The sequence below is a fragment of the Saccharopolyspora taberi genome (assembly GCF_039534165.1).
Classification (GTDB): Bacteria; Actinomycetota; Actinomycetes; order Mycobacteriales; family Pseudonocardiaceae; genus Saccharopolyspora_D; species Saccharopolyspora_D taberi.
On sequence record NZ_BAAAUX010000003.1, the window covers coordinates 192,481 to 279,946 of the forward strand.

Annotated in this window: 81 protein-coding genes and 1 other RNA gene (1 of these 82 cut by a window edge); 40 read left to right on the plus strand and 42 right to left on the minus strand. The window is 71.1% G+C overall.

What is annotated here, in order from left to right; all coding sequences use genetic code 11:
• Positions 1-54 carry the 5' end (the start) of a glucose-1-phosphate thymidylyltransferase RfbA gene (gene rfbA / locus ABD691_RS03650; RefSeq protein WP_344678023.1) on the minus strand. The gene continues 825 nt to the left of window position 1, outside the view, so only the first 54 of its 879 coding nucleotides appear in the window; its start codon is at positions 52-54; its stop codon lies off the left edge, out of view.
• Positions 55-245: 191 nt separating this feature from the next.
• Here rfbA and ABD691_RS03655 point away from each other — a divergent pair, with 191 nt between their 5' ends.
• Together ABD691_RS03655 and ABD691_RS03660 are read left to right on the plus strand one after the other, a co-directional pair.
• Positions 246-1,169, plus strand: coding sequence for an LLM class F420-dependent oxidoreductase (locus tag ABD691_RS03655; RefSeq protein ID WP_344677913.1), 924 nt, complete (start codon positions 246-248; stop codon positions 1,167-1,169).
• A 34-nt stretch (positions 1,170-1,203) separates the two neighbouring features.
• Positions 1,204-2,733, plus strand: a complete 1,530-nt coding sequence (locus tag ABD691_RS03660; protein WP_344677914.1) for an FAD-binding oxidoreductase — start codon at positions 1,204-1,206, stop codon at positions 2,731-2,733.
• A gap of 39 nt (positions 2,734-2,772) precedes the next feature.
• Here the strand turns inward: ABD691_RS03660 and ABD691_RS03665 are convergent, their stop codons facing one another.
• The 7 genes from ABD691_RS03665 to ABD691_RS03695 all read right to left on the minus strand — a co-directional run bounded on the left by ABD691_RS03665 (position 2,773) and on the right by ABD691_RS03695 (position 10,701).
• On the minus strand, positions 2,773-4,074 hold the full coding sequence (locus tag ABD691_RS03665) for an FAD-binding oxidoreductase (RefSeq protein ID WP_344677915.1): 1,302 nt from the start codon (positions 4,072-4,074) through the stop codon (positions 2,773-2,775).
• Positions 4,071-4,442, minus strand: coding sequence for a lipocalin-like domain-containing protein (locus ABD691_RS03670; RefSeq protein WP_344677916.1), 372 nt, complete (start codon positions 4,440-4,442; stop codon positions 4,071-4,073). The genes ABD691_RS03665 and ABD691_RS03670 overlap by 4 nt, the downstream gene beginning before the upstream one ends.
• Before the next feature lie 7 nt (positions 4,443-4,449).
• Positions 4,450-5,493, minus strand: a complete 1,044-nt coding sequence (locus tag ABD691_RS03675; RefSeq protein ID WP_344677917.1) for an aldo/keto reductase — start codon at positions 5,491-5,493, stop codon at positions 4,450-4,452.
• 21 nt (positions 5,494-5,514) lie between these two features.
• Positions 5,515-6,264 carry a thioesterase II family protein gene (locus tag ABD691_RS03680; protein WP_344677918.1) on the minus strand — a complete coding sequence of 250 codons (750 nt, stop codon included), beginning with the start codon at positions 6,262-6,264 and terminating at the stop codon, positions 5,515-5,517.
• On the minus strand, positions 6,261-8,741 hold the full coding sequence (locus tag ABD691_RS03685; RefSeq protein WP_344677919.1) for a type I polyketide synthase: 2,481 nt from the start codon (positions 8,739-8,741) through the stop codon (positions 6,261-6,263). Before ABD691_RS03685 ends, ABD691_RS03680 begins: the two co-directional genes overlap by 4 nt.
• Positions 8,734-9,120 (minus strand): phosphopantetheine-binding protein, encoded by a 387-nt coding sequence (locus ABD691_RS03690; protein ID WP_344677920.1) that lies wholly within the window; start codon positions 9,118-9,120, stop codon positions 8,734-8,736. Before ABD691_RS03690 ends, ABD691_RS03685 begins: the two co-directional genes overlap by 8 nt.
• Positions 9,121-9,309: 189 nt before the next feature.
• Entirely contained in the window at positions 9,310-10,701 is a 1,392-nt protein-coding gene (locus ABD691_RS03695; protein ID WP_344677921.1) for an FAD-binding oxidoreductase, read from the minus strand.
• A gap of 53 nt (positions 10,702-10,754) precedes the next feature.
• Here ABD691_RS03695 and ABD691_RS03700 point away from each other — a divergent pair, with 53 nt between their 5' ends.
• The gene (locus ABD691_RS03700; RefSeq protein WP_344677922.1) at positions 10,755-11,750 is read left to right on the plus strand and encodes a helix-turn-helix transcriptional regulator; all 996 of its coding nucleotides are present in this window, start codon (positions 10,755-10,757) and stop codon (positions 11,748-11,750) included.
• On the opposite strand, the gene ABD691_RS03705 is transcribed toward ABD691_RS03700, so the two are convergent.
• From ABD691_RS03705 to ABD691_RS03760, 12 genes are all read right to left on the minus strand, one after another.
• Entirely contained in the window at positions 11,737-13,104 is a 1,368-nt protein-coding gene (locus ABD691_RS03705) for an aldehyde dehydrogenase family protein (protein WP_344677924.1), read from the minus strand. The two genes, ABD691_RS03700 and ABD691_RS03705, sit on opposite strands and share 14 nt — an antisense overlap.
• Entirely contained in the window at positions 13,104-14,201 is a 1,098-nt protein-coding gene (locus tag ABD691_RS03710; RefSeq protein ID WP_344677925.1) for a phenylacetate--CoA ligase family protein, read from the minus strand. The genes ABD691_RS03705 and ABD691_RS03710 overlap by 1 nt, the downstream gene beginning before the upstream one ends.
• Positions 14,202-14,255: 54 nt before the next feature.
• The gene (locus tag ABD691_RS03715; RefSeq protein ID WP_344677926.1) at positions 14,256-14,594 is read right to left on the minus strand and encodes a hypothetical protein; all 339 of its coding nucleotides are present in this window, start codon (positions 14,592-14,594) and stop codon (positions 14,256-14,258) included.
• Between the two features lie 55 nt (positions 14,595-14,649).
• On the minus strand, positions 14,650-15,831 hold the full coding sequence (locus ABD691_RS03720; protein ID WP_344677927.1) for a 3-deoxy-7-phosphoheptulonate synthase: 1,182 nt from the start codon (positions 15,829-15,831) through the stop codon (positions 14,650-14,652).
• Entirely contained in the window at positions 15,828-17,306 is a 1,479-nt protein-coding gene (locus ABD691_RS03725; RefSeq protein ID WP_344677928.1) for a methyltransferase, read from the minus strand. Before ABD691_RS03725 ends, ABD691_RS03720 begins: the two co-directional genes overlap by 4 nt.
• Positions 17,307-17,440: 134 nt before the next feature.
• Positions 17,441-18,466 (minus strand): 3-oxoacyl-ACP synthase III family protein, encoded by a 1,026-nt coding sequence (locus ABD691_RS03730; protein WP_344677929.1) that lies wholly within the window; start codon positions 18,464-18,466, stop codon positions 17,441-17,443.
• Between the two features lie 18 nt (positions 18,467-18,484).
• Positions 18,485-18,727 carry a phosphopantetheine-binding protein gene (locus ABD691_RS03735; protein WP_344677930.1) on the minus strand — a complete coding sequence of 81 codons (243 nt, stop codon included), beginning with the start codon at positions 18,725-18,727 and terminating at the stop codon, positions 18,485-18,487.
• Positions 18,724-20,301 carry an amino acid adenylation domain-containing protein gene (locus tag ABD691_RS03740; protein ID WP_344677931.1) on the minus strand — a complete coding sequence of 526 codons (1,578 nt, stop codon included), beginning with the start codon at positions 20,299-20,301 and terminating at the stop codon, positions 18,724-18,726. The genes ABD691_RS03735 and ABD691_RS03740 overlap by 4 nt, the downstream gene beginning before the upstream one ends.
• A gap of 30 nt (positions 20,302-20,331) precedes the next feature.
• Positions 20,332-20,988 (minus strand): phenazine biosynthesis FMN-dependent oxidase PhzG, encoded by a 657-nt coding sequence (gene phzG, locus ABD691_RS03745; RefSeq protein WP_344677932.1) that lies wholly within the window; start codon positions 20,986-20,988, stop codon positions 20,332-20,334.
• Between the two features lie 19 nt (positions 20,989-21,007).
• Entirely contained in the window at positions 21,008-22,873 is a 1,866-nt protein-coding gene (locus ABD691_RS03750) for an anthranilate synthase family protein (RefSeq protein WP_344677934.1), read from the minus strand.
• Entirely contained in the window at positions 22,870-23,496 is a 627-nt protein-coding gene (locus ABD691_RS03755) for an isochorismatase family protein (protein WP_344677935.1), read from the minus strand. The genes ABD691_RS03750 and ABD691_RS03755 overlap by 4 nt, the downstream gene beginning before the upstream one ends.
• Positions 23,497-23,839: 343 nt before the next feature.
• Positions 23,840-24,958, minus strand: coding sequence for a nucleotide disphospho-sugar-binding domain-containing protein (locus ABD691_RS03760; protein ID WP_344677936.1), 1,119 nt, complete (start codon positions 24,956-24,958; stop codon positions 23,840-23,842).
• A 423-nt stretch (positions 24,959-25,381) separates the two neighbouring features.
• Between ABD691_RS03760 and ABD691_RS03765 the strand changes: the two genes are divergently transcribed.
• On the plus strand, positions 25,382-26,311 hold the full coding sequence (locus ABD691_RS03765) for a ParB/RepB/Spo0J family partition protein (RefSeq protein WP_344677937.1): 930 nt from the start codon (positions 25,382-25,384) through the stop codon (positions 26,309-26,311).
• Between the two features lie 36 nt (positions 26,312-26,347).
• Here ABD691_RS03765 and ABD691_RS03770 read toward each other — a convergent pair whose 3' ends face one another.
• The 9 genes from ABD691_RS03770 to lipB form a co-directional block, all read right to left on the minus strand.
• A complete protein-coding gene (locus ABD691_RS03770) occupies positions 26,348-27,250 on the minus strand; it encodes an SAM-dependent methyltransferase (RefSeq protein WP_344677938.1) in 903 nt (300 codons plus the stop codon).
• 79 nt (positions 27,251-27,329) lie between these two features.
• Positions 27,330-28,034, minus strand: a complete 705-nt coding sequence (fabG, locus tag ABD691_RS03775) for a 3-oxoacyl-ACP reductase FabG (RefSeq protein WP_344677939.1) — start codon at positions 28,032-28,034, stop codon at positions 27,330-27,332.
• Complete coding sequence (locus tag ABD691_RS03780; protein ID WP_344677940.1) at positions 28,031-29,008, minus strand: ScbA/BarX family gamma-butyrolactone biosynthesis protein; 978 nt, start codon at positions 29,006-29,008, stop codon at positions 28,031-28,033. The genes fabG and ABD691_RS03780 overlap by 4 nt, the downstream gene beginning before the upstream one ends.
• 245 nt (positions 29,009-29,253) lie before the next feature.
• Positions 29,254-30,111 carry an AfsR/SARP family transcriptional regulator gene (locus ABD691_RS03785; protein ID WP_344678024.1) on the minus strand — a complete coding sequence of 286 codons (858 nt, stop codon included), beginning with the start codon at positions 30,109-30,111 and terminating at the stop codon, positions 29,254-29,256.
• 434 nt (positions 30,112-30,545) lie between these two features.
• The gene (locus ABD691_RS03790; RefSeq protein WP_344677941.1) at positions 30,546-30,965 is read right to left on the minus strand and encodes an ester cyclase; all 420 of its coding nucleotides are present in this window, start codon (positions 30,963-30,965) and stop codon (positions 30,546-30,548) included.
• Positions 30,966-31,000: 35 nt separating this feature from the next.
• A complete protein-coding gene (locus ABD691_RS03795; protein WP_344677942.1) occupies positions 31,001-31,948 on the minus strand; it encodes a hypothetical protein in 948 nt (315 codons plus the stop codon).
• A gap of 23 nt (positions 31,949-31,971) precedes the next feature.
• A complete protein-coding gene (locus tag ABD691_RS03800; protein ID WP_344677943.1) occupies positions 31,972-32,613 on the minus strand; it encodes an HAD-IA family hydrolase in 642 nt (213 codons plus the stop codon).
• Complete coding sequence (locus ABD691_RS03805; protein ID WP_344677944.1) at positions 32,610-34,580, minus strand: GMC family oxidoreductase N-terminal domain-containing protein; 1,971 nt, start codon at positions 34,578-34,580, stop codon at positions 32,610-32,612. Before ABD691_RS03805 ends, ABD691_RS03800 begins: the two co-directional genes overlap by 4 nt.
• A 221-nt stretch (positions 34,581-34,801) precedes the next feature.
• Positions 34,802-35,497 carry a lipoyl(octanoyl) transferase LipB gene (gene lipB / locus ABD691_RS03810; protein WP_344677945.1) on the minus strand — a complete coding sequence of 232 codons (696 nt, stop codon included), beginning with the start codon at positions 35,495-35,497 and terminating at the stop codon, positions 34,802-34,804.
• Positions 35,498-35,650: 153 nt separating this feature from the next.
• Between lipB and ABD691_RS03815 the strand changes: the two genes are divergently transcribed.
• Positions 35,651-36,388, plus strand: coding sequence for an SDR family NAD(P)-dependent oxidoreductase (locus tag ABD691_RS03815; protein ID WP_344677946.1), 738 nt, complete (start codon positions 35,651-35,653; stop codon positions 36,386-36,388).
• Between the two features lie 56 nt (positions 36,389-36,444).
• On the opposite strand, the gene ABD691_RS03820 is transcribed toward ABD691_RS03815, so the two are convergent.
• Positions 36,445-37,338, minus strand: coding sequence for an SAM-dependent methyltransferase (locus ABD691_RS03820; RefSeq protein WP_344677947.1), 894 nt, complete (start codon positions 37,336-37,338; stop codon positions 36,445-36,447).
• Positions 37,339-37,425: 87 nt separating this feature from the next.
• A complete protein-coding gene (locus tag ABD691_RS03825; RefSeq protein ID WP_344677948.1) occupies positions 37,426-38,949 on the minus strand; it encodes an aldehyde dehydrogenase family protein in 1,524 nt (507 codons plus the stop codon).
• Positions 38,950-39,217: 268 nt separating this feature from the next.
• Here ABD691_RS03825 and ABD691_RS03830 point away from each other — a divergent pair, with 268 nt between their 5' ends.
• From ABD691_RS03830 to ABD691_RS03855, 6 genes are all read left to right on the plus strand, one after another.
• A complete protein-coding gene (locus tag ABD691_RS03830; RefSeq protein WP_344677949.1) occupies positions 39,218-39,460 on the plus strand; it encodes an acyl carrier protein in 243 nt (80 codons plus the stop codon).
• Positions 39,453-40,670 carry a beta-ketoacyl-[acyl-carrier-protein] synthase family protein gene (locus ABD691_RS03835; protein WP_344677950.1) on the plus strand — a complete coding sequence of 406 codons (1,218 nt, stop codon included), beginning with the start codon at positions 39,453-39,455 and terminating at the stop codon, positions 40,668-40,670. The genes ABD691_RS03830 and ABD691_RS03835 overlap by 8 nt, the downstream gene beginning before the upstream one ends.
• Complete coding sequence (locus ABD691_RS03840; protein ID WP_344677951.1) at positions 40,670-41,746, plus strand: beta-ketoacyl synthase N-terminal-like domain-containing protein; 1,077 nt, start codon at positions 40,670-40,672, stop codon at positions 41,744-41,746. Before ABD691_RS03835 ends, ABD691_RS03840 begins: the two co-directional genes overlap by 1 nt.
• 54 nt (positions 41,747-41,800) lie before the next feature.
• Complete coding sequence (locus tag ABD691_RS03845; protein WP_344677952.1) at positions 41,801-42,826, plus strand: aldo/keto reductase; 1,026 nt, start codon at positions 41,801-41,803, stop codon at positions 42,824-42,826.
• Between the two features lie 99 nt (positions 42,827-42,925).
• Positions 42,926-43,882 carry a class I SAM-dependent methyltransferase gene (locus ABD691_RS03850; protein ID WP_344677953.1) on the plus strand — a complete coding sequence of 319 codons (957 nt, stop codon included), beginning with the start codon at positions 42,926-42,928 and terminating at the stop codon, positions 43,880-43,882.
• A gap of 73 nt (positions 43,883-43,955) precedes the next feature.
• Positions 43,956-45,245 (plus strand): enolase C-terminal domain-like protein, encoded by a 1,290-nt coding sequence (locus ABD691_RS03855; RefSeq protein WP_344677954.1) that lies wholly within the window; start codon positions 43,956-43,958, stop codon positions 45,243-45,245.
• Positions 45,246-45,356: 111 nt separating this feature from the next.
• Here the strand turns inward: ABD691_RS03855 and ABD691_RS03860 are convergent, their stop codons facing one another.
• Complete coding sequence (locus ABD691_RS03860) at positions 45,357-46,304, minus strand: LysR family transcriptional regulator (RefSeq protein ID WP_344677955.1); 948 nt, start codon at positions 46,302-46,304, stop codon at positions 45,357-45,359.
• A gap of 120 nt (positions 46,305-46,424) precedes the next feature.
• Here ABD691_RS03860 and ABD691_RS03865 point away from each other — a divergent pair, with 120 nt between their 5' ends.
• Positions 46,425-48,227: a collagenase gene (locus ABD691_RS03865; protein ID WP_344677956.1), complete on the plus strand. Its 1,803-nt coding sequence runs from the start codon at positions 46,425-46,427 to the stop codon at positions 48,225-48,227.
• Between the two features lie 140 nt (positions 48,228-48,367).
• Positions 48,368-48,940 carry an NADPH-dependent FMN reductase gene (locus tag ABD691_RS03870; protein ID WP_344677957.1) on the plus strand — a complete coding sequence of 191 codons (573 nt, stop codon included), beginning with the start codon at positions 48,368-48,370 and terminating at the stop codon, positions 48,938-48,940.
• Between the two features lies 1 nt (position 48,941).
• Here ABD691_RS03870 and ABD691_RS03875 read toward each other — a convergent pair whose 3' ends face one another.
• Positions 48,942-49,850: an endonuclease/exonuclease/phosphatase family protein gene (locus tag ABD691_RS03875; RefSeq protein ID WP_344677958.1), complete on the minus strand. Its 909-nt coding sequence runs from the start codon at positions 49,848-49,850 to the stop codon at positions 48,942-48,944.
• Between the two features lie 123 nt (positions 49,851-49,973).
• Between ABD691_RS03875 and mshB the strand changes: the two genes are divergently transcribed.
• Positions 49,974-50,798, plus strand: a complete 825-nt coding sequence (gene mshB, locus ABD691_RS03880) for an N-acetyl-1-D-myo-inositol-2-amino-2-deoxy-alpha-D-glucopyranoside deacetylase (protein WP_344678025.1) — start codon at positions 49,974-49,976, stop codon at positions 50,796-50,798.
• A gap of 133 nt (positions 50,799-50,931) precedes the next feature.
• Positions 50,932-51,741, plus strand: coding sequence for a phosphatidylinositol-specific phospholipase C/glycerophosphodiester phosphodiesterase family protein (locus ABD691_RS03885; protein ID WP_344678026.1), 810 nt, complete (start codon positions 50,932-50,934; stop codon positions 51,739-51,741).
• 3 nt (positions 51,742-51,744) lie between these two features.
• Here ABD691_RS03885 and ABD691_RS03890 read toward each other — a convergent pair whose 3' ends face one another.
• Complete coding sequence (locus tag ABD691_RS03890; RefSeq protein WP_344677960.1) at positions 51,745-52,446, minus strand: GntR family transcriptional regulator; 702 nt, start codon at positions 52,444-52,446, stop codon at positions 51,745-51,747.
• 145 nt (positions 52,447-52,591) lie between these two features.
• Between ABD691_RS03890 and ABD691_RS03895 the strand changes: the two genes are divergently transcribed.
• The 9 genes from ABD691_RS03895 to ABD691_RS03935 all read left to right on the plus strand — a co-directional run bounded on the left by ABD691_RS03895 (position 52,592) and on the right by ABD691_RS03935 (position 61,075).
• Positions 52,592-53,812 (plus strand): NRAMP family divalent metal transporter, encoded by a 1,221-nt coding sequence (locus tag ABD691_RS03895; RefSeq protein ID WP_344677961.1) that lies wholly within the window; start codon positions 52,592-52,594, stop codon positions 53,810-53,812.
• 10 nt (positions 53,813-53,822) lie between these two features.
• A complete protein-coding gene (locus ABD691_RS03900) occupies positions 53,823-54,584 on the plus strand; it encodes a LamB/YcsF family protein (protein ID WP_344677962.1) in 762 nt (253 codons plus the stop codon).
• Positions 54,585-54,589: 5 nt separating this feature from the next.
• Positions 54,590-55,201: a 5-oxoprolinase subunit B family protein gene (locus ABD691_RS03905; protein WP_344677963.1), complete on the plus strand. Its 612-nt coding sequence runs from the start codon at positions 54,590-54,592 to the stop codon at positions 55,199-55,201.
• 177 nt (positions 55,202-55,378) lie between these two features.
• Positions 55,379-56,245 (plus strand): 5-oxoprolinase subunit C family protein, encoded by an 867-nt coding sequence (locus tag ABD691_RS03910; RefSeq protein ID WP_344677964.1) that lies wholly within the window; start codon positions 55,379-55,381, stop codon positions 56,243-56,245.
• Positions 56,242-57,012, plus strand: a complete 771-nt coding sequence (locus ABD691_RS03915) for a putative hydro-lyase (protein ID WP_344677965.1) — start codon at positions 56,242-56,244, stop codon at positions 57,010-57,012. Before ABD691_RS03910 ends, ABD691_RS03915 begins: the two co-directional genes overlap by 4 nt.
• 341 nt (positions 57,013-57,353) lie before the next feature.
• Complete coding sequence (locus ABD691_RS03920) at positions 57,354-57,824, plus strand: hypothetical protein (protein ID WP_344677966.1); 471 nt, start codon at positions 57,354-57,356, stop codon at positions 57,822-57,824.
• A 382-nt stretch (positions 57,825-58,206) separates the two neighbouring features.
• A complete protein-coding gene (locus ABD691_RS03925) occupies positions 58,207-58,785 on the plus strand; it encodes a TMEM165/GDT1 family protein (protein ID WP_344677967.1) in 579 nt (192 codons plus the stop codon).
• A 195-nt stretch (positions 58,786-58,980) separates the two neighbouring features.
• Positions 58,981-59,727 carry an IclR family transcriptional regulator gene (locus ABD691_RS03930; RefSeq protein ID WP_344677968.1) on the plus strand — a complete coding sequence of 249 codons (747 nt, stop codon included), beginning with the start codon at positions 58,981-58,983 and terminating at the stop codon, positions 59,725-59,727.
• Positions 59,728-60,022: 295 nt separating this feature from the next.
• Entirely contained in the window at positions 60,023-61,075 is a 1,053-nt protein-coding gene (locus ABD691_RS03935; protein ID WP_344677969.1) for a saccharopine dehydrogenase family protein, read from the plus strand.
• On the opposite strand, the gene ABD691_RS03940 is transcribed toward ABD691_RS03935, so the two are convergent.
• Positions 61,056-61,604, minus strand: a complete 549-nt coding sequence (locus ABD691_RS03940; protein WP_344677970.1) for a VOC family protein — start codon at positions 61,602-61,604, stop codon at positions 61,056-61,058. The two genes, ABD691_RS03935 and ABD691_RS03940, sit on opposite strands and share 20 nt — an antisense overlap.
• A gap of 286 nt (positions 61,605-61,890) precedes the next feature.
• Here ABD691_RS03940 and ABD691_RS03945 point away from each other — a divergent pair, with 286 nt between their 5' ends.
• Together ABD691_RS03945 and ABD691_RS03950 are read left to right on the plus strand one after the other, a co-directional pair.
• Complete coding sequence (locus ABD691_RS03945; RefSeq protein ID WP_344677971.1) at positions 61,891-62,052, plus strand: hypothetical protein; 162 nt, start codon at positions 61,891-61,893, stop codon at positions 62,050-62,052.
• A gap of 139 nt (positions 62,053-62,191) precedes the next feature.
• Positions 62,192-62,680: a GNAT family N-acetyltransferase gene (locus tag ABD691_RS03950; protein WP_344677972.1), complete on the plus strand. Its 489-nt coding sequence runs from the start codon at positions 62,192-62,194 to the stop codon at positions 62,678-62,680.
• Between the two features lie 10 nt (positions 62,681-62,690).
• Here the strand turns inward: ABD691_RS03950 and ABD691_RS03955 are convergent, their stop codons facing one another.
• From ABD691_RS03955 to ABD691_RS03970, 4 genes are read right to left on the minus strand one after another with little or no spacing between them, the layout of a single operon-like run.
• Positions 62,691-63,944: a TIGR02679 family protein gene (locus ABD691_RS03955; protein ID WP_344677973.1), complete on the minus strand. Its 1,254-nt coding sequence runs from the start codon at positions 63,942-63,944 to the stop codon at positions 62,691-62,693.
• Positions 63,937-68,019: a TIGR02680 family protein gene (locus tag ABD691_RS03960; RefSeq protein WP_344677974.1), complete on the minus strand. Its 4,083-nt coding sequence runs from the start codon at positions 68,017-68,019 to the stop codon at positions 63,937-63,939. Before ABD691_RS03960 ends, ABD691_RS03955 begins: the two co-directional genes overlap by 8 nt.
• Complete coding sequence (locus ABD691_RS03965) at positions 68,016-69,236, minus strand: TIGR02678 family protein (RefSeq protein ID WP_344677975.1); 1,221 nt, start codon at positions 69,234-69,236, stop codon at positions 68,016-68,018. Before ABD691_RS03965 ends, ABD691_RS03960 begins: the two co-directional genes overlap by 4 nt.
• A complete protein-coding gene (locus tag ABD691_RS03970; RefSeq protein ID WP_344677976.1) occupies positions 69,233-70,954 on the minus strand; it encodes a TIGR02677 family protein in 1,722 nt (573 codons plus the stop codon). Before ABD691_RS03970 ends, ABD691_RS03965 begins: the two co-directional genes overlap by 4 nt.
• Before the next feature lie 125 nt (positions 70,955-71,079).
• Between ABD691_RS03970 and ABD691_RS03975 the strand changes: the two genes are divergently transcribed.
• Positions 71,080-72,033 carry a cobalamin biosynthesis protein gene (locus tag ABD691_RS03975; protein WP_344677977.1) on the plus strand — a complete coding sequence of 318 codons (954 nt, stop codon included), beginning with the start codon at positions 71,080-71,082 and terminating at the stop codon, positions 72,031-72,033.
• Positions 72,034-72,397: 364 nt separating this feature from the next.
• Here the strand turns inward: ABD691_RS03975 and ABD691_RS03980 are convergent, their stop codons facing one another.
• From ABD691_RS03980 to ABD691_RS03990, 3 genes are read right to left on the minus strand one after another with little or no spacing between them, the layout of a single operon-like run.
• Positions 72,398-73,225, minus strand: coding sequence for an SURF1 family cytochrome oxidase biogenesis protein (locus ABD691_RS03980; RefSeq protein ID WP_344677978.1), 828 nt, complete (start codon positions 73,223-73,225; stop codon positions 72,398-72,400).
• 43 nt (positions 73,226-73,268) lie between these two features.
• Complete coding sequence (locus ABD691_RS03985) at positions 73,269-74,096, minus strand: fructosamine kinase family protein (protein WP_344677979.1); 828 nt, start codon at positions 74,094-74,096, stop codon at positions 73,269-73,271.
• Positions 74,097-74,125: 29 nt separating this feature from the next.
• Positions 74,126-74,584: a low molecular weight protein-tyrosine-phosphatase gene (locus ABD691_RS03990; RefSeq protein ID WP_344677980.1), complete on the minus strand. Its 459-nt coding sequence runs from the start codon at positions 74,582-74,584 to the stop codon at positions 74,126-74,128.
• An 84-nt stretch (positions 74,585-74,668) separates the two neighbouring features.
• Between ABD691_RS03990 and ABD691_RS03995 the strand changes: the two genes are divergently transcribed.
• The 13 genes from ABD691_RS03995 to rnpB all read left to right on the plus strand — a co-directional run bounded on the left by ABD691_RS03995 (position 74,669) and on the right by rnpB (position 86,609).
• Positions 74,669-74,929 (plus strand): hypothetical protein, encoded by a 261-nt coding sequence (locus ABD691_RS03995; RefSeq protein ID WP_344677981.1) that lies wholly within the window; start codon positions 74,669-74,671, stop codon positions 74,927-74,929.
• Positions 74,930-74,965: 36 nt separating this feature from the next.
• Positions 74,966-76,027, plus strand: a complete 1,062-nt coding sequence (cobC, locus tag ABD691_RS04000; RefSeq protein WP_344677983.1) for an Rv2231c family histidinol phosphate aminotransferase CobC — start codon at positions 74,966-74,968, stop codon at positions 76,025-76,027.
• Complete coding sequence (locus ABD691_RS04005; protein ID WP_344677984.1) at positions 76,024-76,884, plus strand: Nif3-like dinuclear metal center hexameric protein; 861 nt, start codon at positions 76,024-76,026, stop codon at positions 76,882-76,884. Before cobC ends, ABD691_RS04005 begins: the two co-directional genes overlap by 4 nt.
• Complete coding sequence (locus tag ABD691_RS04010) at positions 76,881-77,615, plus strand: zinc ribbon domain-containing protein (protein WP_344677985.1); 735 nt, start codon at positions 76,881-76,883, stop codon at positions 77,613-77,615. The genes ABD691_RS04005 and ABD691_RS04010 overlap by 4 nt, the downstream gene beginning before the upstream one ends.
• Entirely contained in the window at positions 77,612-78,724 is a 1,113-nt protein-coding gene (locus ABD691_RS04015) for a bifunctional RNase H/acid phosphatase (RefSeq protein ID WP_344677986.1), read from the plus strand. Before ABD691_RS04010 ends, ABD691_RS04015 begins: the two co-directional genes overlap by 4 nt.
• Positions 78,725-78,797: 73 nt before the next feature.
• The gene (locus ABD691_RS04020) at positions 78,798-79,304 is read left to right on the plus strand and encodes a methyltransferase family protein (protein WP_344677987.1); all 507 of its coding nucleotides are present in this window, start codon (positions 78,798-78,800) and stop codon (positions 79,302-79,304) included.
• Between the two features lie 160 nt (positions 79,305-79,464).
• Complete coding sequence (locus ABD691_RS04025) at positions 79,465-80,691, plus strand: ROK family transcriptional regulator (RefSeq protein ID WP_344677988.1); 1,227 nt, start codon at positions 79,465-79,467, stop codon at positions 80,689-80,691.
• 27 nt (positions 80,692-80,718) lie between these two features.
• Positions 80,719-82,029 (plus strand): ABC transporter substrate-binding protein, encoded by a 1,311-nt coding sequence (locus ABD691_RS04030; protein ID WP_344677989.1) that lies wholly within the window; start codon positions 80,719-80,721, stop codon positions 82,027-82,029.
• Positions 82,030-82,069: 40 nt separating this feature from the next.
• Positions 82,070-82,948: a carbohydrate ABC transporter permease gene (locus tag ABD691_RS04035; protein WP_344678027.1), complete on the plus strand. Its 879-nt coding sequence runs from the start codon at positions 82,070-82,072 to the stop codon at positions 82,946-82,948.
• Between the two features lie 162 nt (positions 82,949-83,110).
• Positions 83,111-83,941, plus strand: a complete 831-nt coding sequence (locus tag ABD691_RS04040; protein WP_344678028.1) for a carbohydrate ABC transporter permease — start codon at positions 83,111-83,113, stop codon at positions 83,939-83,941.
• 9 nt (positions 83,942-83,950) lie between these two features.
• On the plus strand, positions 83,951-85,195 hold the full coding sequence (locus ABD691_RS04045; protein ID WP_344677990.1) for a 6-phospho-beta-glucosidase: 1,245 nt from the start codon (positions 83,951-83,953) through the stop codon (positions 85,193-85,195).
• Complete coding sequence (locus ABD691_RS04050; protein WP_344677991.1) at positions 85,183-86,193, plus strand: N-acetylglucosamine kinase; 1,011 nt, start codon at positions 85,183-85,185, stop codon at positions 86,191-86,193. Before ABD691_RS04045 ends, ABD691_RS04050 begins: the two co-directional genes overlap by 13 nt.
• 10 nt (positions 86,194-86,203) lie before the next feature.
• Positions 86,204-86,609, plus strand: an RNA gene (gene rnpB / locus ABD691_RS04055) — RNase P RNA component class A.
• Positions 86,610-87,466: the final 857 nt, after the last annotated feature.

Here is an 87,466-nt window from a genome sequence, read left to right on the forward strand (position 1 = left end):
CGTCAACGGGTGCAGACGCGTTCCCGCGCCTCCTGCCAGGATGATTCCCTTCATCCGGATCCTCCGATCGAGAGGTGGTGCGGGCGCGGCGGCGTGTCCAACCGTTGAACCGCCGCATTCGGACAGCCCGGCAGGCGGTCGTGCCCTCCTCCGTTCGCCGAGCATACGTTTGCCCCGTGACACCGGGACAAAACGAGCGTTGGACAACTCGTGCGGGAACCGGCCGCGGACTAGCCTCCTGCCGCGTGAAACTGCGAATTTCGACAGAACCCCAGCAGGGTTCGGACTACTCCGCGCTGCTCCGGTTGGCTCAGTGCGCCGAGAACGCGGGATACGACGGTTTCTTCCGCTCCGACCACTACCTGCATCTCGGTGACGTCGATCCGGGACCGGGGCCCACCGACGCGTGGATCACGCTGGCGGGGCTCGCGCGGGAAACGTCGCGCATTCGGCTCGGCACGCTCGTCACGTCCGCGACTTTCCGGCTTCCCGGCCCGCTGGCCGTCGGCGTCGCGAACGTCGACCAGATGTCGGGCGGTCGCGTCGAACTCGGGATCGGCTCGGGCTGGTACGAGGACGAGCACACCGCCTACGGAATTCCCTTTCCAGCATTGGGAGAACGCTTCGACCGGCTGGAGGAACAGCTTTCCGCCATCACCGGTCTGTGGACCGCGCGGGGGCGGTTCTCGTTCGCCGGCAAGCACTACTCGATCACGGACTCGCCCGCCCTGCCGAAACCGGCGCAGTCGCCGCATCCTCCGGTGATCGTCGGTGGCAAGGGCAAGAAGCGGACTCCGGAGCTCGCCGCCCGGTTCGCCAGCGAGTACAACCTGCCGATGGGCACCCCGGAAGAGGCGGCGGAGCAGTACCGGCGGGTCGCCGACGCGTGCGAGGCGATCGGCCGCGATCCCGGGGAGCTGCACTACTCCGCCGTGGTCCCGGCCTGCGTCGGGCCGGACGAAGACGCCGTCCGCCGTCGCGCCGAGGCGATCGGCTTTCCCCCGGACGTCCTCCGCCAGATCGGTGTCGCGGGCACGCCGTCGGAGGCGGTCGAAACCCTCGGCCGCTGGGAGGAGTCCGGAGCGCAGCGCATCTACCTGCAGATCCTGGACCTGACCGACTTCGACCAGGTCGAGCACATCGCGTCCGAGGTCGCCCCACAACTGTGACCCGCACCGGGAAACCAGGAAGGAACATCGAACGGTGACGAAGGACCCGACACCGCACGCCGAGGACTCGTTCCGCGCCGTGCGTCCCGGTGATCCGCGCTATGCGGATCTCGCGCTGCGCAGGCGCAACGAGCGGTTCGAGCACTATCCCCGCTGCTTCCAGGTCGCCCGCGGCACCGAACACGTCATCGCCGCGGTCGACGAGGCGATGCGGTCCGGCGACCGGATCGCGGTGCGCAGCGGCGGCCACTCGATGGAGAACTCGGTCGGTGAGGTGGCAGGGGGCACGATCGTCGACATGTCCGCCATGAACTCGGTCTCCTACGATCCGGCGCGCGGGGCGTTCGCGATCGAGTCCGGCGCGACCCTCGCCGACGTCTACCGGCAGCTCTACCTCAACTGGGGCGTGACCATTCCCGGCGGCTGGGGGCACACCGTCTGCGCCGGGGGGCACATCCAGGGCGGCGGGTACGGCGGCCTTTCCCGCCGCCACGGTTCGACCGTGGACCACCTGCAGGGCCTGGAGGTCGTGGTCGTCGACGAGCGCGGTCGCGCGGTCGCCGTGGAAGCGACGCGCGATCCGGACGACCCGAACCACGATCTGTGGTGGGCGCACACCGGTGGCGGCGGCGCCAACTTCGGGATCGTGACGCGGTACTGGATGCGCACGCCCGGTGCGCCCGGCCTGCTTCCCAAACCCCCGACCGGGATCATCAGCGGCGTGCTGGCGTGGCCGTGGGAAACCATGACCCGCGAGACCTTCCAGTCGCTCGTGCACAACCACGGCCAGTGGCACTGGAAGAACAGCGAGCCCGACAGCCCGTACACGGCGCTGTCCTCGCTGCTGATGCTGCCCGCCCGCGCCAAGCGGAGCGGTGCGCTGGGCCTGACGCTGGTCGCGCTGGTGGACAGCGGCGCTCCGGACGCCGAGTCGATGCTCGACGAGTACCTCGACCACATCAACGGCGACACCGGTGCGGTCCGCTTCGTCAACCCGGCGAAACCGTGGTTGTACACGATGGTCCCGCCGGTGGTCGATGGCGAGATGCAGCGCATCCCCGAATACGACCGGTACAAGGGGAAGGCGGGGTACCTGCGGCGGCCGTTCACCGCCGCGCAGGTGGACGCGCTCTACGACTACCTCTCGGACCCGCCCGCGGAGATCGACCTCGCCGGGGTGTGGCTGAACTCCTACGGGGGCCAGGTGAACGCCGTCGAACCGACGGCGACCGCGATGGCGCAGCGGGACTCGATCCTGAAGGCCGTCTACACGGCCGCCTGGCCGGATCCCAGGCACGACAGCAAGAACATCGACTGGCTGCGCCGCTTCTACCGCGATGTCTACGCCGACACCGGTGGGGTGCCGGTCCCGAACGAGAACAACGACGGGTCGTACATCAACTACCCGGACGTCGATCTCGCGGACCCGGCTTGGAACACCTCGGGCGTTCCGTGGCATTACCTGTACTACAAGGAGAACTACCCGCGGCTCCAGCAGGTCAAGCAGCGCTGGGACCCGCTGAACGTCTTCCGGCACACCCTGTCCATCAAGCCACCGGAATGAGTACGCGGATTCCTGGCCCTGCGGTCGGCGGGGCCAGGATCACGCTTCGGGAAGGGCTCGGAACAGGCCGCTCGGGTCGTGCTGCTCCTTCAACGCCCGCAGGCGCGCCGACGAAGGTTCGTCGTAGACCGGGCCCAGCTCTTCGACCGGGCCGTAGCGGAAGTTCGGCGCCTGGCCCACAGTCCACTCCGCCAGCGCGGAGAAGATCCGTCGATGAACCCGCCGGACATCCGCCAGTTCCGCGGTCGCCAGCGGCGACAGCACCCGGACGATGTACTGCGCCTCGCGATGCCCGACGCAGTTGGGCTCAGCCGGAGGACGCGACAGGGCGCCGCCGAGATGCCGGACGTCGAGGATGACGGGCACCGGAGCAGCCGGACCGCACAGCCTGCGAACCGCGTCCGCCGCCTCCGCCGGGAACGAGCTCAACAGCACGTTGTTCCCGTAGTAGGAGTGCGGGAACTCGGGGTCGTTGTAGACCGATCCCGACTCGGTGAAGGGCATGTCCCGCACCTGATCGAGAATCGCGGGAGCCGCCGCGCGCACCGGGGCGATCAGCCGTTCCGGCTCGCTGGTCGAGGCGAACCGGAAGTGCAGGACGTGCCGGTCCCGCAAGGGTTCCGGGAACAACGCGACCGGCGGATACCGGACCATCCCGAGCGAAGCGGTCAGGGTCTCCGGGGCCTGGGCGGTCAGGTCCCGGAACGCGCTGATCACCTCCCGAGCGTGGGAGACGTCGAAGAACAAACCTCCGCCGTGGATCCGCTCGACCGGAAACAACCGGATCGTCATGGAGGTGACGACGCCGAGGTGGTCCCGTCCGCCACGCAACCCCCAGAACAGCTCCGGGTCGTTCGAGGCGTCGACCGATCGCAGTTTCCCGTCCGCTGTGACGACATCCAGCGAAAGCACGTGATCGGCTGCGAAGCCGAACTCGCGCCCGAGCAGCCCGAGCCCACCGCCGAGCGCGTACCCGACGGCGCCGACGGTCGGCGACGATCCGCTGAGCGGAGCGAGACCGTGCGGAGCCGCTGCCGCGATGACCTGCCGCCACTGCACGCCGGCCTCGATCCGTGCTTCCTGCCGTGCGGGAAAGACCTGCACGCCGTCCATCCGCCTGGTGCTGATCAGCACCCCGCCGTCGTTCAGACCCGACGTCCCGTGGCCGGTCGCCTGCACGGAAACACCAAGCCCCGCGTCCGCGGCATGCGCGACAGCCGCACACACGTCGTGCTCGTCAACGGCTCCGACGATCACCGCTGGGGAGTGCTGGAAACCGGTCTGGAACCCGCGGCGCTCGGGCTCGTATCCCTCGTCGGAAGGGCGCAGCATGTCCGTCATCGGTTGAGCCGCTGCCATTCCAGCGCGCTGCGCTTGGCGTTCCTGCGAAGCCCGCGCCCGATCAGGGTCAGCCGGTCGCCGTCGAGCTCGACGCTGCGGACCTGCTCCGTGCCGAGCCACGACTGGTCCGGCGCGATGGAGACGCTGTGCACGACCTGGTCGCCTTCGCGCCGCCACGTCCCGGCGTAGCTCATGTAGTGCGTGCCCTCGCCCGCGTCCGTGCGCATCATGTTCACCGCGACGTGTCCGGCCGCGTCGTAGACGAGCAGTCCGGTGGGGCGGGAACCCAGCGGGCCCTCGCGCAGCTCGCCGTCTTCGGCGAAGATCCGGAAGTCGACCAGGCGCCAGGCGCCGACCAGTTCGTCCATTCGTCCATCACTCCACTGGAACGGTGGGCAGCGCGGCGCCGCCGGTGACCCGGGCGAGCACGTTGGCGCTGATCTTGTGGGGCACTCCGAGCTCGGGCGCGCTGACCTCGTCCAGCCGCTCGACGTGCTCGGCGTCGAGCTCCAGGTCCAGCGCGGCGAGGTAGCCGTCGAGCTGGGCGAGGTCGCGCGGTCCGATGATCGGCACGAGCGAGGTGGCCGACGCGGTCTGCCGGCGGCGCAGCCACGCGACGGCGACCTGCGCCGGAGTCGCCCCGACCTGCTCGGCGACCGAGAGCACGGCCTCGACCGTCGCGGTCTTCTGCGCGGTGTCCTCCAGCTGGACCGCCCGCTTCCAGTCGGTCAGCCTGCCGCCACTGCCGGTCCGGTACTTGCCGGTGAGCAGGCCACCGCCCAGCGGTGACCAGGTCGCGACCGCCAGCCCGAGCGCTTCGGCCATCGGGAGGACCTCTCGTTCCGCGGTGCGTTCCACGAGGCTGTATTCGACCTGGACGCCGACCAGCGGCGCCCAGCCGCGGACCTCGGCCAGGGTGGCGCCCCGCGCCACCCGCCAGGCGGGGAAGTTCGACAGCCCGGGGTGGAGCACCTTCCCGGTGCGCACGAGGTGGTCGAGCCCGGCGAGCACCTCGTCGATCGGGGTGAGCGGGTCGGCGAAGTGGACCCAGTAGAGGTCGAGGTGGTCGGTTCCCAGCCTGCGGAGGCTGGATTCGACCGCCCGCACCATCGTCTTGCGGCTGTTGCCGGTGTCGGAGACGCGCGGTTGTTCGGCCGCGCCGTAGGCGAACTTGGACGCCACCACGAAGTGGTCGCGGTCCGCGGCGATGAACTCCGCGAGCATGCTCTCGGCCTCGCCGTAGTTGTAGCAGTCCGCGGTGTCGACGAAGGTGCCGCCCGCGTCGGCGAACCGCTCGAACACCTGCTTGGCTTCCCACCGGTCGGCGCCGCCGCCCCACGCGGAACCGAAGTTCGCCGTGCCGAGGCCGAACTCCGAGACGCGCAGGCCGGTTCGCCGGCCGAAGGCCGTGTAACGCATTCTGTCCTCTTTCGACCGGTGTCAGGCGGTGTGCCGCAGCGCACCCGCGATGTGGCGCAGCAGTTCCGCTTTCTGCTCCCGGAGGTAGAAGTGGTGCCCGGGCAGCACGTGGCTTTCGAAGTCCGCGGCCGTGTGCGCTTTCCAGCCGTCCAGGTCGGCGGCGAGCGCTTCCTGGGCGCCCGCGAACGCCGTGATCGGGGAGTCGAGCGGCGGTCCGGGCTGGTGCTCGTAGGTCTCGAAGACCGCGAGGTCGGCGCGGAACTGGCCCAGGGCGATCTTCAGCAGGTCGGCGTTGCTCTTGATGGGTTCTGGCAGGGCGCCCCAGAGCTGCTCGACGCGGGTGAGGAACGCGTCGTCGGGCAGGTCGTGGATCCGCTCGGTTCCGCGCGGGACGGGCGGCGGTGGCCCGGACGACACGAAAAGCCGTTGCGGCAACGGCTTTCCGTCCCGTTGCAGAGCGCGGGCCACTTCGAAGGCGACCAGCGACCCGAGGCTGTGGCCGAACAGCGCGAACCGCTCGCCGAAGTCGATCCCGTCGACCACCCGCTCGACCAGTTCGTCCATCCGCGTGATCGAGGGCTCGGACATCCGGGAGGCGCGGCCGGGGAGCTGCACGCCCCACACCTGGGCCTCGGCCAGGTCGTCGGACCAGCGCACGTACTCGCCCGCCGACCCGCCCGCGTGCGGGAAGCAGTACAGGTCGATCGGTGCGTCCGGGCGGCGGACGCGGCGGACGAGCCAGCGCGAACCGGCTGCGGGCGGGCGGGTCATGAGCTCTCCTGTCGGCTGGCCGGCTGGTCGAGGAGTCGGGCCAGCAGGGCCGGGGTCGAGGCGTCGAAGATGACCAGCGGGTCCAGTTCGACCCGGTAGATCTCGCGCAGCCGGGCGAGCAGGTCGGCTGCGATCAGCGAGTCGCCGCCGAGTTCGAAGAAGTCCTGGTCCGCTTCGTAGCCGGGCACGCCGAGGGTTTCGCCGAAGACGCGCGTCACCGTGGTCACGACGTCTTCGAGCGGTTCCGGGGGCGCCTCGGGCGGAGGATCGGCCTCGACGGGCTGGGGGTTCTCGACCGATCGGGGAGCCTCGACGATGTGGCGCTCGCGCTCGAACGGATAGGTCGGCAGCGGCACCCGCCGCCGGACACCGTCCGGCTTCCAGCGGACCCGCCCGCCCGCGATCCAGGTGCGAGCCAACGCGGACTCGGGGAAGTGCTCCCCGGGGCCGATCTCCACGACGCAGCGGTCCGATGCCCAGCCATCGGGCGCCTCTCGGCGAGCGAAGGCGGCCCAGGTAGCAGGATCTTGCGCTTCCTCGGCCGAAATGGGCTCGGTGTCGGGTGCTTGAAGGACCTCTGTGGACGGTTCGGCCAGAGCAGCTTCGAAATCGCCGTGGCGTTCTGCGAGGGAGATCGCATCCGTCAGCTTGAGCGCACCGGAGACCACAGCAGCCGCGAGCGCGCCTGTGCCGTAGGCGGTCACGGCCGTGGGTACCACACCGCGCGCCGCGAGCACCCGCGCTCTGCCCACGCCGTCCGCGAGAGCGATCAACGCACCCGGGGGCGTGCGTTCGGTCAGGGCGTCACCGTTGGCGGCGGCGGCGATTTCGTCGAAGGTGCGCCGGAATTCGGGCTCCTCGCGATGAAGGTGCGCGAGGTCGCCGAGTTCCGGGATCCGGCCGGTGAACGCGAAGATCACCGGCGACGCGCTGACCGGACCGGACGAGGACGGGAGCCGCGAAGCATCGGAAAGCACCGCCAGGGCGTCTTCCCGGTCGCGCACGAGTGCGCAACGACGCCACGGCAGTTCCTGGCGGCCGGTCTGGAGCGTCCAGGCCACGTCCGCGATCGGCAGCTCCGGAGTGGCGCGCAGGTGTTCGGCGAGCCTGCTCGTGATCGCGTCGAGCGCGGTGGGAGTCCGGGCCGAGATCGGCAGGAGGTGGAATTCCCCGCCTGCCGGCGCGGAATCCGGTTGCGGGGCCTCTTCCAGCACGACATGCGCGTTCGTGCCGCCGATCCCGAACGAGCTGACCCCTGCTCGGCGCGGGCCTTCGGAGTCCCAGTCCTGCCGTTGCGCCACCACGCGGAACGGGCTGGAGTCGAAGTCGATGTGCGGGTTCGGCTTCTCGAAGTGCAGGCTCGGCGGCAGGACCCGGTGCTTCAACGCGAGCGCGGCCTTGATGAACCCGGCGATGCCCGCCGCCGCGTCGGTGTGGCCGATGTTCGTCTTCACCGAGCCGATGCGGCAGTAGCCGGTCCGGTCCGTGTCCTTGCGGAAGGCCTTGGTCAGCGCCTCGATCTCGATCGGGTCGCCCAGCGGCGTGGCCGTGCCGTGCGCCTCGACGTAGCCGATGCTGCCCGCGTCGACCTGCGAAACCTGGTGCGCCGCGCGGATCACCGCTGCTTGCCCGTCGACCCCGGGGGCGGTGAAACCGGCTCGGTGCGATCCGTCGTTGTTGACCGCGGTTCCCCGGACCACCGCGTGCACGGTGTCGTTGTCGGCCAGCGCGTCGGACAGCCGCTTCAGCACGACGATCCCCGCACCGTCACCGCCGACGGTGCCCGACCCGCGGTGGTCGAAGGCGCGGCAGGTGCCGTCCTTGGCGATGATTCCGCCTTCGCTGTAGGGCGTCTGCTTCTCCGGGTAGTGCACCGAAGCCGCGCCCGCCAGGGCCAGGTCGCAGTCACCGGACAGCAGGGCCTGGACCGCGGTGTGCACCGCGACGAGCGCGGTCGCGCACGCGGCCTGGACGTTGATCGCGGGCCCGGTCAGCCCGAGCTTGTAGGCGACCCGGGAGAGCATGAAGTCCTGGGCGCTGCCGAGGAGGATTTCCCAGTCCGTGACACCGGAAAGCCCGTCGCGCCGCGAACGCACGACGTGGCCGTAGCCGGTCTCCGAACCGCCGCCGTACACGCCGATCAGCCCCGGGTAGCGCGGGGCGTCGCAGCCGGCGTCCTCCAGCGCTTCCGCCGCGCACTCCAGGAAAACCCGGTGCTGGGGGCTGATCAGGCGCGCCTCGCGCAGCGACAGGCCGAAGTACCCGGCGTCGAACCACTCCGGGTCGGCCAGCAGCCCGCGGGCGGGAATGTAGCTGTCCCGGCCTCCGGCGACAGGTTGTTCGGCGTATCTGGTCACGGAGTCGACGCCGTTGACCAGGTTGCTCCAGTACTCGTCGACGTCGCGCGCGCCCGGGAACCGGCACGCCATGCCGACCACCGCGATCGCGGCGTCGTCGAACTCGTCGTGCTCACTCATGCTCGTCGCCTCGGATCTGCTCGTCCCGGCTGCCGATCTGGGCGCGGCGGCGGGCCAGCCGGCCGGTCCGGCGGCCGGTCCGCTCCTCGGCCGCGGTTTCCCCCGGCTCGTCCAGGTACCGGGCGAGCGAGCGCACGGTCGGATGGCGGAACAGCTCGACCAGCGGCGGGGTCTTCGGGAACTCGCCGGTGATCCGCTCGTGCACGACGTGAACCAGCAGGGAATGCCCGCCGAGGTCGAAGAAGTTCTGCTCCACGCCGACCCGGGGCAGTTGCAGGACCTCGGCCCAGATCTCGGCGAGAACGCGTTCGGTCCGGGTCTTCGGGCCCGCGGAGACCTCGCCGCCCCCGGAATCCGGACTCTGTTCGGAATGCACCATGTGTCCCCTTGCGCACTGGATTCACGACGCGGTGGAACCTCGTTCTACCAGCTGCGGGAGAAAACGCGGAACACTGTCAAAACGCGGTCGTTCAACTGCGTCCCGTCCCCGGTTGGACACGTTTTTCCCGCTGTGCAAAGCGAAGTGCCCGTGCGAGGGCGGGCTCGCACGGGCACCGGGGACAGGTGTTCAGCTGTCCGACTTCGGCGGAATCGGGAAGTTGGCCCGGAAAACCTCCTCCGGGTCGACCGCGGCCCTGATCTCGGTGAGCCGCTCGTAGTCCGCCGCGTCGAACGCGGAGCGGATCTTGTCCTGTTCGACGGCGCCGAAGGTGAAGTTCAGCCCCTGCCCGATCGCGAGGTCCGACCAGGCCGCCAGCGCCTCGTCGTGCATCTCGCGCACGGCGTCGAACTGGCCGGGCAGCGTCAGGGAGAGCACGCCCAGCACGTAGTTGGCGGACCGGTTGCCGACGGCGTTCGGGACCTCGGGGGAGCGGGAGAGCGCACCGCCGAGGTGGCGCAGGCCGACCACGCACATCGGCTGGGTCTGGGGGCTGGACAGCTTCACCAGCGCCGGGAGCCTGCTCGGGTCGACGTCGCGCAGGAGCAGGTTCTCGCCGCGGTAGGGGTGCGGCTGGTCGGGCTCGTTGAACACCTTCTCGGACTCGCCGTAGGGGATCTCCGTGAGCCCGTCGATCACCGGGCCGAGCTCGCGCAGCGGCTTCACGAGCTCGGCGCCGTCCTCGGCGGATCCGTTGTAGGCGATCTGGATCGAGCCGACGTGCTTGCCGCGCAGCGGCTCGGGAACGTCGGGCACGTCCGGGAAGGTCAGCATCGACACCGCGGAGGCCATCGCCTCCGGGACGTCGGCGGTCCAGCGGTACCAGACCTCCGGCAGCTGCGGCGTCTGCTCCAGGTCGAAGACCAGCCCACCGCCGTAGATGCGCTCGACCGGCATCAGGTCGATCTCGATCCCCGTGACGACGCCGAAGTTGCCGCCACCGCCGCGCAGCGCCCAGAACAGGTCCGGGTCGCTGGTCGCGGTCACCTGCCGCGGCCTGCCGTCGGCGGTGACGATGTCGATGCGCCGGACGTGGTCGGCGGCGAAGCCGTAGCTGCGGCTCAGGATGCCGACGCCGCCACCCAGGATGTAGGAGACGACGCCGACCGTGGGCAGGCTTCCGGACAGCGGAGCGAGTCCGTGCGGTGCGGCCGCGTCGATGACGTTGCGCCACTGCGCGCCCGCTTCCACCCACGCCGTGCGTTCCGAGGGGTTCACGGTGACCGAGGTCAGCCTGCGGGTGCTGATCAGCACGCCGTTGCCGTCGAACGGGGTGGCCAGGCCGTGACCGGTGGACTGCACGGCGACGGGAGCGCCGTTCTCGGTGGCGAACCGGACCGCTGCCACGACGTCGTCGCCGTTGTCCGCGGCGACGATCAGCGCGGGCCGGTGCGCGTCCAGCAGCTGGAACCCGCTGCGCTCCTCGTCGAAGCCGGGGGAGTCCGGGGTGAGCACGTCGCCGCTGATGGTGGCGGCCAACGCGGCTCCGGCAGAGCTCAGGTCGTGGTTGTTTTCGATCATGTGGCGCATCGTAGGATGACCTGCGGACACGCGATGTCCGCAATGTCCCCGAGATGCTTCCGGAAGCCGAACGCGTGACGGAGAAGATGACCCGGCAGGACATGCCGACCCGGCTGCTGCGGCTGCTGTCACTCCTGCAGAGCAGGGCCGAGTGGCCCGGCGGCGAGCTCGCGGCCAAGCTCGGCGTCACCACCCGCACCCTGCGCCGGGACGTCGAGCGCCTGCGCAACCTCGACTACGTCGTCGAGGCGACGACGGGCGTCTTCGGCGGATACCGGCTGGGGTCCGGTCAGAAGCTGCCGCCGCTGCACCTCGACGACGACGAGGCGATCGCCGTGGCCGCCGGGCTGGTGACCGGGGCGGGCGGCTCCCTCGCCGAGGACGCCTCGATGCGCGCCCTGGCGAAGCTGAAGCGGCTGCTGCCGACCAGGTTGCGGCCGAGGCTGGCCGCGATGACCAACGCGACCGCGGCCGTCTCGCCCCGCGCGGCGGCCCGCGCCGAACCCGCCGTGATCGCGCGGCTCGCATTGTGCTGCAGCGAGCGGGAACTGGTCACCTTCAGCTACCGCAAGCGGTCCGGCGCGACCAGCACGCGCCGCGTCGAGCCGAGCAACCTGCTGACCCTGGAAGGACTTTGGTACCTGCTCGGCTTCGACGTCGAGCGGCAGGACTGGCGGGTGTTCCGCATCGACCGGATGGAACAGCCCACCTCCACGGGCCACCGGTTCGTCCCCCGCGGACTGCCCGCCGGGGATCCCGCGGCCTACCTCGCCCAGTCCCTGATGAACGCTCCGTACCGCTACCGGGCGCAGATCACCGTGCCGCTGCCGGCGGAATCCGTGCGCGCCCGGCTGTTCGCCCCGATCCCCGGGGTGATCACCGATGCCGGGCCGGACCGCTGCACCGTGCGGCTCAGCACCGAGAACGCCGAGGTGATAACCCAGTACATCGTCGCGATCGGGGCGCTGACCGAGGAGTTCGAGCTCGACGCGTGCGAGGAGATCCGAGCGCGGCTGCGCGCGCTCGGATCGCGGTTCAGCCTCGTATGACCGCCTTGGTGCGCATGAGGAAATCGACCAGGTAGCCGTCGTGGGGGAGACCGATGTCGGTCCAGTAGGTCGGGTGGTCGCCCCGGTGCAGGTTCGAGATCGTCGGCTCGGAGACGAGTTCGTCGAACAGCTCGTCGTCGCCGGTGATCGCGGTCAGCGTCAGCGTGTCGCGCAGCGCCTCGACTCCCCGCCTGCGCTCCCAGGGCGCGACCCACACGCACGGGAACGGCAGCTCCAGCTCGATCTGCGGTGCGTCGGGCCGGTCGACCTGGTGCACGGCGGGCCGCAGCGCCGCGCTGCCGTCGCCGAGGTCGTGGGCGATGCCGTCCCCGCCCAGCCACGGCTTCGCGTCCTCAGCCCGGGTGCGCAGGAAGCTCTCCACCGCGCGGGCGGAGCCGAGGGCCTGGACGGGCAGAACCGCGTCCTCCTCCTCGGGTTTCCGGGCGGGCAGGGCGGCCAGGCGTTCCGCGAGCGCTTCGGCGAGTGGTCCGGGATCGCCCTCCACCAGCACCGCCGTGGCGTTCACGCAGCCGGCGCCGCCGTGGTGCGCCACCGAGTCGGCGATGGTGTCCAGGTGCTCGCGCCAGTCCGCGTCGGCGGTGACGAGGATCTTCGACCGGCCCGGGTCCTGGGAGCGGATCGCCGGGTCCGGGGCGAAGCGCCGGACCACGTCGTCACCGCCGTAGGCAAGATCGGCACCTCGCAGGATCGCCGCGCCCGCCTCGTGCTCGGTCGGCAGCCAGACCACCTGATCCGCGCCGAAACCGGCGGCGCGCAGGGCGGAAACCAGCCGGTGCGCGGTGAACGGCTCGCGCTGGTTCGGCCGGACGACGACGCGGTAGCCGAGCGCCAGCGCTTCCAGCCAGTGGCCGTGGCCGCCCGGATGCGCGCCGGAGGCGTGCACGGCGAACACCTCGCCGCGCCGCACCCACACCGCGCGGCCGGTCCGGGTCAGCGGGTCGCGCCAGTCGGCCACCGCGCCCTGCGGGCGGGCCGCCTCCACACCGCGCCGCACGTTCGCCGCCCGGTGGGCGATCGACCGGGTCGCGGTGCGGATGACCGAGATCGGCAGTCCCGACACCCGGCACGCGGCGTGCTGGTACTCCTCGACGGACGCGCCCCCGACGTCCGCGGTGGCGAACAGCTCTCCCGCTTCTGCGATCGCGCGGGCGCGCTCGTCGAACGGCAGCGGCTTCGCCTTCCGCAGGGCGCTGAGCGCGCGGGTGACGAACAGCTTGGGCACCAGGCCCAGTTCCGCGATGTGGTTCCCGGAAACGTCCTTGACGTCGAGCTTGTCCTTCGCCGGGTAGTCCCCGGAAGGGCCGAGCGGATCGAGCCGGATCGGCGTGGACATCAGTAGACCCCCTCGATCACGACGTCGTCCTCGAAGACCTCGACCGGTTTGATGTCCGCGACCGCGTCCCCGACCGCGCCCTCCGGCGGCTCCACCCGGATCGCCGTGTCGCGCTCCAGGTTGTTGGGCAGCAGCAGCGACTTGCTGACGTGGTGCATGACGACCTGGCCCCGCTCGCCGAGCCGCACGCTGTGGCCGGTCTTCGGGTCGACGACGGAGAACGTGTTGTAGGGCGAGAAGGAGTCGAAGACGCATTCCGCGTCGTCGGCGAGACCGAGCCGCTCACCGGCGACGCCCAGCACCATGGTGCTGCCGTAGTGGCCGTACAGCACGGAGTCCGGGAACACCTCGGTGCGGTAGAGGTGACGGCTGGCCGCGTCCAGCTGGGTTCCGCCCCAGCGGATCGCCCGCACCTTCTCGTTGATCAGCTCGACGAGCTCGTCGCGTTCGACGACCCGCTCCAGCAGGGCGGGGGTGATCGCCATGACGCCGACGTCCTGCGTGCGCAGGACGTCGGCCAGCTGGTCGACCACGTGGTCGGCGTACGCCCGCGCCTCTTCGTGCCTGCCCGCGGCGATGAGCTTCTTGACCCAGCGCGGGTCGAGGTCGACCGTCATGCCGAACCGGCCGTGCGTGCGCGCGGACTGCTCGAACAGCCTGCCGACGATGTGCGGGCCGGTCGGGGTGACGCCGAGCCACTGCGCGTCCCGGGGGAACCCGTGCGCGTCGAGCTTGGCGTTGCACCAGTCGGTGAGGCGGTCGAGCCAGTCCCGCGTGCACACGACGCGCTTGGGCGCTCCGGTGGTGCCGCCGCTCTCGAAAACGCCGACGATGTCGGCCTTTCCGCCGTAGCCGCGCGGGATCAGGTCGGTGACCGGGACGTGGCGGAGTTCGTTGACGACGTTGGGGAACAGCCGGAGGTCGTCGTGGCTCTTGACGTCGGTCCGGGGGTCGAAGTCCAGGTCCTTCGCACGTCGCAGCCAGTAGGGCGAACCGGTTTCCGGGTGGAAGTGCCATTCCACGGCCGCCTGGACGAGCTCGTCCGGATCGGGCTGGACGTGGGCTGGGAGGTCGAGGATCGGGTTTGGAGTCGGCACTGTCGTTCCTTCTCTCGCTCGCGGACGGCTCGATCTCGTGGATCCGGCCGGGGATCAGGCCGGTTTCAGCGCGGTACCGAGGCCGGTGAGCGCCGGGGTGGTGTGCCTTCCTTCCACCGCGGCCTCTATCTCGACCTCCATCCGGTGGGTGGGCGGATATCCGATGAGTTCGGCGGCCCGGTTCGGGGGCAGCGGCTGGGTGGTGTCCGCATCGGACTCCCACAGCATCACCGCGCCCCACAGGTTGCGTTCCCGGTCGGCGAACCAGAACTTGAGGCGCAGGCCGTGCACACCGGCCCACTCGGCGACGACCTCTTCGCGCAACAGCTCCCGCAGGGTGTCGATCGTCTGGTGGGAACGGCTGAGGTCCCAATGCGCGACGGTGGCCTTCATCTGCGGAGCACCTCCCTCGGTTTCGCGGAAAGCATTGTTTCGCCCGGAGCCGGTCTCAACGCCGTGTCCAACCGTGCGCCCACGCCTCGGCGGCGAGGGAGGCGACGTCGGCGGCCTGTCCCGCGTTGAGCCGCGGATCGCATGCGCTCGTGTAGTTCTTCCCCAGGTCCTCGGCGCGCACCGGCTCGGTGCCGCCGAGGCATTCCGTGACGGCGTGGGCCGTCATCTCCAGGTGGAGCCCGCCGGGGTGGGTGCCGAGCTGCCGGTGGATCCCGACGAACGCGCGGATCTCGGCCACGATGTCGGCCACCGACCTGGTCTTGGTCCCCGTTTCGGTCACGTTCGTGTTGCCGTGCATGGGATCGCAGACCCACAGGACCGGGACCTCGGCGAGCCGGACCTTGTCGACCAGCGCCGGGAGGACGTCCTCGATCCGGTCCGCGCCGAGGCGCGTGATCAGGGTGAGCTTCCCCGGCGTGCGCTCCGGGTTGATCCTGGTGATCAGGTCCAGCAGGTCGTCGGGGGTCGCCGAAGGCCCCACCTTGACGCCGAACGGGTTGTTCACGCGCGCGGCGAGTTCGACGTGCGCGCAGTCGGGGTGGCGGGTCCGCTCACCGATCCAGAGCATGTGCCCGGACGACGCGTAGGTCCGCCGGGTGTCCGGGTCGGTGCGCACCAAGGAGTTCTCGTAGTCCAGCAGGAGTGCTTCGTGGCTTGAGTAGCACCACTGCGCCATCGACCGGAGCCGCCGCAACGCCGCGGCGGACTCGTCGTAGGCCCGCAGCAAGCGATCCGGGTCGGCCGCGCGTTCCCGCGCGCTGAAACCCGTGCCGTTGACGGCATCGCCGCGATAGGCGGGAAGAACCGTGCCGTGGCGTTGTTCGGTCGTCCGCGAGCGGGGCTTGGCGTACTGGCCCGCGACGCGGCCGACCGCGACGACCGGGAGCTCCGCACCCTCGGACAGCGTCGAGGCCATCCGCCCGAGCATGGCCATGGTCTGTTCCGTCTCGTGGCGCGCCGGAGCTCCGAAGATCTCGGCGCAGGGTCCGCCCTGGAGCAGCAGCGCCCGTCCGGCAGCGGCTTCCGCCAGCCGCCGCCGCAGCGCGTCGACCTCTTCCTGGGCGACAAGGGCGCGGCGGCTCCGCAGGGTGGCCGCGACGCGGTGCAGGTGGTCGGGATCGGGCCAATCGGGTTGCTGGTCGGCGCGCAGGACGCGCGCGGTTCCGCCGGGCGTCACGCCGGGTCGCCCAAGCCGTGCGCGACCCGGCCCAGGGAGGTGCGGTCGACGGTCCCGTCCGGGAGCAGGGGGAGGTCGTCGAGCGCGACGATGCTCGTCGGCAGGAACCGCGCCGGCACCTTGTCGCGCAGCCAGTCGCCGAGCTGCGCGCTGAGCGCGGCGCCCCGGTGGGCCGCGGCCGGGGACTCGGTCAGCTGCGGTCGCGCGGGGTCGGCGACCGGGTAGGTGCCGATCAGCTTTTCCTTCCCCGCGACGAAAACGACCTCGAAGCGGTCGGCTTGCGCCGCGCTGGGCGCGAAAACGGCGTGGCGTCCCGCAGCGGTGGCGAGCAGGCTCACGTCGTGCGGGTCGACCGAGTCGGGGTCGATGCTCCTGGCGAGTTCGGCCGCACGGGCGGAATCGCCCGCTTCGACGGCCCGCAGCGCAGCCGCTTCGCCTGCGAGCCGCGCGTTGGGCACGCCGGTGACCCGCAGCGGTCCGGCGGAGGCGGCCACCTGCTTGTCCAGCTCCGCGAGGCTGGTGACCTCGTCGCCCCAGCGCAGTTGCGGGCAGCCGGACACGTCGGTCGCCTGCGAGGGCGCCTTGTGCAGGACGATGTCGTACCGGTGCCGGGTCAGCTCGTTGTGGTGGTTGCTCTGCTTGAGCTGGACGTCGACCCCGGCGACGTCGGGGTGGCTGCGGGCGATGTCGAGGAAGAAGTCGGGGTGGACGAACAGCTCCTCGTCCTTGGCCCCGTGCTTCTGCGCGAGCCGCCGCACCGCGTCGGCGTCGGTCGCCCTCGGGTGCCGCAGCGCGATCGCGGCGAACAGGTAGTCCCGGGTGCGCAGGTCGCGGATGTCGCCGACGAACAGCGAACCACCGGGCTTGAGCAGCGTCAGCGCCCGGTTGATCACGGTCGTGAGGTAGGAGCCGCTGGGGAAGAGCTGGACGACCGAGTTGATGACGGCGGTGTCGAAGTGGGCGGCCGGGAGCCCGTCGACGTCGTCGGCACCCTGGCTGCGGAGCACGACGCGGTCCGCGAGCGCGGGATCGGCGCTGACGTGCCTGGCCAGCTCGTCGACGCCGACCGAGGACAGGTCGGTCGCCCAGTACTCCTCGCAGTCCCGCGCGAGCGGGGCGAGCAGCAGGCCGCTGCCCGCGCCGAGCTCGACGACGCGCCGCGGCTCCAGTTCGCGGATCCGCTCGACGGTCCGGTCCCGCCACTGCCGCATCTCGGCGACGTCGATGGGACGCCGGTCGTAGGCGCTGTTCCAGCCCGCGAAGTTCTCGCCGAACTCGGCGGAGGTGTTCGAGCCGTACAACCGGTCGAAGATCTCCTGCCACTCCGTGACCTGCTCCTCGGCCCGGGTGTCGGCCGCCGCGGTCGCGGCGCGGAGGACGACGTAGGCCACGGTGCCGGGGTCCTGGTCGACGACCACGGCCTGGGCGACGTTGTCGTGCTGGGTCAGCACGCGCTCGATCTCGTTCGGGTTCATCGGGTCTCCTTCAGCGCGGGGGAGCGGAACCGGGCCGCTCCGGCGCTCGGATCGGGTTGGTTTCGGGGGCCGAAGCGGCTTCGCCGGTTCGGTTGGCGGCTGGGCGCCGCGCAGGCCTTCGCGACCTCTCCGCCCTAGGCCCGGAAGAGCGTGGCGCTCCAGCGGCCGACGGAGATCCCGCACAGCGCCACCACGTCGCCGGGCTTGACGACGCCGGTTTCGAGCTGGTGGCCGAACGAGATCAGCTGGTCCGCGGCGCCCATGTGCCCGTGGTCCGGTGCGATGGCGGCGTTGGTCCGCTCCGGCGGGACCCCGAGCGGTTCGGCGACCGCGGCGACGCTGGCCGCGCTGTCGTTGATGTAGATGACGTGGTCGATGTCTTCTCTGGTGATGCCGACCCGGTCGCAGGCCCGCCCGATCACGTCCGAGAGCCCGTCGTAGCGGTTCTGCAAGTACCTTTCGAGCGCCTGGTAGTCGTCGCCGAACTGCCTGCGCAGCGAGTCGTGCCCGCCGGGCGCGGTCCGGCTCGACCAGCCTTGCGGTGGCACCGGGTTCACGGCGCCGCCGTAGTCCACGCGCAGCATGTCGGCGTGCTCGGGCTCGGTGAAGTGCTCGGTGGTCAGCCACTTGTTGGCGGTGTGGTCGCGTTCCAGGACCACGGCCACGGCCGCGTCGCTGAGCACCGCCGCCACGGTGTTCATCCGGTTGCGGTGGAACTCGCTGACGCGGCTCACCGCGACGAACAGCGCCGTGCGGATCTCCGGCTGCATGGTCATCGCGGCGGCCACGTAGTAGAGACCGTGGACCCCGGCGCTGCATCCCTCGCTGAGCAGGAGGGTCTGCGTGCGTTCGATCTTGAGCTCGCGGGCGAGTGCGACGGCGCTGTCCCAGTAGGTGTACTCCGGCGTGTCGGAGCAGACCAGGACGAGCAGGTCGACCGCGTCCGCCCCGATCCCGCGGCTGTTCAGCGCCTGGTTCGCCGCGTCCCTGGCCAGGTGCGTCGCGTGGACGTCGTCGGCCGCGCGGTGGTAGGTCCGGAAACCCCAGTTGAGCACCCGCTCGGGGTTGTCGACGTACTGGCCTGCGGTTGCCGCGACGTCCTGGTCCTCGCCGAAGGCGTGGCCGAACGCGGAGATCCCGAAGTTGGCGAGTGGGCTCACGTTCAACGCTCCTGTCCGTTACCGGGCCGCCACGCGGGAGGCCAGTTCCTCGGCCGCGGCGGCCAGGTCGGACTCGAAGAGCACCATGAGGTTGTACTCCGCCCCCAGGCGTTCTTTGGCGTAGCGGTTCATCCGCAGCGCGAGGATCGAGTGACCGCCCAGGTCGATGAAGTTGTCCTGCGGGGTCACGTCCGAGTCGTCGAGCAGCTGGGCCGCCCACTCGACGGTCAGCTGTTCGATCGCGGCCTTGTCCTGGCTCATGTCGACGAGTCCTTCCTTTCCTTCCAGATCCGGGAGACTTCGGCCCGGTCGACCTTCCCGTTGACGGTGCGCGGGAGATCGGCGAGCAGGCTGTAGGCGGCCGGCCGCATGTAGGCGGGCAGCAGGTTCGAGAGGTGGGCCCGCAAGGCGCGGGTCGGCACCGGGGTTTCGGGGTCCTTCGCGGTGAACGCGCACACGAGCCGGTGGTCGTCCGCGTCGTACTCGTGCACCCACACGACGGCGTCCACGACCAGCTCGTGCGACCGGACCGCCGACTCGACGTCGCTGAGCTCGATGCGGTAGCCGCGGATCTTGACCTGGCGGTCCTCCCGCCCGTGGTAGCGCAGGGCGCCGTCCGCGCGCCTGCTGACGACGTCGCCGGAGCGGTAGTAGCGGCGCGGTTCGCCGTCCGGCCCGCGCATGGTGCGGAACCGCTCCGCGGTGAGCTCGGGCAGGTTGAGGTAGCCCTCGCCCACCTGCGGACCGGCCAGCCAGAGCACCCCGTGCTCGTCGGGCCCGGCGTCCCGGCCTTCCGGCGTGAGCACGCGGTGGGCGAAGCCCGGCAGCGGCGGTCCGATGACCGACTCGCCGCCCGCGATGTCACCGGGGGTCAGCACGTGGTGCGTGGCGTGCACGGTGGTCTCGGTGATCCCGTACATGTTGACCAGTGCGGGCCGGTCCAGCCCGTGGCGCTCGGCCCACGGGCGCAGCGCCTCGGGCGCCAGCCGCTCGCCGCCGAAGACGACGTAGCGCAGCGCGGGGAGTTCCGTCCCGGTCCGGTCGGCGGCGGCCGACAGGGCGGCGAACGCGGTGGGCGTCTGGTTCAGCACCGAGATGGCGTGGTGCCGGATCGCCGCCACGCATGTTTCGGGGGAGCGGGCGACTCCGTCGGCGAGCACGACCAGCCGTCCGCCGGTCGACAGCGCTCCCCAGATCTCCCAGACCGAGAAGTCGAACGCGACGGAGTGGAAGAGCAGCCACCGGTCGTCGGCGGAGAACGCGAACAGCCCGGCGGTGGCCGACAGCAGGCTCAGCACCGCGCTGTGCCGGACGGGAACTCCCTTCGGACGACCCGTGGTACCCGAGGTGTAGATGATGTACGCGGTGTCCTCGGGCCGCGCGATTTCGGGCCCCGGGCTCGCCGGCTCGGCCTCCCGCAGGCGCGTGATCTCCTCGGCCGCGATCGCGGGCACGCTCGCGTCGGTCGTGCCGATCAACGCGGCGGCACCGCTGTCCTGAAGGATGAACTCGTTGCGGACGTCGGCATTTCGCACGTCCAGCGGCACGTACGAACAACCCGCGCGCAGAACGGCGAGGATCGCCACGATCACCTCTGCCCCGGGCGACAACCGGATGGCGACCCGGTCACCCGCTCGCACGCCGCGTTCCCGCAGCAGCTCGGACACTGCCGCGGACCAGCTGTCCAGCTGCCGGTACGGCACTTCTTCGCCGTCGGCGACCAGGGCGATCCGGTCGCCGTGCAGCGACGCGCTTCGGGCGAACGCCGCCGCGAGCGAGCGAACGCCCGCGGCCGGCTCCGCGTCGCGCACTTCGGGTGGAGGACTTGTCGGCATGGTGCGGTTCCGCCTTCCAGTTCGGGCCGATCACGGCTGGAGCCGGGACCACTGCCACGCGGCGCCGTCCCGCTCGTAGCGGAGCCGCTGGTGCAGCCGGTCCGGACGGGAGTTCCAGAACTCGACCTCGGCGGGGTCGAGCAGGTAGCCGGCGAACCGCTCGGGGCGGGGGAGCGGGCCCGCGAGGCGGCGCGCCTCGGCGCGCAGCCGCGCCACGTCCCGCACCGGCTCGCTCTGCCGGGACGCCGAGGTCATGGCGTGCAGCGCGACCGGGCGCGCGTCCCACAGCGCGTCGCACTCGGCGTCGTCGAGCCGCCGCACCGGACCGGAGACGATCAGCTGTTGCGACGTTTCACGCCAGTAGAGGTTCCCGGACGCCCAGGCGTTCTCCGAGAGGTCGCGCGCCTTCCTGCTGCTCGTGTGGGTGGTGAAGAGCAGTCCGCGCGCGGACAGCTCGATGGCGGTGACGATGCGGTTGGACACCCGCCCGCGCCCGTCTGCGGTGGCGAGGGCGATCGAACGCGGTTCCCGCACGCCGTGGTCCGCCGCGCTTTCGAGCCACCGCCGGGCGAGGTCGAGCGGATCCGCGGGAGGCGAGTCGTACTCGGGGAACCCGGCCTCGACCGTCCCGGTCAGCGACTCGTAGCGGCTGCTCCGCTCGAAGTCCAGGTCGTCGGACGTCTGCAAGGAACTACCTCCGTGGGGTTCAGCGGCCCAGCGCGTGGCGGATCGCGGTGGCCGTGATGCGCGGGCCGTTGACGGTGAGCACCGATTCGGCGTGGAACTGCATGGCCGCGAAGTGCCGGCCGCGCAGGGCGTGCACCTCGTGGTCGTCGGGGTTCCGGCTGATCTCCACGAGCCCGGCGTCGTCGAGGTGCAGCTTGTCCTCGGCACTGCGGGCGACGTAGGTGTTGTAGAAGCCGACCGCTTCCCGGTCGCCGTAGAGGTCGATCTCGTGCTGCACGCCCTGGTTCGGCGTCTCCCGGCGGCCCAGCTCCAGACCGAGGCGGAGGCTGAGCACCTGGTGGCTCAGGCAGACGGCCACGAACGGCCGCCGCTCGGCGAGCAGGGTCTCCACCCGCGCGTGCAGGTGCGCGATGCGCGGGTCCTGGCGGTTGCGCGGATCGCCCGGCCCCGGCCCCAGGAAGACCAGGTCGTGGCCGTCGAACGCGTAGGACTCGTCGAAGCGCCGGACGTCGATGTCCAGCCCCAGCGCGGCGATCTGCTGGGCGATCATCGAGGTGAAGGTGTCCTCGGCGTCGACCACCAGCGCCCGCAGACCGGCCAGGTCGGGCCGGCGCTGACCGCGGGATCCGGTGTCGCGCAACCAGAACTCGGCGAGCCGCGAGTTTCGGGCTTCGAGCGCGGCGCGCACCTCGGAGTGGTCGCCGATGCGCCCGTCGGACTCCTGGCCGAACGCGGCCAACAGGCCGGCGGCCTTCGCCCGCGTCTCGCCGACCTCGGAGTACGGGTCGGAATGGCGCACCAGCGTCGCCCCGACGTCGATGCGCAGCCTGCCTTCCCGGCTGATGTCGGCGGTCCGGATCAGCAGCGAGGAGTCGAGGGTGCGCTGCCCGCGCGCGTCGCGCCCGATCAGCGCCGCGATCCCGCTGTAGTAGCCGCGCCCGCCCGGCTCGTGGTCGGCGATCACCCGCGTCGCGTTCTCCAGCGGGCTGCCCACCACGGTGGGCGCGAACATGGTCTCGCGCAGGATCTCCCGCACGTCCAGGTCGGTGCGGCCCTCGATGAAGTACTCGGTGTGCGCGACGCGGGACATCTCCTTGAGGTGCGGCCCGAGCACGCGGCCCCCGGCGGGGCAGATCCGCGACATCATCTTGAGCTCCTCGTCGACGACCATGTAGAGCTCGTCGGTTTCCTTGGTGTCGGCGAGGAACTCCGTGACGCCGCGCAGCGTCGGACCGCCCGGCGGGTAGGTGTAGGTGCCGCTGATGGGGTTCATCACCGCGGTCCCGGAGTCGAGCGTGACGTGCCGCTCCGGGGTCGCGCCGACGAGCGTGCGGGTGCCGGTGTGGATGACGAACGTCCAGTGCGCGTTGGCCTCCCGAGCCAGCAGGGCCCGGAAGACCGACAGCGCGGTCCGCGGCGAGTAGTCGCTGATCTCGGCCAGGAACGACCGCTTGATGACGAAGTTCGAGCCCGCACCGGACCCGATCTCGTCGGTGATGATCCCGCGGACGAGCTCGGCGTACTCGTCGTCCGACGTGTCGAAGTGCCCGCCGGTCAACGCGACCGGCTCCACCGGGATCCGGGCGCGCACGACGTCCAGCGGCACGCTCGACTGCTCGGTGATGCTCATCGCGACCAGCGGGGTTCCGTCGTCCGGTGCGGAGAACCCGCGTTCGGCGAGCTGCCGGTACGGAACCAGCAGCAGGAGGTCGTGGCCCGGATGCTCCGGGCGCAGCGGTGCGTCGGCGAGCGCGTCGAGCGTGGACACCTGTCCGAACAGGACGTCCACGGTGTCGGCCGCACCCGACCCGGGCCGGTGCAGGACGGCGAAGGCCGGCGGGTCCCCCTCGGACAGCAGTTCTTCGAGCGGGTCTTCCCGGCTCATGAGAAGACCTCCTCCTCGGGGAGGACCACCGCGCACCGGCGGGCCGCGTAGTCCAGGGCGAGCCGGTGATCGGCTTCCGAGAAGTCGCCGAGCGCCCCGGCTGGCAGGAAGGCCTGGACGTCGTGGGTGAACGCGTCCAGCGCGGTGGCGAGCACGCCGATGTGCGCGTAGACGCCGGTGAGCACGAGCTGGTCCCGGCCCGCGGCGCGCATCCGGTCGAGCAGGTCGGAGCGGAAGAAGGCGCTGTAGCGCAGCTTCACGAACTCCCAGTCGCCCGGCCGCGGGGCCAGGTCGGGGACGATCCGGCGGTCCTGCTCGCTCCGCCGCATGCCCGGACCCCAGAAGTCGACCAGCAGCCCCCGCTGCTCGGCGTCCATGTCGCCGGGCTGCGCGGTGTAGGCGACCGGGACCCCGCGCGCGTCGGCGTCGGCCCGCAGCCGGGCGATGCCGCGCACGAGCCCGTCGCGGAAGGCCGGGGCGAACGGTTCGACGAAGTACTGCTGCATGTCGTGGATCAGCAGGACGGCGCGCGCCGGGTCGGGCCGCCAGCTCGCGGTGTTGGCGGGCAGGCTCGCCCGGGACGGGAGCGGGTAGTGCGGGATGGTCGGCAGACTTGCCGTCATTTGCGGGCTCAACCTTTCGATGCCGGTAACGTGCGGTGTCCTCGGGCAGGCCGTGTTCGCACTCCGCGCGGGTTGTCGCACGAGTGCTCGGATCGTCTCCGGACTCTGGGAATTCCGGCGTTTACGGTCGTTTCCGGAACGCGCCGCGAACGGGTGCCCCATTTAGCCCGAAGACCGGCCGGGCTGTCCAATGGACGTCAAATGGAAGGTGTCCAAGCGGGTGCGTTCTCCGTTTGGACGGGAGTTCCCCGGGCGGATCGGTTACGACCGGTGGAACCGGCTGTTTACTCTTCTCGACCACCGGCGAACTCTTCCTTTCCGGAGACTTAATCCCCGGTGCCGGCTACTCGTGAATACGCCCGGCGCCGAGTTCCGCCAGCTCCGGGACGATTGCCGCGGGCGGCGGCATCGCGTCGATTTCCGCGCGGACTTCCGCCGCGGCGGTCCGCAGCCCGGCGTCGCGCACCACGTGCTCGACCAGCTGCCGGTCGACCCGCGCGAGCTCGGTCGAGACCGCCACGCCCCGGTCGTGCAGGGCCCGGGCGTTGTCGCCGCGGTCCACGCCGTCCGGCAGGACCAGGTGCGTGACACCGGCGGCCAGCGCGGACATGGCGGTTCCGCCGCCGCCGTGGTGGATCAGCGCCGTGCAGGTGGGCAGCAGCTCGGACAGCGGCAGCCAGCCGGAGCTGCGGACGTTCGCGGGCAGGTCGCCGAGGCCGTCCGGGTCGACCTCGCCGAGGGCCAGCACGAACTCGGCGTCGACGTCCCGGAAGGCGTCGAGCAGCACGCGGACCGAGTCCAGCCCGCCGGTCTTGACCGAAACCGTCCCCAGCGTTACCGCGACGCGCGGGCGGTCCTGGACCGGGGGCCGGCGCAGCCAGTCGGGCAGGACGCAACCGCCGTTGTACGGCACGTACCGCATCGAGCGGCCGTCCGGCGGGCCGTCGAGCATGCTCGGCGGCGCGACGTCCAGGTTCAGCAGCGCGGGCAGCTCGCCGGACGCGTGCTTGTCGAAGCTCGGCACCAGCCGGGCGTGCATCAGCTCCGCCAGCCCGCTGGTCCGCCCGAGCCCGACGCCGACGGACACCGCGGGCACGCCCACCGCCGAGGCGGCGACGAGCGCGGCGGCGTTCGTCGGCGGTGCGACGACCAGGTCCGGCGCCCACTCGTGCGCGAGCTCCGCGGTCTGGTCGACGACGGTGCTGGTGACCTCGGCGTAGAGGTCCGCGGACTCGTCCAGCCCGCGCACCTCCCCGCCCGGGCGCCGCAACGCCGCCAGGTCGGGCCTGCGCTGGGCGGCCTCGACGTAGAAGGAGAGCGAGTCGCGACCGGGTGCGAGGTCGACGACCGGCAGCCCCGCCTCGCTGACGGCCAGGCCGTCGCCGGTGGTCGCCACCAGGACCTCGTGGCCCGTGGTCCGGAACGCCCAGGCGAGCGGCACCACCGGGAAAGCCTGTCCCACGCCGGTAAAGGGCAGAAATAGAGCGCGCATTCATTCCTCGTCATGTGAATCCAGTCGGCCGGTGCGGTTCGGAAGATCTTGACCAAGGCCGAAATGTGATCGCCGGGTCAAGTGGACCGGTCTGATTGGCCCGTACTTCTACAGCGCGGTCGGAAAGGGTGTCGAGCACTACGACTGGACGGCTTCTCGTGCTGCGCCGATCGGAGTAGGGGATGCGTTGTCCAACCGGTGCCTGGCGATACTTGGACACGGTTGACGGGCTTGACCTTTTAACCGCCCGCGGGTCCGGCGTTTGAGGGCTCCCGATGACTGTTGCAACAGGGTGTGCGTGACTGTATCGTGATCACCGGAAAGGGGGTTACCTGCGAGGATTGCGCGGTTTCCGGGTCTTTCTGTCCAGAATCAACGGGGGAAACATCGACGATGGAGTTCGCATTAAACGCTGAAACGATTTCCATCCCGCTCGAACTGATCCGGGAGAACGGTTCGGTGCGGGCCGCGGGCGAGAACCCGGAACACGTCCGGCTGCTGGCGGAGATATTCGACTCGCTCCCGCCCGTCCTCGTGCACTCCTCGACGCTGCACCTGATCGACGGCCTGCACCGGGTGCGGGCGGCCCGGCTGCGCGGCCACGAGACGATCAAGGCGCAGTTGTTCGAAGGCAGCGAATCGGAGGCGTTCGTCCTCGCGGTGCGGGCGAACGTCTCGCACGGCCTCCCGCTTTCGCTCACCGACCGCAAATCCGCCTGCGTGCGGATCATTTCCATGCACCCGGACTGGTCGAACCGCCGCATCGCCAGGGTCGCCGGGATCAGCCCGAAGACCGTCGGCTCGCTGCGCGAGAACAAGGACGGTTCGGCGGCGAGCCGGGTGGGGCAGGACGGGAGGGTGCGACCGCTCAACGCCTCGGCCGGGCGGCAGCGCGCCGCCGAGCTGATTCTGGCCAACCCCGACCAGTCGCTGCGCCAGGTGGCGCGCGCCGCGGGCGTTTCCCCGGAAACGGTCCGGGACGTGCGGCGGCGGCTCTCGCGCAACGAGGGCCCGACGCCCTCGGGTGCGCGCCCGGAGGGCAGGCAGGATTCGTCCGGGGACGAGCAGAACCCGGAGAACTGGCGGCGGGCGGTGCGCACCCTCCAGTCGGATCCGGCGATGCGCTACACCGAGCACGGCAGGCTCCTGCTGCGGCTGCTCAGCCTGCACGTCATGGACTACGACGAATGGGCCTCGATCCTGCGCGCCGTGCCGGAGTACGCCCGGCCTGCCGTTTCCCAGGCGGCGCAGGGGTGCGTGTCCATCTGGACGTCCACGGTCCGCAGGCTGGAGGAGGAAGAGGAACCGACGAAGTCGGCCTGAGGTGCCGACCCCGCGCCGGTCGGCACCCGCCCGCCGTCAGCCCAGCGCCGCGAAGACGAACCGGTTGTGGTGGGCCATGGCCTTCGAGATCGGATCCAGCTTCCGCCCGTACTGCTCGGCCACCCGCTCGGGGTGCTCCTCGGACACCTGCCAGCCGTGGGCGGCGAAGGTGATGTCCGGGTCGCGCCGGTCGTCCTCGTCGTGCATCAGCTCGTGCAGGTCGACGTCGAAGAACAGCGACACCCGGCGGAACTCGGATTCCAGCGTCAGCTGGGGAATTCCGCGGAGGTGTTCGAGCGCGATCCGGCTCCCCGGCGCGGACAGCTCGTGGACGTTGTCGATCAGCTGCTCCTCGGCCTCGCGGGACAGATAGCCCAGCAGGCCCTCCGCGAGCCAGACCGTCGGCAGCGCGGGATCGAACCCCGCCTCGACCAGCGGAACCGGCCAGTCCGCGCGCAGGTCGGCCGCCACCGGGTGCCGGGTGCAGCGCGGATGCGCCCCGTGCTGCGCGAGGACCTGGTCCTTGAAGGCGAGGACCCGCGGCTGGTCGATCTCGAAGAGCCGGAACCCCGATGGCCAGTCCAGGCGGTGCGCCCGGACGTCCAGCCCCGCCGCCAGGATCACCGCCTGCGTCACGCCGTCCTCGCCCGCCTGCTGGAGGAACCGGTCGAAGCGGCGCGTGCGCACGCCCAGCTGGCTGGCCTGGTGGTCCCACACCGCCAGCGACTCCGCGCCGCCGCGCGCGGCCTCGGCGAGCGTCGTGGGCATCGCGACGTGCGCGGGCGCGGTGCCGGCGAAGTGGACCGCCAGGGGGTCGTCGATCAGAGCGTCCGGGCGACCGGACTCGATGGCCCGGGCGGCAGCGACGACCAGAGCGGTGATGCCCACTCCCGTGACTATGTCCCAGCCGGTGTTCTGCTGTCCGGCAGAAGTGGCCATGTGGAGCTTCCCTTCGTGGTGGTACGTGGTCGGTTTCGGGGCGGGGACCCGTCGGGCGCGCCGGACGGTTCGGGCCGGGTCACTGCCCCATGCCCAGGCCGCCCGTCACCGGAACCACGGCGCCGGTGACGAACCCGGCCTCCGGTGCGGTGAGGAAGCCGACCGCGGCGGCGACCTCCTCCGGCGTGCCGACGCGTCCGAGAGCGGTCCGGCCGACGAGTTCGTCCCGCCGTCGCGGGTCCAGCTCGGTGATCATGTCGGTGTCGATCAGGCCGGGCAGCACGACGTTCGAGGTGATGCCCCGCGCGCCGAGCTCCCAGGCCAGGGAACGGGCCAGCCCCACCAGCCCCGCCTTGCTGGCGGCGTAGTTCGTCTGGCCGGGCGAGCCGGAGAAGCCCATGATCGAGGACAGGAAGACCAGGCGTCCCCAGCGCTTCCGGAGCATTCCGCTCGTGGCCCGCCGCGCCACCCGTGCGGCGCCGACGAGGTTCGCGTCCAGCACGGCGTGCAGGTCCGCGTCCGACATGCCCAGCAGCAGCGAGTCGCGGGTGATTCCCGCGTTGCTGACGACGATCTCCGGCGGGCCGTGCTCGGCCTCCGCCGCCCGGAAGGCCGCGTCGACGGCGTCGGGATCGGTGACGTCGCACCGCACCGCGAGGAATCCGGACGGAGCGGGGCCGGTCCGGTAGGTCACCGCGACCCGGTGCCCGGCCCCGGCGAGCGAGCGCGCCACGGCGAGGCCGATTCCCCGGTTTCCGCCGGTGACCAGAGCCGAGCGCGTCATCGCGAGACCTCCTTGGGCGCGCGGCGCAGCTCGACGTCGATCCCGGCGATCCGCGCGTCGTCCTGCTCGGCGACGACCGCGATCCGCTGTGGAATGTCCGTTGTGGACGGTGTGGCGGTCAGCGCCACGGGTGCGTCCAGCTCGGCGAACCGGGCGAACCGCGCGCTCAGGCCGGTGATCAGGTGGGCGGTGGGATCTTCCTTGGTGAGCAAGGAGATCTGGCGCGCCGCCTCGGCCAGCACCATGCCGGGGTGGTGGTCGTAGGCGTGGTCGTAGAGGCTCCTGTTGCCGAAGCTCGGCGCCAGCCGCGCGGTGTACCGCCCCTCGCGCCTGCCTGCGTCGGCGATGACGACGTTGTCCGGATTGCGCCGTGCGACCAGGTGCGGTTCGGCCACGGTGTCCGGGCGGGCGAGCGGCATCTGCTTGCTGGTGGGCGGATGCTGGCCGCGCTGGGCGTGGCGCAGCCCGCGGTAGGTCTCGGCGTCGACGCAGTCGACCGCGAAGCGCCCGGCGCCGGTGTGGCGGCCGTCGATGCTCAGGTCGAAGTCGAACTCCAGCCCGCGGAGCTTGCCCGCCCGCGTCCGCTGCTGCGCGACCGAGGTGTCCAGGTGCAGCACTCCCGGGTCGGCGCCGACGAGCAGCGACGCCGTGTCGCTGATGGCGATGTCGGCTTCGCGCACGAGGAAAACCGTGTCGAGCGGAACGCCGAGGTGCGCGTGCGCGCCGTGCGTTCCGGCCTGCCGGCAGCATTCGAGCAGGAGCAGCGGGTCGAACGCGCTCGCCGATGCCGTGAAGTCGCTGAAGTGCGCGTGGAACAGCGGGAGCTGGGCTGCGGTGGTGTACCGGCCCGCGCCGGTGGTCCGGCTGTCGGTGAGGAATACCTCGGCGATTGCCGAGCGGTGCACCAGTCGGCGTTCGACCGTGCGGTCCACTCGCAGTTCTCGGTCCTGTTCGGTGATGATGTCTGGGGACATTGTGCTGGCCATCTCCGGTTCTGGTCGCGATGTGGCAAACGCGGGATTCACCCTCCCATCGGGAGTGCAAAATCTCCTGGCGCGGTCCTCAAAGCGATGTCAAAGCGGCATCGGGGTTGTTCCGGGAATTTCCCGCGCGGAATGCGCACGCGGTATGGTGCGGTGATGGCGGTGGATCTTTCCGGAATTCCGGCATCGGGGCGGTCGCCTTCCGCGACGGCCCCGGCGGTGGTGGCCGGAAAACCTCAGAGCGCGGGCGCGGGCCGCGTGGGCACGTCGCGCCCGGACAGGATCTGCAGTTGCAGCCGCTGGATCTCCAGCGACGGGTCGAGCCCGAGTTCCTCGCGCAGCAGCTTGCGCAGCGCTGCCAGGGCGCGCAGGGCGTCGCTGCGGCGCCCGCACCGGTGCAGCGCCTCGATGTAGCGGGCGTGGAACCACTCGTTCAACGGGTTGGCCGCGACCAGGCCCTTCAGCTCCGGCAGCAGCCTGCGGTGCTGGCCGAGCTGGAGATCCGCCTCGATCCGCAGCTCCAGCGCGTGGTTGCGGGCTTCTTCGAGGTGCACGGCGTGCTTGCGCAGCAGCGGGCCGCACTGGACACCGGACAGCGCGCGCCCGCGCCACAACGCCAGCCCGTCCGCGAGCGCGGACGCGGCCTTGGCGGGCTCGCCGTTCTCCAGCAGCTTCTCGCCGGTCTTGACCAGCCGCGTGAAGCGGGTGGCGTCGATGTCGTCCTCCGGCCACTGCAGCTGGTACCCGCGCTGCCCGGTCACCACCGGGGAACTGCCGTCCGCGGCCGGGCAGTCGCGGAACAGCTGCCTCAGGTGGTAGATGTGCGTGCGGATCGTCGCGGTCGCGGTCTCCGGCGGGGATTCTTCCCACAATTCGTCGATCAGGTCATTTATTCCCAATGGCTGGTTCGCATGCAACAGGAGTACCGCGAATATTGTCCGCACTTTCGGTCCGGAACGTGGTTGAACGGATGGTGGAAGCAAAAGCTCGCCAAGCACTCCGAACCTGCACATGTTCAACCCCCATAGTCGTTGCAAGACCGGGCCGGAAGGCGCGCAGGATGCGCCGACCGGCCCAGGGCAGCGGATTTTCATGCGGTAGGTGAAACTACCGGCGTCCACCAGTGTTCGTCAACTGTTCCCCGAAGGGATCTGGGCCTTTGAGCTGGTGGAAACGTCTATTAAGGACGGTCTCGTGCGTATAACTGGTCGGTAACTTCGAGTTCGGTGTGGACTTGGCGTTTGACCGGGTGCGGGTGTTGAAAATGGAAAATGCCAGGTTGGACCGCGTGGTCGGGTGTGCGTGGCGGAATCCGTCGACCGCGACCCGGGCGCGGGTGCGCGCACGGCCGCATCGGAGCCGGTGTGTGCAAACCCACGCGGGCGAATTCGGCTGGATCAGTTCAGAATCGCCTGCTGCGGCAAGAAAACCGGCGGCGCGCATCAGGAAAACGTTGGAGGCGCCGCCGAAACGCGCCGGGACGGCGAATGCCCGCCCCGGCGCGTTTTCGGAGCAGTCGGATGCGTCGCTACGGACGCGCGGGCCATGCTCCGAGTTGGCGCATCAGCCCCAGGTCGTCGCGCACCGCCCAGTGCTCGGCGACCTGGCCGTCGGCCACCCGGTACAGGTGCAGGTGCTGCACCTCGACCCGCTTGCCGGTGGCCGGCACGCCCATGAAGTCCTGCACCTGCCTGCCGGTGAAGATCACCCGCAGCATCGCTTTGTCCCCTTTTGCGAAGGAATCCACGATCGACCAGGTGGCGTCCTCCCAGACACCGCGCATCCACCGCGCGGTAGCCGCATAACCCTCCGGCCCGCCCGGGTGGTCCGGGGACGCCTCGTGGTCCACGAAGTCCGGCGCCACCAGCCGCCGCGCGACTTCTTCGTCCCCGTCGTTGAAAATGCGGCCCATCTGGATCGCGATGTCCAGCACCTCGTCGTCGGTCATGAACTTCTCCTTTCCGCCGAATCCGATCTTTTCCGTCAGTGCCTGCGCAGCACGAAGCCGTCCGACGTTTCCTGGCCGCCCGACCAGAACAGCACCTGCAGGCTGCTGCTGAGGATGTAGTCGCCGTGCGGGGTGACCGCGATCGTCGTCGGGCTCGCGTCCGGCCACCGCTCGTCGCGCACCGCGGTCGCCGACTTCCAGCCGTCCTCGCTGCGCAGCAGGAAAGCGCCGTCGTAGCCTGCCGACCGGATGGTGTTGGTGGCCACCACGAGATCGCCGTCCGGGCGCAGGGCGATCCCGTCCGCGCCGATCACCGGGGTGTCCAGGTCGACCTTGGTGGCGCGCGGCGTGCCGTCGAGCGGAACGCGGAGCAGTTCGCCGGTGTCGTAGCGAACGGTGAGCAGGTAGCCGTCGGGGTGGTAGGCGATGCCGTTGAGCCCCACCTCCGGCAGCCCGTCGGTGGTCGGCGCGTCGAACGCGTCGTCCTCCAGGAAGACCGACGCGTTGCCCGCCGGGTCGACGCGGAACAGGGTGGGCGCGAACGAGTCGGTGACGTAGGCGTTGCCGTCGGCGTCCAGCGCGAGGTCGTTGGCGAGGTGCAGGCCGGAATGCCAGCCGAGGTCGACCAGCTGGACGAGCTTGCCGGAGTCCAGCTCGAAGATGCCCAGGCCGGCGTGCCTGCCTGCCGTCTCGGGGGTCGAGCCGGCGCTGAGCAGCCCGCCGGGACCCGCGTAGACGTCGTCGTAGGTGACCAGCAGCCGGTTGCGCTCCACGTCGGCGCGGATTCCGCCGGTGGCGATCAGGTTCTCGTGCTTGACGAGGGTGCTGGTGGCCCCGTCCGGGGTCACCACCGACACCGTCCCGTACCGCAGCGAGCCGACGAGGAACGCCGACCGGGACGGGTCCCAGGCGACGCCCTCGGGGTGCAGGGCCCGGTCGGTACCGCGGATGACGTCGGGGAATTCCTTGTTGTCCAACCCCATGGTTGCTCCCTGTTTCGCCGTGCTTATCGGTCTTGCCCGCCGAGCCAGCCGCGCAGCTCGGCGATGGCGGATTCGGTGTCGGAGAAGTGGATCGCCGCCCAGCCGGCCTCGACTGCCGCGGCGCAGTTCTCCGGGAGGTCGTCGACGAGCAGGCAGCGCCCGGGCTCGACGCCCGCGCGCTCGGCGGCGAGGTCGAACATGGCCCGCTCGGGTTTGCGGTGGCCGACCTGGAAGGACAGCACGACCTCGTCGAACAGGTCCTCCGGCGGGACCATCCGGCGCCAGTGCTCGTCCCAGCCCGGCGGCATGTTGGACAGCATCCCGACCAGGACCCCGGTTTCCCGGATCCGCCGCAGTTCCGCCGCCCACGGCTCGTTGCTCTCGCGGTCGCGGAACCACTCGGCGGTGAAGCCGGACAGGTCGACCGGCCGGCCCGTCGCGTCCAGCAGCGCGGTCTCGACCAGCCGGCACCACTCCCGCTCGGTGACCAGCGGGGTGTCGAGCGGAGCCATGGTGTCGGTGCCGAACTGCCTCCCGACCTCGCGCATCGCGGCCAGCATCTCGCCGGGACCGACGCCGATCCGGCGGCAGAACTGTTCGAGAGTGGTGCGGATGGGCGGGGTGAGCACGCCGCCGAAGTCGGTCCAGACCGCAGGCGCGCTCATCGGGCATCCCGTTCCCGGCCGAGCATCCGGTGCGCGGTCCGGCGGGCCAGCGCCATGATCGTCCACATCGGATTGACGCCGATGGCGGTCGGGAACGCGCTGGCGTCCCCGATCCACACCCCGGGGGTGCCGTGGACCTCGCCGTCGGGCCCGGCGACGCTCGTCGCCGGATCGAGCCCCAGCCGGGCCGTGCTCATCACGTGCGCGGTGAACCCGACCAGGCCCAGGTGCCCGATGCGGCACTTCCGGATCTCGGCCAGGTACTCCTCGATGTCCTCGCCGCGCCGCCACGGCGGGGTGGACTGCCCGCCCACGAAGATCCGCTCGGCGCCCGCGGCATGGTGCATCCGGATCGAGGCCTCGATGGCGTCGCGGAGGTTCCTGCGGTCCAGCTCGTCGTCGAAGGGGTAGCGCTGGACGCTTTCGCCGTCCGGGCCCAGCGTCACGCTGCCGGAACCGCGCGCCTGCACGAGGCAGGCGAAGTCGGCCCGGTGGCGCGACTTCAGCACCAGCTCCTTGACCTCGCGGCCGGAGCTCCACGGGATGGTGGTGGTCAGCAGCCCCATGTAGTGGTGCGAGCCCTCGATCAGGAAGCCGTGCCCCTGCTCGCGCCGGGAGAACTCGTCGACGATCCCCGACTGCGCCGGGCCCCACCACGGATCCATCGGCTCCGGGTAGATCCCGCTGATCACGCAGACGGGGTGGGCCTGGAGGTGCTGGCCGACGGCGGCACCGCCGATGCCGGAGTTCAGCAGCACGCGCGGGGTTTCCAGCGCACCGGCGGCGAGGACGACCTGCTCGGCGTGCACCTCGATGATCCGCCGGCGGCCGGTGTCCGGATCGGTGTGCACCGCGCGTACGCCCGACGCGCGCCCGCCGGACAGCAGCACCTTTTCCGCCCTGGTGTTGGGGAAGATGGTGGCTCCGGCGTCGGACGCGTCTTGGAGGTAGGTCTTGAGCGTGCCGCGCTTGGCACCGCTGCGGTCGCCGAAGCCGCTGTAGCCGATGGTGGCGAGGTCCTGCGTGCGCGCGTCCACGTTGAGCATCGCGCGGCGGTGGCTGTAGCCGAGCGCCTCCGCGCCCGCGAACATCCGCTGGTGCGGGGAGTTCAGCACGGCGGCGTCGCTGTTGATGCCGATGCGCCCGGCCACCGCGTCCAGGTGCTCGTCGAACTCCGGGCCGTCCAGCCCGGTCAGCCCGAACTCCTCGGCCCACCGGGCGCGCACCGGCGCAGGCGGCCGCACGCAGTTGGACCAGTTCACGGTCGACCCGCCGCCGACCGAACCACCCGCCGCCAGCACGAGATTCCCGTCAGCGGTGGGAAAAGGTCCGCCGTGCAGGAACAGGTTGCGGTAGGACCACAGCTCGTCGTGGGTGAAGTCGTCCTCCGCGAAGTAGCCGCCGCCTTCGAGGACGACCACCTTCCTCCCGGCCGAGGCCAGCTCGCCCGCGACCACGCCACCGCCGGAACCCGAGCCGACGACCACGACGTCAGCGGTGCTTCGCTCGGGAGGTTCGGCGACGTTGAGCGTCTTGCGCGCGGCGGCGGGCTCGCTGGTGGGGCCGGGGTAACCGATGGCGGGCCAGAACGGGTTCCGGCCTTCGGCGTCGGTCCTGCCGTAGGCGAGCAGCATGCTGTTGGAGCGGAGCGCGTTGATCGTCGCGGCCTCCCGGTCCCCGCTCCGGGCCACCGAGCCAAGCACGGCCTCCCGCTCCTCCAGCGGTTTCGAGCCAAGATCCGCGAGCCGGTCGAGCAGCGCGACGACGTCTTCGACCAGCTCGGCGGGGGCGGTGGCCAGGACCTGCTCGACGGCCGCGTCCGCTCCCGCCTGCGAACCGCTGCGCGCGAAGAATCCGTGCGGGTCGTCGTCGACCCCGGTGACGGCGGGGACGAAGGTGTCCACCACCGCGGTCAGGACGGCGCGCCGTGCCGGTGTGAGAACTGTTCTTTCGGCATTGTCGGCCAACGTAATCCTCCGTACTGGCGAAAAAGGGCGCTCGTCGAGCACTGCTGAATGCTGGTTTTGATCGTAGGGATTCGTCGTCGGCGGCAGTTGGAAGTCGCGTACCGGAACTGATCAAAGAACGTTGGAAGCGCGCTAAAAAGCGCGTTCAAGGGGGAATTCCCGCGGACAACGCGAAAAACCGCCCGGTTCGGCGTGGAACCGGGCGGTTGAGGTGAATTCGGTCAGACCGCGCCGAGCGCGGCGGAGACGGCGTCGCGCACCTCGGCCTCGCCGGGCGTCGGGATGCCCTGCTCGTCGGCGAGCTCGCGCAGCGAGGTCATCGACACGTCCTGCAGCGCGCAGGCGGTGAACTGCTGGAACGCGGTCATGTCGGGGTCGATGTTGAGCGCGAAGCCGTGGCTGGTGATGCCGCCCCGGATCCGCATCCCGATCGAGGCGATCTTGCGCTCGTCCGGGGTCCACACGCCGACGAGGCTGGTGGCGCCGGACGGGGTGTCCCGGCGCAGCGCGCGGAAACCCAGCGAGTCCAGCGCGGTGATGAGCCCGTTCTCCAGCCAGCGCACGATGTCGACCGGCCCGCGGGCGCGGGTGTTGAGCACCAGGTAGCCGACCAGCTGGCCGGGGCCGTGGTAGGTCGCGAACCCGCCGCGGTCGACCTCGACGGTCGGCGTGGAGGAGGTCACCGCGGGCAGGTCGCCGGGGTCGGTGTGCCGTCCGTAGGTGATCACCGGTGGGTGGGAGAGCAGGAAAAGCCGGTCCCCGGCGGTGCCGTCGCGTCGCTGCTGAACCCATTCCTGCATGGCCTTGACGGCGTAGTCGTAGGGAATTTCCCCGAGATCCACGCGGGACAGGACCGGGGCCGCGGCCTCCGGACCGGCGATGTCGCGCCGTTCCGCGGAATCGGTGTTCTGCTGCATTCCCGAAGGTTAGCGCACCTGCCGCACCGGGCAGGCGGATCGAACGGTGCTGGAAAGCGGATAAAACCGCCTTGCCTTCCATTTCCCGCTGCCCGACTCTCGGTGCGAACCGGTCGCCCGCGCGCGTGCGCGGCCCGAGGAAGGAGTTCGCCGGTGTCTGAAGCCAACACCGAAGCCGGACGGCCCCCAGTCGCCCTGATCACCGGGGCCACCGCGGGGATCGGCCGGGTGGTCGCAAGAGAACTGGCCGCTCGCGGCATGACCACCCTGCTCGGATACCGGAACCGGGAGCGCGGGGAGCGGGTAGCCGCCGAACTCGGCGCGGACGGCAGGGTGATCCCGGTGCACCTGGATGTGACTCGGGAGTCGACGATCGCGGCTGCGGCGGAGTGGATCGAGGCGGAGTTCGGCGTCCTGGACGTGCTCGTGAACAACGCGGGCGTCAACGTCGGGTCGAACGTGCCGAGCGAGGTCACCGCCGAGGACATGCGCCAGGTCTACGAGACCAACGTGGTGGGCGTGGTGGCGACGACGCACGCGATGCTTCCGCTGCTGTCCCGCGCGGAAGCGGCGAGGGTGGTCAACGTGTCCAGCCAGCTCGGTTCGCTCGCGCTCGCCAGCGCGCCGGACAACCCGTGGCACTCGCTGCTCGCGTACCACTCGTCGAAGTCCGCGCTGAACATGCTGACCGTGCACTACGCCCGTGAGTTCGCGGACACCCCGATGAAGATCAATTCGGTCTGCCCGGGGCGCTGCGCCACGGCCATCAACGACTTCACCGGAACCCGGACCCCTGAACAGGGCGCGGAGGTCGTCCTCCGCTTCGCGACCCTCGGTCCGGACGGGCCGACCGGCGGATTCTTCAACGACGAAGGCAGAATCGGCTGGTGAATCCAGGAACGCGAGCAGGCCACCACGATCCGCGTGGTGGCCTGCTCGCGCACGGATCAGCTTGAGCGGGCGGTGATGAAGTGGGTCCGCGAGCACAGCGCCTGCGAGATCGGGTCGAACTTACGGCGGTAACGACCGGCCATCTCGGCGGAAGTCCTGGTGCTGACCTCCCAGCCCCAGGCGGCGATCCGGTCCTCCGGGCGGGGGCGTTCGGACTCCCCGAGCAGCAGTTCCGGGAGTTCGACGTGGAAGTACGCCGGAACACGGGCGAATTCGGGGTCGCGGGCCAGCGACGGGATGTCCCGCAGGTGCTCGCACACCAGCCGGCTGCCCGGCGCGGACAGCTCGCGGATCACGTCGAGGAGCTGCTTCTCCGCGTCCTCGGTCAGGTACATCAGCAGGCCCTCCACGACCCAGACGGTGGGTTTGGCCGGGTCGAAACCGCTCCGCACGAGTTCGCCGGACCAGCTGGTGCGGAGGTCGGTGGCCACCGCGCGCCAGTCGCAGCGCGGTGCCGCGCCGTTGCCGCGCAGGACTTCCTCCTTGAACGCCAGCACCTTCGGCTGGTCGATCTCGAAGAAGCCGAAGCCTGCGGGCAGGTCCAGCCGGAAGGCCCGGGTGTCCAGCCCCGAGGCGACGACGACGGCCTGCTCCGCGCCTTCCGCGCGGGCCCGGAGGAAGCAGTCGTCGAAGAACCGGGTGCGGACTCCGAGGTGGTTGGACATGTGGGTCCAGATCGCCAGGCTCTCCGCGCCGTCGCGCTCGGCGGTGCCGAGATCGGTCGGCATCGGCACGGGCGCGTCGGCGGCTTCGAGGAAGTGCGCCGCGAGCGGATCGTCGATCAGCGCGTCCGCCCGGTTGCTGTCGATCGCCCGCCCGGCGGCGACGATGAGGGCGGTCAGGCCGACCCCGGACACGATGTCCCACGCCTCCAGCTGTTCTGCGGCCATTGTTTGGGGTCCCTTCGGAGTTTTGCTTGGGAGTGCGGGAAATCCCGTGGGCCGCGACCACCGGGCGGGGCGGTCGCGGCCGGGGTGTCAGAAGAAGCCGAGCGCGTCGGGGGAGTAGCTGACGAGCAGGTTCTTGGTCTGCTGGTAGTCGTTGAGCGCCATCTTGTGGTTCTCCCGGCCCATCCCGGACTGGCCGTAGCCGCCGATCGCGGAGTGCGCCGTGTACTGGTGGTAGCAGTTGGTGAAGACCGTCCCCGCCTGGATCGCCCGCCCCGCGCGGTACGCGGTGCCGGCGTCCCGGGTCCACACACCCGCGCCCAGGGCGTACTCGGTGCTGTTCGCCAGCCGGATCGCGTCGTCGAAGTCGCTGAACGACGTGGCGCACACGATCGGGCCGAACAGCTCCTGCTGGAAGATCGACATCGAGTGGTCGCCCTCGAACAGCGTCGGGGTGACGTAGAAACCCCCGGAGAGCTCGCCGCCGAGGTCGGCCGCCCCGCCGCCCGCCAGGGTCTTCGCGCCCTCCTTCTTGCCCTGCTCGATGTAGGACAGCACCTTCCGGTACTGCTCCTCGCTCACCAGCGCGCCGACCATGGTCTCGTCGTCTAGCGGGTGCCCCAGCTTGACCGACTCCGTGCGCTGCTTCGCGTCGCCGAGGAACTGGTCGTAGATGCTCGACTGGATCAGCGCCCGGGACGGGCACTGGCACGCCTCGCCCTCGACGAGCGTGAACATCGTGAAGCCTTCCAACGCCTTGTCGTAGAAGGCGTCCTTCTCGGCGGCGACGTCGGCGAAGAAGATGTTCGGGTTCTTGCCGCCCAGTTCCAGCGTCGTGGGCACGATGTTCGCGCTGGTGTAGCTCAGGATGTCCCGGCCGGTCTCGGTGCCGCCGGTGAACGAGACCTTGCGGATCCGCTTGCTCGAAGCCAGCGGTTTGCCCGCCTCCGGGCCGAATCCGTTGACCACGTTGAGCACGCCGGGCGGCAGCAGGTCGGCGACCAGGTCGAGCCACACGTGGATCGACGCGGGCGTCTGCTCGGCGGGCTTGAGCACCACCGCGTTGCCCGCGGCCAGCGCGGGAGCGAGCTTCCACGAGGTCAGGAACAGCGGCACGTTCCACGGCACGATCTGGGCGACCACGCCGAGCGGTTCGTTGAAGTGGTACGCGGCGGTGTTGTCGTCGAGCTGGGAGATGGTGCCTTCCTGGGTGCGGATCGCCGCCGCGAAGTACCGGAACTGGTCGATGGCCAGCGGGATGTCGGCGATGACCGGTTCCCGGATGGGCTTGCCGTTGTCCCAGGTCTCGGCCACCGCGAGCCGGGTCAGCTCGGCCTCCATCCGGTCGGCGATCCCGTTGAGGATCGCGGCGCGCTCGGCGGGAGACGTGCGGCCCCAGGCCGGTGCCGCGGCCTCGGCGGCGTCGAGCGCGCGTTCCACGTCCTCGTGGGTGCCCCTGGCGATCTCGGTGAACCGTTCGCCGGTGACCGGGGTGATGTTGTCGAAGTACTCCCCTTTGACCGGCTTCACGTATTCGCCGCCGATGAAGTGGTCGTAGCGCTGGGCGAAGGAAACCGCGCTGCCGGGCTGCCCTGGACTGGCATACCGCGTCATGTCTTCTCCATCAAGTTCGTTTGTCCGACCGGATTTCGATCCTACTGAGGAGCGAAGAATGCACGTCGATCTTCCATAAAAGTCCCGTGGATGCCGGTTGAGCAGCGCGTTCGGGATGCCTAACGTGAATGTCGCGATCTGCACCTCGCAATGTTCCCGGCCCGGTTCGCGGGCTGGTCGTGATGAACGTGCGAGTTGGGTTTCGATTCTTTGGAAGGCGCTGATGGCTGCAACCGGAAATTCCCCGTTGGATGGTCACGCCGATTCGGTGATCAGGACGATTCTCGTCGAGGAGTTCGAACTGGATCTCGGCCCGGAGGAGCTGGACGCGGACGCCGACTTCGTGTCCGAGTACGAGGCGGACTCGCTGGCGATCATCCAGGTGCTCGCCCGGATCGAGCGCGAACTGGGGTGCTCGCTGTCGAAGGAGCAGCTCGGGGAGGTGGTGACGCTGCGCGGCGTCACCGAGCTGTTCGCCCGCGCCAGGAGCGGAGCCGCGGGCCATGACTGACCGCCGTCGGGTGGTGGTGACCGGGCTGGGCGCGGTCAGCAGCCTGGGCGTCGGGGTCGACGCGGTGACCGCGGCGATCCGGGCGGGCGAGTCCGGCACCGGCCCGATCACCGGGTTCGACACCACCGGGTTCCCCCAGGTGAACGCGGGCGAGGTGGCCGGCTTCGAACCGGAGCGGATCCTGCACCGCCTGGACCACCGGAAGTGGGGCCGCAGCAGCCTTTTCGCGGCCAGCGCCGCACGGCTCGCGGTCGGCGACAGCGCGATCGACCCGGACCAGCTCTCCGCGCTGACCGCGGGCGCCATCATGGGCACCACGAGCGGCGAGTCGAAGATCATCGACCATCTCACCGAGCAGTGGGTGCGCAACGGGATCTCGGAGATCGACGCGCGGCTCGCCGCGCGGGCCCCGGCGGGCCAGATCGCCACCGCGGTCAGCGCGGAGCTGCGGCTCACCGGCAGCACGCAGACCCTCGCGACCGCGTGCGCGGCCAGCAACTACGCGCTCGGCTACGCGGCCGATCTGGTGCGCTCCGGCGACGCGGACCTGATGATCTGCGGCGGCGCCGACTCGGTGAACCGGTACAACCACGCCGGTTTCCACCAGCTCGGCGCGCTCGCCGAGGACGTCTGCCGCCCGTTCGACGCCGACCGCTCGGGCATCCTCACCGCAGAAGGCGGGGTCGCGCTGCTCCTGGAACCGCTGGAGCAGGCGGTCGCCAGAGGTGCCCGGATCTACGCCGAAGTGCTCGGGTACGGGCTGAACTGCGATGCCCACCACATGGTCCAGCCGGACCCGGAGAGCATCGCCGAGTGCATCCGGCGGGCGCACCGCAACGCGGGCGTCGAGCCGGAGCAGATCGACTACATCTGCGCGCACGGAACGGGCACGCCGACCAACGACATCACCGAGGTGAACGCGGTGCGCGCGGTGTTCGGGGACCGGCTCCCGCCGATGAGCTCGATCAAGTCGATGCTCGGGCACACGATGGGCGCCGCCTCCGGGTTCGGGGCGCTGGTGGCGTGCAAGGCGATCGAACAGGGCTTCCTGCCCCCGACCGCCAACCACCGGAAGGTGGATCCGGCGTTCGGGGACGGCATGGACTGCGTGCCGAACCGGGCTCGCCCCGCGGAGTTGCGGTTCGTCCAGAACCACGGTTTCGCGTTCGGCGGCAACAACGCGATCACGGTTTTCGGGAGGGTGGCGTGATGGTCCGCGGACTCGCGGTCACGGGATGCGGGGTGCTGTCCCCGGCAGGCGCGGGATTGGAGGTGCTGGCGGACGCCCTCGACGGCCGGGCCGCGGCCAGCGCGGACACGACGTCGGTGGCGACCGAGGAACCGCTGCCCGAGCCGGTGTGGGCGGTCCCGGACTTCCGGATCGCTGACCAGCTCGGCAGGAAGGGCACCCGCAACCTCGACCGCACCACCGGTCTGGGGCTCGTGGCGTGCCGGACGGCGATCGAGCCCTACGGCGGCGATCAGCGCGACGTGGGCGTGGTCGTCACGACCGGACTCGGAAGTGTCCGCAGCATCAGCGAGTTCGCGCGGGACACCTGGATCTGGGACAAACCGCACCTGGTGGATCCGCGGGCGTTCCCGAACACCGTGATGAACAGCTGCGCGGGCCAGATCGCGATCCGCTACGGCATGCGCGGGGTCAACGCCACGGTCGCGGGCGGCCACGTCGGCGGTCTGCACGCGATCCGGTACGCGCGCAACGCGGTTGACCAGGGGCAGGCCGAACGCCTCGTCGTCGGCGGTGTCGAGGAGCTGTGCGCGCAAACCGCCTGGGCGTGGCGGAAGTCCGGCGTGCTGGATCCCGGCATGCCAGTGGGTGAGGCTTGCGCGTTCTTCGCCTTGGAGTCGCGGAGGACCGCTGAATCGGCTTCCCGGCCGGTGCTGGCGGAATTGCTGGCCTGCGAAGTCCGGTTCGTCCCGCCTCCGTTGGCACCGGGGAGGATCCGCGACGGACTCGCGGACTGCATCGAGCGGGCGTTGGCCCGCAGCGGTGTCGGCGCCGACGAGGTCGAGCTCGTGGCCACCGGCGCGGATGGGTTGCGAGGGCTGGGCGTTCTGGAGGAACGTGTTGTCGCGCAGGCGTTTCCGGTCCCGCGGGTCCGGGTGCGCTCCGTCGTGGGGGAGGTGTTCAGCGCGACGGCTTCGCTTCAGCTGGCGGCGGTGCTCGCGCGCTGGCGGGCGGACGGCGCCGCCGGTCGGGTCGCCTTGATCACCTCCCTCGGCCTCGACGGCAACGTAGGCTGCCTCGTGGTCAGATCGGGTTGATCCGTCCCCGGCTCCCGGTGCGCCGGGAGCCGGGAACCACTGGGAGGAACAGGAATGCGTTACCGACGACTGGGGCGGACCGGAGTGCAGGTCAGCCCGTTGTGCCTGGGGGCCATGATGTTCGGCTCCTGGGGGTCGGACGAGGCGGTCTCGGCCCGGATCATCGAGCGCGCGCTGGACGCGGGCATCAACTTCGTCGACACCGCCGACGTCTACTCCGCCGGGGAGTCGGAGGAGATCGTCGGCAGGGCGCTGGCGGCGCCGGGGCTGCGCGACCGGATCGTGCTGGCCACGAAGGGAAGCCTGCCGATGGGCGACGACCCGAACCAGCGGGGGAACTCCCGGCGCTGGATCACCCGGGCCGTGGACGACAGCCTGCGCAGGCTCGGCACGGACTGGATCGACCTCTACCAGATCCACCGCCCGGACCCGGCCACTGACATCGAGGAGACGCTGGGCGCGCTCACCGACCTGGTGCGGGCGGGCAAGATCCGCTACATCGGCAGCTCGACGTTCCCGGCGCACCAGATCGTGGAGGCGCAGTGGGCCGCGCAGCGGACGGGCTCGCAGCGGTTCGTCTGCGAACAGCCGCCGTATTCGGTGCTGGTGCGCGGGATCGAGGCCGACGTCCTCGACGTGACCGCGAAGCACGGCATGGGCGTCATCACCTGGAGCCCGCTCGCGGGCGGCTGGCTGACCGGCCGCTACCGCAGGAACGCGCCCATCGAGACCAGCCGCCGCTTCGACCGCCTGCCCGGCCGCTACGACCTGGAGCTGGACGCCAACCAGCGCAAGCTCGACGCGGCCGAGGAACTGGCCGTGCTGGCGGAAGAAGCGGGGATCTCGCTCATCGAACTGGCACTCGCCTTCGTCCTGCGCCATCCCGCGGTCACGTCGGCGGTGATCGGACCGCGCACGCTGGAACACCTCGAAAGCCAGCTGCCCGCCGCCGAAGTGACGCTGAGCCAGGACGTGCTCGACCGCATCGACGAGATCGTCCCGCCCGGCACCACGCTGAACAAGGAGGACGCCGGGTGGCAGTCACCCTCGCTGGCCGACGCGAGTCTGCGTCGCCGTTGAGCCGCTGCGTCCGGACAGACGGGACTGATCCGTGCCATGGCGTGCTGGAAGCCGGGCCCGCCCGTAAAATCCGCTGGTGTCGGTCGTCTGGAGGCGCGCATGCCGTCAGCGGTGGTGTTCCGGGTGATCCAGATCCTCCTGCTCCCGCTGGGGATCGTCGGGTACGTGCTGTGGGTCGGCAAGCTGCTGCTGCGCGGGCGTCGGTCGCGGGTGTCGGAAACGGTGCTCGCCTCCTTCTACACGCGGTGGATGCAGCACAACCTCGGCACGCGGAAGGATCCGGCCTGCGCCCGGATGATGCGGGTGCTGCCCAACGTTCCGCAGTTCGGACTGACGTTCGTGACGAGTCCGATGCTGGCGGCGAACCGGATCTCCGGACATGTCCCGAAGATCTACCGGTATCCGTATCCCGGCGTTCCACCGCTGATGCACCAGTCCGCCGCGCGGACGACGTTCTTCGACGAGGCCCTCTCCCGTTACGCCGGCAGCGTCGATCAACTCGTCGTCCTCGGCGCGGGATTCGACACGCGTTCCTACCGGGGACTGGACGTGCGGTGCTTCGAAGTCGACACGCCGTGGACCCAGCCGTTCAAACGGGAAATGCTGCGCAAGGCAGGTGTGGACACCACCGGTGTCACCTACGTGGCCGCTGATTTCGAGCAGGAGGACTGGTTCGACAAGCTCGTCGAGGCGGGTTACGACCCGGGAGCACCGGCGTTCTTCCTGTGGGAGTCCGTCACGATGTATCTGGACCGCGCGGCCGTGGAGAGCACGCTGCGCCGGATCGCGGGCAGCGCGCCAGGAAGCGCCGTCGCTTTCGACTACTTCTCGACGGATCTGCTCGAAGGCGGCTCGCTTTTCATGCGCTACGCCAAGGCGATCCTCGACGTCCTGGGCGAGCCGTGGAAGTTCGGGCTCCCGACCACGCCGCCGCCCGCGCGGGACCACCTCGCCGATTTCGTCGCGTCGTGCGGTCTTTCACTTGAGGAGCAACGGAATTTCGGCCGCGAACCGGCGCCGGCCGGTTTCGTGACGGCGACCGTGCGGTCCCCGTGATCGGCGGTTCCGCCGCTGGTCCGCGCGGCGGAGTATGGGCGTCGAAGCGTTCAGCCGACCAGGGAGCGAGCCGATGACCGCGCGCGTTGTGGACTTCGAGACCGTCGACCTGCGATTCCCCACGTCGAGCGCCCTGGACGGGTCCGACGCGATGAACCCGGCCCCGGACTACTCGGCCGCCTACCTCGTCCTGCGCACCGACGCCGGTGACGGCCACGGCTTCACCTTCACCATCGGCCGAGGCAACGAGCTGGCGCTCGCCGCGGCGGAAGCGGTGGCCGGGCGGGCGGTCGGCCTGCGTGTCGACGAGATCGCCGCCGACCTCGGCGGCTTCGCCCGCCACCTCGCCGCCGACAGCCAGCTGCGCTGGCTCGGCCCGGACAAGGGCGTCATCCACCTGGGCACCGCGGCCGTGGTCAACGCGGCCTGGGACCTGGTGGCCAGGATCGAGGGCAAACCGGTCTGGAAGCTGCTGTCCGACATGTCCCCGCGGCAGATCGTCGACCTCGTCGACTGGCGCTATCTGCGCGACGAGCTGACGCCGGAAGCCGCGCTGGAGATGCTCGAACAAGCCGGAAGCGGCCGAGCCGAACGGGAATCGCTGATCCGCCGCGAGGGTTATCCGGCCTACACGACGTCGGCGGGATGGCTCGGTTACGACGACGAGAAGCTGCGCCGCCTGTGCCAGGAAGCCGTGGACGCGGGCTGGGACTCGGTGAAGCTGAAGGTGGGCGCGGACCTGGACGACGACCGGCGCCGCTGCCGCATCGCCCGCGAGGTGCTGGGCCCGGACCGGCGCCTGATGATCGACGCGAACCAGACCCTCGGCGTGCGGGAGGCGATCGACTGGCACCGCGCCCTCGCCGAGTTCGACATCTGGTGGTTCGAGGAACCGACCAGTCCGGACGACGTCCTCGGCCACGCCACGATCCAGCGCGCGATAGCCCCGACCCACGTCGCCACCGGTGAACACGCGCACAACGCGGTGATGTTCAAGCAGTTCCTCCAGGCCGAGGCGATCGGCATCTGCCAGATCGACGCCTGCCGGCTGGCCGGGGTGAACGAGGCGGTCGCGACCATCCTGCTCGCCGCCGCGCGCGGCGTCCCGGTGTGCCCGCACGCCGGCGGAGTGGGCCTGTGCGAGCTGGTGCAACACCTGTCGATCTTCGACTACGTCGCGGTCACCGGCCGGCTGGACAACCGCGTCGTCGAGTACGTCGACCACCTCCACGAGCACTTCACCGACCCGGTCCGGATGCGCGACGGCCGCTACCTCCCGCCGGAACGGCCGGGCTACAGCGCGCAGATCAAGCGCGAGTCGCTGGAGCGGTACCGCTTCCCCGACGGCGCCGCGTGGGCCTAGGCGGTTAGGTGCTGTCTGGCTCGGTCTGCCCGAACCCGGACCCGCGAACCCCTGTGTGCGACCGGCGGCATGCTAATGCGAGCCCGCCACCACCCACCTTGAAGACACCCCCTAGGCCGGATGCACCTCGGGGTGCTCCTGCCACCACTGGTGGAACAGCGGATTGTCGGTCACGTGCGCCAGGTAGGCGCACGTCAGCTCGCGGTAGAGGTCCGCGGCCTGCTCGCGGCTGAGCCGGTCCTGCCGCCACGCCACGGTCAGCCGCGCGATCAGCGGGTCGCCGTCGAGCGGGCGGACCGCGGTGCCGGGCGGAGCGGGCCATGTCGGCTCGACGAGCCGGATGCCGTGGCCGCCCGCGATGAGTTCCTGCCCGCCTCCGCTCGGGGCTTCGAAGCGCACCCGCGGTTCGAAACCCGCGGCCCTGCAGGCCGTGCGCAGCGCGGCCAGCGAGCCGTCGTCGGCTCCGGGCGGGCCGATCCACGACTCGTCGCGCAGGTCGGTGAGCCGCACCCGGTGCTCACCGGCGAGGCGGTGACCGGCAGCGATCGCGACGAAGATCGGGTATCTGGGGACCAGAACCCGGGTCGTCACCGGGCGCTCGATCGGAACGTCGAAGCCTTCCATGGTCCCCACCAGCGCCGCGTCGAACCGGCCCCGCGCCAGGGAATCGGCCAGCACAGCGGCGGAGGACTCGATGTGCAGCGTGATGTCACGCTCCGGCAAGGCGTTCTGGACGCGATCGGCGACGGTGGCCACGCAGGCGAGATGAGCGCAGCCGAAGCGCAGTGAATTCCTCGCAGCAATGGGAAGATCGGTGAAAAGTGCGTCGGCTTCGGAGAGCACGATCCGGGCCCGGTCGATGATCCGCTGGCCGAACGGCGTCGGGGACATTCCGGTGCTGCTGCGGACGAACAGCGCATCGCCCATCGTCTTCTCGATGGAGCGCAGGTGCGTGCTGAGGGCCGGTTGGGTGAGCCCGATTCTGGCTGCGGCGCGCGTGATGCTCCCGGTTTCCGCCACGGCGCAGATCATTCGCAGGTGCCGGATGTCGAGTGCCATAGCGGAACTCTATGCCTCCGCTTATGACCTGTCGCGACTTTTCGTTGCCAGACTTCGCAGGTTCCCAGTCGAGGTAGGAGGTTCACCTTGCTGAGCAAGCATTTCCGATCCGGTAGCGGGTTGCGGCTGAAATCGTCCCGGAAACTCGTGTTCGGCCTGGTCCTGGCGATCTGCGCCGCGCTGTTCCCGTTCCCCGCGGCGGCCGAGACGCTGCCGCCCTCGCCGCCGCAGTTCGCCGAGGCCAAGGACCGGCCGCCGCTGCCGGCCCCGAAGCCGCCGAGGCCGGCGCGGACGCCGAACTGCGATCCGGCGAACTTCACCGGAAACACCGGCGCCGAGCTGGTCCGCCAGATCCAGGCGGTCGGCACCGATTGCATCAACACCCTGTTCAGCCTCACCGGAACGGACGCGCACGGTGCCTTCCGGGAGGAGCAGATGGTCACCGTGGCCAACGCGTACCGGGACAACGCGGTGAACTATCCCGGCAACAACAGCACCGGCACGGCGCAGCTCGTGCTCTACCTGCGCGCGGGTTACTACGCGCAGTGGAACGATCCCGAAAGCGTCGGGGAATACGGGCCGGCGCTGAAGACCGCGATCCAGGCGGCGCTCGACACCTTCTTCGCCAACAAGCAGTCCGAGACGGTCAGCGACGAAAACGGCGAGGTGCTGGCGGAATCGGTCACCCTGATCGACAGCGCCCAGGAGAACGCCCGCTATCTGGGTGTCGTCAAGAGACTGCTGACGGACTACGACGCGTCCTACGACCAGTTCTGGTGGATGCTCAACGCGGTCAACAACGTCTACACCGTCCTGTTCCGCGGCCACCAGGTCCCGGAGTTCGTCGAAGCCGTCCAGGCCGATCCCAGCGTTCTGGACACGTTGCACGCGTTCGCCATCGGCCACCTCGACCTGCTCGGAACCGACCGCGGCTACCTGACGTCGAACGCGGGCCGCGAACTCGCCCGCTTCGTGCAGCACCAGCCGTTGCGGGACAAGCTGCGCCCGATGTTGAAAGAACTGCTCGGCAAGAGCGAGATGACCGGCCCGACGGCGGCGCTGTGGGTGGGAACGGCGGAGATGACCGACGCCTACGACAAGGAGAACTGCGCGGAGTACGGGACGTGCGATCTCCAGCGGAGGCTGACCGAGGCGGTGCTGACGGTGGAGCACACGTGCAGCCCGAGCATCCGCATCCGCGCCCAGCAGATCGCCCCGCAGGAACTCGACGCGTCCTGCACGAGCCTGAACGGCCAGGACGCCTTCTTCCACGAGAAGGTCAAGGACAACAACCAGCCCGTCGCCGACGACAACAACAAGACGATCGAGGTCGTGGTGTTCGATTCGAGCGCCGACTACCAGATCTACGCGGGAGCGATCTTCGGCATCGACACCAACAACGGCGGCATGTACCTGGAAGGCGACCCGGCCGCACCGGGCAACCAACCGCGTTTCATCGCCTACGAAGCCGAATGGCAGCGCCCCGCCTTCGAGATCTGGAACCTCAACCACGAGTACACCCACTACCTCGACGGCCGCTTCGACATGTACGGCGACTTCGCGGCGGGCACCAGCACCCCGACGGTGTGGTGGATCGAAGGAGTCGGCGAGTACATCTCGTACTCCTACCGAAACCTGCCGTACCAGGAAGCGATCGACGAAGCGGGCAAGCACACCTACCGCCTGAGCGAACTGTGGAACACCACTTACGACGCCGACACGACCCGCGTCTACAGGTGGGGCTACCTCGCCGTGCGCTACATGTTCGAGAAGCACCCGGAAGACGTGGACACCGTCCTGCGCCACTACCGCACCGGCGACTGGAACGCCGCCCGCGACTTCCTCACCCGCACCATCGGCACCAGCTACGACGAGGACTGGTCCCGCTGGCTCGACGAGTGCTCCGCCGGGGCTTGCCGGTAGGCCCGGCGCTTTCGGTCTCCTGCCGGGCTTTTCCGGCAGGAGACCACTGCACCCCGGTGACCTGCGACACCCGAGATTGACCTCGACCTTACTTGAACTACAAGACTCCGTTCCGAAGTGACCGAGAGAGAGGAACGGACATGACCGAGACCCCGCTGCGCCTGGCCGTGATCGTCGGAAGCACCCGGGAAGGGCGCTTCGCCGAGACGGTGTCGCGCTGGTTCGCCGAGCAGGTCCGCGTGCACAACGACTTCGACGTCGACGTGGTCGACTTGGCCGACGTCGGGCTGCCGCCGGCGCATCCGGCCGAACTGACAGCCGAGCTGCGCGACTTCTCCGCGCGCATCGACGCCGCCGACGCGTTCGTGATCGTCACGCCGGAGTACAACCACGGCTATCCCGCTTCGCTGAAGTTCGCGATCGACTCCGCGTACGCCGAGTGGAACGCCAAACCCGTCGGGTTCGTGTCCTACGGCGGGATTTCCGGTGGTCTGCGCGCCGTCGAGCAGCTGCGGCAGATCATGGCCGAGCTGCACACCGTGACGGTCCGCGACACCGTCAGCTTCCACGGGGCCTGGGGTCAGTTCGACGAGAACGGCGATCCGCGCGATCCCGAGGGCGTCAACCAGGCCGCGAAGAAGATGCTCGACCAGCTCCTGTGGTGGGGGCGGGCGACCAGGGACGCGCGCACCACGCGCCCCTACGCCGCCTGAACTACGCCAGTTCCACCAACGCCTGCACCGGAAGGTGGTCCGACGGGAAGTACCCGTCCTTGCGGAAGGTGTTGATCGCCGCCTTCAGCACGCGCACCTTGTCGTTGTGCAGGAGCCAGTCGATGCGGTCCCCACCCTCGACCGGCTCCTTGTACCCGCCGAAGGTCCCCCACGCCGGGGTCAGCCGCTCGCTCGCCGACTCCCAGGAGTCGGTGAGCGCCGCGGTCAGGATCCGGTACGACTCGGAGTCCCCGGCGCGCGTGTTGAAGTCGCCGGTCAGAACCACCGGCAGGCTCGCGTCGAATCCGCCGATCCGGTCCCGGACGAGTTCGGCGCTCCGCTGCCGGGAGTTCTCCGACTGGTGGTCGAAGTGCGTGTTGACGTGCACGAACTCGCGGCCGGTGCGCTTGTCCCGGAACCGAACCCAGGTCACCATCCGCACCACCGTGTTGCCCCACGAGGCCGACCCGATCACGTTCGGCGTGTCCGACAGCCAGAAGTGGTCGTAGTCCAGCGGCTCCAGACGGCCGGTGTCGAAGTAGACCGACATGAACTCCCCGCGACCGCCGCCCTCGCGTCCGAGGCCGATCCAGTCGTAGTGCGCCGGGATGTCCGACCGGATCTCCTTGACCTGGCTGTACAGCGCTTCCTGCACACCCAGCACGGTCGGCGACTCGGTGTTGAGCAGCTCGGCCAGGATCGGCCGCCGGGTGCTCCAGGCGTCCGGGCTCGGCGGCACCGCCTTCGAGTCGTAGCGGATGTTGAAGCTCATCACGTGCAGCCGCTCGCCGGTGGCCGGGCCGATCAGCCCGCCCGGCCCGGCCGCCGCCTTCCCGGCGAACGCCCCGGCGACGCCGACCGCGCCCGCCAGCCCGAGAACACCGCGCCTGGTCACCCGAGAACCCGACACATCGACTCCTCTCCTCGAATCCACCGGCGAAGTCTTACCCGCGAGGTTGACCGCAGGCGGAACAATCGCGGAAAACTGTCGGAGCCTCCGGCTAAGCTCGTACATATGAGCGAACGGCGCCTGATGCTGGTCCACGCCCACCCGGACGACGAGTCGACCGCGACCGGAGCGACGATGGCGCACTACGTCGCCGACGGCGCGAAGGTCACCCTGGTGACGTGCACCAGCGGTGAACTCGGTGAGGTCGTCACCGACGATCTCGCGCACCTGCGCGGAAATCCGGACGCGCTCGGCGAGTACCGGCGCGGTGAGATCGCCCGCGCCCTGCGCGAACTCGGCGACATCGAGCACCACTGGCTCGGCGGCCCCGGGCGTTTCCGGGACAGCGGCATGGCCGGCCAGGACTCCAACACCGCGGAGGGCGCGTTCGCCGCGGCCGACGACGGCGAGGTCCTCCGCGTCATGGTGGAGCTGCTGCGCGCCCAGCGCCCGCAGGTCGTGATCACCTACGACGAGATCGGCGGCTACGGCCACCCCGACCACATCGCGGCCCACCGCGCGGTGATGAACGCCGTCGGTCCCGCCGCCGACCCCGCGTTCGCCCCGGAACTGGGCGCGCCGTGGGACGTCTCGAAGGTCTACTGGTGGGTCCTGTCCCGCTCGTTCTTCGAGCAGGTCAGGCCGGAGGACATGGAGAACTTCGAGGAGTTCACCGTCCGCGACGAGGACATCACCGCGGCACTGGACGGCCGCAAGTTCCACGAGGCCAAGCTCGCCGCGCTGCGCACCTACCGCAGCCAGGTCAACCTCGACGACAACGAGTTCTTCGCGACGATGGTGCAGAACCCCGCGTTCGCCGTCGAGACCTTCGTCCTCGCGCGCGGCGAGCGCGGGCCCGGATCGGGGCCGAACAACTGGGAAAGTGACCTGTTCGCCGGTCTGGACTGACCCGGTTGCCCTGATCGCAGGCTGCCGGTCGGCCGAAGTTCACCCGTACGTGGCTGGATGTCGATAGCCTCCCGGTGTTGATGATCATCGATACCGGGAGGTCGTCGTGCGCCGGTTGGTTCCGCTGTTGGTCATGCTGTTGGCGGTGCTGGGCGTCGCCGCGCCCGCTTCCGCCGAGCGGCAGGACGTCACGCCGCTCCCGCAGGCGCACGCGCACAACGACTACGAGCACGACCGGCCGCTGTTCGACGCGCTCGACCGCGGTTTCACCAGCGTGGAAGCCGACATCCACCTGGTCGACGGTGCACTGCTGGTCGCCCACGACCGCCCCGACACCACGCCCGAGCGCAATCTCCAGGCGCTGTACCTGGATCCGCTGCGCGACCTGGTGAAGGACAACGGCGGATCGGTCTTTCCCGACTACGACGGCGAATTCCAGCTGCTGGTCGACATCAAAGCCGACGGCGCCGCCGCCTACGAGGTGCTCGACAAGATCGTGCGCGACCCCGCCTACGACGGTGTGTTCACGCACTACGCCAACGGCGAGGTCCAGCGCGGCCCGGTGACGATCGTGCTCTCCGGCGACCGCCCGCGTGATGTCATGGAAGGCCAGGACGACCGCTTCGCCTTCTACGACGGCCGCATCAACGGCGGTGACGACCTCGGCATCGGCGCGGACGCGAAGCTCGTGCCGCTGGTCTCGAAGAGCTGGACGGACGAGTTCTCCTGGGTCGGCATCGGCAGGATGCCCGAGGACCAGCGCGCCAAGCTGCACAAGATCGTCGATGACGCGCACGCCGCCGATCAGCGCGTCCGGTTCTGGGCGACGCCGGACGCGCGGCTGCCCAACCGCGAAGCGGTATGGCGGGAGCTGGTCGACGCGGGCGTCGACCACATCAACACCGACGACCTCGACGGCCTGGCGAAATTCCTGCGCCGCTGACGCTCACGCCTCCCGCATCCGGCGCTTGTAGGCGTCGACGAGCTGGCTCTCGGCCTTGTCGAAGTAGTCGTCGAGCCGGGCGACCGCGCTCTCCAGCGCACCGCTCGCGATCAGGTCCGTGATCTCGCGGTTGAGCCCCAGGTACGGCTCGTAGAACTCGCGCGGGTGCTCCATCACGTGGAACGCCAGCCGCAGTTCGGCCATCAGCTGGCTCATCACCTCGTTCAGCCGGGCGCTGCCCGCCAGCGCGACCAGCGTGCGGTGGAAGTGCATGTTCGCGCTCCCGACGTCCTTCCACCGCTGCTCGCCCGCCGCGCGCTCGCCCTCGGTGACCGCCTGGTCGATGTCGTCGATCAGCTCCCGCTCCGCGCCCGCGGCCTGGCGCACCGCGCCGACGGCCAGCAGACGCCGCGACCGGTAGAGGTCCAGCACGTCGTCGACGGACGGGATCCGCACGAACACACCGCGGTTGAACTCGTGCACCAGCAGCCTCTCGTGCACCAGCAGCCGGAACGCCTCGCGCAGCGTGTTCCGGGAGACCGCCAGGGCGTCGGCCGCGTCCTTCTCGGACAGCTGGGTGCCGGGTTCGAGCCGGCCCTCGATGATCCGCAACCGCAGCAGGTCGGCCACCTGTTCGGCGGCGCTGGTCCGGTCGAGCAGCGCGCGGTCGGCCGCGAGCTGGGCCGTCCACTGGGTGGATGTCATCGAGCTCCCGTCACTGGTCCCCTCGGGGCAGTTTAACGAGGAAGTTTCAACCGAGGTATTGCAGGATTGTTCAACAATTCCCTATCTTGTCCCGAACCGCAGCGGGCTGCCCCGGCGGGGCGCCGAGGATGAGGGAGCGGACGAGATGGCCGAAGAGACCACGACGGTGAGCAGACCCGGCCCGGTCAGGCGCGGCGCCCTGATGGGCGCGGTGTTCCTGATGGCCACCAGCGCCATCGGACCGGGCTTCATCACGCAGACCACCCAGTTCACGGTGCGGCTCGGCGCTGCCTTCGCCTTCGCGATCGTGCTGTCGATCCTGATCGACATCGCCGTCCAGCTGAACGTCTGGCGGGTCATCGGCGTCTCCGGCACGCGGGCCCAGGACCTCGGCAACAAGGTGCTGCCGGGCCTCGGCTACGCGATGGCCGCGCTGGTGGTCTTCGGCGGGCTGGTGTTCAACGTCGGCAACGTCGCCGGGACCTCGCTCGGGCTGGACGCGCTGATGGGCGTCGACGTCAAGATCGGCGGCACCGTCTCCGCCCTGATCGCCATCGCGATCTTCCTGAGCAAGCGCGCCGGGGTCGCGATGGACCGGATCGTGATCGTGCTCGGCGTGCTGATGATCGGCCTCACGCTCTACGTCGCGATCGTCTCCGGCCCGCCGGTCGGCGACGCGATGCGCCAGGCCGTGTTCCCGGACCAGATCGACTTCCTGGCGATCACCACGCTCATCGGCGGCACCGTCGGTGGCTACATCACTTACGCGGGTGCCCACCGGCTGGTGGACGCGGGCGTCACCGGCCCCGAGCGCGTGGTCGAGGTCAGCCGCAGCTCGATCATGTCGTTGCTGGTCACCGGCGTGATGCGGCTGGTGCTGTTCCTCGCGGTGCTCGGTGTGGTCGCCGGCGGCGTCACCCTGGCGGGCAGCAACCCGACCGCGGACGCCTTCCAGCACGCGGCGGGCGAACTCGGCCTGCGGATGTTCGGCATCATCCTGTGGGCCGCGAGCATCACCTCCGTGGTCGGCGCGGCCTACACCTCGATCTCGTTCCTGGTGACCTTCTCCCCGAAGCTCGAACGCGTCCGCAACTGGCTGGTCGTGGCGTTCGTGGCGGTGTCGGCGGCGGTGTTCCTGCTGCTCGACCAGGCCCCGACGACGCTGCTCGTGCTCGCCGGGTCGCTCAACGGCCTGATCCTGCCGGTCGGGTTCGGCGCCCTGCTGTGGGTGGCGCTGCGGCGACGGGACCTGCTCGGCGGCTACCGCTACCCGCGCTGGCTGCTGACGATCGGGGTGGTGGCCTGGTTGCTCACCGTGTACCTCGGGGTCAGCTCGCTCGGCGGCATGGCCGCGCTCTGGAAGTGAGGAGGAACAGGTGGACCTGAACTCGGACCTCGCCGAGGGCTTCGGCAGGTGGGAACTCGGTGACGACGCCGCGCTGCTGCGGATCGTGACCAGCGCGAACGTCGCGTGCGGCTTCCACGCCGGAGACGCCAGCGTCATCCGCACCGCCTGCGAGCACGCCGCCGAGCAGGGCGTCGCGGTCGGTGCCCAGGTCGGCTACCGCGACCTCGCGGGCTTCGGACGCCGGTTCATCGACGTCCCGCCTGCGGAACTGACCAACGACGTGATCTACCAGATCGGCGCACTCGCGGCTCTGACCCATGTCGCGGGCACGGAAGTCACCTACGTCAAGCCGCACGGCGCGCTCTACAACGCGATCGTGCACCACCGCGAGCAGGCCGCGGCCGTGGTCGCTGCGGTGCGCGCCTACGACCCGGACCTGGCGGTGCTCGGCTTGCCGGGATCGGCGTGGCTGGAACTGGCCGAGGAAGCGGGACTGCGGGTGTTCCGGGAGGCGTTCGCCGACCGTGCTTACACACCTGAGGGAACTCTGGTCTCGCGGCGCGAGAAGGGCGCGGTGCTGCACGATCCCGACGCCATCGCGGAGCGCTGCGTGCGGATCGCGCGCGGCGAGCCGATCGAGGCCGTCGACGGATCGTGGATTTCCGTGCGGGCGCAGTCGATCTGCGTGCACGGCGACAGCCCGGGAGCGGTCAAGATCGCGGAGGCGGTCCGGGAGCGACTCGCCGACGAGGACGTGCGCCTGGAGGCGTTCGCGCCGCCGCGGAGGTGATGGAGATGCGGGTTCTGCACTGCGCGGATTCGGGACTGCTGGTCGAACTCGACGACCTCGACGCGGTCCAGTCCCTCTACGCGGCGCTGTCGGCGGCGCTGCCCGAAGGCGTGACCGACCTGGTCCCGGCAGCGCGGACGCTGCTGCTGCGGCTCGACCCCCGCCGCGCCGATCCGGACGCGGTCGAACGCGCGGTGCGCGAGGCCCGGCCGGGCCGGAGTGCCGAGCGGAGCGAAGGGCTGGTGCGGATTCCGGTCGTCTACGACGGCGAGGACCTGGCGGAGGTCGCCCGGCTGACCGGCCTGACCGAACGCGAGGTCGTGCGCGAGCACACTTCGTCGGAGTGGACGGTGGCGTTCGGTGGCTTCGCGCCCGGATTCGGTTATCTCGCAGGCGGTTCCGCGCTCCTGGAGGTGCCCCGGCGCACCGAGTCCCGGACGAAGGTCCCGGCGGGCGCGGTCGGCCTGGCGGGCCGCTTCAGCGGGATCTACCCGCGGGAGTCCCCTGGCGGCTGGCAGCTGATCGGCCGGACCGGGGTGGAGATCTGGCAGGTCGACCGTGAACCGCCCGCGTTGCTGCGCCCGGGAGTGCGGGTCCGGTTCCAGGAGGCCCGATGAGCGACCCTTGCTTTTTCGCTCATCGGGGCCGACCGGGTGCGGGTGTCCCGCAGGGCGGGGTGGCCCGATGAGCGGCGCTTGTTTTCCTGCTTGTCGGGGTCGACCGGGTGCGGGTGTCCCGCAAGGCTGGGCGGCCCGATGAGCGACGTCCCGCGAAGCACCGAGGAGGTCCGGTAAGTGCTGGAAGTTCTGGGAACCGGCCCGCTGTCGACGGTTCAGGACCTGGGCCGCCCGGGCCACGCGGGCATCGGCGTCGGCGTGTCGGGCGCGGCCGACCGCGGGTCGCTGCGGCTGGCGAACCGCCTGGTCGGCAACGCCGAGGGCGACGCCGCGATCGAGGCGACCCTGGGCGGACTCGCGGTCCGGCCGAGCCGCGACGTGGTGATGTCCGTGACGGGCGCGCCGTGTCCGATCACTGTGGACGGTCGCGGTGCGGCGATGAACTCCGTGCTGCGGATTCCGGCGGGTGCGGAGGTGCGGCTGGGCGTTCCCGCCCGGGGACTGCGCAGTTATCTGGCCGTCCGCGGCGGAATCGCGGTCGACCCGGTGCTGGGTTCGCGCTCCACCGACCTGCTCGCCGGCCTCGGGCCGGACAAGCTGCGCACCGGCATGGTGCTTCCGACAGGACCGCCGCCCGCGGAGTTCCCCGTCGTCGATCTCGCGCCGGTCGCCGCACCGCCGGACGAACTCGTTCTCGGGGTCGTTCCCGGCCCGCGCCAGGACTGGTTCACTGCCGACGCCCTCGACGTGCTGCTGACCTCGTCCTACGAGGTCACGGCCGACAGCAACCGCATCGGCATGCGGCTCGACGGCCCGGCGCTGGACCGCATCCGCACCGAGGAACTGCCCAGCGAAGGCATGGTGGCCGGGGCGTTGCAGGTACCGCCTGCCAGCAAGCCGACGCTGTTCCTCGCCGACCACCCGGTCACCGGCGGATACCCGGTGATCGCCGTGGTGACCTCGGCGGACGTGGACCGGGCGGCGCAGGCCAGGCCCGGTCAGCGGATCCGCTTCCGACGAGTCCCGAGCAGGAGGCTCCGATGACCCTCACCCCGGCCCAGGCCCGCTCCGCGTTCCGCGCCGGGCTGCGCGTGCCCACCTCCGGCTACAGCCCGGGGTGGACGCAGGCGAACCTGATCTCGCTGCCGCGCGAGCACGCCTACGACTTCCTCCTGTTCGCGCAGCGGAATCCGAAGCCGTGCCCGGTGCTGGACGTGACCGAGCCGGGGGAGACCAGCGCGTCGATCTTCGCCGGCGACCTGCGCACCGACCTGCCCGCGTACCGCGTCTACCGCGACGGCGAACTGGTCGAGGAGCGCGCCGAGGTCCGCGACCTGTGGCGCGATGACCTGGTGTCGTTCCTGATCGGTTGCAGCTTCACCTTCGAGGCCGCGCTGATCGAGGCTGGGGTGCCGGTCCGGCACGTGGAAGCGGGCAGCAACGTGCCGATGTACCGGACGAACCGGGACTGCCGGCCCGCGGGCGCGCTGTCGGGGCCGCTGGTGGTTTCGATGCGTCCCGTGCCCGCACCGCTGGTCGCCACGGCCGTTCGCGTCACGTCGCGGTATCCGGCCGTGCACGGTGCGCCGGTGCACATCGGATCGCCCGCTGAACTGGGGATTCGCGATCTCGACTCGCCGGACTTCGGTGCTGCGGTGGAGATCCGGCCCGGCGAGCTTCCGGTGTTCTGGGCCTGCGGCGTGACGCCGCAGGCGGCGGTGATGCGGTCCAAGCCCTCGTTCGCGATCGGGCACGCGCCCGGCCACATGGCGATCACCGACGCGCGCGACAGCGAGTTCCTGGTGCCCTGAAGCCGAATCCCCAGCTGAAACCCGATCCCGGGCTGAAACCGAATCCCCACCCGAGGAGAAGGGTGGGGACTCCGGTTTCGGGCCGATGCGCCCGGTCGCCTCTCGGCGAGTGGCGCGACGCGGCTCCGGCCGGACGGCATTCCGCGAAGGCGAATGGTGAGGCCCGGGGACACGTGACGCATCGGCAGTCCGTCCAACGCCTCGGCGCTCCCGGGATGTTCCGCCGGGCGGCGTGAGCTGCCGCACCCTTCGAACATCACTCGAACGGATTGCCCGACACAGGTGCGGAAGTGGTGCTTGACTACCGGGTTTCCGGGGTGCTCGGCCCTAACGTCGTCGGCATGGACTTTCGAGACGAACTGCAAGTGGGACAGCACACCTTCGGGATCACGGCCAAGGGCCAGCCCGCGATCGACGGCCAGCGCGCGTCGGTGGCGGTCGAGTTCACCGGCGCGAGCACGGACGGCGAGATCATCGCCGAGGGCAACCTCCTGATCGCGCTGGACGCGCTCGCCGACACCGGGACCTTCCTCAACCGGACGCTGGACGGCCTCGGCGCGCTGAACGGCCGACCGCGCAGGTCGCGATCGGCCCGCGCTCCCAACGCGGGCCAGCCGTGGACCGACGACGACGGCAGGCTGCTGCGGGAACGCTGGATGCGGAGCCGGGACGGCTCGTCCGCATCGGAGTTGATCGGTGAGCTGGCGGCCGATTTCGGGCGCACCCGCAGCGCGATCCGGGCCCAGCTTCCCCGGGTCGACTGCGATCCGGACGTTCCGGGCCGGGCACTCGCCGACGCCGCCGAGCCCTGAACCCGCCGCAGGTCGGAGCCGTCCGGCCGGGGCACCGACCTGCGGACTTCCGTTGTCGGGTACTGGGAATTCGTCCGGTGACATCAATTCTTCCGCGCGTGCCGAATCATGGGATTGCGGCGCGCCGAAAGGAGTGTTCATGGTGGACCTGAATTGAGTTTCGCATGCACGCGCATTTTGGCGACCAGAAGAAATGGGGTAGGGTTTGGCGGCAGAAGGGGAGTAGTCCTCAATTTCGCGGTCGACACACTGGTGCCGGAATCGCACCCGGTCGCGGAGCCTCCGCGCGGAGGCGGGCGAGACCTTCGGAATCGGCAGTTCACGCCGGTCCGAAGTGTGCCCGCACACCGGCCCGGCGGTGACCGGAGAGTGGGTTCTGAACGTGTTGACCGGTTTCGCGGTGAGTTCCGCGGCGATCTTCGTGGCAGAGCTGGGCGACAAGTCGCAGCTGATGGCGATGACCTTCGCGACCAGGTTCCGGGCGTGGCAGGTGCTGCTCGGCATCACGCTGGCGACGACAGTCGTGCACGCCGTGTCGGTGGCGCTCGGGTTCGGCCTGGGCAGCGCGCTGCCCACGAGCTGGATCGGGCTGGTCGCGGGCGTGGCGTTCCTGGGTTTCGCGATCTGGACGCTGCGCGGCGACCACCTCACCGAGGCGGAGAAGGGCAGGGCCGGCCGGCTGGCCGGATCCGCCGTGCTGGCGGTGACGGTCGCCTTCTTCCTCGCGGAGCTGGGCGACAAGACGATGCTGGCCACGGTCACCCTGGCCGCCCAGTACGACTGGCTCGGCACCTGGATCGGATCGACCGTGGGCATGGTGCTCGCCGACGCGCTGGCGATCGGTGCCGGCATGTTGCTCGGCAGGCATTTGCCGGAAAAGGCGATTCGCTACGGCGCCGCGGCGTTGTTCGCGGTGTTCGGCGGATGGCTGGTCATCGATGGTGCGCTCGGCTTGCTGTGAACGCGTTTCGCCGCGGCGAAATCGTTCGCGGCGGCATTCGGAAACGTGTTTCGAGGAATGACTGGGAGGAGTGGACGTGAATTGAAATAGGGTGGTTCTGTCTGTGTGGCACCGCGAGGCTCGATACGTGCAACATATGCAAGCGTTCTGCTAATGTTGCACGCGCTGTGGATCGTTCGCCGAGACGGGGTGCCGATGTCGAAGACGGTCGCTAAAGCGGTGCTCGTGCTCGACACCCTCGCCGAGGGCCCGAGGACGGCGTCGGAGCTGGCGCGCGGACTCGGTGTGCACAGCTCGACGGCGATGCGAATGCTCCAGCCGCTGGTCGAATCCGGGCTGCTCGCCCGCGGCTCGGACGGCCGGTACCGGCTCGGGCTGCGCCTGGCCGAGCTGGGCCAGCAGGTGCTGGAGGGCATCGACCTGCGGTCGGTGGCCCGCCCGCACTTGGTCGCGCTCGCCGAGGCGACCCGGGCGACCGTGCACCTGTCGCAGCTGGTCGACGACCGGATCGTCTACGTGGACAAGATCGAGGGTGCGGCGACCATCCGCACCTGGTCGCGGATCGGGCGTTCGGTTCCGCTGCACACCTCGGCCGCGGCCAAGGTGATCCTGGCGGCGCTGTCGCCCGAGCACCGCAGGCGGCTGCTCGCCGGGCACACCTTCACCCGCTACACCGAGCACACGATCACCGATCCGAGCCGGCTCGACGACTGCATCGCCGAGGCGGCCCGGCGCGGCTACGCGACCGATGAGGCGGAGTTCGAGCCGTTGGTGCACTGCATCGGCATCGGCATACCCGACATCAACGGACGCGTGGGTGCGGCGGTGTCGCTGACCACCGTCCGCGGCGCGCTCGATGCCGCCGAGGTGCGGCGGTTGGTGCCGCACGTCCGCAACACCGCGTCGGCGATCGCCGCGGATCTGGGACACCAGTCGCACTGACGATCTTCCAGGCTTGGTGATCTGCAAGGGTGCGGTGATCCGCGAAGGCGCCTTGATCTGCAAAGGCGCCTTGACGATCTCCCGCGTGTGGTGATCTCGGGCGAGCTCGGTGAGTCGGCGTCGTTCTCGGAGAACCACGAGTACCCCGGGCGCTTTGTCTTCATAGGCCGATCGGAGTACAGCCGCCGCCGGTAGGCAACCTGCCGGGGGTGCTGCTCGGTGTTCGTTTCTGGACTGCCTCGCCGCCGGCCGGAGGTTCGGGTGAGGATGGCGGGCGACCCCGAGGAGGATCGTGATGGGTTGGATGATCTACGGAGCGAACGGTTACACCGGTCGGCTCGTCGCCGAGCGGGCGATCGACCGCGGGGAACGACCGGTGCTCGCGGGCCGGGACGCGGAGCAGATCGCCGCGTTCGCCGCGCCGCGCGGGCTGGAGCACCGGACGTTCGACCTGCGCGATCCGGCTGCGGTCGACGCCGGGCTGCGGGGGATCGACATCGTGGCGCACTGCGCCGGTCCGTTCTCGTCGACCTCGGCGCCGATGGTCGACGCCTGCCTGCGCGCGGGCGTGCACTACGTCGACATCACCGGTGAGATCGACGTGTTCGAGTCCGTGTTCGCGCGGCACGAGGAAGCCTGCCGCGCCGGTGTCGTCCTCCTGCCCGGCGCGGGGTTCGACGTCGTGCCGACGGACTGCCTGGCGGCCATGGTCGCTGCCGCGCTGCCCGAGGCGACCCAGCTCGACCTCGCCTTCCAGGCGGGCGGTGGGATCAGCCGGGGAACGCTGAAGAGCGCGTTGGAGGGCGCCGCGGTCGGGGGCCGGGCCCGGATCGACGGCGAGATCCGGACCGTTCCGGTGGGGTGGCGCAGGCGGGAGATCCCGTTCCCGTCCGGTCCGCGACGGGCCACGTCGCTGCCTTGGGGCGATGTGAGCACGGCGTTCCGCAGCACCGGAATTCCCAACATCACGACCTTCGCGCACCTGCCCGGTCTCGATCACGCGGGCCAGCGCTGGTCCGGGCTGGGGCAGCGGCTGCTCGCCCTGGGGCCCGTGCAGTACGTGGGCAAGGCCGCCATCACCGCGCTGGTCAGCGGGCCTGGACCACGTCGCAGGGCGGCGAGCTGGAGCGAGATCTTCGCCGAGGCGACCGCGCCCGACGGGCGCACCAGGTCGGCGGCCCTGGTCACCCCGAACACCTACGACTTCACCGCCGACTCGGTGCTGCGCGTGATCAGCGGTCTCCAGACCGGCGAGGTCACCGCCGGGGCGCACACGCCGTCCACCGCGTTCGGCGCCGACTTCGTGCGCCGCCTGCACGGCACCAAGGTCATCGAGCCGGCTCGATGAGCAACCGCACCCGCCCGGCCGGACCGGTCGCGCTGCGCTGGAACTCCAGGAACGGGCCGGTGCGGAGGTGCACCCCGGCGAACTCCGGGGTGTCGTCGGCGATCGGCTGCCCGGTCCGCGACGACCACCACCGCGCCTGCTCCTGCGGATCGGCGCAGTCGGTCACGACGGCCGCGAGCGGGCCGGTGTCCTGATAGGTCTCGCGGGGTTCGAGCACGCAGAACTCGTTGCCTTCGATGTCGGTCATGACGACCCACGGCACGGCTTCGGTCTGGCCGATGTCGGCGAAGCCCGCGCCCGCGTTGAACAAGCGCTCGACCGTCTTCTGCTGGTCGTGGTGCGATTCGCTGCGCAGGTCCAGGTGCACGCCGTTCTTGCGCTCCTTCGGTGCCGCGGGTTCGGTGAAGCGCAGCACCAGACCGGGGCCCGCCGGGCGGACGGTGGTGGCTTCGACCGGCCGGCCCAGCGCCTTGGCCCACCACCTGGCGAGGGTCGCGGCGTCGCGTGCCGAGAACTCGACGATGACCATTCCATGAAACTACGAGCGGCCCGCGTCGCGCGCAGCTCCGCCGGACGTACGGCGGTCCTGAATGGACGACCGCCGCACCATCGCCGGTGGGCTCGCCGGTCCCGGTGGACTTGCCGGGAGACCCGCGGTTACCGCGCCAAGCGGCCGGTTGACTACACCGCGTTGACCAGTGCTGACCCATACGTGGCCGCGAATGCCGATCGGTCACGGGTTTCGGCGCGTTGCCGACACAGCGCGCTACTCGTGGGGCAGCATCGAGCAGGTCGGTCGAGGGAGGGACGGCACCGTGGACACCAAGAAGATCATCGGATTGGCCGCGATCGGCCTGGCGCTGTACTTCGTGATCGCCGATCCGGTCGGGTCGTCGAACGCGGTCGGCGCGGCGGGTGCGTGGTTGCAGGGGGTCGCGCAGTCGTTCGTGGCGTTCCTGCAAAACCTCTTCCGCTGAGGCAGAACCCCTGCGCTGAGGAAAACCGCTGCCGCTGAGGAAGACCGCTGGCGCAGGGGAAAACCGCTGCCGCAGGGAAAATCGCTGCCGCAGGGAAAATCGCTGGCGCCCGTCCGGTCCGCCGCCGATGCTGGGGCGCATGCTGATCCGGGACGCCGCCGAGCGGGACTGGGCCGCGATCTGGCCGTTCATGCGCCGCATCGTCGCCGCGGGCGAGACCTTCTCGTGGGACCGCGACATCGACGAGGCCGCGGCGAAGCAGCGCTGGTTCGCGGCACCGCCCGGTCGTACGTTCGTGGCGGTCGACGGCGACGGGACCGTGCTGGGCACCGCCGTGTCCGGCCCCAACCACGAAGGTCCCGCATCGCACGTGGCGACCGCGAGCTTCATGGTCGACCCGGACCACTTCGGACGCGGTGCCGGGAGGGCCCTCGGCAGCCACGTCCTCGACCAGGCCAAAGCGGACGGATTCCGGGCGATGCAGTTCAACGCCGTCGTCGAGACCAACGTCCGCGCGGTCGCGCTCTGGCAGTCGCTCGGCATGGAGGTCGTGGCCACGCTGCCCGAGGCTTTCCGGCACCCTTCGGAGGGCTACGTCGGGCTGCACGTGATGTACCGGCTGCTCTGAACCGCCGGCTTCAGCCGAGGCCGGCCCGCAGGTCCGCCAGCAGGGTCGGCAGCACCGCTTCTTCCTCCACCGCGCGACCGGTGTTCGCCATGAGCTCCGCCAGCGCCGGATCCCACGGCGTCGGCACCGGTTCGCCGACCAGCGAGGGCAGATCGATGCGGTCCCGGGCCGCCTCGTCCAGGGCTTGCCGGTAGTCGGCCGCCGACATCCGCCACGGCTCGGCGTGCTTCATCGCCGCACCGGCGATCCGCAGGCCGGGCCAGTCGAAGTCACCGTGGTAGCGCAGGCGGGCGCCGTTCGAGGCGAGGCGTCCCAACAAGGCCAGCGTGACCGTCGTCGGGTTGCCGGAGACGCAGACCAGCGGGTGCCGGATCTCTTCTTGCGCGGTCGCTTCCAGGATTCGCGGGTTCTCGCAGACCGCGATCGTCGTGCCGGGCTCGACGAGGCGTTCCGGGGCGGCGGCCAGATCCAGATGCATCAGGTGGGCGGGCAGGCCGAGTTCCGTCCGCTGCCGGACCGAGCGGGACCACGGGTCGTCGCCGACCAGCGGCAGCGCCCAGGTCAGCGCGGTCGCCGACACTCCGTCGAGGACGACTCCGCAGCGCTCCCACAGCTCCCTGCGTTCCCGCTCGTTGCCCGGCGCCGCGACCCCGCGCGCCAGAGCCGCCGCGCGCAGCACCACCCGGCTCAGCGGCATGCCGTTGTCGAGCTGGTGCGCACCGCCGACGCGAGCGGCGAGGTCCGCACGGGAATGCCAGACCTCCGGCTCTGCTTCCAGCGCCAGCCGCGCCAGAACCGAGGCCGCGCGGCGGGCGATGCCGGGGAGATCTTCGTCGGCGATCCGCCCGTACTGGTGAATCCAGCGGATCCACGCGTCCGTCCACCCGCCGCTGACCGACTGCTCCGCCAGCGCCGCGCGCACCGTCTCGGTGAGTCGCTCCCGCCGCGCGTTGCGTTCGGCAGACTCCGAGGTGCGACGGATGACCGGTCTGCCGTGCAGGATCTCCAGCACTTCCTCCAAGCTGAGGCGGAAGCGCGTTGCCCGGACTCGTTCGTCCAATGTGGTCAGCTTGATTCTTGTGCCGTGGCCCATCATCTTGCGGCCGACCAGCGAACCGACTGCGTCGCGCGTCTCGGCGTCGGGAAGCTCCAGCCGGAACGTGGCGTCCTGCCGGGGCGATTCCAACGTTTCCCGGGCCTTCTCCCATAGTCCGCGCAGAGGTTCGATGTCCCAGACTGCGCGCAGGTCATCCACGTCAGCCATCCGACCGCTCCAAACCGCTGCCGTCCCACGTGGTGTGGGTGCAGGCGATGCCGTGCCCGCTGCGGGGGCGCAGCACGTCGTAGATGTGCATCTTCGGGATCTTCGGCGACACGCCCCAGCCGCTGGGCCAGGTGATCATCCAGTCCATGTCCAGGTCCACCAGCAGCCCGAGCATCCGCGCGATCGTCGGGTCGTCGAGCCGCTCGAAGGCCTCGTCCAGCAGCACCAGCCGCAGCGGACCGCCGCCACCGGCCGACACGCTGACCGCGTCGTAGAACGCCGCCGCGGCGGCGAACAGCGTGACGTAGGAGATCAGCCGCGTCTCGCCCGACGACAGCTGCCGCAGCCTGCGCACCCGCGGCTTGCCCTCCGGGCCGGTGTCGCGGACCCGCACCGTGAAGGCGAACCAGGTCCGGTAGTCCAGCGCCCGGGACAGGATTTCGGCGTAGCCGCCCGAAGTGCTGTCGCGTTCGGACTCGATGAGGTCGGTGAACACCCGCCGCAGCAGGGCGTCCTGGTCGTCGCTGCGCTCGGCGAACGGGGTGCGGACCAGGTCGATGGTCTGCTTGATGTCGTCGCCCAGCGCCGCCGACGGCTGCCACTCCAGCTGGACGTGCACGCCCTGGCTGGAACGCGCGCCGTCGAGCACCTCGTTCATCCGCCTGCACAGGTCCTCGGCGACCGTGATCTGACCGCGCAGCCGCTCGGCGAGGTCGCGGATCAGGTAGTCGGCGAAGATCGACTGGTACCGCTCGTTGAGGTAGCCGCGCTGTTCGCCCAGCCGCTCGCTGACCCGCCGCGCCGCCTCGGCGACCGGCTGCGGCCCCTCCTCACCGGTGACGGTCACCGTGAGCAGCCCGTCCTGCTCGCCCGCGCTGATGTCGTAGTTGCCGCTCAGGGACTGCTGGAGGGTCTGGAACCGGTTGAGGACCGTGGTTTCCGCCGCGCCCTTGCGGTCGGACCCCGCGAGCAGCGCCGCCGCCTCGTCGAGGTCGTCCGGCACCTCGTCGCCGACCTCCGCCGCGGCCCACAGCCCCGGAATCCGCAGCGCCGCGCGGAACGCTTCCACGCCCGCGCTCGCGTCCTGCTCCCGCCCCGGCCGCTGCGCCTGCTTGTTCTCCAGTTGCGTCTCCAGCCGCGCCGCGGCTTCGCGCAGCGCGCTGATCCGCTCCCGCGCCTGCGGCAGCCGCTCGCGCAGCTCCGCGCGCTCGCGCTCCAGCCCGCCGACCTTGTCGGCGATCTGCTGCGCCTCGCCGCCGACGGCGGCGGTCAGCTCCGCCAGCCCGGCGGCCTGCTCCGCGTACTCGGCGCACCGGCGTTCCGCCTGCGACTCCGCCTCCATCCGGTCGGCGACCGCGGCGTCGTGGTGCCACGACACCTCCCGCAGGTCGGTGAGCGTCGGCAGGCAGCGCGCCTCGATCGCCTCGCGCAGCGCGTCGATGCCGCCGCGCGCGTCCGCCGCCGCGCGGTGCGCGGCTTCGAGCGCGCGGGTGTCGGGCGGCAGGTCGGCTTCGCCCGCCGACCGGACCAGCTCCGCGTGCCCGGCCTGCCAGCGCTGGTCGGCATGCTCGTGCTGCTCGCGCAGCTGGGCGGCCTGGCGCTCGGCGTCCTGCGCGGCTTCGACGGCGGTGGCGAGTTTGGCGTGCGCGGTGAGCAGATCGCTGTCGTCGGGGTAGGACTCCAGGTGCTGTTCCAGCTCCGCCGCGCGTTCGCTGGCGTCGCGGTGCTGCCGCTCGGCTTCGCCGATCTCCGCCCGCAGGGCCGCGAGCTCCTCTTCGAGTTCGGCGATCCGCCGGGAGCGGGCCGCTTCGCGGGCGCCCGCGCCGACGTACTCGGCGGCGTCCTTGCTCCAATTGCCCGCCAGCACGCCCGCGCGCCAGGAACCGTCGACCGACACCGACAGACCGTCGCGGCCGTCGGTGGCCACCGACGACAGCAGCGCCGCGATGTGCTCGTGCGGCACCGGGCAGTCGGATTCCGCCGCCGGGACAAGCAGATCCGCCAGCGTCGCGCCCTGCGCGGCCTGGTGCGGTTCGGCGAGCAGGTCGGCCAGCCCGACGACGCTGCCGTCCACCGTGACCCAGGCGTTGAGCAGTCCGCTGGCCTGCAACGCCGCTTCCAGCCCGGCGCGATCGTCGGCGGACAGCGGCGGCGCGAAGTCGACCAGCCGGTAGAACGGGCGGCCCTTGGCGTCGTCGCGGTCGGCGTCGGCCCAGCCAGGGCGGGCCGGGGTCTGCTCGTGCCCGGCGCGCAGGCCGGCGAGTTCGCCCTCGCGCACCCGGGACCGCTCGCGCAGGTCGGCGAGCTGCTGGTCGATGTCGGTGACCTGCTTGCGGGCCTCGCCGAGCTTCGGCCGCGCCCAGCGGCGGGCGGCTTCGCGCGCCTGGCGGGTGGCCGCCCGGTCGGCGACGAGGTCGTCCGCGCGGGGCGGCTCGGGGGAGTCCGCGGTGGAGCCCGGCCAGTCGGTGCTCCAGCGCTGCGCCCGCTCGACCCAGACCGCCGCGGCGTCCGAGAGCTGTTGCTGCGCCTGGTTGCGGCGGCCCGCCGCCTCGGTCGCGGTGAGCTGCGCTTGCCGCGCGAGGCGGTGGAGTTCGGCGACCTTGTCCTGCTCGCCGTCGAGTTCGATCGCCTGCTGGTGCAGGGCCAGCGTCAGCGCCGAACGCTGCTTCGCCACCGTGGCGGCGTTCTCGGCGCGGCCGACCGTCGCCCGCAGTGCCTCGGCGAGGGCGTCGGTGTCGATCTCCGGCGCGGAGTGGCGCTCGACCGCGGTCGGCTCGGCGTCCGGCTCCGGGGACGTGCGGACCTGGTCGGTCGAGGACAGCGCCTCGGCGGCCGGGATCGTCGGCGGGCGCGGGACGAGCCCGCCGTCCAGCCCGGCGGTCGTGAGCTGCTGGGTCGCGCGGTCCGCAGCCTGCGCTGCGGCCTCGGCGTCCCCGGTCAGCCGCCGCAGCATGCCCAGCACCGACTCGACGGAACGGCCTTCCTGCGCGCGGTGCTTGGCCGCGGTGTCCAGCGCGGTCACCGCCGCGGAGCGGGCGCTGTCCACCAGGCGCTCGCGGTCGCGCAGGTTCTGCAGCTCGTTGTAGGCGGGGTGCGAGCGCAGGGCGTCGATGCTCGACTCCAGCTCGCCCTCGCGCTGCTCCAGCTCGGTGACCTCGCGCTGCGCGGACTCCCGGTCGCCGAGCTTGCTCGCGACCTGCTTTTCCAGCTTCGCGAGCTCGTCGCGCAGCGAGCGCAGCCGTTCCTGCGCGGAGCGCATCGACTCGGCGCGGTCGCGCAGCGAGCCGAAGGCGTAGCCGGAGTAGGTCGTCAGGAACGCGCTGAGCGCCTTGTCCGCGCCGCTGAGCCGGACGATGTTCTCCCGGATCGACTCCAGGTCGTCGAAGGAGGTCGCCAGCCGCTCGATGAGCGCGTGGTCCAGCGGCGGCAGCGCGTCGGACAGGATCTGTTCGAGCTGACCCTCCAGCACCTTCAAGCCGACGTCGGGATTGCGCAGGGTCCGCTGCAGGTGCAGCAGATCGCCGTAGCGGGCGGCCGGAACGCCGTAGACGGTCGCGGCGATCTTGGCGCGGAACGCCTGGTCGTCGAGCACGCAGTCGGCGCCCAGCATCTCGCGCAGCTGCGCAGGCCCCACCGGCACGCGGTCCGCGCCGACCAGGTGCAGGTTCACACCGACCCGGCGGCCGGTGACGAACCGCCACGAGTCGCTGATCGACTGCGAGGTCTTCGACGCCTTCACGCCGATGCCGCAGGTCAGGAACTCCTCGCCGCCGCCGGGGGCCTCGCGGTGCAGCTCGATCCAGGCGTAGCCGATCCGGTTCGGGCCGCCCGGGTACTCGTCGAGCATCAGCCGCCGGATGCTGACGGTGTCGAAGCCCTTCGAGCCCAGCTGGCGCAGATCGCCGTCCAGGCACAGCGGCAGCAGCAGCTCCAGCGTCCGGGACTTGCCGGAACCGTTGGTGCCCTGGAAGATCGCCCGGCCACCGGAGAGGTCGAAGGTGTGCTCGGCGTACTGCCAGATGTTGACGATGCCGCCGCGGTGCAGCCGCCACCTGTTCGCGATGTCCGTGCTCACCGTCGGGATCCCTCTTCCATCTCGTCGAACAGCGACCAGCCCGGGGGCTCGGCAGCGGGGGGCTCGGGTTCCCGGCCGGGTGCCGGGGTGGCTGGGGTCGCGTCGGGTTGCGGCAGCCAGCGGTGCGCGGCCGGGCTGACCAGCCAGCCGTCGCCGTCCGCGCGCAGGATCCCGAGCCGGTGCAGCAGGGTGCGGACCGCGCGCACCAGCTCCTCGTGGTCCTCGGTGGCCTGTCGCGACCAGGCGGCGGGATAGGACTCGACCAGCTCGGCGCAGACCTCGCTGATGTCCTCCGCGGACACCGGGTGTCTGCCGTCGGTCTCGCGCGGCTCACCGCGGTCGAGCAGTTCCGGCAGCGCCAGCAGCGCGACTCGGGCGACCGTGCCGGGGCCGGGGAACGCGACGTCGGTGAGGTAGTCCTCGGGGTCGGTGACCACGACGCCCTCCGCCCTGGCCTCGGTGACCAGGCCGAAGAACCGCTCCATGAGCCGGGATTCCTCGGCCAGGTGCTTGAGCAGCCACCCGGCGTGCTCGTCGGGCAGGTCGCGGTAGAGCACCACCGGGTCCTCGACCAGCCTGCGGCGCACGGCGTGCTCGACGCTGCGCGGGCCCGCGCCCGCGGCCAGCGACACCAGCTCGTCCGGGCCATCGGCCTCGGCCAGCGGACCGGCGACGAGCTGGCCGAGCAGGTCGGTGTCGATGGTGATCAGGGCCTCGGCGGCGGAGTCGGTCGCCGACACCGTGCCCTCGGTTTCGGTGATGACGCCCAGCGAGACCAGGTGCCGCAGCGCCGCCGTGAGCGCCCGGCGGTCGGCCGGGTCGTCGACGATCGCGACCTCGGCTTCCACCGCCGCCGCCCGCACGTCGCTGACCAGCCGCGACAGCAGCACCTGCCGTCCGATGCCGGTCAGCGCCGCCAGCGTCAGCGCGAAGTAGGCGTAGCCGCGCGGGGAAAGCGAGGTCTCGCCGCGGGTGGCGTCCTCGCCGGGGCCCGCCTTGTACAGGCGGGCGAAGCGGCGCTCGACCACCAGCCGGTAGCCCAGCAGAGCCGAGAACAGGTCCTGGAGCACCGCGCGCTGGCGGTAGATCATCGGCAGCAGGTCGCCGTCGGGCGCGCCCGGGCGCAGCAGCGGGCGGCGCAGCAGCACGCGGGCGCAGCGCACGACGTTGGCGGCGTCGATGTCGGGCAGGTCCTCGAAGGTTCGGATCGTGGTCACCGGGCGGCTCCGCGGGCCGGTTCTGGGTCGGGGATCGCGCCGTCGCCGTGAACGTCGAGCACCGCGTCCCGCAGGGTCAGGGTGCCCGCCGCGCTGGTGATCTTGGTCCGGTGGCCGGGTTCCGGCCGGACGGTGACCCGCAGCCGGTGCACCGGGTCCAGCGCGGTGCCGGGCTCGTCGGCGCTGTCGCGCTGGGCCATCGCGAGCGTCAGCAGCTCGCACAGCACGCCGAGCGCGTCGGCGGACAGCTTCGTCTCGCCGACCCGCGCCGCCGCGAGTTCGGCGACCGCCGCGCTGCGCTTCTGGTCGGCCTCGCGGGCCTGCGCGAGCAGGGTTTCCTCGGTCATCGGGTCGTCGAGCACGCGCGAGGTGCGTCCGCGCGCACCGCGGTCGCCCCGGCTGCGCACGCTGACCGTCACGTCCAGCACCGGGCCGTCGCGCCAGGCCACGTCGTGGTTGTCGCTGTCGTAGTCCGGCGCGGGCAGCAGGTGCCGGGACGAGTGCAGGCCGAACGCCGCCGCGTACAGCTGGTGCGCCCGGGACTCGTCGGCGGCGTCGAACCAGCGCGCGAGCTTGAGCAGTTCGCCCCGGCGGCCCGGCACCAGCCCGCCGCCTGAGGTCGCGCGCTTGACGCTGGCCAGCAGCGATCCGATCGCCCGCGCGGTGGCTTCGCGCAGCGCGGCGACCTGGCTGGGGCGGCCGGGGGCGTCGATGAACCAGTCGGTCAGCTCCTGCCAGTCCGGCCCGGTTCGGCCGCGGGCGCGCTCGACGTCGGTGCCGAGCTGGTCGGCCGGACCGAGCAGCCGCAGCAGCTCGGCGCGGACCCCGGCGAGCCCGGCCAGCGCGGTCGCGATCGTGCCGGTGTGGCGCAGCACGTCCTCGACGACCATCTGGATGTACTCGACGAGCAGGTTGCGGAAACCGGAGATCTCGTCCGGCGCGAGGTGGTGGCGGGTGACGACCTGGCCCAGGTAGGCGTAGAAGTCGCGGACCGTCGCGGCGAGTTCGGCGTGCTGGAGGAACACCGTGGTCACCTGCTCGGCCAGCCGTTCCCTGGCCTTGCGGGTGGCCTTGGCCTCCGGTGCCCGGCGTTCGGCGAGCAGCACTTCCGAGAGCATCGAGGAGATCTCGCCCAGGCCGCGCTCGATGGCGGGCAGCAGCTCGCGCGAGACCTCCCGCGCGCCTTCGGGCACCCGCAGCAGCGCGTCCACGTCGCGCTGGACCCGGACCGCGAGCTTGCTGACCTGGTAGCGGACGCTGCCGTGCTGGAACTCGGCGATGCTGGCCGCGATCGTCTCCCGGCGGCCGACCACCAGGTTGCCCCACCGGACCAGCTGCTTGAGCCGGTCGATCGTGGTGTCCACATCGGACTCCCCGGGAGCCACCCGGCCCTCCCGCTCGGCGGCGGCCAGCGCGGCGGCGACCTCCCCGGCCGACAGGTCGGCCAGCAGCGTGGAGGTGAACAGCCGCATGATCGCCAGGTACGTGCGGTGTTCGGGTGCCTGGAGGTAGGCGAACAGCTGCAACCGCTGTTCGCCCTTGCGGGTGTGCTCGGGCGACTGCGCGGCGGAAGGCGCGGGAGCCGGGTCGGCGGAAGCAGCGCCGACCGGTTCTGGGCCGACGGGTGCTGGGCCGACGCGTTCGGTGCTGACGCGTTCTGGGGAGGCCTTGGCCACGCCGGCGCGCAGCACGTCGGCGTCGTGATCCGGGACAGTCACGGTCCGCCACGATAACCCGTGGTGCCGACACGTCCGGTCACCTGCCGGGTGGTCGCCGCCGGTCGGGGTGCCGGCGGTAGCGTTCTTCACGTTTTTGTCCGGCATTCGTGGGAGGGGGCGCGAACGTGGGAACGGGACGCGCGGTGGGACTGCTGCTGGGGGTCGCGGCGGACGCGGCGATCGGTGACCCGAAGCGCGGACACCCGGTGGCGGCGTTCGGACGGCTCGCGGGGGCGGCCGAACGGCTGCTGCACCAGGACCGCAAGTCCGCCGGGCTCGTCTACACCGGGCTGCTCGTCGGCGGCACCATTGGCCTCGGCGTCGTGGCCGAGCGGGTCTCGCGGCGCAGCCCCGTGCTGGAGGCCGCGCTGACCGGGGTGGCGACCTGGGCCGTGCTCGGCGGCGCGTCGCTGGCCGACGAAGGCACCGCGATGGCCGGGCTGCTCGACTCCGGCGAGATCGACGGCGCCCGGGACCGGCTGGGCAACCTCTGCGGCCGCGAGTCGGCCAACCTCGACGGCCAGGGACTGGCCCGCGCCACGGTCGAGTCGGTCGCCGAGAACACCTCCGACGCCGTGGTCGCGCCGCTGGTGTGGGGCGCGATCGCCGGGGTGCCCGGGCTGATCGGCTACCGCGCGGCCAACACCCTCGACGCGATGGTCGGCCACCGATCACCCCGCTACCGAAACTTCGGCTGGGCCTCGGCGCGCCTCGACGACGCGCTGAACCTGGCGCCCTCACGGCTCGCGGCGATGCTGACCTCGGCGTGCGCACCGGTCGTCGGCGGCTCGGCGAGCGGCGCATGGCGGACCTGGCGGCGAGACGCCTCGGCCCACCCGAGCCCGAACGCCGGCCAGATCGAGTCCGCGTTCGCGGGCGCGTTGCAGATCCGCCTCGGCGGGCGAACGGTCTACGGCCACACCGTCGAACAGCGGCCGGTGCTCGGCGAAGGCCGCACCGCCGACGCAGGCGACGTGACGCGCAGCGTCGAGCTGTCCCGGGTGATCGGCGTGGTCAGCGGCGTACTGGCCGCGGGCATCGCGCTGGTGCGCGGCCTGCGGCGCGAACGCCGCCGCTGAGAGTTCGGCGACGCCTCACCGGACAGTCCACTACGCGCCCAGCCAAAAGCCCCCACCTACAAGGGCGGGGTTTGGTTCTCATCCCGTCGACCTGGCGCCAGCCCGATCAGACCGTGTCAAGGGGGCACAAGCCCGAAAACCGCAGCGCCCAAGCGAAACGGCCCCCTTGACGCGGTCTGATAGCCCTCCGTGGAGGTCGACGGGATGCGAACCACCCCAACCGAACCGCAGCGGACAACCCCCACTCATCCCGGAGACCTGCCGGGGGCCCGGGGGCGGCGAGCGCCCCGGAACCACCCACGAAACCGCAGCCGAACCGCCAAAGCCCCAAAAGACCCCGAACCGGCAAAGCCGCTTCGGCCCCTCACCCCGCACCCCGAGCAGAAGCCTCCTCCCGCTCGCGGCGCTCCTCCTCGGCGACGGCCTCGGCCACGGACAGCTTCCGCCGCCCGGGCGCGGCCTCTTCCTTGGGCCGGAGCTCGGAGTAGATCAGGTACCCGATCGCCAGGATCGCCATCACGCCGAAGGAGATCCACTGCAACGCGTACGAGAAGTACGGCCCGGACTCCAGGCGGGGCAGCGGCAGCGTCCCGAGCCCGCCGGGCTGACCGTCGGCCAGCGCGAAGTAGCCCGGCCGCAGCGCCAGTCCGGTGCCGTCGCCGACCGTCCGGGCGTTGACCGCGTACACCCAGCGGTGGTTGTCGTGGGTGAAGGCAGGGCGGTTGTCGCTGTCGTGCTCGTCCGAGCGCACGCGGGCGACCAGGGTCTGGTCGCCGCTCGGCGCGGGCTCGTAGGCGGGGGCGCGGGTGCCGTCGACCGGCCGGACGAAACCGCGGTTCACCAGCAGCGTCGTGCCGTCGGCGAGCCGGAACGGGGTCAGCACCTCGAAGGCGGGTTCGCCGAGGACCGTGCGCTGCCAGGCCAGCGTCTCGGCCTCCGGGAGGTAGCGGCCGGTGACCCGCACCTGCGTCCACTCCGTCCGCTCGTCCGGCGCCTGCCCGGCGGGAAGCACCTCGGCCAGCGGCTTCGGCTCGGCCCGGAAGGACTCGGAGATGGCGTTGTTGCGCGCCTGGGCCTGCTCGTTGCGGCTGAACTGCCACGGGGCCAGCAGGGTGAAGCACAGCGAGGCGAAGACCACGACCAGCGCGATCAGGGCCAGCCAGCCCGGACGCAGCAGAAACTTCAGGCGCACCCCACCACCGTAACCCAGCCGCTCTGACCTGCGGTTTTCGGGATCATCCGCGGGCCGCGGCGACGGCCTGCACGGCGTAGCCGCGGCCGAACAGCACCGCGTGCACCAGCAGCGGGAACAGCTGGTGCAGCCCGATCCGGTCCTGCCAGCCCGCCGCCAGCGGGCTGACCTCCTGGTAGGCGGCCAGCACCCGCTCCAGGTGCGGGCAGCCGAACAGGTGCAGCATCGCCAGGTCGGTCTCCCGGTGACCGCCGTGCGCGGCGGGGTCGATCAGCCAGGCGCGGTCGGCCCAGTGCACGTTGCCGCTCCACAGGTCGCCGTGCAGGCGGGCCGGGGGTTCGGCGGGCACCTCGTCGAGCCGTTCGCAGCGGTCGGTGATGATCTTCGCCTCGGCCGTGCTCAGGTCTCCGGCATCGCGGGCGAGCCGGACGTAGGGCTCGACGCGGAGCCGCGCGTAGAACTCCGGCCAGGTGTCGGTGTGCTCGTTGCGCATCGGCGCGAGCCCGATCCACGCGTCGGCCGGTCCGCCTGGCGGGGGAGCGCCGAAGGCGGGCGCGCCCGCCGCGTGCAGCGCGGCCAGGCCGCGGCCGAGCTCGTCGGCGGCCCGCGGGCTCGGGCGTCCGGCGGTGATGTGGTCGGTGACCAGAACGCGGTCATCGTGCCCGTGGACGGCGGGAACCGGCACCGCACCGGCGTCGGCCAGCCACTCCAGCGACGCGGCCTCAGCCGCGACCGAGCTGGGTTCCGCGCTCTTGGCGAACACCGTCCTGCCGTCGTCGAGCTGCACGGCGCAGGCCGTGCCACCGAGCCGCCGGACGCGCGTGACCGCGCGGCCGGTGATCTCGCTCACCGCTTGTTCGACCTGACTCATCGCGCTCCCCTCGAAAAGGCAGATGAGTTCTACAGGCGTTCGCGGACCCAGTCGAGGAGCCCGGGCATCGCGGCCTCGACCATGGCGAGCACGTCCTCGAAACCCCGGTCACCGCCGTAGTAGGGGTCGGGAACCTCCGCCCGGTCGTCGGAGGCGGGGTCGAACGACCGCAGGAGAGCCACGCGGTCCGGGTCGCCGACGGCGTCGCGGGCGACCCGCAGGTGCCCGGCGTCCATGGCGAGAAGCAGGTCGGCTTCCAGGTGCTCGTCGGAGATCTGCCTCGCGGTGTGCTCGGTCGGGTAGCCGTGGTCGGCCAGCACCTTCGCGGTCCGCGGGTCGGCGGGCTCGCCGACGTGCCACGGACCGGTGCCCGCGCTGGTCACGGTCACCCGGTCGCCGAGCCCCGCGCGCCGCAGGTGCTCCTCGAACACCAGCGCGGCCATCGGCGATCGGCAGATGTTCCCGGTGCAGATGAAAGACAGATGCACGTCCTACTCCCTGAAGTGGCTGACCCGCCGACGGTACGTGGTGGCCGGCTGGCGAGGCCGGGTGGTCGGCGGCACGCTGGCGGCATGGAAGCCCGCAACGGCTTCGGCGTGACCTCGCTGGTGCTGGGCGTGGTCGGGGTGGTGTTCGCCTGCTTCCCCTACGTCGGGGTGATCGCGTGGCCGCTGGTGCTCGCCGGCCTGGTCTTCGGGGTGCTCGGGGTCGTGCGGGTGTGGAAGGGCGTCGCGACGAACCGGGCGACCGCGATCGGCGGGACCGCGCTCAACGTGCTCGGACTGCTGATCTGCGTCGGGCAGACCGTCCTGTTCGTCTCCGTCTACCGGTGACCCGCGCCCGCCGCACGGGCTCCTAGACTGCCTGGGATGACGAGCGGAGACGACCGGGAACTGCTGCGCCACCACGGCGATGTCGACGCCGAGCCGGGTCTGCTCGACTTCGCGGTGAACGTGCGCCTCGACCGCCCGCCCGAATGGCTGCGCGCCCGCCTGGCGGCGGCGCTGGACCGCCTCGGCCGCTACCCGTCGGCCGCCGAGGACCGCGCTGCGCGCGAGGCCGTCGCCGCCCGCCACCGCCGCTCCGCCGACGAGGTCCTGCTGCTCGGCGGCGCCGCCGAGGGCTTCTCGCTCCTGTCGTCGCTGCGCCCCCGGCTGGCCGCCCTGGTGCACCCGTCGTTCACCGAGCCCGAGCTGGCGCTGCGCGACGCCGGGGTCGACGTGGCCCGGGTGGTGCTCGACGCCGCCGACGGCTATCGCCTGCGCCCCGAGGCCGTTCCGGAGGACGCCGATCTGGTGGTGCTGGGCAACCCCACCAACCCCACGTCCGTGCTGCACCCGGCCGAGGTGGTCCGCGCGCTGGCGCGGCCGGGGCGGGTCGTGGCGGTCGACGAGGCGTTCGCCGACACCGTGCCCGGCGAGCCGGAGTCGCTGGCGTCCTGCCGCGAGCCCGGGCTGCTGGTCCTGCGCAGCCTGACCAAGATGTGGGGGCTGCCCGGGCTGCGGACCGGCTACGCGCTGGGCGAGCCGGAACTGCTGGCGCGGCTGGTCCGCAACCGTCCACATTGGCCGTTGGGCACGCTGGCGTTCGAGGCGGTGCTGGCCTGCTGCGAACCGTCCGCGCTGGCCGAGTCCGAGCAGGCGGCGCGGGAGTTCGACGAGCACCGGCAGGACCTCGTGCGCAGGCTCGCGGCGGTCGACGTCGAGATCGCGCTGCCCGCGAGCGCGCCGTTCCTGTTGCTGCGGGTGGACAACGGGGAGAAGGTGCGCGCCGCGCTGCGCGAGCGGGGCGTCGCGGTGCGCCGCGGGGACACCTTCCCCGGGCTCGGCCCGGACCACGTCCGGGTCGCGGTGCGCTCGCCCGAGCACAACGCGCTGCTGGTGGCGGCGCTGGAGGAAATCGTGGGAACTGATCGGGGGTCTGCGGCATGACGGTGCGGATTCGGGATGTCGTCGCGGCGCTGGAGGCGGCCTACCCGCCCGAGCTCGCCGAGAGCTGGGACGCGATCGGGCTGGTCTGCGGCGACCCGCAGGCGCCGGTGCAGCGCGTGCTGTTCTGCGTCGACCCGGTCGAGTCCACAGTGGACGAGGCGGCGGAGTGGGGCGCCCAGCTGCTGGTCTCGCACCACCCGCTGCTGCTGCGCGGCGTGCACGGCGTTCCGGCCGACGACCCCAAGGGGCGGCTGGTGCACCGGCTGATCCGCGCCGGGATCGGCCTGTACTGCGCGCACACCAACGCCGACAGCGCGCGGACCGGGGTCTCCGACGCGCTCGCCGAGGCGATCGGGCTCACCGTGACCGGACCGCTGAACCCGCACGCGGCGGGCGCGGACACCGGTCTCGGCCGCATCGGCGAACTGGCCGAGGCCGAACCGTTCGAGCGGTTCGTCGACCGGGTCGCGGCGGGGTTGCCGACCACGGCGTGGGGCGTGCGCGGCGCCGGTGATCCGCAGCGCCCGATCCGCCGCGTCGCGGTCTGCGGCGGGGCGGGCGACTCCTACCTCGCGGTGGCCGCCGAGGCCGGTGTCGACGCCTACGTCACCGCCGACCTGCGCCACCACCCGGCAGGCGAGCACGTCGCGCGCGGGGACGTCCCCGGCACCGAGGTGCCCGCTCTGGTCGACGTCGCGCACTGGGCGAGCGAGTGGCCGTGGTGCCAGCAGGCGGCCGACATCGTCGCCGCCGCGCTACCCGATACTGTCGAGGTTCTTGTCTCCACCCGCCGCACCGATCCGTGGACCACCCACGCCACCGGTGCGAACCGCGATCCAGGGAGGACGCTGGCGTGAAAGCCGACCCCGCCGTTCAGCGACGGCTGCTCGACCTCGCCGAGTGCGACGCCGAGCTCAACCGCGTGAACCACCGCAGGCGCTCGCTGCCCGAGCTGGCGGAGATCGGCGCTGCCGAGCGGGAGCTGCAGGCCAAGCGGGACGCGCTGGTCGCCGCGCAGACCGCGTTCGGCGACATCGACCGGGACGCGCGGCGGCTGGAGACCGAGATCGAGCAGGTCCGCAAGCGCGAGCAGCGCGACCGCACGCTGATGGACCAGGGCGGGTCCTCCAAGCAGCTGGAGGACCTCCAGCACGAGCTGCAGACCCTCGCCCGCAGGCAGGGCATCCTGGAGGACGAGCTGCTGGAGGTCATGGAGCGCCGGGAGGCGCTGGAGGCCGACGTGGAGCACGCGCGAGGTGAGGTCGCCGCGGCCGAGGCCGCCCTGGCCGACGCGCAGCACCGCAGGGACGAGGCGTTCGCCGATCTGGACACCAACGAGGCCCGGCGGCTCGCCGAGCGCGAGCTGATGGTCAAGGGGATCCCGGAGAACCTGGTCAGCCTCTACGACCGCATCCGCGAGCAGCGCGGCGTCGGTGCCGGGCCGTTGCAGGGCAACCGCTGTGGTGCGTGCCGGATCGAGCTGGACCGCTCGGCGTTGGCCGAGGTGCGCGACGCGGCGGCCGACGACGTGGTCCGCTGCGAGGAGTGCGGCGCGATCATGGTCCGGGTCAAGGAGAGCGGGCAGTGAGCCGGCGGGTGGTCGTCGAGGCCGACGGCGGGTCGCGCGGCAACCCGGGCCCGGCGGGGTGCGGCGCGGTGGTCCGCGACGCGGCCAGCGGCGAGGTGCTCGCCGAGCGTTCGGTCGGACTGGGCACCGCGACCAACAACGTCGCCGAGTACCGGGGGCTGATCGAGGGCCTGACCGCGGCGGCCGAGCTCGGGGCCGCCGTGGTCGACGTCCGGATGGACTCCAAGCTGGTCGTCGAGCAGATGTCGGGCCGCTGGAAGGTCAAGCACGCCAACCTCCAGGACCTCGCGGCCGAGGCCCGGCAGCTGCTCGGGCGCTTCGACGAGGTCCGCCTGGAGTGGATCCCGCGCGCCCGCAACGCCCACGCCGACCGGCTGGCCAACGCGGCGATGGACGAGCAGGAGGGGATCGAGCGGGAGGCGGTCGAGAAGGAACCGGGCGCGCGCATCCGGCCGGGCGGCTGGCTGGGCGCCACCGGATCGCCGACGAAGCTGCTGCTGCTCCGGCACGGGCAGACCGCCATGTCGGTGGACCGCCGCTACTCCGGCCGCGGTGACGTCGCGCTGACCGATCTCGGCATCCGCCAGGTCAGGGCGGCGGGGGAGCGGCTGGCCGCGATGGACGGGGTGGTCACCCCGGACGGCGCCGCGCCGGTGATCGCCTCGCCGCTGACCCGCACCCGTCAGACCGCGCAGGCGGTCGTGGACGCCACCGGCGGCGAGCTGCTGTTCCACGACGGCCTGCTGGAGACCGACTTCGGCGACTGGGAGGGCCTGACCTTCGCCGAGGCCGCCGAGCAGTACCCGCAGCTGCACCGCGAGTGGCTCGGCGACCCGACGGTCCGGCCGCCCGCAGGCGAGAGCCTGGACGCGGTGTTCCGGCGGGTCACCGCCGCCAGGGACGAGCTGGTGCGGAAGTACGCGGGCAGGACGGTGGTCGTGGTCAGCCACGTGACGCCGATCAAGGCGCTGCTGCGGCTGGGCCTGGACGTGGGCCCGTCGGTGTTCTACCGGATGCACCTGGACCTGGCTTCGCTGTCCATTGTGGAGTTCTACCCGGACGGCAACGCCTCCGTCCGGCTGGTCAACGACATCTCGCACTGGGGCTGACCGCGCACTGGCCCGATCTCGCACTGGGCCCGACCGCGTTGACACCGCCGCCGGTCCGCGCGCAGCATCAGTCATGCGCAGGTCGACGGCGGCGGTCAGCAGCGCGGTGTTCTTCGTGCTCGGCCCCGGCACGTTCGTCGGGTTGATCCCCTGGCTGCTGACCGGCTGGCAGCTGCGGGATCCGCTGCCCTTCTGGTTCCTCGCGCGGATTCTCGGCGTGCTGCTGGTGATCGCCGGTGGACTCGGTCTGATCCGGTCGTTCGCCAGCTTCGTCTGGGAGGGCTCGGGCACCCCGGTCCCCGTCGCCGCGCCGGAACAGCTCGTGATCGGCGGCCTCTACCGGTACGTGCGCAACCCGATGTACGTGGCGATGTTGTGGATGGTCGTCGGGCAGGCGCTGATCTTCGCGCACTGGTCGCTGCTCGTGTACCTGGTGGTCTGGGCCGTCTTCGTGGTCGCCTTCGTCAGGTGGCGCGAGGAACCCGTCCTGGCTCGCAGGTTCGGCGCGGCTTACGACGAGTACCGGCGGGCCGTCCCGGCCTGGTGTCCCCGGCTCCGCCCGTGGCACCCGGATCGATGAGGAACTCCTTGTCCCGCCGGGGAATCAGCACCTGATGGCCCGAAAGGCCCCGCGTGCTGCGCCGTTCGTCGTGTATTGCCGATCACCTCGTTGACTTCCCCGGAAACGCGTGATTAGCGTCACCGAAACCGTCTGGGAACTTTACAGATAAGGGGAAGCGGTGACTGGAGGGCGCGGGCCGAGTACGGGCCGGGACGGCAGTCCCCGGCTGCTGCGGGAGATCAACGACCGCGCCGCGATCGACGCGCTGCTGCGGGACGGCCCGCTGACCAGGGCCGAGCTGGAGGACGTCATCGGCCTGTCCAAGCCCGCCACCGCGTCCCTGCTGGCCAGGCTCGAAGCCGAGGACATGGTCCGCCGCGGCGAGCTGCGCGGCGGCAACCGCGGACCCCGCGCGCAGACCTGGTCGGTCAACGGCGCGCTCGCCCACGTCGCGGGCGTCAGCGTCACCCCGCACGACGTCGACGTGGTGATCGCCGACCTCACCGGCACCACCTGCGCCGAGCACCGCGCCGCCATGCCGAGCGGGGACACCGACGTGGTGCTGCCCGCGTTCGCCGAGGCGATGACCGCGGCGGCGCGGAAGGTGGGGCTGGGCGCGGGCGAACTGCGGCACGTCGTCGTCGGCGCGCAGGGCGCGGTGGACCCGGCGACCGGGCACCTCGGCTTCGCCCCGCACCTGCCCGGCTGGGAGGGCTTCGACGTTCCGGGGCGGCTCGGCGAGCTGCTCGGCACCGAGGTCACCGTCGAGAACGACGTCAACCTGGTCGCCCTGGTGGAGATGTCCGGCGGGCGCGCGCAGGAGGTCCGGGACTTCGTGCTGGTGTGGCTGGGCGACGGCATCGGCTCGGCGGTGGTGATCAACCGGGTCCTGCTGCGCGGTGCGACCGGTGGCGCGGGCGAGATCGACTGGATGTACGTGCCGGACCGGGCGCACCGGGACACCGGGAGCGACCGGGCGGGTGACCGCTTCGGCACGCTGCTCTCGCCGCGGTCGGTCCTCGAACTCGCCCGCGCGCACGGGTTCACCGCGGGCTCCGCGCCGGAAGCGGTGCGCGAAGCAGCCGAAGCGCCCGCCGGAGAGCCGTTCCTGACCGACCTCGCCCGCCGCATCGCCACCGGCCTGGCCGGGGTGGTCAGCGTCGTGGACCCGGAACTGGTGCTGCTGTCGGCGGAGATCGCGCAGGCGGGCGGGCCGGTGCTCGCCGAGAAGGTCGAGACCGAGCTGCACCGCCTGGTCGTGCCCAGGACCCCGGTGCACCCCGCGCTGATCACCGGGAACCCGGTCCGCGCGGGTGCGTTGCGGGTCGCCTTGGGGGTGGCCCGCCACCGCGTGTTCGGCCTGCCCATCACGACGGCGGGAGTGCTGCCCACGTCGGGCCGCTGAGGCCGGAACCCATTGGAGGACAAGCACATGCGCAGACAGATCGGCGTGGGTGTGGCCGCGACCGCCCTGCTGGCCGCCGCGTGCACCGCGGGCTCGACCGCCCAAGGCCCGCAGCCCGCACCCGGCCCGGACGAGCGGCTCACCATCACCGTGGCCAGCCAGTTCACCGACCGGGAGCTGGACTCCTTCAACCGCGTGCTCGACGGCTTCCGCGCCACCCACCCCAACATCACCGTCGAGAGCCGGGGCAGCCAGGACGACGACAAGATCACCCAGGCCATCCGCGGCGGCAACCCGCCGGACGTGGCGGTCTCGGCCGAGACGGTCAACCTCGGCCAGTTCTGCTCCAGCGGGGCGTGGCAGGACCTCGGCCCCTATCTGGAGCGCGACCGCACCGACCTGTCGCAGATCCCGCAGGCCGTGCAGGACTACACGCAGTACCAAGGAAAGCGCTGCGCGATGCCGCTGCTGGCCGACGTCTACGGCCTGTACTACAACGCCGACCTGTTCGCGAAAGCAGGCATCAGCGAGCCGCCGCGCACCACGGCCGAACTCACCGACCTGGCCAAGCGGCTCACCGAGTGGAACCCGGACGGCTCGATCAAGGTGGCCGGTTTCCTGCCGGTGCAGGCGTCGCAGGCCAACCACCCGTGGAACTGGGCCCCGCACTGGGGCGCGCGGTGGATGGACGAGCAGGGCCGGTCGGTGCTCGGTTCCGACCCCGCGTGGGCGGAGATGCTGCGCTGGCAGAAGGAACTCGTGGACTTCTACGGCTGGGACAAGCTGGTCCAGTTCACCGCCGGGCTCGGCCAGCAGTACTCCGCCGACAACGCCTTCCAGCAGGGCAGGATCGCGATGGCCATCGACGGCGAGTACCGCACCGGGTTCATCGAGGAGCAGGCCCCGGAGCTGAACTACGGCACCGCTCCGTTTCCCGTCACCAGGCCCGAGCTCTACGGCACCGGGCTGACCACCGGCACCATCATCGGCGTGCCCAAGGGTGCGGCCAACGCAGGCGCGGCCTGGGAACTGGTGAAGTACCTGACCACCGACACCGACGCGCTGGTGGAACTGGCCAACGGCCTCAACAACGTTCCGACCACCAGGGAAGCTCTGCACGATCCCCGGCTGGAGCGGTCGCCGCAGTACCAGACCTTCCTGGACCTGTTCGACGGCGCCAAGCTCGTCCCCTCCCCGGCCAGCCCGAATGGCAGCGCCTACATGAAGTCCACGGAGGACTTCATGGTGAAGTGGCAGAGCGGCCAGGTCTCGGACCTCGGCCCGGCGCTGCGGGAGCTGGACGCGCAGATCGACGCGGCCAAGTCGATGGGCGGCTGAGGTGGGCGCGCTCGGCAGGCGGTTGCGCGTCCTGGCGTTCATGTCGCCGTGGATCGTCGGGTTCACCCTGTTCTTCGGCTACCCGCTGGTGGCGACCGGGTACTTCTCGTTCACCAGCTACGACCTGCTCACCGCGCCGACCTGGGTGGGCCTGCGCAACTACGCCTACCTGTTCACCGGCGACCCGGTGGTGCGGACCGCCGCGCTGAACACGGTGTGGCTGGTCGTGGTGCTCACCGTGCTCCGGGTGGCGTTCGCGCTGGGCGTCGCCTCGGTCATCGCCCGGCTTCGCAGCGGCGTCGGGCTGGTGCGGACGCTGTGCTACCTGCCCGCGCTCGCTCCGCCGGTCGCGGCGACGCTGGCGTTCGTCTTCCTGTTCAACCCCGGAACCGGCCCGGTGAACGGGTTCCTGCGGCTGTTCGGCATCGACGGTCCACTGTGGTTCAACGACCCGGCGTGGGCGAAGCCCGCGCTGACGCTGCTGACGCTGTGGGGCTGCGGGGAGCTGATGATCATCCTGCTGGCCGCGCTGCTGGACGTCCCGCGCGAGCTGCACGAGGCGGCGGCGCTGGACGGGGCGGGGGCGTGGCGGCGGTTCCGCCACATCACCATCCCGTCCATCGCGCCGGTGCTGCTGTTCGGGGTGGTCAACTCGATCATCTTCTCGTTGCAGTACTTCACCCAGGCCGTGGTCGCGGGCTCGGTCGCGTCCGGGCAGGCCGAGGTGGTCGGCAGCAGCAAGACCCTCGGCTTCCCGGACAACGCCACGCTGACCTTCCCGGCCTGGCTCTACCAGCAGGGATTCCACTACTACAACATGGGTTACGCGGCGGCGATGGCCGTTCTGCTGTTCGTCTTCTCGCTCGGGTTCACGATCTGGCTGATCCGCCGCATGCGGACGGCTGAGGAGGCCGCGTGAGCGACACTCTTTTCCCGCTCAGCGTGGCCGACCGGGTGCGGGTGTCCCGCATGGCTCTGGTGGAGGCAGCGTGAGCGACACTGCTTTCCCGCTCAGCGTGGCCGACCGGGTGCGGGTGTCCCGCATGGCACTGATGGAGGCCGCGTGATCTCCGACGCCTCGATGTCGCCGTCGCGCCGCGCGCTGCACTGGATCGCGGTGCACAGCCTGGGACTCGCGCTGGGCGTGATGTTCCTGCTGCCGATGGTCTTCGTGCTGCTGACCGCGTTCATGTCCGACCAGCAGGCGCTCACCTCGGACCTGTGGCCCCGCGAATGGCACTGGGAGAACTTCGCCGAGGTCTTCGTCAAGGCGCCGATGCTGTCCTACCTGGGAAACAGCCTGCTCTACGCCGGGCTGGCCACGGTGTTCATGCTCATCTCCAGCGTGCCGGTCGCCTACGCGCTGTCCAAGATGCGCTGGCGCGGCCGGAACGCGGCCTTCCTGCTCGTGATCGCGGCCATGATGCTGCCGCCGCAGGTGACCGCCGTGCCGCTGTACATCCTGTGGACGCGGTTCGAGCTGACCGGTTCGCTGTGGCCGCTGATCATCCCGCACCTGTTCGGCGACGCGTTCAGCATCTTCCTGCTGCGCCAGTTCTTCCTGACCATCCCGCAGTCCTACGTGGACGCGGCGAAGGTCGACGGCTGCTCCGAGCTCGGCGCGATGCTGCGCGTCGTCGTGCCGATGGCGAGGCCGGGCATCGCCGCCGCCGCGATGTTCTGCTTCCTCTACACCTGGAACGACTTCTTCGGCCCGCTGCTCTACACCGGCGAGAACCCGGGCAGCTGGACGCTGTCGGTCGGCCTCGCGTCGTTCCGGGGCACGCACTACGTCGAGTGGAACCTCACGATGGCGGCCACCGTGCTGGTGATGCTGCCGGTGATCGTGCTGTTCCTGGTCGCGCAACGCGCATTCGTCCGAGGCATCACCTTCACCGGTGTCAAGGGATAGAGGAGCGTCATGAAGCTGACGGTCGTGGGTGGCGGATCCACCTACACCCCGGAACTGGTCGACGGGATCGGCGCGGGGATCGACGAGATCGTGCTGGTCGACCCCGACGAGCAGCGGCTCGCCGTGGTCGGCGACTTCTGCCGCAGGCTGCTGGAGCACCGGGGCAGCGGGACCCGGCTGACCACCACGGCGGACCTGGAGGAAGGCGCCGAGGGCGCCGCCGCCGTCCTGCTGCAACTGCGCGTCGGCGGGCAGGCGGCCCGCTACCGGGACGAGACCTTCCCGCTGGAGCACGGCTGCGTCGGGCAGGAGACCACCGGCGCGGGCGGGCTGGCCAAGGCGCTGCGCACGGTGCCGGTGGTGCTCGACATCGCCGACCGGGTCCGCGCGGTCGCCCCGGACGCGTGGCTGGTGAACTTCACCAACCCGGTCGGGATCGTCACCCGCGCCCTGCAGCTCGAGGGCCACCGGGCGGTCGGCCTGTGCAACGTGGCGATCACCGTCCAGCGCTGGATCGCCGGGCTGCTCGGCTGGGACTGGCGGTCGGTGGAGCTGGAGCACGTCGGGCTCAACCACCTGACCTGGGTCCGGGGCGTGCGGATCGACGGCCACGAGGTCCTGCCGGACCTGCTGGCCGAACGCGGGCCGGAGCTGGCCGAGCACGTCGGGCTCCCGCTCGCGCTGATGCGGCGGCTGGGCGTGATCCCGTCCTACTACCTCAAGTACTTCTACACCCACGACGAGGTGGTGGCGCGCGAGCGCTCGCAGCCGCCGCGCGCGTCGGTGGTCAGCGACGTCGAGCGCGACCTGCTCAAGCGCTACTCGGACCCGTCGGTCAACACCAAGCCCGACGAGCTGATGCTGCGCGGCGGTGCCCACTACTCGGAGGCCGCGGTGCGGCTGGTGCGCGCGCTGACCTCCGACGGCCCGCCGGAGACGCACGTCGTGAACGTGCGAAACGGCGGCACGCTGGACTTCCTGCCGGACGACGCGGTGATCGAGACCAACGCGCGGGTGAGTTCCGAAGGCGCCCGGCCACTGCCGGTCCGGCCGCTGGAGCCCGCCCTGTCCGGGCTGATCGCGCACGTCACCGCCTACGAGCACCTCGCGCTGGACGCCGCCGTGCGCGGCGGCCGCGACCGCGTCGCCAACGCCCTGCTCGCGCATCCGCTGATCGGCCGCCACCACCTGGCCGAAGAGCTCGCGGAGGAGCTGGTCCAGCTCAACGCGGCGTTCCTGCCATGGGCGAAGTGACCCCGGCGGTGTTCGCGATCGACGGCGGCAACAGCAAGACCGACGTGCTGCTGGTCGGAGCGGACGGGACCGTGCTGTCGGAAGTCCGCGGCCCCGGCGTCTCGCCGCAGCGGATCGGCGTCGGCCCCTGCCTGGACGCGTTGGCCGGAATGGCGGAGGAGGCGCTGGTCCGGGCGGGCCTGCCGCTGGAGCCGCCGTTCGCCAGGCACACGGCGGCGTGCCTGGCGGGCGCGGACCTGCCGCGCGAGGAGCGGGAGCTGCGCGACGCCGTCGCCGCCCGCGGGTGGTCCGAGACGGTCGTGGTGGACAACGACACCTTCGCCCTCCTCCGGGCCGGGACCGACGACGGCGTCGGGGTCGCGGTGGTCTGCGGCGCGGGCATCAACTGCGTCGGGGTGGCCCCGGACGGGGCAGTGTCGCGCTTTCCGGCGGTGGGGCGGATTTCCGGCGACTGGGGCGGAGGTTCGTTCCTCGCGCACGAGGCCCTGTGGTGGGCGGTGCGGGCCGAGGACGGGCGTGGTCCGGGCACCGAGCTGCGCACCGCCGTCGCCGACCACTTCGGCAGGCCGCGGGTCTTCGACGTGGTCGAGGCCCTGCACTTCGGGGAGATCCCGGACGCCGACGTGCTCGGGCTGTGCCCGGTGCTGTTCGAGGTCGCCGCCGAAGGCGACCAGGTCGCGGCCGGGCTCGTCGAGCGGCTCGCCGACGAGGTCGGGCAGCTGGCCACCGTCACCCTGCGCCGCCTCGGCATGCTCGCCGAACCGGCGGTCGTCGTCCTCGGCGGAGGTGTGCTGTCGGGGGCCGGGCGGCGGCTCGTGCCCGGCATCCACCGGCGGTGCGCCGAGGTCGCGCCGAAGGTCGAGATCCGGGTCGCCGAGGCGGCGCCGGTGGTCGGTGCCGGGCTGCTCGGGCTGGACCGGATCGGCGCCGGGGAGGAGGCCAAGCGGCGGCTCGCCCGGACGCTCCCGCCGGGCGGGACGTCGCGAGCGGTAGACTGAGCGGCGCGGATGAGTCGGCCGGGCGGTCGCGTCGGGGCTGGTCCCCGTCGAGGAAAGTCCGGACTCCACAGGGCAGGGTGGTTGCTAACGGCAACCCGGGGAGACCCGCGGGAAAGTGCCACAGAAAGCAGACCGCCCGGCCGAATGCCTTCGGCATTCCGGCCGAGCAAGGGTGAAACGGTGGTGTAAGAGACCACCAGCGCCCCGGGTGACCGGGGCGGCTCGGTAAACCCCACCCGGAGCAAGGCCAAGAGGGCACCGAGGTGCCTGCGCAGGCGATCGAGGGTAGCCCGCCCGATGCCTGCGGGTAGGCCGCTGGAGCCTGCCGGCGACGGCAGGCCGAGATGGATGGCCGCCCATTGGGACCGTCGTGAGGCGCCCATGGACAGGATCCGGCTTACAGGCCGACTCATCCCTTCTTAGTTGTGTGTGGTCGTTCTGCTGGCCGGTGCGGGTGGCGGAACCTCAGGCGCCGCCTCGCTGCGGGAGCTCCGACATCGCGTATGCCAATACGCCACGTCGAAGCTGTCCTCGCGAGGCGACGCCTGAGAACCCGCGGCGGTGCCAGCTGCTTGCGTGGGCGGTGCCGGTTGGTCGGGCCGGCGTGCCGGTTGCTTGCTTGGGTTAAGCGGCTGTGCCGCTTCTGAGGCGCCTGGGTGTCCCAGTGGGTGGACCGGTGCTCCCGAGTGTCCACTGTGGTCTCGTTTGGGTGTTGTTCAGGGGGGATCGGTGGTCACCGGTCGTGTGCGCCCCGGTGCGGTGCGCGGTGTCGGGGGACCGCTACTCTTGGTGCGATGCGAAGATCACCTTTCGCGTCAACCGAATCCGGTGTCTGCACGCCACCGTGATCCGGTCGGGTGCATCATGACTCGATGTGCGGAATTCCACTGCGGTACCGGTTTGTGCACGGTGCGTTACGAGAGGGCTCGCGAGCGGGTGAACGATCACGTGATTCCATGCCAGAGCAGGCGCGATGACCGCTCTTTTCCCGGCACTGGGCCGAAAGAGGCATGCCCGAACGGCCCATCCGCCGCGTGATCACGCCTGATCCGGCGCCACTCCGGAACTCGCAACCACTACTTCTGGTGACCATGTCATGTTCTACTCGTACCTGCGTGCCGGGACCGTCCCGGCAGGCTGAGGTACCGACCCGACGAGACTCCGCGAACACAGGGGCAACGAGATGACCACCATGCCGCTGGAAACACTGGCGCAACTGCACACACTGGCGCAGGGCGAGATCGGGACCTTCAACCTCCGCGGCTGGATCCTG

What these genes read in the sequence shown, in the direction of transcription:
- ABD691_RS03835 (WP_344677950.1), top strand. Translation starts at nt 39,453, where the DNA reads ATGACTGACCGCCGTCGGGTGGTGGTGACCGGGCTGGGCGCGGTCAGC.
- ABD691_RS03840 (WP_344677951.1), top strand. Translation starts at nt 40,670, where the DNA reads ATGGTCCGCGGACTCGCGGTCACGGGATGCGGGGTGCTGTCCCCGGCA.
- ABD691_RS03800 (WP_344677943.1), bottom strand. Translation starts at nt 32,613, where the DNA reads ATGAGCGCGCCTGCGGTCTGGACCGACTTCGGCGGCGTGCTCACCCCG.
- ABD691_RS03920 (WP_344677966.1), top strand. Translation starts at nt 57,354, where the DNA reads ATGGACTTTCGAGACGAACTGCAAGTGGGACAGCACACCTTCGGGATC.
- ABD691_RS03915 (WP_344677965.1), top strand. Translation starts at nt 56,242, where the DNA reads ATGACCCTCACCCCGGCCCAGGCCCGCTCCGCGTTCCGCGCCGGGCTG.
- ABD691_RS03725 (WP_344677928.1), bottom strand. Translation starts at nt 17,306, where the DNA reads ATGAACCCGAACGAGATCGAGCGCGTGCTGACCCAGCACGACAACGTC.
- ABD691_RS03995 (WP_344677981.1), top strand. Translation starts at nt 74,669, where the DNA reads ATGGAAGCCCGCAACGGCTTCGGCGTGACCTCGCTGGTGCTGGGCGTG.
- ABD691_RS04005 (WP_344677984.1), top strand. Translation starts at nt 76,024, where the DNA reads ATGACGGTGCGGATTCGGGATGTCGTCGCGGCGCTGGAGGCGGCCTAC.
- ABD691_RS03685 (WP_344677919.1), bottom strand. Translation starts at nt 8,741, where the DNA reads ATGAGTGAGCACGACGAGTTCGACGACGCCGCGATCGCGGTGGTCGGC.
- ABD691_RS03795 (WP_344677942.1), bottom strand. Translation starts at nt 31,948, where the DNA reads ATGGGGTTGGACAACAAGGAATTCCCCGACGTCATCCGCGGTACCGAC.
- ABD691_RS03855 (WP_344677954.1), top strand. Translation starts at nt 43,956, where the DNA reads ATGACCGCGCGCGTTGTGGACTTCGAGACCGTCGACCTGCGATTCCCC.
- ABD691_RS03845 (WP_344677952.1), top strand. Translation starts at nt 41,801, where the DNA reads ATGCGTTACCGACGACTGGGGCGGACCGGAGTGCAGGTCAGCCCGTTG.
- ABD691_RS03695 (WP_344677921.1), bottom strand. Translation starts at nt 10,701, where the DNA reads ATGATCGAAAACAACCACGACCTGAGCTCTGCCGGAGCCGCGTTGGCC.
- ABD691_RS03690 (WP_344677920.1), bottom strand. Translation starts at nt 9,120, where the DNA reads ATGGTGCATTCCGAACAGAGTCCGGATTCCGGGGGCGGCGAGGTCTCC.
- ABD691_RS03870 (WP_344677957.1), top strand. Translation starts at nt 48,368, where the DNA reads ATGACCGAGACCCCGCTGCGCCTGGCCGTGATCGTCGGAAGCACCCGG.
- ABD691_RS04050 (WP_344677991.1), top strand. Translation starts at nt 85,183, where the DNA reads ATGGGCGAAGTGACCCCGGCGGTGTTCGCGATCGACGGCGGCAACAGC.
- ABD691_RS03820 (WP_344677947.1), bottom strand. Translation starts at nt 37,338, where the DNA reads ATGGCCGCAGAACAGCTGGAGGCGTGGGACATCGTGTCCGGGGTCGGC.
- ABD691_RS03780 (WP_344677940.1), bottom strand. Translation starts at nt 29,008, where the DNA reads ATGTCCCCAGACATCATCACCGAACAGGACCGAGAACTGCGAGTGGAC.
- cobC (WP_344677983.1), top strand. Translation starts at nt 74,966, where the DNA reads ATGACGAGCGGAGACGACCGGGAACTGCTGCGCCACCACGGCGATGTC.
- ABD691_RS03985 (WP_344677979.1), bottom strand. Translation starts at nt 74,096, where the DNA reads ATGAGTCAGGTCGAACAAGCGGTGAGCGAGATCACCGGCCGCGCGGTC.
- ABD691_RS03705 (WP_344677924.1), bottom strand. Translation starts at nt 13,104, where the DNA reads ATGTCCACGCCGATCCGGCTCGATCCGCTCGGCCCTTCCGGGGACTAC.
- ABD691_RS03675 (WP_344677917.1), bottom strand. Translation starts at nt 5,493, where the DNA reads ATGCGTTACACGGCCTTCGGCCGGCGAACCGGCCTGCGCGTCTCGGAG.
- ABD691_RS03765 (WP_344677937.1), top strand. Translation starts at nt 25,382, where the DNA reads ATGGAGTTCGCATTAAACGCTGAAACGATTTCCATCCCGCTCGAACTG.
- lipB (WP_344677945.1), bottom strand. Translation starts at nt 35,497, where the DNA reads ATGCAGCAGAACACCGATTCCGCGGAACGGCGCGACATCGCCGGTCCG.
- ABD691_RS03700 (WP_344677922.1), top strand. Translation starts at nt 10,755, where the DNA reads ATGCTTCCGGAAGCCGAACGCGTGACGGAGAAGATGACCCGGCAGGAC.
- ABD691_RS03670 (WP_344677916.1), bottom strand. Translation starts at nt 4,442, where the DNA reads ATGGACGAACTGGTCGGCGCCTGGCGCCTGGTCGACTTCCGGATCTTC.
- ABD691_RS03785 (WP_344678024.1), bottom strand. Translation starts at nt 30,111, where the DNA reads ATGAAAATCCGCTGCCCTGGGCCGGTCGGCGCATCCTGCGCGCCTTCC.
- ABD691_RS03790 (WP_344677941.1), bottom strand. Translation starts at nt 30,965, where the DNA reads ATGACCGACGACGAGGTGCTGGACATCGCGATCCAGATGGGCCGCATT.
- ABD691_RS03755 (WP_344677935.1), bottom strand. Translation starts at nt 23,496, where the DNA reads ATGACGGCAAGTCTGCCGACCATCCCGCACTACCCGCTCCCGTCCCGG.
- ABD691_RS03905 (WP_344677963.1), top strand. Translation starts at nt 54,590, where the DNA reads ATGCGGGTTCTGCACTGCGCGGATTCGGGACTGCTGGTCGAACTCGAC.
- ABD691_RS04035 (WP_344678027.1), top strand. Translation starts at nt 82,070, where the DNA reads ATGTCGCCGTGGATCGTCGGGTTCACCCTGTTCTTCGGCTACCCGCTG.
- ABD691_RS03770 (WP_344677938.1), bottom strand. Translation starts at nt 27,250, where the DNA reads ATGGCCACTTCTGCCGGACAGCAGAACACCGGCTGGGACATAGTCACG.
- ABD691_RS03885 (WP_344678026.1), top strand. Translation starts at nt 50,932, where the DNA reads ATGCTGTTGGCGGTGCTGGGCGTCGCCGCGCCCGCTTCCGCCGAGCGG.
- ABD691_RS03850 (WP_344677953.1), top strand. Translation starts at nt 42,926, where the DNA reads ATGCCGTCAGCGGTGGTGTTCCGGGTGATCCAGATCCTCCTGCTCCCG.
- ABD691_RS03890 (WP_344677960.1), bottom strand. Translation starts at nt 52,446, where the DNA reads ATGACATCCACCCAGTGGACGGCCCAGCTCGCGGCCGACCGCGCGCTG.
- ABD691_RS03950 (WP_344677972.1), top strand. Translation starts at nt 62,192, where the DNA reads ATGCTGATCCGGGACGCCGCCGAGCGGGACTGGGCCGCGATCTGGCCG.
- ABD691_RS04040 (WP_344678028.1), top strand. Translation starts at nt 83,111, where the DNA reads ATGTCGCCGTCGCGCCGCGCGCTGCACTGGATCGCGGTGCACAGCCTG.
- ABD691_RS03930 (WP_344677968.1), top strand. Translation starts at nt 58,981, where the DNA reads ATGTCGAAGACGGTCGCTAAAGCGGTGCTCGTGCTCGACACCCTCGCC.
- ABD691_RS03715 (WP_344677926.1), bottom strand. Translation starts at nt 14,594, where the DNA reads ATGAAGGCCACCGTCGCGCATTGGGACCTCAGCCGTTCCCACCAGACG.
- ABD691_RS03680 (WP_344677918.1), bottom strand. Translation starts at nt 6,264, where the DNA reads ATGACCCGCCCGCCCGCAGCCGGTTCGCGCTGGCTCGTCCGCCGCGTC.
- ABD691_RS03750 (WP_344677934.1), bottom strand. Translation starts at nt 22,873, where the DNA reads ATGAGCCGGGAAGACCCGCTCGAAGAACTGCTGTCCGAGGGGGACCCG.
- ABD691_RS03665 (WP_344677915.1), bottom strand. Translation starts at nt 4,074, where the DNA reads ATGACGGACATGCTGCGCCCTTCCGACGAGGGATACGAGCCCGAGCGC.
- ABD691_RS03955 (WP_344677973.1), bottom strand. Translation starts at nt 63,944, where the DNA reads ATGGCTGACGTGGATGACCTGCGCGCAGTCTGGGACATCGAACCTCTG.
- ABD691_RS04045 (WP_344677990.1), top strand. Translation starts at nt 83,951, where the DNA reads ATGAAGCTGACGGTCGTGGGTGGCGGATCCACCTACACCCCGGAACTG.
- ABD691_RS04030 (WP_344677989.1), top strand. Translation starts at nt 80,719, where the DNA reads ATGCGCAGACAGATCGGCGTGGGTGTGGCCGCGACCGCCCTGCTGGCC.
- fabG (WP_344677939.1), bottom strand. Translation starts at nt 28,034, where the DNA reads ATGACGCGCTCGGCTCTGGTCACCGGCGGAAACCGGGGAATCGGCCTC.
- ABD691_RS04020 (WP_344677987.1), top strand. Translation starts at nt 78,798, where the DNA reads ATGCGCAGGTCGACGGCGGCGGTCAGCAGCGCGGTGTTCTTCGTGCTC.
- ABD691_RS03740 (WP_344677931.1), bottom strand. Translation starts at nt 20,301, where the DNA reads ATGCCGACAAGTCCTCCACCCGAAGTGCGCGACGCGGAGCCGGCCGCG.
- ABD691_RS03935 (WP_344677969.1), top strand. Translation starts at nt 60,023, where the DNA reads ATGGGTTGGATGATCTACGGAGCGAACGGTTACACCGGTCGGCTCGTC.
- ABD691_RS03860 (WP_344677955.1), bottom strand. Translation starts at nt 46,304, where the DNA reads ATGGCACTCGACATCCGGCACCTGCGAATGATCTGCGCCGTGGCGGAA.
- mshB (WP_344678025.1), top strand. Translation starts at nt 49,974, where the DNA reads ATGCTGGTCCACGCCCACCCGGACGACGAGTCGACCGCGACCGGAGCG.
- ABD691_RS03735 (WP_344677930.1), bottom strand. Translation starts at nt 18,727, where the DNA reads ATGAGCCAGGACAAGGCCGCGATCGAACAGCTGACCGTCGAGTGGGCG.
- ABD691_RS03895 (WP_344677961.1), top strand. Translation starts at nt 52,592, where the DNA reads ATGGCCGAAGAGACCACGACGGTGAGCAGACCCGGCCCGGTCAGGCGC.
- ABD691_RS03825 (WP_344677948.1), bottom strand. Translation starts at nt 38,949, where the DNA reads ATGACGCGGTATGCCAGTCCAGGGCAGCCCGGCAGCGCGGTTTCCTTC.
- ABD691_RS03940 (WP_344677970.1), bottom strand. Translation starts at nt 61,604, where the DNA reads ATGGTCATCGTCGAGTTCTCGGCACGCGACGCCGCGACCCTCGCCAGG.